The organism is Cupriavidus sp. PB-02, assembly GCF_058252315.1.
This window is the reverse complement of sequence record NZ_CM177695.1, coordinates 1,414,659-1,525,902: the sequence shown is the minus strand read 5'-3', so window position 1 is coordinate 1,525,902 and position 111,244 is coordinate 1,414,659. Positions and strand designations below refer to the sequence as shown.

Below are 111,244 nucleotides of genomic sequence, written 5' to 3'. Positions count from 1 at the left end.
GTAGCCATGCTGCTTCATGTGCCACCAGGCGTCGGTGTCGTGCACCACCGGCGTAAAGGCAAAGTTGTACTGCGGCGGTGGCGACGACGTCGACCATTCGAGGGTGCGGCCATTCCACGGATCGCCGGTCAGGTCGCGCAATTCCTCGCGACGCATGAAGCTGACCACCAGCTGGACCAGGAAGCACGCGATGCCGATAGCGATCAGCAACGCGCCGAACGCCGCCAGCTGGAACCAGATCTGCAGCGACGCATCCTCGAAATAGCTCATGCGGCGGGTCACGCCATGCAGCCCTAGCCAATACAGCGGCATGAACGCAAAGTAAAAGCCAATCAGCCAGAACCAGAACGACGCCTTGCCCCACGACGAGACCAGGCGATAGCCGAATGCCTTGGGGAACCAGTAGGTGATGCCCGCCATCAGCCCGAACAGCACGCCGCCGATGATCACGTTATGGAAGTGGGCGATCAGGAACAAGCTGTTGTGCAGCGAGAAGTCCGCCGGCGGCACCGCCAGCAGCACGCCGGTCATGCCGCCGATCACGAACGTGATCATGAAGCCGATCGTCCACAGCATCGGTACCTCGAAGCGGATCTTGCCGTGGTACATCGTGAACAGCCAGTTGAAGATCTTGGCGCCGGTCGGGATCGAGATGATCATGGTCGTGATCCCGAAAAACGAATTGACGCTGGCGCCCGAACCCATCGTGAAGAAATGGTGCAGCCAGACCAGGTATGACAGCACGGTGATCACCACCGTGGCATAGACCATCGACGCGTAGCCAAACAGGCGCTTGCGGCAGAACGTGGCAACCACTTCCGAGAACACGCCGAAGACGGGGAGCACGAGGATATAGACCTCGGGATGGCCCCAGATCCAGATCAGGTTCACGTACATCATCGCGCTGCCGCCCTGGTCGGCCGTGAAGAAGTTCGTGCCGACATAGCGATCGAGCGCCAGGAATGCCAGCGCAGCCGTCAGGACCGGGAACGCGGCGATGATCAGGACGTTGGTGCACAGCGCCGTCCAGGTGAAGATCGGCATGCGCATCAGCGTCATGCCTGGCGCGCGCATCTTGACGATGGTCACCAGCAAATTTATACCGGAGAGCAAGGTCCCCACCCCGGCCACCTGCAGCCCCCAAATGTAGTAATCGACGCCGACGTCGGGGCTGTGGATGATGCCGGACAGCGGCGGATAGGCCAGCCAGCCGGTGCGCGCAAATTCGCCAACGAACAGCGACATCATGACCAGCACCGCGCCGCCCGTCGTCATCCAGAAGCTGAAGTTGTTGAGGAACGGGAACGCCACGTCGCGCGCGCCGATCTGCAGCGGCATGACGAAGTTCATCAGCCCCGTGACCAGCGGCATGGCCACGAAGAAGATCATGATCACGCCGTGCGCGGTAAAGATCTGGTCGTAGTGATGCGGCGGCAGGTAGCCGGCGTTGTCGCCGAATGCGATGGCCTGCTGGATGCGCATCATGACCGCATCGGCGAAGCCGCGCAGCAGCATCACGATGCCCAGGATCACGTACATGATGCCGATCTTCTTGTGATCGATGCTCGTGAACCACTCGTGCCAGAGATAGCCCCACTGGCGGTAATAGGTGATTGCGGCGACGAGCGCGAGCCCCCCTAGCACGACCACGATGAAGGTGCCGATCAGGATGGGCTCATGGAGCGGGATGGCATCCCATGAAAGTCGGCCGAAGATCAGATTGGCGAGATCGGAGCGCTCGGGCATTGTTGTCACCTGGTGCCTGAATTGACCAATAGTGGCCGTAAGGGGCCGTTAGGGATTGGCGAAAACCTCAACGGAGGATCCTGAACGGGAAGATGCAACAGCGCGCCTCACCGCAGCAGCCGCCTGCCGTCGTTCGGCTTGGAATCCGACGCGAACACGGGTGCAACCACCCCGGTGTTGCTCGCGGTACAGATCTCGCCGGACGGGTCGAACTTTCCGCGGCTGCGGTCGAGCGCCATGGTGTCTGCCATGCAGGTCCCGCCACCCACGCAGCGGTTCAGGATCAGGTCATACAGCTCTGGCGCCACGCTGGCGTAGCGGTGCACCGGATCGCGCTCGCTTGGCTGCGCAAGCTTCTGGTAGATGTCCTTCGACAGGTCATTGCCGGATGCCCTGGCCTGCTGGATCCAGCGATCGAAGTCTTCGTTCGACAGGCCGTGGAACTTGAAGCGCATGTGCGAGAAGCCCGCGCCGCTGTAGTTGGCCGAGAAGCCGTCAAAGACGCCGGGCTTGTTGATGACCGCATGGAGCTTGGTTTCCATGCCGGGCATCGCGTAGACCATGCCGGCCAGCGAGGGGACAAAGAACGCGTTCATCACCGAGGTGGCGGTGATGCGGAATGCGATCGGGCGATCGACCGGCGCTGCGAGTTCGTTGACCGTGGCAATGCCTTGCTCGGGATACAGGAACAGCCACTTCCAGTCCATCGCCACCACTTGCACCGTCAGCGGCTTGACTTCGGCCGGAACGGGCCGCCCCGGCTCCAGCCGCGTCAGCGGCCGGTACGGATCGAGCTGGTGGGTACTGACCCAGGTCACGGCGCCGAGCGCGATGATGATCAGCAGCGGCGCGGACCAGATCGCCAGTTCGAGCACCGTGGAATGGTCCCACTCGGGGTTGTAGGGCGCGTCCGTCGCGCTTTCCCGATAGCGCCACGCAAACAGCAGCGTAAGGAGGATCACCGGCACGATGATCAGCAGCATCAGGCACGTGGCGATGATGATCAGATCGCGCTGGCGCACGGCCATGTCACCGGATGGCGAAAGCAGCACTGCGCTGCAACCGGTCAGGCTTGCCAGCAAGGCGATCGCGGCACACCGAAGAAGCAGTCTTCCCGGGGCACGCAGCGGCGTCATAGCAGCGTCGAAGCGTCGCATGGTCTCGGAAGTGGCGTCAAAAGAATGTCGGTGATGTACCGACGAACCGACCTTTCGATTACCTATGGCAGTTTAGGCGCTATTCTTGTGAGTGCGGGACTTTAAGTGCAGTATCGAAGCACTCGGCGATAAGGAGCCTCTACGATGGCCAGCCTGACCCACCAGCATCGCGCCTCGCCCACGGCACCTCCGGCGCCTGGCCACCATGACGTGGCACCTGCGGAGATCGCCACAGGCGTGGTGATCGGGCGCGCCTCCGAGTACTTCGACTTCTTCGTGTATGGTATTGCCTCCGTGCTCGTCTTCCCGACGGTGTACTTTCCGTTCGCGGGCGAGCTGGCGGGACTGCTCTACAGCTTCGCGATCTTCTCGTTTGCGTTTATCGCGCGGCCGTTCGGCACGGCGCTGTTCATGCGTATCCAGCGGCGCTGGGGGCGCGGCATCAAGCTGACCGCGTCGCTGTTCCTGCTCGGCACGGCCACGGTGGGGATTGCCTTCCTGCCGTCGTACGCCTCGCTGGGTGCCACCTCGATCTACCTGCTGGCGCTGTTCCGCGTCCTGCAAGGCATTGCCTTTGGCGGATCGTGGGACGGGCTGCCGTCACTGCTGGCACTCAACGCGCCCCAGGACAAGCGCGGCTGGTACGCGATGGTGGGCCAGCTCGGTGCGCCGACCGGCTTTATCGTCGCCGGTGCGCTGTTCCTGTTCCTGCATGCCAGCCTGACACCGCAGGAGTTCATCGAGTGGGGCTGGCGCTATCCGTTCTACGTGGCGTTCGCGATCAACGTCGTGGCGCTGTTTGCAAGACTGCGCCTGGTGGTGACGCACGAGTACACGCGGCTGCTGGAAGAAGACGAGCTTGAGCCGATCAGCACCCTGCAGATGGTGAACGCGCAGGGATTCAACATCTTTCTCGGTGCATTTGCCGCGCTGGCCAGCTATGCGCTGTTCCATCTGGTCACGGTGTTCCCGCTGTCCTGGGTGATCCTGCACAAGACGCAGGACATCTCCGATGTGCTCGCCATCCAGCTCGTGGGCGGCTTCATTGCGTTCATTGGCACGCTGCTCTCGGGCTGGATCGCGGACCGCGTAGGCCGGCGCAAGACGCTGGCAACGATGGCCGTGCTGATCGGCATCTTCAGCCTGGTGACGCCGTGGCTGCTCGACGGGGGCGCAGTGGGCCAGGATGCGTTCATCCTGGTCGGCTTCGGTCTTCTGGGCTTGTCGTACGGGCAGGCTGCCGGCGTCGTGACGTCGAACTTCGAACGGCGTTTCCGCTATACCGGCGCTGCGCTGACCACGGACTTCGGCTGGCTGTTCGGCGCCGCCTTTGCACCGTTGGTGGCGCTGGGCTTGTCGTCGCTGTTCGGCCTGGTCGCGGTCAGCCTGTACCTGATGTCGGGCGTGATTGCCACGCTGGCGGCGTTGCGGATCAGCCGCGCGCTCGGTACGCCGGAGTTGTGACTACGCGGTGCCCTGGTCCTGGCAGGTCGGAGAAAGCGGGGCAAATAGCGGGGCAAATACTCAACGGCCCGATGCGGCCAGTGCCGCGCCGCGCTCGGCAAAGCGCGCATACGCCTCCGGCGGGACGAACAGCCCGCCTGTGGTCCACACCAGGTGCGTGGCCTGCGCCATCGTCCGCTCAAGACCGTGTTGCTTCAGGTAGGTGCGGCCGGCGTCGGTGCCGGTCAGCATGCCCGGCCCGCTGAAGCCGGCGGCAGCCGACGGCTCGATCTGCAGTCCCTCTGATTCGCGCAGGCGGTGCAGGTCGACGAACAGCGTGTCGTCGGGCACGGTGTAGACGCCGCCGAGCAGCGCACGCATGGCCTCGGCAGCCAGTTCCGATGCCTGGGGCACGGCCAGGCCGTCGGCCTCAGTGCGGTTCGTCAGGCCGAAGTCGTAGACCGACGCCCCGTGCGACAGCATTTCCACGAGAAAGCACGGCGACTGCGTGGGCTCGGCGAAGAATGCATGCACATGCGGCCCAAATAACTGCCGCAAGCCGAAGGCGATACCGGCAGGCGCGCCGCCGACCCCGCACGGCAGATAGACGAACAGCGGGTGCGCGGCATCCACGCGCACGCCTGCCGCATCGAACTGGCGCTGCAGGTGCAGTGCCGCGGCGCTGTAGCCCAGCAGCAACGACAACGAACGCTCATCGTCGACGAAATAGCTGTGCGGATCGGCATCGGCCTCGCGCCGCCCGGCCGCCACCGCTGACGCGTAGTCGCCGGTATGCTCCACCACCTCCACGCCGCGCGCCCGTAACCGCGCCTTCTTCCAGTCCTTGGCATCGGCAGACATGTGTACCGTGGCGCGCAAGCCCAGCGCCGACGCCATCACACCAATGCTCAGGCCGAGGTTGCCGGTGGAGCCCACCGCTACCTGATACTGGCCGAACAGCGCTCGCGCCGCCTGCCCGGCCAGCACGGTGTAGTCGCTGTCAAGCGTCACCAGGCCATGTTCAAGCGCCAGGGATTCGGCAAATTCGAGCACCTCGTGAATGCCGCCGCGGGCCTTGATCGACCCAGCCACAGGCAGGCTGTGGTCCGCCTTGAGCCAGAGGGCACCGGCCGACGAAGGCAAGCCGAGCGAGCGTTGCATGGCCGGCGCGGGCAGCAAGGCCGACTCGATATGCCCTTCGCTCTCCTTCAGTTCGGGAAACAGCTGTGCCAGCAGCGGCGCGAACCGGTCAAAACGCGCCTGCGCAGCGCGTACATCAGCTAGACTAATGCCGTTCCCGTCTACCACGATATGGATCGCCGGCGCCTCGCTGCGCTTGGGATTGCCCCAGAATACAGGCCGGGCGGCTTGCAGATCCTGGACCAGTCCGGAAAGTAATGCGGGGAAATCGATTGTCATGGAGCACAAGGGGAGAACTCGGATAGATCCATTCTTGCCCCAACGCCCACGCATGACAAACCATTTGTATTGATCCATCGATTAGTCAAACTAATGGCAAACACGCTTTCTGCATCGTTGTTGGGATGGCTGCGCTGTTTCGAGGCGGCGGCGCGCCACTGCAACTTCACGCAGGCGGCTGCCGAGTTGTGCGTGACGCAGGGAGCAGTCAGCCAGCAGGTCAAGCAGCTCGAGCAGTGGCTGGACCGCCCCCTCTTCCTGCGCCTGCCGCGCGCCCTGGTGCTGACGCCGGAAGGCGAGCGGCTGCGCCTCGTGCTGCGCGAGTCGTTCCAGGCCATCGAGAGCACGCTGACGCAGCTGCGCAAGCCCCGGGACAAGCAGCCCATCGCCCTGTCCTGCTCGCCATCGTTCGCCATGGCCTGGCTCACGCCGCGGCTCGGCAACTTTTTCCGGCAGCATCCCGACATCGGCCTGCGCGTCTACGGCGAGTTCCACGCACTGGACCGCTCGCGCATGCTGCGCGACGGCACCGAGGCAGCCGTGCGCTTCGATCCCGGCGGTTACGAGGACCTGAAGGCACGCCTGTTCCTCACGGAATGGCTGATCCCGGTGGCAAGTCCCGCCTATCTGGTGGCACACCCGGAACTGCGCTCGCCCGACGGCCTGCGCGCCAGCATGCTGCTACACGACGTCAGCCCCTGGGACGGCGCCGGAGAGTCCGATGAGTGGCAGTGCTGGCTGCGCCATGCCGGCGTGGCCCCGCCCGACGTATCGGACGGCCAGCGATTCAACCTGTCGCAGCTGGCCATCCATGCCGCGCTGGCCGGGCAAGGCGTGGCCATCGGACGCTCGGCGCTGGTGCTCGAGGAAATCGAATCGGGCCGGCTCGTCGATCTCTGGGGCATCCACGCGCCCAGCGAAGCGTCATACCACTTCGTCTGCGCACACGGACAGACTACGCAGGTGGCCGAGGTAGAGACGTGGCTGGTGACAGAAGGCGCGGCGTTCGACGGCGCGCGCAGGCGCGTGCTTGGGGTGGGGTAAGGCGACGCTGACGTGCAATTAGCGTGCAATATTTGCCGAATTCCCGAGTGCTTAAAGCCCCCCAAGCAGGCGCTCCGCCTCATCGAGCAGGGCGGTGGCCGGCAGCATGTCGCCCCGCGCAATGCGCACCAGCGCGAAGGATCGCACCAGCGGCGGATCGCCCGGAACGTGGGCGGTGAGCAGGTCGATCTCGTGTGCCGGCACTGTGCTGTCCGGCGCGAGCAGCACGTTCATTGCACTAAGCCGCAGGTGTCTTTTCTCGAGGGAAAAGCAGGAGCGCGCGTCCGCGATTACCTCGGCCAGGCATTCCAGTTGACGGTCAAGCGCCCCGGTTTCGGGGCCAAGCTGCGCAAGTTCGCGCTCGTTCTCGGCAACCTGCTCGCTCAGCCTGCCCTGCTCGCCGGGCGTGGCTTCTCCATCGCCGCCAAACACCGAGCGCATGCCAGTGCCTTGCCGCCGGGCCAGGTTCAGGCGCGCCACAAGCAGCGCCTGCTCGCGCTCGAGCACGTCGCGGCGTGACTTGCCGGCAGCGGAACGGGCCAGCCCTTCCATGGCGAGCTGATCGAACATTCGCCCCACGATCTCCTCGCGCAGGGCGGCTTCGGTGCACGCGATGATCCTGACCTTGTGGTCGCCGAAACTGATGGTGGTTTGTGGCACTTCCGTGTGCATGACATCACCTTCCAGCGCAACGCCGAGCGTGCGCCGCTCGGTCATCTCCATCCCAAGTACTGCGAAGGCCTGCTGCGTATCCGGCGACTGCGCGAAGAACTCCCGCAGTTCGGGAGAGCGGCTGAGGGCCAGCTGCACGTCACGGGCCGTGCCGAAAAAGGCCTGGATGCAGGGATCGGTGCCCCATGCCTGCGGGCTGGCCTCGCGCGGGGCGGGAAGCGACTGGACGAGTTCGTGCACATAGTCCAGCGCCTGCCCGAGCGCAGGCCGAAGCCGCTGCTGGTGGCGCGACACCAGCCGCAAGCGCGGATTCAGCCGGGTGACGCGCTCCGTCAGCTCGGCCATCTCTTGCTTGTCGTGAGCATGGCCTCGCCCGTCGCGCCGGCGCATCCACCGTAGAAGTCCCATCGACATGCTCCCGCGTGGGCCCTTTCAAACCGACTCACGCCCCGTTCAGAGCGCCGCCTTGGTATGTCTGGCGATCATCAGCTCTTCATTGGTCGGGATCACCCACACCGCGACCTTGCTCGACGGGGCGCTGATTTTCGGTCCGCCGCTTGCATTTGCGCCGGCGTCCAGTGCCACACCCAGCCATGCTGCCTGCCGGCACACCTGTTCCCGTATCGGGACGGCGTGCTCGCCAACGCCGGCGGTAAACACCAGCGCGTCCAGGCCTTGCGCGGCGGCCGCAAGCGAGCCGAGCTCCCGCCCGATCCGGTAGGCATACAGCTCGATCGCAATGCGGGCACGCGGATCGTCGCTGGCAAGCAGCGCGCGCATATCGCTCGATATGCCCGAGACACCGAGCAGGCCGGACTTGCGGTAGATCAGGTCCTCGACGGCGCGGGCATCCATGCCCAGTTCATCCATCAGGTACAGGATCACGCCCGGATCCAGGTTGCCGCAACGCGTGCCCATGGGCAGCCCATCCACTGCCGTGAATCCCATCGTGCTGGCAACGCTGCGCCCTGCCACCAGCGCGCACATGCTGCTGCCATTGCCCAGGTGGGCAACGACGGTGCGCCCTGCCGCGGCCTGGGCATCCACGCCGGGCAGGACGCTGGCGATGTACTCGTAGGACAGCCCGTGAAAGCCATAGCGCCGCACGCCGCGCCCGGTCACTTCAGCCGGCAGCGCGAACGCCTGCGCGGTTTCGGGCTGGGCGCTATGGAACGCCGTGTCGAAACACGCCACCTGCGGCAGGTCCGGGCGCTGCTGCGCGAGGATCTGGATCGGCTTGAGGTTATGCGGCTGATGCAGCGGTGCCAGCGGGCTCAGGGATGCCAGCTCCGCAACCACCTCGGCGCTGATCTTCGCTGGCTGCGTAAAGCGGACGCCGCCATGGACAACCCGGTGCCCGACCGCGATCAGCCGGTGCCCCTCGCCATGTCCGCGCAGGAAATCGGCGAGATAGGCGATCCCCCCGCCATGTCCCAGTTCGGTACCTTCGCCCCACTGCTTCGCTTCGACCTCTTCGCCGGCCCCGTCAATGGCGCGGAAGGCAGGCGATGTGTAGAGCCCGTCGATGCTGCCGCGCAGGACCAGCCGGAGCGCATCGTCGCTGGCGTCGAAGGCGCTGAACTTGATGCTGGATGAGCCCGCGTTGAGTACCAGGATCACGTCGGCCATGGCGCTACCCCATCACCTTTGCGGACTCGCGCCTGGCTTTCGCCACCAGGGCGGCAACGGCGCAGGACGCCAGCCGGGTGGGCACGGAATCGGCCCGGCTGGTGAGAATGATCGGCACCCGCGCCCCGAGCACGATCCCGGCCGCGTCGGCGCCGGCCAGGAAAGACAGGCTCTTGGCCAGCATATTGCCGGCTTCCAGGTCCGGCACCAGCAGCACGTTGGCGCGGCCGGCCACCGGGGAGTCGATCTTCTTGATCCGGGCCGCCTCCAGGTCGATGGCATTGTCGAGGGCCAGCGGTCCGTCGACGAGCGCGCCGGTGATCTGGTGGCGGTCCACCATCTTGCATAGAGCCGCGGCCTCGATGGTGGACGGCACCTTCGGGTTGACGGTTTCCATGGCCGACAGCACCGCCACGCGGACTTCCTTGATCTGCAGCGCATGGGCAAGATTGATGGCGTTCTGCAGGATGTCCGCCTTCTCCTCCAGCGTGGGAGCGATATTGACCGCGGCATCGGTGATGATCAAGGCCTCTTCATGGCCAGGCACATCCATCACGAAGCAATGGCTGACGCGCCGGTCGGTGCGCAAGCCGGTCTCCCGCTTTACCACGGCTGCCATCAACTCGTCGGTGTGCAGGCTGCCCTTCATCAGCGCCTCGGCCTTGCCTTCGCGCACCAGTTCCACCGCAGCCGCCGCGGCTGCGTGGCTGTGTGGCGCGTCGACAATCGGATAGGGGCTGATATCCAGCCCACAGGCCTTCGCAGTCGCTTCAATGCGCTCACGCGGCCCCACCAGGATGGGAGCGATCAGCCCCATTCTTGCTGCCTCGACCGCCCCCTCCAGGGAACTCTGGTCGCACGGGTGCACCACCGCGGTCGGCGTTGGCGGGATGGCCTGGCAATACTCGATCAGCCGCTGGTACTTCTCGTGCTTGTTGTCCATCTACATCCTCCTGCTCCAGTTTGCATCGGTGTGGACACGCGCTGCGCAGTCACCCGGCCGCGCGGCGAATGCGCTCAGGCTTTCCCGCCAGTGCGGCACGGATGCGCGCCAGCATCGCCGCCTGATCAGGCGTGGGCTGGCTGCCAAGTACGTGTTCATCGGTGGACAGCTTGTCGAGCAAGGTCAGAAGCCGCTCGCGCTCGGCCGGATCATTGAGCAATGCCGGCAGCGTCTTGAGCGCCTGGTCCGGTGCGTACTGCACGATGATCTCCTGCACGCCCCGGATCCTGCGCCAGGCATCCGGCGCCAGCGCGGGCAGGTATTCGGCATAGTCGGTGACCAGTTCCTTGCGCAACTCGAGACGTGAAAGCGGCAACGGTTCGCCGCTGTGCGTCAGCAGGAAGGCCACGCGGGCGAGCGCCTCGACATAGCCGCCTTCGCTGATGGCCGCGAGGGCCTGCTTGACCTCCGGCAACTCCCTGGGCTCGGTAATCACGGGCACGCCAGGCCGTGTTTCGGCCTTGTCGCCGAGAAACTGCGAGAACATATTGGCGTAGATGTTGAAGAAGGACGCTTCCGTCATGGCGTCGCGCACCGCGCGATAACTGTCCAGCATGGCACTTACCATTTCGGCACCTGCCTGCTCTTGCTGACGCAGCGGATTATCCGCCGCGAGCGCCTGCCGGTTGGCCCTGACCGCGTCGGCGGCGGGGCCCAGCCAGGCCATCCATGGATTCATGTCGGACAGGGCCCAGTTCTGTACCCGCAGGGGGTGGAAGGCGCGCAGCATGCGCGCCGACATATCGTTGGACATTGCCTGCACGAATGGCTGTGCGAACAGTTCATAAGCCCGCTGGTTGAAGTCGGACAATGCGGCCACGGCCTCGAACGGCCGTTCGTCGACACGCTGAAAGCGATTGAGCCGTGCCGCAATATCTTCCAGCCGATATTCGTGGAAGGCGACGTCATATTGCTTCTGGCCGTGCTCGTCCTTTTCCCTGCGCTCGGTGATGACCATGCCATACAGGCCGGGCGGCAACAGCTCAATGGTCTTCAGCACCGACACGATCTGCGCATGCTCCTTCTTGGCGACCTTGCCTGAAACGAAGATGCCGAGATGCCCGATGCTTTCATGCATCATGCCGACGATGACCTGGCCGCGCGCCTTGATCTCCTCGGTGCTCGCGTACTGGTCCACCACCCAGTTGAACGCTTGCTGCGGCGGGGTGATGTTGTCGCCCATCGAGGCGAACAGGACGATCGGCGACTTGATCTCGCGCAGGTCGAACCCCTTGCCACCCGCGTCCTTGACGTCGCCGGACCACAGCTTGTTGCCGACAAAGAGATTTCGGGTGATCCACTCGATCTCTTCGCGGTTCATCAGGTAGTAGCCGCCCCACCAGTGCTCGAATTCAAGGAAGCGCGGTGGCTCGGTGTCGGCCTTGTTGTAGAGGTTGTAGTACTTGTCCCAGAGGCTGTTGGCCGGGTTCAGGTTCTCGAAGTTCTGGACCAGGTGAGCGCCATCGAACTTGCCGTTGCCGAGGTCGGCGGTGAACGAAGCCAGCCAGGTTCCGCCTAGCAGGCCGCCCGCGTAGCGCATCGGGTTATCGCCCTCGCCTTCGCTCCAGGCGCCGCTCCAGTAGGACATCGGCGCGCCGTTGATGACAATCGGGCCGGTGTCGTCCGGGCTCGATGCCGCCAGCATCATGGCTGCCCAGCCGCCCTGGCAGTTGCCGACGATGGCCGGCTTGGGGCTATCCGGATGCAGTGCCCGTACCTTGCGCACGAAGCGCTGTTCGGCTTCGCAGACGTCCAGCAGGGTCTGCCCAGGCTCTGGGTCGCGGAAGAAGATGACGAAGTAGACCGGATGGCCGGCGCGCAACGCCACGCCCACCTGCGAATCGTCCTTGAAGCCGCCAATGCCGGGACCATGTCCGGCGCGCGGGTCGATGATGACATAGGGGCGGCGGGCGTTGTCCACCGTCACGCCTGCGGGCGGCGTGATGCGCAGCAGCGCGTAATTCACCGGCCGCTCGAACTGGCGGCCGTCGAGAACGAACTCGTATTCGAAGTGCAGGACCGGCTTCAGGCCCTCGGCGGCGTGCTCGACAAAACGATTTCCGCGCTGGCGCAGCGTGTCCCAGAAGAGGATGGCGCGCTGCGCGGCGTCCAACGCGTAGGCGAAGCCATTGAAGGAATCGACATCGGACAGCGCCCCGGCGCCAGTCTCGCCGATTTCGACGTCCCCGGCAGCCGCCTGCATGCGCCGGCCCAAGGCTTCCTGCGCATTTTTCAGGCGTTTCTGGAGCACCAGCCCGGTCTTGATGCCAACCTCTTGGGCATGCACGAGTTGCTTTCCTGCGTCCATGGTCACCGCCTCGATAGCACGTCTTTGGAGCATCCGGCCAGGAGATTCCCTGGGATGATCGCGGCATTGGACTCCCCGGTAAGTCCGCGCCTACCGCTGGGATGAAATCCGGTCGCTGAGTGCGCGCCAACCTGCAAACGCCATGCCATGCGCATGGGCGGTTCGGTGACACCGGGCTTTGCTGCAATGCCGCGTTTCGCTTGCCCTGATCAATCTATGACGTATCCGCGCTGTCCGCCAGAACTTTGACGCAGCCTGATAGCGTCGCGATCAGGTGCGTCATGTCGCACTGGCCCGGGCCCGTCCATGCCGGGCAATCTCGGCAGCCTCCAGATGGCAGGTGACGCCTGCTTTGCCCACCGCCATTTCTGCCCCCGCCACGCACCTCTCGTTTTCCCCGACTGTCCCAAAATGCAAACAACTTGTCCCCGTTAGTCAAACCATCGATAGCCAATCCTAGATACTTCGCCAGTCGCGACAGGACTGTGGCCAGCGTCTCAAGGGAGGGTTTTGACTCCCTGGCCGGCACAGCCATAGCCGCAGTCAAGCGCATCCAGGAAAGGCATTCATGCTCGGGCAAACCTCCACGCATTCCCCCATCGCAGCCGGCGCCGCCGGAGCGACGTCGTCACGTTCTTACGCATGGCTCGTCTTTGCGTTGAGCTTTGGCTTGCTGCTGTCGGACTACATGTCCCGGCAGGTGCTCAATGCCGTGTTTCCCCTGCTGAAGGTGGAATGGTCGCTGAGCGATACCGAGCTGGGTGCGCTGGGCGGGATCGTGGCCCTGATGGTGGGCCTGCTGACGTTTCCGCTGTCGATCCTGGCCGACCGCTGGGGCCGGGTCAGGAGCCTGATCCTGATGGCAGCGCTGTGGAGCCTGGCCACGCTGGGCTGCGCGCTGGCCAACAATTTCGGGCAGATGTTCGTGGCACGGCTTTGCGTGGGGATTGGCGAGGCGGCCTATGGCAGCGTCGGCATTGCCGTGGTGCTGTCAGTGTTTCCGCGCCACCTCCGTGCCAGCCTGAGCTCGGCGTTTATCGCTGGCGGCGCGTTTGGCTCCGTGCTGGGCATGGGGCTGGGCGGTGCCCTGTCGGCACTGTTTGGCTGGCGCTGGGCCTTTGCCGGCATGGCGATCTTCGGGCTGGTGCTGGTGGTGATCTATCGCCTCTTCATTACCGAGCCGCGCCTGCAGGCGCAGCGCCGTGCGCTGGGCGAGGAAGCGGACGGTGCCCCCCGGCACGAGACCGTGTCGCTGCGCCCGCTGCTGTCCGCCCTTTTCTCGGCGCGTTCGATCCTCTGTGCTTATGTGGGCAGTGCGCTGCAGTTGCTGGTCATGGGCGCCCTGCTTACCTGGATGCCGAGCTACCTGTCGCGCTACTACGGCATGGCGACGGATCGTGCGGGCGTGACCGCCGCGGCGTTCGTGCTGGCGGCTGGCGCAGGGATGATCCTGTGCGGCGCGCTGACCGATTGGGCCGCCCGCCACGCGCCCAGGCGCAAGTGGCTGATGGCAGTGGTCTACAGCGTGACCTGTTGCGCGCTGCTGCTCACCGCGTTCCGCTTGCCCGCGGGCACAGCGCAGCTGGTGCTGATCGGCGCCGGCATGCTGTTTGTCGGCGGCACGGCCGGCCCGGCCAGTGCCGTGGTGGCTAACCTGACCCACCCGGCCATCCATGCCACCGCGTTTGCCACGCTCACGCTGGCAAACAACCTGCTGGGCCTGGCGCCCGGCCCCTTTGTCACCGGCCTGATTGCCGATCGCATCGGCCTGCTGGGCGCGCTTCAGCTGATCCCGCTGGCCGGCGTGCTGGCCGCGGTGTGCTTCCTGGTCGGGCGGCGCACCTACACGGCCGACCTGCTTCGCATGGAAAGCCAGCGTGAGGCCCACGCGAAAAACGCCTGATTCTCTGACTTACTACCCCAAATACCGATGAACCTTCCCGCTGATACCACCTTCCTGATGGTTCCAGGCCTGCGCGACCATGTGGCGGAGCACTGGCAGACCCTGCTCCAGGCCGAGCTGCCGAACGCCCGCTCCGTCGCGCCGCTTGAACACGACAAACTCAGCCGCGACGCTCGCGTGGCCGCGCTGGATGCAGCCCTTGCCGACATCGACGGCCCGGTGGTGCTGGTGGCGCACAGCGCCGGCGTCATGATCACCGTGCACTGGGCGGCGCAGCACCACCGCAAGATCCGTGGCGCGCTGCTCGCCACCCCAGCCGATCTCGAAACGCCGATGCCGGCCGGCTATCCGGAAACCGCCACGCTGGCAGAACACGGCTGGCTGCCAGTGCCCCGGGCGCAATTGCCCTTCCCCAGCATCCTCGCCGCCAGCCGCAACGATCCGCTCGCCAGCTATGAGCGCGCTGCGCAGATGGCCAGCGACTGGGGCAGCCGGCTGATCGACCTCGGCGAGGTCGGCCACCTGAACCCGGCCGCGGGATATGGCCCGTGGCCGCGCGCGATCGAGTTGCTGGAAAAGCTGTTGCGCGCCAACTGAGGCCCGAGCCGGGCTTCGCGCAGCGCAACGCCACAACAGACATTGCAGTACCCGTAGTACTTACCGAGACGGATTCATCCGCATCGCAAACCAAAGGAAAAAGAGGAGAAATACCAATGAAGCTCAGGAGCATGGCCGCGGCCGCACTGCTCGCCTGTTCGGGAGGCGCCTTCGCGCAGACGAACGTCACGCTCTACGGCGTGGCGGACATCAACGTGGAGTACGTCAACCACCTCGGCGCGGTTCCGACCGCCGCCAACCAGTTCAACCGCGGGCCGGCCAACGACGTCTACCGCATGAACTCCGGCGGGGTCTCCGGCTCGCGCTGGGGTCTTCGCGGCAGCGAGGACCTCGGTGGCGGTCTGCAGGCGCTGTTCGTACTGGAAAGCGGCTTCAACCTCGACACCGGCACCTCGCAGCAAAGCGGCCGCCTGTTCGGGCGCCAGGCGTTCGTGGGCGTGCAGAAGGCCGGCATCGGGCAGATCAGCCTCGGCCGCCAGTACACGTCGATGTTCGAGGCGCTGGCCAATTTCTCGCCCACGGCCTATGCCACGCAATACGAACCGGTGGTGCTGCAGTCCGGCCCGAACTTCCGTGAGGACAACACGGTCAAGTACACCGGCAAGTTCGGCCCGGTCACGGCGCTGGCGCATTGGTCGTTCGGCACTGGCCTGGCCTTGCCGGCAACCGTGGGCGTGGCAACGCCGATCGGTGGCAACGGCGAAGTCCCGGGCCAGTTCCGCCGCGACACGGCCTATGGCGCCGCGGTGGCATACCAGGGCGGGCCGTTTGGCGTGACCGTTGGCTACGACCAGTGGAACCCGACCATCGGCACCAGCAACGGCACCAACAAGAAGGCCGTGGTGGGTGCGAGCTACAGCATCGGGCCGGCCAAGATCATGGGCGGCTACCGCTGGGGCCAGAACAAGAACGCGGCGGATGTCGTGATCCAGCGCGATGACTTCTACTGGATCGGCGCCAACTACCAGGTCACGCCGGCCATCGGCCTGACGCTGGAATACAACTACGACAACGTCAGAAGCCTGTTCGGCAATACCAACGTCGCCAATCCCTGGCAGGTCGCTTTCGTGGCCAACTATGCGTTCTCCAAGCGCACCGACGTCTACCTGACCACCGCCTATGCGAAGAACGCCGGGCTGATGCTCGAGTCGCTGGCAACGGTCTTCGCCAACAGCCTGTCGCTGGGCAACAGCTACACGCTGGCCAACGGCCAGAGCAATATGTTCGGCGCGGCCGTCGGCATTCGCCACAAGTTCTGACCAGACGCTCCAGTCATCGGATCGACACCGGGCAGCTTGCTCGTTGGCGGCCGCCCGGGGATTTTCCCGAGCGGCCGTTTTTTTTTGGTTTTTCACCGACGGCCCCGGCACAACCCTGGCGCTTCTGCCGAAAAGGTCATATAAACCATACGGAAGGTTACCCGCCTGCCCGCGCGGGTTTCGCACCGCCTTCAAGTTGACTCGCGCACGGACTGGCGCCTGGTTCAGGTATTCGATTATCCAGGCACGAGGGAGGCATGCTATGCGGCAACCCAAGATCGCCATCGTCGGCGCAGGACTGGTTGGCGGGTCGGCGGCCCTGTTTGCAACGGTGGCCATCCCGAGCGCAGAGATCGTCATCATCGATGTGGCGCGAGTGCGGGCCGAAGGTCAGGCGCTGGACCTAGCCCACGCTGCAGCATTCTGGGGACATAACCGCTGTCATGCCGGGGATTACGAGAACGCGCGCGACGCCGACATCATCGTGATCACCGCCGGCGTCGGTGTGAAGCCAGGGCAGACTCGTCTGGACCTGGCCAAAATCAATGCAGGCATCGCGGCGGAAATTGTGGATAGCATTGCTCCCCTGGCCCCGGATGCGATCTACGTCATCGCGGGCAACCCGTGCGATGTGTTGGCCGCCGTCGTTTTTGACCGCTTACGCTGCGCGCGGGAGCGCGTCATCAGCACCGGCACCTCGCTCGACACTGGGCGACTGCGATCGCTGCTCTCCGAGCGGCTGGGCGTCGTGGCGCCGGGGATTCACGCCTACGTCCTTGGCGAACACGGCGAATCCGCGGTGATCGCGTGGTCCGGCGCGACGGTCTCAGGCATGCCCCTCGAAACGTTCCTGACAAGAACCGGCAAGGAGCTGGGGCCTGCCAGCCGCGATCTGATCCTGCGCTCCGTGCACGAGGCTGCCAAGCTCATCAAGGAAGGCAAGGGCGCCACCCACTATGGGATCGCCAGTGCGATTGGGCGAATTTGCCAGGCCATCGTGCACAACACCGACTCCATTCTCACGGTCGGCATTGTGCATGCCGAAGTCGAAGGCGTACCAGAAGTGTGTTTGTCGCTGCCGATGGTGGTCAATGGCGGCGGAGCGCAGCTACTGGCTTATCCGGAACTAGACCCCATCGAGCGCGAGGCCCTGCGGCGCAGTGCGCGCATCGTCAAGGAGGCAACCGACAGCGTGCTCCAGGCCCAATAGGGACTTGCGACGCTCCGGACAAACGAACAACGCCGCCGCCAGGAGGTCAATCATGCCTGTATCACCTGCCAAGGCTCCACCGCCCACAAGCGCATCCGCGACAAAACAGGCGCCACCAGTTGGGCATCTCGGAACCCTCTGGAAATTTCTCGTCCCCGTCGGTATCGGCGTCATCCTTTGGTTCCTGCCCGCGCCGGCCGGCCTCGAGGTAAAGGCCTGGCATATGTTCGCCGTATTTGTCGCCACTATCGCCGGCATCATGACCGCCCCTCTTCCGATGGCGGCGGTGGCCATTATCGGCGCGACCGTGGGCGTGCTCGTTGGCGTCGTGTCTTTTGCCGACGTCACCAAATCTACGGGCACGGACCTTGTTTGGCTGGTGATGCTCGCCTTCTTCATCTCCCGAGGCGTGATCAAGACCGGCCTGGGTCGCCGCATCGCACTCTTGTTCATGCGGCTGCTGGGTAAGCGCACCTTGGGACTGGGTTATGGCCTGGTAATAACCGAACTCATTATTTCGCCCGCCATGCCCAGCATCACGGCCCGCGCCGGCGGGGTGATGCTGCCGATTACCCGAGCAATAGCGGAAGTGCTTGGCAGCCATGCCGACGACCCGGAATCCCGCGGCAAGGTGGGAAGCTATCTGATCCTATGCGCCTTCCACGCTAACATCATCACAGCAGCCATGTTCATCACGGCGATGGCGGGTAATCCCCTGGCGGTCAAGCTGGCCGCAGACCAAGGTGTCTCAATCAGTTGGCTCGACTGGGCGGTGGCAGCGTCTGTCCCCGGTTTGCTGTGTCTGGCCATCATTCCATTCGCCATGCTGTGGATCGCCCCACCGCAGATTCGCGAAACACCTGATGCGACAGCCCTGGCCCAGAGGGAACTCGTTGCCATGGGACCCATCTCCGCCAGGGAAATCATCATGGCGGTAATCTTCATTGGCCTGCTGGTGCTCTGGATTTTCGGTGAGGACCTGGCCATCGGCGCAACGCTGGCGGCGGCCCTCGGCGTTTCGTTGCTGTTCATCACCGGCGTGCTGACCTGGCAGGATGCCCTTGACGAGAAATCCGCCTGGGACACCATGATCTGGATCGGCCTGCTGATCATGCTGGCCTCCAAGCTCAATGATTACGGCATGGTGTCCTGGTTCGGCAAGGAGTTCGGGGCACACTTGGAGGGCTTCCACAGGTTGGCCGTCTATATGATGGTGGCGGCGATCTACTGCTACATCCACTACTTCTTCGCTAGCGCCACGGCACATATCAGTGCTCTCTTCCCCCTCTCCATGGCGCTTATGGTCGCTGCCGGGATCCCGCCATTCACCGCAGCAGTCGCACTCGGCATCCTGAGCAGCGTCAACGGTTGCCTGACCCAATACGGCATCGGCTCCGGACCGGTCATGTTCGGCGCCGGCTACGTCACCCAGGGCGAATGGTGGAAGGCTGGCTTTCTGATGAGCCTCATCTACATGGTTGTCTGGCTGGTCGTCGGCCCGCTTTGGTGGCAGTTCCTTGGGCATGTCTGAGATGGCCTGGCCGAGGTTCGCAGCCAGCCTCGTGCGGCTGAAATGGTCCAGACTTCAGACGTTCACACATTCTCTATGAACAGCCGAGAAGGTCGACAAGAGACCTTCGTTCACCCCGGAAATCGGTGAGGAACCTTCTTTTGCGAGGAGTAAAAGGAAAAAAAGCCGCGGGCTCGCCGCGGCTGAGGAAGGGTCTAGCGGCGCAGGAAGGCGCCGATGACGTGCGCGGCGTTCTCCGCGCCGGTCACGAGGAAGAGATGCCCGTCGTCGAGCACGTGCAGGTCCGAATTGGGAATGCGGGCCGCGAGGATCCTGGCATTGACCAGCGGCACGATGGGATCGTCCGCGCCGTGCATCACCAGCGTGGGTTGCTCCACTGCTCCCAGCCAGGGGAGGCTGCTCCAGCCCCAGGCTGCCAGCAGCTGGTAGAGGTAGCCGCGCCCGCGTGGTGGCTGCATGTGGCGGCCATGTTCGTCGAGCAGCGCAGGATCGTCGCGGAAGGCGCCGCCGTAGAGGTCGGCGCCGACGCATCGCAGGTACTCGGGATCGGTATAGCGGCGCACGCCGATCATCTTCGACAGCACCGACAGCCTGCCCGGCACCATGATCACGCCGGGAGAGGTCGCCGCCAGCACCAGGCGGCGGCAACGCTGCGGATAGAGCCGCGCGAATTCCTGGGCGAGCGCGCCGCCCCACGACACGCCGAGCGTATCGACCTGGCCCACATAGCCGAGGTGCGACAGCAGCCTGTCGGCAAGGACGCAAAGGTTGGAGAAGCGGTAAGGCATCAGCGGCGCGGGGGAACCGCCGGCGCCGGGGACGTCGAAGATGATCACTTCCACGCCCGCCAGCGCAGCGACGAGGGGCTCGAGCAGTTCGAGGTTGGCGCCGATGCCGTTGAAGATAAGCAGCGGCGGACCCGCGTCGCTGCCGGGCCGGATACCGACCCTGAGTTGTTGCCCGTCCAGATCTACCGTCTGGACATGCATGTGGCCGGCCTTGATGCCGGCATCGCTTATTGTCATCAAGTTGTCCTGGAGTCGTTGGCGCGAAGGCACGGCCGGGGGCGGCCGTGCCCCCTGGTGCTTACTGCCGGGGACGCAGGATGCCCTTCACTTCCTCAACGTTTTCCGCAATGCGGCGGCCGACTGCGGCAATGCTGTCAGCCTGCGTCTTGTACACGGTGTCGGTCAGCCCGCGCAGGCCGTTCACGGCCTTGTGCAGCGAGCGCGGCAGCACTTCGGAGACCTTGGCCGCCTGGCCATCCGAATCCTTGCCGCCGCGGGCGAGCGCCTGCAAGTCGGCAGCGGTATCGCACAGGTATTCGCCCTGCTGGCGCACCAGCGACTGCAGGCCGGCCAGCAGCGCGATATTCAGGCCTGCCAGGGCCTCGATGTCCTTGCGGCGCGATTCGAGGATAGCGGCCGGGTCCAGGCGGTTCTGCTTGACGAAGTCAAACAGCTTCTTGTGCGGGGCCGAGGTGTGCGAGGCCGATTGGCCCGTGGTGTTGGTCGATTCCATCTTCATTTCTCCTGACGGGTTGTGTTACAGAAAACGATGGCCCCGCGGGGCCAGGGAACTACGCTTCAGTCACGTAGACGCCGGGGGCTTCGCCGCATGGCGTGTATTGCAGGCTGCCAGGGCTGGCCGGTGCATTGCGCTTCGGCCCGGACCGCTTCTTCAGCCACTGGCTCCAATGCTCCCACCAGGAGTCCTGGGTCGCCGTCGCGCCTTCCAGCCAGGTCTCCGGATCCGCAGCCGCCGCGTCGTTGCGGAAGAACCTGGCCTTGGGGTTGCCGGGCGGGTTGATCAGGCTCTGGACATGCCCGCTGGAACTGAGCACGAACTCCGTGCTTCCGCCAAAGGCGCGCACCGAGCGGTACACCGCCTTCCACGGCGTGATGTGGTCGGTCATGCCGGCCAGCACGTACTTGTCGCACTGGACTTCGGACAGGTCGATGGCGTGGCCCAGCACGCGCAGCGTGCGCGGCGTTGCCAGCTGGTTCAGCGTGAGCATGTCCAGGAACTGGCCATGCAGCCCGGCCGGCAGCCGCGTGGTGTCGTTGTTCCAGTAGAGGACATCGAACGCCGGCGGCGCATTGCCCAGCAGGTAGTTGTTGACCCAGTAGTTCCACACCAGGTCATTCGGACGCAGCCACGCAAAGACCCGCCCCAGCTCCGCGCCGTCGAGCACGCCGCGTGCCTGGCTGCCCTGGCGGGCGGCCGTGATGGCTTCCGGCGTGCTGAACAGCCCAAGCTGCGACTGCGCATCGAGCCCGAACACCGACACCATCAGCGTGGCCGCATGCACCAGCTGCTCGCCGCTCGCGGCGCAGTAGCCCATCAGCGCCGACATCGTCATCGCGCCGGAGCAGGCGCCGTGCAGGTTGACATCAGGGCTGCCGGTGATGTCGCGGATGGCGTGGATGGCCTCGATCAGCGCGCCGACATAGGTATCCATGTCCCAGTCGCGGTGCGCCGCGGTGGGGTTGCGCCAGCTCACGATAAATACCTGCATCTCCTTGCCCAGCAGGTACTCCACCATGCTCTTTCCCTGCGCCAGGTCGAACACGTAGAACTTGTTGACCTGCGGCGGCACGATCAGCTGCGGCCGGGCATGCACCTTCGCGGTGGTCGGGGTGTACTGGATCAGCTCCAGCACGTCGTTGCGGAACACCACCGCGCCGGGCGTGGTGGCCAGGTTCTTGCCAACGCTGAACGCCTCCTTGTCCACCTGGGCAGGCATGCCGCGGTTAGTCAGGGTATCGGTGACCAGGTTGGTCAGCCCGCTGATCAGGTTCATGCCGCAAGACTCCACGGTCTTCTTGAGTGCCGCCGGGTTGCCCAGCAGCGTGTTGGTCGGTGCCAGCGCATCGGCCACCAGCGAAGTGAAGTACTCTGCGCGATGCTTGCTGCGCTCGTCCATCACCGAGCGCTGTACAAAGCCGCTCACTGCCTTGCGCCAGGCCTCATAGCCCTGCAGCGACATGCGGTACAGCGGGTTGTCCTGCCAGGTGGGGTCGCCAAAGCGGCGGTCGCGCGCCGACGGCAACGGTGCCGAGCCGGCCATCACGCTGACCAGGTCCTGCGCCAGTTGTGCCTGCTGCTCCAGCACCAGCACCGGCTCCTGCATGCATTGCGCGCCGATCTGCTGCGCGGTGCTGACCAGGTCTTCCGGGCGCAGCCCCACGAAGGGGTTGGGGCCGGCCATCAGGTCCGGCGCAAGTTCAATGGACTCCACCGCTGTCGCCGCGATCACGGCTGCAGCCTTACCGGCCTTGCCGGCGTGCTCTCTCGCACTGTTGACCCTTGTCATCTCACTTCTCCTGCCTTATTCCTTGCTTCTGTCTTGCTCGTGCTTCAGGCGACCAGCAGCGCCAGGGCTTCCGCCACCAGTGCCGGCTTGGACTCGCCTTCGATCTCGATCGTGTTTTCCGTGCGCAGCAGCACGCGGCCTTCGCCCTTGTTGTCGGCGGCCAGCAGGCTGACGCGATTGCGCACGCGCGAGCCCGCCTTTACCGGCGCCAGGAAGCGCGTCTTTTCCAGTCCGTAGTTGACCGCGGCGCTGGCATCGGCCGGGATCACGCCCATGTCGAGCAACTGGCCTGCCACCAGCGACAGCGTCAGGTAGCCGTGGGCGATGGTGCCGCCGAACGGGCTTTCCTTGCTGGCGCGGTCCACGTCCACGTGGATCCACTGGTTGTCGTTGGTGCATTGCGCGAACGCATCGATGCGCGCCTGGTCCACTTCCACCCACTCGGACACGCCGAGCTCCTTGCCGACGAACGCGCCGAGCGTCGCCATGCGGTAGTTTTCGATTGCCATACCGCCTCCTCCATTGATTGATCTATTTGGCGGCTTCCGCTTCAGAACCGGGATTCGTCCAGGGTCAGGAAGCCGTCCGTGCCCGACGCGCCGGTAATGGCCGCCTCCAACGCCGAAGCGCGCGGCAGAATGTGCTTGGCGAATAATTCGCAGGTGGCGATCTTGGCGGCGTAGAACGCTTCGTCCTCGCTACGCTTTTGCGTCGCCACGATCAGCGCGCACGCCATCTGCCAGCCCGTCAGCACGATGCCGGCAAGCTTCAGGTACGCCACGCTGGCACCGAACACGGCGTTGGGATCCTTGGCGGTGTTTTCCAGCACGTAATCGACGGCCCGGCCCAGCGCCAAGCGCGCGTAGCCGAGCTGCAGGAACATGGCGCTGCACGCGGCATCCGCGCCGTTGCCGGCGCAGTCTTTGAGCGCATCGATGGTCTTGTCGACTTCGGCCAGGATGGCCCGGGCGGCCAGGCCGCCGTCGCGCACGGTCTTGCGGCCCACCAGGTCGTTGGCCTGGATCGCGGTGGTGCCTTCGTAGATCGGCAGGATGCGTGCGTCGCGGAAGTGCTGCGCGGCACCGGTTTCCTCGATAAAGCCCATGCCGCCGTGCACCTGCACGCCCAGGCTGGTCACGTCCAGCGACATTTCGGTGCTCCAGCCCTTGATCACCGGCACCAGGAATTCATAGGCTGACTTGAACTGCGCACGGGTGTCGGCGTCCGGCGCATGGTGGGCGACGTCCGAGTAGGCGGCTGCCACCAGCGCCAGCGCACGCGCGCCTTCGGTCAGGGCGCGCATTTCAGTCAGCATGCGGCGCACGTCGGGATGATGGATGATCGTCACCGCTTCGCGGGCCGAGCCATCGACCGGGCGGCTTTGCACGCGGTCCTTCGCATAAGCCACGGCCTGCTGGTACGCGCGGTCGGAGATGGCGATACCCTGCACGCCCACGCCAAAGCGTGCGGCGTTCATCATCACGAACATGTATTCCAGGCCGCGGTTCTCCTCGCCGACCAGGTAGCCGATGGCACCGCCATGGTCGCCAAACTGCAGCACCGCGGTCGGGCTCGCCTTGATGCCGAGCTTGTGTTCGATCGACACGCACTGCACGTCGTTGCGCGCACCCAGCGAGCCGTCGTCGTTGACCAGGAACTTCGGCACCACGAACAGCGAGATGCCCTTGATCCCTTCGGGCGCGCCCGGCGTGCGCGCCAGCACCAGGTGGACGATGTTGTCCGCCATGTCGTGCTCGCCGTAGGTGATGAAGATCTTGGTGCCGAACACCTTGTAGCTGCCGTCAGCCTGCGGCTCGGCGCGGGTGCGCAGCAGCGCAAGGTCGGAACCGGCCTGCGGCTCGGTCAGGTTCATGGTGCCGGTCCACTCGCCGGCGATCAGGCGCGGCAGGAAGCGTTGCTTCAGCTCGTCGGAGCCTGCGGTCAGCAGCGCTTCGATCGCGCCGTCGGTCAGCATCGCGCACAGCGCGAACGACAGGTTCGCCGCGTTCATCATTTCCATGCACGGCGCGCCGACCAGCTTGGGCAGCCCCTGGCCGCCAAACTCGACCGGGTGCACGATGCCCTGCCAGCCGCCTTCGCCAAACTGGCGGAAGGCTTCCGGGAAGCCGGCGGTCGTCCTGACTTCACCGTCGTGCCAGCTGCTGGGTTGCTTGTCGCCGGCAACGTTGAGGGGGGCGATCACCTCGCCGTGGAACTTCGCGGCCTCGCCGATCACCGCTTCGACGGTGTCGGGGGTGGCGTCTTCATAGCCTGGCAGGCTGGCAATCTTTGTCAGTCCGGCCAGTTCACGGATGACGAACAGGATGTCTTTGGTAGGTGCGGTGTAGCTCATTTTCGGCCTCTGTGCGATGTTCACAGCGCCGGCATCCGATTCACTAACCGGTGGCACTGCAACGTTATGTGCCGATCCTAGTGGCGGCGGGCACAAAGGCGGATACCCAAACTTGCCCATTCATTGACAAATCCTGCCGCTTTACGCGGCGGCGGCCTGGCGCGCGCGCCGTGCGCCGCAAGAGGCTGGTGTTCTGGCAGGATTTGTCAGTCGGCGGCCAGCTTTGCCAGCCGCGCCGGCGGGCTTACAGCGCGCGGCGGTAGGCGTTGGGCGTGCTGCCGGTCCAGTGGCGGAAGGCGCGATGGAAGGCGGTGGGATTGTCGAAGCCCACGTCGAAGGCAATGGCCGCGATGGGGTCCTCCGAGCGCGTCAGCCGCTGGATGGCGATATCGCGCCGCACGTCGTCCTTGATCGCCTGGAAGGCAGTCCCCTCCGCGGACAGCCGGCGGCACAGCGTGCGCACCGAACAGTGCAACGCATGGGCCACCGCCTCGATGGTGGGCGACACCGGCAGGCAGTCGGCCACGTATTGCCTGACCCGGTGGGAGGTCATCTGCTCGGCGAAGGAAACGAAGATCCAGTCCTCGGGCGCGCGCGACAGGAACTTCTCCAGGTCGGGCTTGCGCTGGCGCACCGGCATGTCCAGGTAAGCCGCATCGAAGCCGATGCGGGTATGGCCGCAACCGAAGTGCGCCGGGCCCGGAAACAGGTAGAGATGGTCGCCCGCCAGCGGCGACCGCGGAAACTGGAACTCCACTGCCTGCAGCGGGATCTTCTGGCGGATCAGCCACGACGCCACGCCATGCACGAGCTTCAGCATCAGTTCCCGCCCCAGCACGCTGACTGCGGGGCCGGCCGGGTTGTCTACCAGCTCCACATAGCCTGACGCACCGTCGCGCCGCGACTCGATGCGGAAGTCATCGAGGATCAGGTGGAAGAACTGGCCGAAGCGATGCAGCGCCACTTCCAGCCTTGGCGCATCCAGCAGGCTCAGGCACAGGTACTTGAGCGTGCCATTGCGCAGCGGCCGGCTGAAGATGCCCGGCATTTCATCGTCGGCCTCCTTGGCGAGCAGGCGGTACAGCGTCGAGAACTGTTCCTGCGTGACGCGCGCCGCCGGCTCGGACAGCAGCTCGCTGGCAATGCCCGAGCACTCGGCCAGCCGTGCGATCGCCATGGGATCGGCGCCGGACAGGAAGCCGTTGACGACAGAGATCGGGACGGTAGCGGACAGGCCGTTCACGCGGGGCGCAGGCAGTACATGCCGGAGGGAAGATGACGGCGCATTCTGTCACAGCGTGTGCGCGATGGAAATGCGGAAGGACGCCTAGAGCAGTCCTTGCGCGGGCTGCGCAGCGTCCGGGACGCGCTCCTGCCCCTGCTGCTGCGTGCGCCACTTCGACACGCTGCAGCCGAACTGCCCGCTGAACCAGCGTGAAAACGCGCTCAGCGAAGAAAACCCCAGCAGCGTCGCCACTTCCGAAAGCGGCCGCTCGAGGTTTTCGATATAGCCGATCACCAGCCCGGCGCGCGCTTCATTGAGGATCTCTGAATACGTGGTGTCCTCCTGCAGCAGGCGCCGGTGCACCGTACGGCGATCGATGCCAAGGTGCTGCGCCACGCGATCGACCGAGCACATGCCGGTTGGCAGCAGCACGTAGACCAGCTTGCGTACCTTGTCCGGCATGGTGGCGTTGGCCTGTGCGAGCAAGGTGCCGAGGTAGCGCTTCACCTGCCCGGCCATCACCGGATCATAGGAAGGCAGCGGCGCATCCAGGTCGGACGCCACGCAGACGATGCCGTCAAAGTCCTGGTTGAACAGCGCCGGCATGCCGAATACGCGCGTAAAGGTGGCCATGCTGGACGGTGCGGCATGTGTGAAGCAGATCCCGCGCGGCCGCCATGTCGACCCGAGAAACAGGCTGAGCATGCGGTACATCACCCCGACGGCCAGGTCGGTGGCCTGGCGCAGCGTGCCGGGCTGCTCGCTCAGGAGCTGCAGGCGGATCATCACCAGGCCTTCGCCCTCTTCCATGCGCATCGCGAGCGCCTCATTCTGCAGGCCCATGTAAAGCACCATGGACTCCAGCGCCCGGCGCAGCGTCGGTTGCTCGCGCACCACGAAGGCCAGCGGCCCGAGGTTGGAGAACTGGCGCAGCTCGGCCATGCGCAGGCCGAAGTCGTCCACCTGCGACGCGTGCGCCGAGGCATCCAGCAAGCGGCCGACAAGCCCCGCAGGAATGCGGATGTCGGGGTCTAGCAGCACATCGCGGCTGATCTTGGCCGCACGCAGTTGCTGGTGTGGATCGAGGCCCACCGCGCGGGCGACTTCCACGAAATTGGTAAGGCTGGCGCTGCGAAGGTAGTAGGACATCGCGTTTTCCCTGACTGTCCCGAAATGTAAATCGATCGTCCCGGATCGTCAAATCGCTGCGCGCCGTTACACGATACTTCAGCCACCGAACTTGATACCGCGAACGCGCCTGTCCGGCGCCGCCATACAGGCGGTACCCAGGGCGATTCGCAACAACATACCAGGAGCAAGAACATGCAATTCCTCGACGATTCCCTGCACCCCGAGAACCAGGACAAGGTAGTCATCACCGTGGCGCCCTACGGCCCCGAGTGGATGCCGGCGGACTTCCCGGAAGACATTCCGGTGACGATGGAAGAACAGGTCCAGAAGGCCGTCGATTGCTACAACGCCGGCGCCACCGTGCTGCACCTGCACGTGCGCGAACTGGACGGCAAGGGCTCCAAGCGCCTGTCCAAGTTCAACGAGCTGATCGCGGGCGTGCGCGCCGCGGTGCCCGACATGATCATCCAGGTCGGCGGCTCGATCTCCTTCGCGCCGGAAGACGACGGCCAGGCAGCCAAGTGGCTGTCGGACGACACCCGCCACATGCTGGCTGAGCTCGATCCGAAGCCGGACCAGGTGACCGTGGCGATCAACACCACGCAGATGAACATCATGGAGCTGCTGTACCCCGAATACCTCAAGGGTACGTCGCTCGAGCACCCCGCCTACCAGCAGGCCTACCGCGAAATGACCGTGCCGGCCGGCCCGGGCTGGGTGGAGGAACACCTGCGCCGCCTGCAGGCCTCCGGCATCCAGCCGCACTTCCAGCTGACCGGCATCCACGCCATGGAAACGCTGGAGCGCATGGTGCGCGGCGGCATCTACAAGGGCCCGCTGAACCTGACCTGGATCGGCATCGGCGGCGGCTTCGACGGCCCCAACCCGTTCAACTTCTTCAACTTCGTCCACCGCGCGCCGGACGGTTGCACGCTGACCGCGGAATCGCTGCTGAAGAACGTGCTGCCGTTCAACATGATGGCGATGTCGATGGGCCTGCACCCGCGCTGCGGCATCGAGGACACCATCATCGACCAGCACGGCAACCGCATGACCTCCGTGCAGCAGATCGAGCAGTGCGTGCGCGTGGCCAAGGAACTGGGCCGCGAGATCGCCTCGGGCAAGGAAGCCCGCGAGATCTACCGCATCGGCACCTGGTACGACAGCGCCGAGGAAACGCTGGCCGCGCACGGCATGGCGCCGAACCGCCAGGCCGGCCAGAAGAACCTGCCCCTGCGCGCGGCCTGACGCAACAGATCCGGCCGCGGGCGAGAAAACCTGCGGCCGGGCTGTCACCCCGCCAAGTTTTGTTGAAAGCCATGAACCCATCCCCCTCCGTCGCCAATCCGTGCCTGAACATCTGCCGCATGGACCACGCTGGCAAGTATTGCCAGGGCTGCGGCAGGACGCCGGTCGAGATCGGCTGCTGGGCGCAGATGACCGACGCCGAGCGCGCCGAGGTCATGGCATCGCTGCCGGCGCGCCAGTCGTGGCGCAGCCGCGCGGCGCCGGCGCCCGCCCTCTGATCCTCCACAGCCTGCTGCGGCCTGCGCCGGGCTCGCCGGCTGGCGTCTTGAAGCTGCTCCCATGAATCATCCGTCCACGCTCTCGGTCGAGGCTTATTTCGACCTGATCTGTCCCTGGTGCCTGATCGGCAAGAAGCACCTGGAAACCGCCATTGCCTTGCTGGCGCGGGAGCGCCCGGACGTTGCCGTGCAGGTGGAATGGCGCTCGTATCCGCTGATCCCCACCACGCCTCCCGCCGGCCTGCCCTACCGGGATTTCTACGTGGCGCGTCTAGGCAGCCCCCAGGCGGTGGCGGTACGCCAGGCGCAGGTCTGTGGCGCGGCGCGGGAAGCCGGCCTGACGCTTGCACTGGATCGCATCGAAACCTTCCCGAACACCCTGCTGGCACATCGCCTGGTACGCCTTGCGCGACAGCAGGCAGGCGCCGATACCGCTGCTGCGCTGATCGACGACCTGTTCACGCGCTACTTCCTGCGCGGCGAGAACATCGGTGATCCGCTCGTGCTGCGGCAGGCCGCGACGGCATGCGGCATCGCGATCCCGGATCAGGGCGATGCTGTCGGGGACCGTGACCTGGACTGGCTGCCGTCACTTGGCGGCCCGGACGAAGCGCCCTTGCGGACCGGCCTCGGCGTGCCGCATTTTGTCTTCAACGGCACGCTCAGCGTGTCCGGCTCGCGGCCTCCGGCTGCGCTGCTGGAAGCCATGCTGCGCGCGCTGGCGCGCGCGAAACAGCGCGCCACGCGGGCTGCCGCCTGAACGAACACCCTGGCGACGGCGGCATTGCGCCGACGCCTCGATTTTTCTGCAGTATCCCGTGTACCGCCCCCGACAAGAAGGCTGGCATGGGCCCTACATACCCTAGACTTTCAACGGAGACACAGATGCCTCAACGCCCTGCCCTCTTTCGCGTTCGCCACGCCGCCTTAGCCGCCGTAACCGCCGTCATGGCCCTGTCCATGCCGGCCGCGATGGCGTGGACCAACAAGCCCGTGCGCATGCTGGTGCCCGCCCCCGCCGGCGGCACCATGGACGTGATCGCCCGCCTGCTGGCCGACCAGCTTTCGCAAGACCTGGGCCAGCCCGTCGTGGTCGACAACAAACCGGGTGCCGGCGGCGGCATCGCCATCAGCGCCATGCTGGCCGCGCCGCCCGACGGCCAGACCATCATGGTGACGGCCACCAATGTGCTGACCGAAGTGCCGCACGTGCTCAAGACACCGTACAACACGATGAAGGACATCCGGCCCGTGGCCGCGGTGGCACGCTCGCGCCTGCTGCTGGTCGGCGCGCCGACCCTGCCGGCCAAGGACCTCAAGAGCCTGGTCAGCTACGTGCATGCCAACCCCGGCAAGCTGAGCTTTGCCTCCTACAGCGCCGGCACCGCATCGCACTATGCCGGCGTGATCATGAACCAGAAGGCCGGCCTAGACCTGGCGCACGTCCCCTTTGCCGGCTCCGCACCGGCGCTGACCCAGGTGATGGGCGGCCAGATCGCGGTGATGTACGACGGCATGGTGACCTCGCTGCCGATGATCAAGGCCGGCAAGCTGCAGGCTTATGCAGTGGCCTCGAAGAACCGCTCGCCGCTGCTGCCGCAGGTGCCGACCTTCGCGGAACTGGGTTATCCAGAAGTGGAGTTCAGCAACTGGGTGGGCGTGATTGCCTCGTCCCGCGTGCCGGCAGAGCTGGCGCAGAAGATCCAGGTTGCCACCTACAAGGCGGCGGCCACGCCCAAGGTGCAGGAACGCATGCAGACGCTGAGCTATGAGCCGATGCGTGAACAAACGCTGACGGAACTCAGCCAGTCGTTGAATGCGGAGTTCGAGCGCAACGCGGGCATCGTCAAGACCTTCAATATCCAGCCCTGATCCCGGCTTCGCGCCGGCAGCCTGTGCGCCTCCTTCGGGAGGCGTTTTGCTTATTTCATGCCGCGCTGACAAGAAAAATGCTTCACCCGATTTCCGGGGAAGCAGTCTCTCCGCCACCCGTTTGGCATAAGTGGTTATTGCAGCGACTCCAGCTTCAGAATGAAGGGCGATTCACTGTGCTCGTCGGGGTCGAACTGGGAGCGCTGGGTGAAATTAACGTGCTTCCCATACACGTGAAGTGACAGCGTGACCTGATCGGATTCATTCCGTACGCTGTGGATCGTGCCGGCAGGCATCGCGAGCACGTCGCCGGGACGGAATACCTTTTCCCCACTCTGGCGCAGCTCCGCGTAGCCTGGACTCGAGCGGTCGTCCGTCCGCTGCCAGAACACATTCTTCTCCGGTCCGTCCACGCCCACAACGATCGCCCAGGTGCCATGATCGTGCGGCGGTATGCCACGCCCGGGAAGCCAGCTCACGGTGAACACCGCGAGCGTATGGTCCGGCTCCTCGTGAAGCAGGTGCACGCCGTAACCCTGGCCGCTATCCGCCTGGTAGTGGCGCGGATCGCGCCAGGAGCCGGAAAGCGCAAACCGTTGCGCGAGCGGCCGCAGCGTCGCAAGAATCCCATGCTCATCACGCCCTTCATGCGCGGTGCGCCGCAGGTCAGTGACGAACTGGTCAAGAGAGTACGCATTCTCTTTCATCATTCCTCCTTCGCCTCGCGGAGGTTGTGGCTGCCGATCCTGGCATGACCGATGTCAACACTAAAGGCCTGCTAAACTATTCTTCGGCACCGCAGAACGTAACCGCATTTCAGCCCCGACCGCCATTTACCCACCTTTTGCGGGCATCCCCAACCGACTGACAGCTTCAGTCTGTGCCCGGAGCGGGCGAACTACAAATGAATTCCGTGCGAAGAAATATTAGCCACACTTAACTTTCGTGCGCACCCTTGACCTGGAGCTTCTCCGTACCTTTGTCGCGGTCGCCGACGGCGGGAGCTTTGCCTTTGCGGCCGAGCAAGTGCACCGCACACAATCCGCCGTCACGCAGCAGATGGCCCGCCTCGAAGCGCAACTCGGCGTGGCGCTGTTCCAGAAGGTCGGCCGCTCGAAGCGGCTGACCGAGCCCGGCGTGCGACTCCTGGACTATGCGCGCCAACTGCTCGCGTTGAACGAAGAAGCGCTGGAATCTCTGGCGGCCCCGGACCTGCGCGGGCCACTGCGCATCGGAAGTCCTTACGACGCCGCAGAGTTCTTGCTGCCGCCCTTGCTCGCGCGCTTTTCGGCGCTCTATCCACATGTGCAGATCGAGGTGCATCCCGCCCGCGCGGCCCACCTGCTGCAGGCGCTGAAGCGGGGGGAAATCGAGATCAGTCTCATTGCAATGCCGGAAGGCATGGTGGATTCCGCGCACCCCCACGTGCGCTTGCGAACCTCGCCGATGGTATGGATGGCCGCCGCCGAATACGTGCACGATCCGTCGCAGCCCGTGCCCCTGGTCTTGCCCAACGAGCCTAGCAACTACCGCGCGACGGCGCTTGCCGCGCTGGATGCGCACCATATCCCCTGGCGCATTCGACACGTATCCACTTCGCTCGCGTTCGGCGGCTTGCGTGCTGCCCTGCGCGCGGGTCTGGGGGTGACAGTAAGGGCGATCGAAATGCTTGCCCCCGAACTACGGGTCCTGGGGGAAGCCGAAGGGCTGCCACGCCTTCCCGACCTTTGTTTTGATCTCTATCTGCGTGACTGGCGAGTAAGTCCGCCCGCAAAGCAGTTGTTTGAGGCGGTGGGTGGCAGCGGAGTCCGGCAGACTATCCAGTCGCGACGGACCCGTGCCAGGTGGCATGTCACTTAGGGGCCAACCGCCCCTTATTCCCCACTGGTCCACTCGACCTGCACGCCGAGGCTGCGCAGGTTCTCGACGAAGCGCGGGTGCGCGCGGCGGATCGGCGCGGCGTTGCGGATCTCGGAGCGGCCATCGATGCTGGCCGCGACCATGAACAGCGCGATCGCGACCCGGATGATGTACGGGCTCTCGACCACCGCCGGCGTCAGCGGATTGCCGCCGAAGGTGATCAGCCGGTGCGGGTCCGACGAGAACACGTGCGCGCCGAACTTCGACAGCTCGCCGGTCCAGCCGAGCGCGCCGTCGTAGACCTTGTTCCAGAACATCGCATTGCCCTGCGCGCGCACGCCCAGCGCGATGAAGATCGGCAGCAGGTCGACCGGGAAGTACGGCCACGGCGCCGCCTCGACCTTGGTCAGCACATTGCTGGTGAAGGGCGTCTGCACCTTGAGCGGACCCGGCCGTAACGCGCGCGACCAGCCGTCCTCGTGCACCACCTGTACGCCGAACTTGGCGAATGTGCGGTCGATCAGCGGAAAGTTGCCGGGCGTGCTGTTGCGCACCACCACGTCACCGCCGGTAATTGCGCCGAGCGCGAGGAAGGTGGTGATCTCGTGGAAGTCCTCCTCGAAGGTGAACTCGCCGCCGCGCAGCCGGGCCCCGCCGCGCACCGTCAGCCGCGAGGTGCCGATGCCGTCGATGTCGGCGCCCATCATCGCCATGAAGCGGCAGAACTCCTGCACATGCGGCTCCGAGGCGGCGTTGGTCAGCGTCGATTCGCCTTCCGCAGCGGCCGCGCACAGCACGAAATTTTCGGTAGTGGTCACCGACGCATAGTCGAGCCAGTGGTGGGTCGGCTTCAGCGGGCCGCCGCTGCGCACCAGCAGCGAGCCGCTGGCGCGCTCCACCTCGCCGCCGAACGAGCGGAAGATGTCGACGTGCGGATCGATCTCGCGCACGCCCAGCGTGCAGCCCTTGACGTTGTCTTCGAGCCGCGCCACGCCGAAGCGGGCGAGCAGTGGCGGCACCAGCATGATCGACGAGCGCATTTCCTCGGGCAGCCGGTGCGTGGCGGCGTCGAATGTGGTGTCGCGATGGTGCAGGTCCAGCGTGCCGGTCGCGTCATCCAGGTGAACTACACTGCCCAGCGTGCGGAAAATATCGAGGATCTTGCGGACATCCGTGATGTCCGGAACGCCATGCAGCCGCAGAGGCTGGTCGGTCAGAAGCGTAGCGCACAGCACCGGCAGCACCGCGTTCTTGTTGGCCGAGGGAATGATGCGGCCGCGCAGGGGCGTGCCACCGTGGACGATGAGGTTGGACATGGGTGAGGCGGGCAAGTGGCGGGAACGGCAAATCGGGGAAACGCGTCCGGCATTGTACTGTTCTCGCGCAACGGCCCCCCCGATCTGTCGTGAGCCATCCTGAGCAAAAAAAAAAAGCGCCAGTCCCCGAGGACTGGCGCAAATTCCCTTTCCTACCCTTCAGGCCGCTTCTTCGCGCAGCTGCTTCTTGTTGATCTTGCCCACGCTGGTCTTGGGAATCGCTTCGACGAAGGCGATGCGCTCAGCCTCAGGCACCGCGTACTTGCTGATTCGGCGTGAATCCACATGCGCCATCAGCTGATCGCGGATCTGCTCGGGCTTGACCTCGGCACCCGCCTTGCGCACCACAAAGGCCATCGGCCGCTCCCCCCACTTCGCATCCGGCACGCCGATCACCGCGCATTCCTGCACGCCGGGCACTTCCGTGATCAGGTTCTCCACCTCGATCGAAGACACCCACTCGCCGCCGGTCTTGATGACGTCCTTGATACGGTCCACGATCTGCACGAAGCCGTCCTCGCCCATCACCGCAACGTCCTGGGTATGCAGGAAGCCGCCCGACCACAGGTCTTCCGACGCTTGCGGCTTGCCAAAGTAGCCCTTGGTCAGGAACGGCGCGCGCAGCACGATCTCGCCGCGGCTCTTGCCGTCGCGCGGCAGGTCGCGCATGTCTTCGCTGACAATGCGGTAATCCACCATCGTCACCGGACGGCCGGTCGAGCAGCGCATGCGGACTTCCTCGGCGCGGTCCTTGGGCGTACAACCCGGCGGAATCTGGGCCAGCGACACGATCGGGCCGGTCTCCGACATGCCGTAGCCGGCGAAGATATCGATGCCGCGCGCCAGCGCCGCCTCGCACAGTGCGGGCGGCAGCGCCGAGCCACCGATGATGATCTTCCAGCCCGACAGGTCCGTGGCGCCGTCCTGCGCCGACTGTAGAAGCATTTGAAGAATGGTCGGCACGCAGTGCGAGAACGTGACCTTCTCGGTCTCGCGCAGCCTGAGCAGCGCGTCCGGCGCGTAGCGACCCGGCAGCACGGTACGCAGGCCCAGCATCATGGCGATGTACGGGATGCCCCATGCCAGCACATGGAACATTGGTGTGATCGGCATATAGACATCTTCACGGTGCATGCGCTGGCCCTCGCGGGGCGAGCACAGGCTCGTGGCCGATGCCAGCGTGTGCAGCACGATGTCGCGGTGGCTGTAGCAGACGCCCTTGGGGTCGCCGGTGGTGCCGGTGGTGTAGAAGGTGGCGGCCTTGGTGTTCTCGTCGAAGTCCGTGAAGACGAAATCGGGCGAGGCGGCTTCCACTAGCGCCTCATACTCGCCCGCCAGCGGCAGCGTCAGCGCCGGTGCGTCCTGGCCGTCAGCCATCAGCACGAAGCGCGGGTTGCAGGTCAGCTCGCCGCGGATCTGCTCGAGCACCGGCGCGAAATCCGGATGGAACAGCACGATGTCCGCGCCGGCGTCGTTCAGCGTGTACAGGATCTGCTGGGGCGACAGACGCACGTTCACCGTGAACAGCGTCGCGCCCATCATGGGGACGCCGAAGTAGCATTCCAGGTAGCGATGGCTGTCCCAGTCCATCACCGCCACGGTGGTGCCGTGCCCGGCGCCGAGCGAAGTGAGCGCCGAAGCCAGCTTGCCGATGCGGCCGCGGAAATCGCGGAAGGTGTAGCGCATCTGGCCGCGGTAGCTGATTTCCTGGTCGCCGTAGAGGCTGACGGAGTTGATCAGGAGCTGCTTGACCAGCAGCGGGTAAGCGTAGGCCGACTGTGCGGCCGTAATCAGGTTGTCTTGCATTGCTGTGTTGTCTTGCGTTGCCGTGGCCGGGGAATCAGTACGTCTTGCTGCCGATAATGCCCGCGCGCTCCATCTTGCGGTGGCATGGCGGATAGTCCATCACGGCGTAGTGCTGGGTAGCGGTGTTGTCCCAGATCGCCACGCAGTTGGGTTCCCAGCGCCAGCGCACCTGATACTCGGGGATATACGCCTGGCTGACCAGGTAGCGCAGCAGGTCGCCCGCGCCCGGATTGGCGTCCTGGCCGGAACGCACGCGGTCAGGCGTGTGGTAGTTGGTGAAATGCGTGGTGAAGGCGTTCACATAAAGAACCTTCTCGCCGGTATCGGGGTGCGTGCGCACGACAGGGTGTTCCGCATCCGGATACTGGGCCTTCAGCGCCAGGCGCTTCTCGATCGGCATCGCCGCGCCGAAGGAGGCCTCGATGCTGTGGCGCGCGCGCAGGTCGGCAATCTGCTCCTTGATGTGCGCAGGCAGCCGTTCATAGGCAAGCGCCATGTTTGCCCACATGGTGTCGCCGCCTACCGGCGGGCATTCCACGCAGCGCAGCACGGCGCCGAACTGCGGGGCTTCGCGCCACGTGGTATCGGAGTGCCAGGCGTTCTCGTAGCGGTCGTTGGGCTGGTCGGGGGTCTTGTAGATGCGGACCAGGCCCGGGTGCTCGGGATCGCTGCCGGCGACGGGATGGTCTTCCAGTTCGCCAAAGCGCTGCGCAAAGGCGACATGCTCGGCACGGCTGAACTGCTGGTTGCGCAGGAACAGCACGCGGTGCTTCAGCAGCAAGGCTCGGATCTCGGCAAACAGGCCGTCGTCGCGGATCGCATCGGCCAGCTCGACGCCGGTCAGCTCGGCGCCAAGCGCGCAGGTGATTTGTTGGACTTGCATGGCGTTGCCTCAGATAACGAAAATCGACGAGCCCGTGGTCTTGCGCGACTCCAGGTCCTGGTGTGCCTGCACCGCATCCTGCAGGGCATAGCGCTGGTTGATCTCGATGCGGATACGGCCCGCGCCCACGTGATCAAACAGTTCCCCGGCCAGATCGGCCTTCTCTGCGGGATCGGCGATGTAGTCGGCCAGGGCCGGCCGGGTCAGGAACAGGGAGCCTTTCATGGCCAGCAGCACTGGATCGAACGGGGGAATCGGGCCCGAGGCGGTGCCTACGCACACCATCGTGCCGCGCCGCTTGAGCGAATCCAGCGACGCCATGAAGGTCGACTTGCCCACGCTGTCGAACACCACCGACACGCCGACACCATCGGTCAGCGCGCGCACCCGCTCGGCCACGTCTTCATGGCTGTAGTTGATGATATGGTCGCAGCCGTGCGCGCGCGCCACCTCGCCCTTGGCTTCGGAGGAAACCGTGCCGATCACGGTGAGGCCCAGCAGCTTGGCCCACTGCGAAACGATCAGGCCCACGCCGCCGGCAGCGGCATGCAGCAGGATGCTGTCGCCTTCCTTGAAGGCATGGATGCGGCGCATCAGGTAAGCCGAGGTCAGCCCGCGCATGGTCATCGCGGCCGCCGTCTCGAAGCTGATCGTTTCCGGCAGGCGGATCAGCGGTGCAGCGGGCACCAGGCGGGCGGTACTGTACGCGCCAAGCGTATTGAGGAACCCGGTGTAGGTCACGCGATCGCCGACGGCAACATTGGTGACGTCCGGGCCGATCGCCTGCACCACGCCAGCCGCTTCCACGCCCATGCCCGAGGGCAGCGGCACGCGGTAAGTCCCGTTGCGGAAATACGTATCGGCATAGTTCAGGCCGACCGCCACGTGGCGGATGCGTACCTGGCCGGGGCCGGGGTCGCCTACTTCAGTGCCTTCATAGCGCAGTACTTCCGGCCCGCCGATCTCGTACATCCGGACAATTTTTTCCACAGCGTTGGTCTCCTTGGTCAGGCGCGGCACAAGGTGCGCCGCGTATGGAAGCCAATGTAGAACCGGGAGCGAAGCGGTGCTTTGCAATAGCTTCCATCCACTTTGCATTTCATGCCAGGCGGGCCTATCATCCGCTGCGAGACAACGCTGGCGCACCTTTGCGGGCAGCCGGGACAAGAACAAGGAGACAGGTTTGGAGACGCTGGTGCGTGCGGCTGCACTGACCAACTTCTTTGAAGTGGCTGCAGAAATCGGCCTCGACCCACAGCCGCTGCTGCGCGCGGCCAAACTGAGCCGCGCCCTGCTGGCCGACCCGGACCAGCGCATTCCGGTCAATGCCTGTGCCAAGCTGCTGGAAGCCGCCTCCGAGGCGACCGCCTGCCCGACCTTCGGGCTGCGCATGGCCGAATCGCGGCAGCTCTCCGACTTTGGCGTGATGAGCCTGCTGATCAGCCAGCAAGCCACGCTGCGCGACGCGCTGGCCACCATCATCCGCTACCGGCACCTGGTCAACGAATCGGTCGCCATCCTGCTGGAAGAGGCCGGAAAGGCCGTCACCATCCGGCAGGAAGTCGTGCTGGATGCACCCTCGCGGCAGGGCACCGAGCTCGCCATCGGGGTAGTGTTCCGGCTCTGCCGGGCACTGCTGGGCCCCCAGTGGCAGCCGCTCAGCGTCAACTTCACGCACTCGGCGCCCGCCGACCTGCGCGTCCACCGCAGGCTGTTCGGCTGCCCGCTGGCGTTCGACAGCGAGTTCAACGGCATCGTCTGCCTGGCGGCGGACCTGGACGCGCCGAATCCGACCGGGGATCCGGCCATGGCACGCTATGCGCAGCGCTTTGTCGACACCTTGCCGCGCGTGAACGAGCCGTCCATTGGCCGTGACGTGCGCAATGCGGTCTACCTGATGCTGCCGATGGGCCGCGCCACCTCTGAAGCCGTGGCCCAGGGACTTGGCCTGAGCCTGCGTACCATGCAGCGCCAGCTCGATGAAGCCGGCGAGACCTTCACGGACATCCTCAATGAAGTCCGCCGCGAGCTGGCGCGGCGCTATGTGGAGAACCCGCAATACTCATTGCTAAACGTGTCCGAGTTGCTGGGCTATGGCTCGGCAAGTTCCTTCACGCGATGGTTCTCCGCCCAGTTCGGTGCGTCGCCGGTGGCGTGGCGGCGCAAGCATGTGGCGAATGTGCCGGCGTCCAGGCAGGGTGAAGGTTGAGGCGACCTAACGCGCCTCCGCCGCCGCGAGTTTGCCGTCCAGCGCCGTCAGGATCTGGTACGCGGCCTTGATACGGGCGGCCACCGGGAAGTTCTTGTTCGCCAGCATGACGATGCCGATTCTCTGCGCGGGAACAAAGACCACATAGGCCCCAAACCCGTTGGTCGACCCGGTCTTGTTGACCAGCACATCGGCCTTCGCCGTCCGCGGCGGATCCAGCCTGTTCACCTTGTTCGCCGCGAAAACGACCTGCGTGGAACTCCCGGCAAGCAGGCTATCGACCCTCGTCGGATAGTCATACATCTCCCATCCCAGCCCCTGCATCATGTCGCCAACCTTGAAATACCCGGTATGCGTGCCGGCGATCGCACGTTGCAGGGTGTCGTCCAGCCCTGCGCCGTTCATATTGGCCTCGACAAAGCGGATCATGTCGGCCGCGGTGGTCTTTACGCCGTAGGCTTCTGAATCCAGTACGCCGGGCGAAACCCGGGTCGGCTTGTCGTCCTTGGTGTAGCCAGTGGCGTAGTCGGCCATCCTGGCCTGCGGCACCCTGATATAGGTGTGCTTCAGGCCCAGCCCCGGAAACAGGGTTTTCTCCATCAGGTCATCGAACGGCTGGCCCATGCTTTGGGCAGCCAGGTAACCAAACAGGCCGATGCTGGGATTCGAATAACGCCGATGGGTACCGGGGGCGTAGCTCGGGCGCCAGTCCTTGAAATAGGCGACCATTTTCGCCTGGTCGGTGACGGCCTCCGGGAATTGCAGCGGCAAGCCGCCGGCCGCATACGTGCCCAGGTCGAGCAGGCTGATCGCGTCGAAGCTGCTGCCGGCAAGCGCAGGCAGGTATTTGCTGGCCTTGTCGGACAGCGACAGGCTGCCGCGCACTTGTGCGTAGGAGGCCAGCGTCGCCGTAAACGTCTTGCTGATCGAGCCGATCTCGAAAATCGTGTTCTCGGTGACTTTCTTGCCGCCGGACTTGGAGGCGACGCCATAGCTGTAGAAATAGTGCTTGCCGCCGACCGTGACGGCGACCGCCATGCCGGGAACGTTGTTGGCCTGCATGACGGGGCGGATGGTGGCGTTCACGGTGCGCCCGATCTGGCTTTGCGCGCTGCTGTCGGCAGCGTGGGCGCTGGCCTCGCAAAGAGTGGTGGCGAGGACGGCAATGCTTGCGGTGAGAATTTTTTTCATATCAGGCACTTGGACCTTGGGTTCAGGCTGGTCCCGGCGGGGGCCGGCGGCGACTGGGAAACGACGAACGGGGGCGAGCAAATATAACGAGGACTGTACATCTTCCGCAAACAACAAAATCTTGCGCAAGCTCTCAGACGAAGAATTTGGGAATTGGCAGGGACCGCGCCGGCCATCCGCGCCGCCTGTCCCCCGCCGCGAGGCATCCCGGTACCGCGGGCTCCCGATGCCGGATCGTCGCCTCAGCCCAGCTTCACAAGGTTCAACCCGGGCAGCGGCCCGCCAGGAAACTGGACGAGCCGCCCTCCCACCTCCAGCTTGCCAAGGTCGATGCCGAAGAACCCGAGCCGCTCGACCAGTGCCGCCACCTCGGCCTTGGCGCCGTCGTCGTCGCCGGAATAGAACAGCACTCGCTGCCCGCCATCCTCGCGCGGATCGCCCGTCAGGAATTCGGGCCGCAAGTGGTTGAACGCCTTCACCACGCGCGCACCCGGCACCAGCCCGGCAACGATCTCGCTGGACAGCCGCCCGTGCAGTTCAGCGGGACGGAACAGCGGCGCTTCGATCGGGTTGTTGGCATCAATGACGATGCGTCCGCCAAAGTCTGGCAGCCCCGCCAGCGCCTGCGGCAGCCGCGACCAGTTCACCGCGACCAGCACGATGTCCTGCGCCGCGGCTTGCTCGCGCGTGCCGGCGCGCACGGACGGGCCGATCTCCTGTACCAGGTCCTGCAGTGTTTCAGGGCCGCGGCTGTTGGCAATCACCGCCTTGATGCTGTGGCGCGCCAGTGTACGCGCGAAAGCCGTGCCGATGGCGCCGGCGCCGATGATGCCGATGGTCTTGTCGCTCATGATGATTCTCCGGTGCAGGTCTGGGAGCCGTTCAGGCCGTGAAGCCGCCGTCGGCGACGATGTCCGCGCCGGTCACGAAGGACGCCTCCGGGCCGGCCAGGAAGGCGACCACATTGGCGATCTCGTCCGGCTGGCCATAGCGGCCGATGGCGATGCCGGGGCCGACGATCTTGCTGACCGGGCCGCCATCGGGGTTCATCTCCGTATCGGTCGGGCCGGGATGGACGGTATTGACGGTGATGCCGCGGGGTCCGAGGTCGCGCACCAGGCTGCGGTTGAAGCCGGTGATCGCGCCCTTGGTCAGTGTGTACAGCGACGCCGTCGGAAAGGCCGCGTAGCGCGTCATCGACGAGCCGATGTGGATCACGCGCCCGCCCGCCTTCATACGGCGCACGGCCTCCTGCGTGGCCACGAAGACGCCGGTCACGTTGACGGCGATCATGCGTTCATAGGTGTCGAAGGCGATGTCCTCGATGGCGCCACCGAGGCCCAGCCCGGCGTTGTTGACCAGGATGTCGAGGCCACCAAAGGCCTCTGCCGTGGCGGCCACGGCGGCGCGCACTGCCGCGGGGTTGCCGGCATCGGCTTCGATCGCGATGGCGCGGCCGCCCGCTGCCTCGATCTCGCGGACCACGGCGCTGGCCTTGTCGGCCGAGGCGCTGTAGGTCACAGCCACGGCGGCACCGTCGGCGGCCAGCCGGCGGGCGATGGCGGCGCCGATCGAGCGCGAGCCGCCGGTAACGAGGGCGGTCTTTCCGGCCAGCGGGAGGTTGTGGTTTGCAGTCATTGTTCGAACTCCGTTGTGTGAAGGGGTGAACGGAGTATGGGCGGCGGATTGCGGCTTGATTAGTGAGGAATGGCTGGAATGATTTTCAAGTGATGGTGTAATCTGGTTGGCATGGAAACCCTGGCCAACCTTGAATCCTTCGTTCGCAGCGCGGAAACCGGCAGCTTCTCCGCGGCCGGCCGGCGGCTGGCGCTGACGCCCGCAGCGGTCAGCCGCAATGTGGCCATGCTGGAGCGCAACCTGGGCGTGCGCCTGTTCCAGCGCTCGACGCGCAAGCTGACGCTGACGGAGGCCGGCGAGCGCTTCCTCGCGGCGATCGGCGGCAATCTTGATGCGCTGCAAGCGGCAATCGCGGGCGCCTCCGGTGACCAGGGCGAACCCGCCGGCGTGCTCAAGGTCAGCCTGGCCCCGACCTTCGGCGTGACTCACGTGATGCCGCTGCTGCCGGCGTTCCTGGCCCGCTATCCTGCCATCCGGCCCGAATGGCATTTCGAGAACCGCGCCGCCGACCTGATCGCCGAGGGCTATGACGCCGCCATCGGCGGCGGCTTCGAGCTTGCGCCCGGGCTGGTCTCGCGCACGCTGGCGCCCGCGCATATCGTCGCCGTGGCTTCTCCCAACTACCTGCGCGGGCGCACCTTGCCGACCAACCCCGCCGGCCTCGCGCAATTCGACGGCATCGTGATGCGCTCCACGCGCACCGGACGCGCGCGGCACTGGGCCATGCGCGATGCGGCCGGAACGGAAGCCGCCACGGCACTGCCCGAGCGGATCGTCGTCAACGACCCGGCCGCCATGCGTGAAGCCGCGCTGCTAGGCCTTGGCGTAACACTGCTCGCCGTGCCTGACGCACTGCCATGGCTGGAGCGTGGCGAGCTGGTGCGCCTGCTGCCGCACTGGTATGCCGATGCAGGCGCGATCTCGCTCTACTACCCGACGCGCACGCTGCTGCCGGCCAAGACGCGCGTCTTTATCGACTACGTGGTCGAGGCCTTCCGCCGCGAACGGCTGGCCGAGCGCTTTGCCGGCAGCCTGGGCTAGAACATTTTTGTCTGACGCCAGCGTCATCGTTCTGTCATCCATCCCGGCCAGAATGCGCAGGTCATTCAAGCCAGGGAGTCGACATGACGCACGCAATCGAAGTCCTCGGGCTTTCCAAATCGTTCCGCGCGGACCGCAAGGCGCTTGACGATGTCACGTTGCACATCGCGCCAGGCGAGATGGTCGCCCTGCTGGGTGCATCGGGATCGGGCAAGTCCACACTGTTGCGCCACGTAGCCGGCTTTGTCGCAGGCGGCGCTGGCGAGATCCTCGTCAACGGCCGCCACGTGCAGCGCAATGGCCGGCTGGCCGGCAATGTGCGCAAGGTACGCGGCGAGATCGGCTTTGTGTTCCAGCAGTTCAACCTGGTGGGCCGCCTTCCGGTCATCACCAACGTGCTGGTCGGCATGCTGACCCGTATCCCCAAATGGCGCAGCCTGCTGCGCATCTTCAGGGCCGATGAAATGCAGGCCGGACTCGATGCCCTTGCGCAAGTTGGTATAGACGACTATGCGTTTCAGCGTGCCTCGACGCTCTCCGGCGGCCAGCAGCAACGCGCGGCTATCGCCCGCACGCTGGTGCAGAACGCTCGCGTGATCCTGGCCGACGAGCCGATCGCTTCGCTCGATCCGGAATCGTCGCGCCGCGTGATGTCGCTGCTGACGCAGATCAATCGCACCCGCAAGGTGGCGGTGCTGGTGTCGCTGCACCAGGTGGATGTGGCGATGCGCTACTGCCCCCGCGTGGTGGCACTGCGCCACGGCAAGGTGGTCTACGACGGCCCCTCCGCGGCGCTGACGCCGGCCATGCTGCGCGATCTCTATGGCACCGAGGCCGACGAACTGCTGCACGATTCCGTGCCCGAAGCGAATGAAGCCGCCGCGGCCATGCCGGCGCCGGCGATGGTCACGATGAACCTGGCGGCGGCGTGAGCAGCCACTGAGCGGCCACTGAGCACCCACCCGACCGCAGCCTTACCCCCAAGCCTTTCCCAACCGGAGTTGTCCATGCTTCGCAGAACCTTTATCGCCGTCGTGGCATCGGGCGTGGTCGCCCTGCCCGCCTTTGCGCAAGACGCCAAGAGCCTGAGCATCGGCTTTATCTCGACGGAATCGTCGTCGAACCTGAAGAGCGCCTGGCAGCCGCTGATCGACGATCTCAGCAAGACGCTGGGCGTGCCGGTCAAGCCGTTCTTCGCGTCCGACTACGCCGGCATCATCGAGGGCATGCGCTTTAACAAGGTGCAGATCGCCTGGTTCGGCAACAAGTCGGCGATGGAAGCGGTGGACCGCGCCAACGGCGAGGTCTTTGCCTCGGTGATCGACAAGGACGGCAACCCGGGCTACTGGTCGCTGCTGATCGTCAACAAGGATAGCGACCTGAAGAGCGTCGAAGACGTGATCAAGCGCGGCAAGGACCTGAGCTACGGCGCCGGCGATCCCAACTCCACCTCGGGCACCGCCGTGCCGGGCTACTACCTGTGGACGGCAAACAAGGTCGAGCCCAAGACGCTGTTCAAGGCCGTGCGCATCGGCAACCACGAAACCAACCTGCTGTCGGTGCTGAACAAGCAGGTCGACGTGGCGGTGAACAACACCGAGAACCTGGAGCGCTACCGCATCAACACGGGCAAGAATGCCTATGACCAGGTGCGCGTGCTGTGGAAGTCGCCACTGATCCCGGCCGATCCGATGGTCTATCGCAAGGACCTGTCGCCCGAGCTGAAGAAGAAGATCCAGACCTTCTTCGTCAACTACGGCAAGGGCGTCGACGCCGCGCGTGAAAAGCAGGTGCTGGCCACGCTGACCTACCAGGGCTTCCGCGCCTCGGGCGACGCGCAACTGGTGCCGATCCGCCAGATCGAACTGGCCCGCGAGAAGGCCAAGATCGAAACGGACACCACCCTGGCCGCCCCCGACAAGGAAAAGCGCCTGGCCGATGTCAGCCGCCGCCTGGCCGAGCTGGACAAGGCCGCCGCCACCAGCGCGCAATAAGCCTCACCCCGCAGGGGCCCGGCGCGTTGCCGGCCCCGCGTCGTCTTTTTATGTTGCCTGATTCGGATTGCCCATGACTGTCACCGCCACGCCCGGCCTCCCGCCCTCGCCGCAAAGCAACGTCCGGCCGCCGCGCACGTCCCTTGCCGTGTTGCTGACCTGGGCGGTCGTGCTGGCCTTGCTCGCCATGTCCTGGCAAGGCGCCGACATGCGCCCGCTGGACCTGCTGCGCGATTCCAACAACATGGCGAAATTTGCCGCCGATTTCTTCCCGCCAGACTTCCGCGACTGGCGGCACTACCTGGACGAAATGCTGGTCACCGTCCAGATCGCGCTGTGGGGCACGGCCATGGCCGTGGCGATGGCGGTACCGCTGGGCCTGCTGTGCTCCGCCAATATCGTTCCCGCGTGGGTCTACCAGCCGGCGCGCCGCGTCATGGACGCCTGCCGCGCCATCAATGAGATGGTCTTTGCGATGCTGTTTATCGTGGCCGTCGGACTGGGCCCGTTCGCGGGCGTGCTGGCGATCTGGATCCACACCACCGGCGTGCTGGCCAAGCTGTTTGCCGAAGCCGTGGAAGCCATCGATCCGCGCCCGGTCGAAGGCGTGCGCGCCACCGGCGCCGGCCCGATCGAGGAGATCGTCTACGGCGTGATTCCGCAGGTGCTGCCGCTGTGGCTGTCCTTTGCGCTGTACCGCTTCGAGTCGAACGTGCGTTCGGCCTCGGTGGTCGGCATTGTCGGCGCCGGCGGCATCGGCACCGTGCTGTGGGAGATCATCCGCAGCTTCCAGTACGGGCAGACCTGTGCCGTGATGATCATCATCATCCTGTTTGTCTCGGCCATCGACATCCTCTCCGCGCAGATCCGCAAGGTACTCGTCTGACCCCATGCTCACGCTCTCCCGCATCGAAACCCTGTTCGCCAGCCACGGCACCGCCTGGTACGGCGGCGAGGCCATCAGCCAGACGGTCCACGCGCTGCAGTGCGCGCAGTTGGCCGAGCAGGCGCGCGAGCCCGAGCCGCTGATCGTCGCGGCGCTGCTCCACGACGTCGGCCACCTGCTGCTGGCGGAAAGCACCGACACCGACATGCGCCACCAGGAGGTCGCCGCCGACGCGCTGGCGGAGCTCTTCGGCGACGAAGTCACCGAGCCCATACGCCTGCACGTGGCGGCCAAGCGCTTCCTGTGCGCGGTCGATCCCGACTACTTCGGCACGCTGTCGCCGGCCTCGGTGCAGAGCCTGGCGCTGCAGGGCGGTCCATACAACGAGGGGCAGGCGAATGCCTTCGCAGCCAACCCCCATGCCGATGCCGCGGTGCGCCTGCGCCGTTACGACGATCTGGCCAAGGTGGTCGACCTTGCCACGCCGCCACTGGCGCACTACCTTGAAATGGCTGCGCGTTGCGCGCGCCTTGCCGTGTAAGTGGCGTAAACGGCATGAACGGATTGCACGAAATGACCGAAGCCGTCCTGGCCCTGCGCGAGGTGCGCGGCTCCGATGCGGAGCTGCGGCACCTGTCGGCGCTGCTCGCCGCGATGGATGACGAGCCGCCGTTGCCGCTGGCCACGATGCGCGAGCGCTACGCAACGATGCGCCGCTACCCGGACTATCGCTGCTACCTGATGGTGGACGAGAACGGGGTGCCGCTCGGCACCTTCAGCCTGCTGGTATTTCCCGTGCTGGTCCACGACGGCCGCCCGGAGGCGATTGTCGAGGCCGTGGTGGTGGCGCCGTCGGCGCGCGGCATGGGCGTCGGCAAGGCCATGATGCGCGAGGCGATGCGCCTGGCGCGGGAAGCCGGCGCGGCCAAGCTGGCGTTGTCGTCGAACGCACGCCGGTTGCAGGCGCACCAGTTCTATCGCCGGCTCGGGTTCACCGAGCACGGCATCAGCTTCAGTATCGAGCTCTGAGAGTCAGGCCAGCGCGGAGGTGGCGCCCACCAGTTGTGCAAAGGCGTCGGCGGATGCCTGCAGCGCGCCGCTGTTGTCGATCTCGACCAGCCTGCACCCTGCCGGCACGTCGAAAGCCTGCCCCGCGCGGGCCAGCCGCCTGGCAATCGCCTCTTCCGACTCGCGGCCACGCTGGCGCAGGCGCGCGGCCAGCACTTCCGGTTTCACCCGCACGTGTACGGCGCACAGCTTCGGGTAGCGTGCCACGGCTTGCGGCAGGTATTCGCGCGAACCGTTGACGATCACCGTCAGGCCCTTTGCGAGCCACTGCTCGATCTCGACGCCGATGCCGTAGTGCAGGCCGTGGCTATGCCAGTTCAGCGCCAGGCAGCCGAGGGCCTTGCGGCGCTGGAACTCATCGGGGGTAAGGGCGACCGAGGCCTCGTTGGCGTCGGCGTCGCGCGTGATATAGCGATGCGCGACCACGATGGGGTCGTCCGGGCCCAGGCGCTCGCGCAGCGCGCGCAGCAGCGAATCCTTGCCGCTGCCCGAAGGCCCCATGACGTAGAACAGGCCGCGCCCGTCAGTGGCGGTGCGGGCGCTCATGCTTCGAGGTACGCCACGCCGGCGCCATCCGTGGTGCTGCCATTGAAGCCGTAGTGGCGCGCGGCAATGAAGTCATCGCCTGGCCGCGGCTGCACGAACACACTGATTCCGTCCACATGGAGCGGCGTTTCCAGCAGCTTGCCGCTGGCGGCGGACAGGCGCGCCAGCGCGGCGGCTTCGCCGGCGGCGTCGAGCATGCCGGTCAGCGTGATGTGGAAGATGAAAGTCTCGAATACGTACGGGTAGCCCCATGCATCCAGCATGCGGCGCTCGTCGGGCGTGAGCCGATCCGGCTTGCGTTTGGCGAGTTCCTCAGCACTGGCCGGTGCGCGGAAGCGCTCGAACGCCATCACGCAGGCATCGGCGAGCGCATGCATAGCGCGCGAGCCACCATCGTCCAGGCACCAGGCGATAAAGCCTCGCAGCGCGCGCAGCGCCAGCGCCGCGTCGAACGCCTCGCGCCCATGCGCAAAGCCGCGGGCGGCGGCGTCGAGCATCGAACCATCGGTGCCGTCCGCGAGCCGGAACGGCGGCTTCAGCGTGGCATGCAGGCCGTAGTGCGCCGGGGCCTTGACCCACTCGTCGGGCGGCGGCGCCATGCCTTGCGGCATGGGCAGCGCCGCCCCTGTATCGGCATCGCGGCTCAGCCACTGGCTGCCGAAGGATCGGAACGGTTCGGCCGGAGAAAGATAAATGGCGTAGCGGTGTGCTTGCATGCTCATGCGGCCAGGGTCCCGGCTTCGGCGAGATCGACCTGCGGCAGGAACGCCGCCGCATGCTTCAGTTCGCCATTGACGATGGTGGCGCAGACGCGCGGCAGGCCGGGCTGGCGGTCATCGACCAGGATGGCATCGGCGCGCAGGCCCGGGGCCAGTGTGCCGCGGTCGCGCAGGCCGGCGGCACGGGCCGGGTTGCGCGAGACCAGTTGCCAGGCGCCGGGCAGGTCCAGCACGCCCAGTTGTGCCAGCCGGAATGCGGCCTGCAGCGGCGCGGGATAGTTGTAGTCGGACGCCAGCACCGTGCACAGGCCGGCGGCCACCATCTCGGTCGCGTTGGGCGCGCCGGTATGGCTGGTGCCGCGCACCACGTTGGGCGCGCCGAACACGATAGCGTCGCCCAGCTGCCGGGCCAGCGTCGCGGCTTCGATGGTCAGCGGGAACTCGGCGATGCGGCAGCCCCGGCGGTGGTAGTGCTGGCGCGTGGCCACGTCCGGGTCGTCATGCGACGCCACCGGCAGCCCCGCGTCGCGTGCGGCGGCGATCAGGCGTGCCATCGCCGCCGGCACCTCCTGCGCATTGCCGCTGGCCGCGCGCAGGCGGCTGCGGAAGGTCTCGACGTCGCACTCGGCGCGCTCGGCGTATTGCTGCATCTTGCGCTCGTCGCCCATGCGGCGCGCCATCGTCGGCAGGTGGTCGTTGATGGCCAGCAGGTCTACGCGTCCAGCGGCCATCCATGACAGCGCGGTCTCAACACCGGCCAGGTGGTAGGCCTCGAAGCGCAGGTGCACCTTGTGCGCGGCGCCAAGCACGGGGCCGAGCTGCGCGATGGCTTCGAACATGCGCAGCGCATAGGCCTCGCCGCGCAGCCCGCCTTCCCAGGACAGCGTCACGCCGTGGAATTCGGTGGTGATCCCGTTCGCCAGCAACTGGCGATCCACGTCGAGCAGCGCGCCCGCGTACGGGAAGCTGACGCCGGGGCGCGGCATCACCGCGCGCTCGAAGGCGTCGCCGTGGATGTCGACAATGCCCGGCAGCACCAGCAGGTCGCCCGCATCGAGGCACGGGCCGGACGCCAGCGCTTGCTGCGCCACGTGGCCGTCGCGAAAGCCCAGCGTCGCCGGGCCGATGCCCGCGGCGCCCAGCACGCGGCGGCCCGTGATACCGGCCAGCGGCGGCGATTGAGTTAGGTTGGTCATGTGCATGGGCAAGACGTTAGCGCCGGTAGATGACAGACAGATGTCTAGACCAATGCGCCCGGCAACAACATTCCTCAGTCGCTGTCGGACACCGTGAGTTGCACCCAGTCGCCGGCAAACCGCGTCACGCTGTACTGCACCGGTGCGCCGTCGATATCGACGTTGAGTGCCTCGACCTGCAATACCGGCCGCGTCTTCGGCTGGTTCAGCAGGCGCGCGACCGGCGCGCTGGGCATGGCTGCGGTAATGCGCGACCACTTGCGCGTGTAGTCGGCAATGCCGAAGTGCGCCAGCGCGCGCGACACCGACTGCATGTCGCGCAGCACCGCGTCGATGCCGGGAAAGCGCTTGAGGTCGAAGTAATGCTCGGCCACGTCGATGGTGCGCTCCTCGGCCTTGCCGATCATCTGCACGTGCAGGATCTCGGCCGTGCGCGGCAGCCCCAGGTGCTTCGCCACCTCGGGCGCGCGCACCACCTGGCTGTCGAGGATCTCGGTGTGCCCGCGCATGCCCTGCGCGGCCAGGTTCTGCGAGAAGCGCGTGCGGCGCCCGATCGCGTAGTCGATCGCATGCTCCTGCACGAAGGTGCCGCGGCCCTGCTCGATCCGCACCAGTCCGCTCAGCTCCAGCTCGCCCATGGCGCGCCGGATGGTGTGGCGGTTCACGGCAAAGCGCGTGGCCAGCTCCGGCTCCGGCGGCAACTGCTCGCCGGGCAGGTACAGCTTCCTGCGGATGTCGTCCGCCAGCGCCTCGCCGATCTGGCGCCATACCGCCACGCCGGAACCCCGTTCTACTTCCCGATCAGACATGCTTGCCCTGCCCTCTTGTCATCAAGCGTTCACCAATGCCGTGCGATTGTGCCTCAGTTGCGCTCCCCTGTCGGGGTGCCTGACCACACTCCCGAGCCGTCATCAAACGTTCATCTGCCTGTGGTCTAGTAGCGGCGTGTTCAGGCAATAACATCTAAACGTATAGACGTATAGGGGTGATGATGCAAAGCGAAACCGCCGGCCCGGCCGGCATCGAAGCCAACGCGGCCCGCGCCGCCTGGCTGCGGGTGCTGGCAACAGCGCCAACGGAGGCGCTCGATGCCGCCTACACGCGGCTTGGCCAGGCCGCGGCCCTGCCCGCCTGGCGCCTGCTGCGCAAGCCGGAATCCGGCATGGCGATGGTGCGGGCCCGTGCCGGCGGCACCGGCGCCCAGTTCAACCTGGGAGAAATCACGGTCACGCGCTGCGCGGTCGTGCTGGAAGACGGCGATGCCGCAGGTACCGCGGGCGTGGCCTATATCCAGGGCCGCAGCGCGCGCCACGCGGAGCAGGCGGCCGTACTGGACGCGCTGCTGCAGCGCCCCGCCTGGCACCAGCGCGTGCAGGAGGTCGTGCTGGCGCCGCTGGCCAGCGCCCATGCCGCACGCGCCGCGCACGCAGCGGCCACCGCTGCCCAGACGCGCGTCGAATTCTTCACCATGGTCCGGGGAGAGGACTGATGACATCCGCCCAATCGATCCTCTCGGCCCCGGCCACTTCGCTGCTGCCGGGCTTCGACAATCCCGTCGACGATGCCCAGCAGGTGTTCCGCGCCACGCTGCATGCGTTTGCCCATCCGGGCCAGCTGCAAGCGATACCCGTGACCAGCGGCGTGCCCGAGGGCCTGTCGCCGTCGCTGGCAGCGCTGCTGCTGACGTTGGCCGATCCCGATACGCCGGTCTGGCTGCCGGCCGGCGTGCCCGCCGCGGCGCGTGCGTTCCTGCGCTTTCACTGCGGATGCCCGCTGACCGACGACCTCGGTGCCGCCACCTTTGTCTGCGTGCCAGCGGGGTACGCCATGCCCGCGCTGGCTGACTGTGCGCAGGGGCAGCCGGCCTTTCCGGACCGCTCGGCCACGCTGATGGTGGAAGTCTCCTCGCTCGCCGATGGCGACATGCTGACGCTGCGCGGCCCCGGCATCGAAACCACGCAGACGCTGCACGTGGCCGGGCTGCCGGCGGACTTCCGTGCCAGCTGGCGCGCCAACATCACCGGCTTCCCGCTCGGCGTGGACCTGCTGCTGGCCAGCGGCGACCGATTTTGCGCGCTGACGCGCACCACACACGTGGAGGACTGACATGTACGTAGCCGTCAAAGGGGGCGAACGCGCCATCCTGAACTCCTACCAGATGCTCGATACGTACCGCCGCGGCGACACCGCGGTGCCGGAACTCACGCTGGCCCAGATCCGCGAACAGATGCCGCTGGCAGTGTCGCGCGTAATGGCCGAGGGTTCGCTGTACGACCCGCACCTGGCCGCGCTGGCGCTGAAGCAGGCCGCCGGCGACCAGATCGAGGCGATCTTCCTGCTGCGCGCATACCGCACCACGCTCGCGCGGTTCGGCTATACCCAGCCGCTCGATACCGGCGCGATGCGCCTGCAACGCCGGATCTCGTCCACCTTCAAGGACGTGCCGGGCGGCCAGGTGCTCGGGCCGACCTATGACTACACGCAGCGCCTGCTGGACTTCTCGCTCGAAGCGGGCCGCGAGCCCGCCCCGCTGCCGCCCGCCGCCGAGCCCCTCGCCGCCAGCATGCCGCGCGTAACGGGCCTGCTCGAAGCCGAAGAACTGGTCGAAGCCGACGAGATCCCTCTCGGCGACCCGACCCCGCCGGACCTGACCCGCGAACCGCTGACCTTCCCCGCCAGCCGCGCCGCGCGCCTGCAGAACCTGGCGCGCGCCGATGAAGGCTTTTTGCTGTCGATGGGCTATTCGACGCAGCGCGGCTACGGCAACTCGCACCCGTTCGCGGCCGAGATCCGCTACGGCACGGCCGAAGTCGAACTGTTCGTCGAGGAACTCGGCTTTGCGGTGACGATCGGCGAGATCGAGCTGACCGAATGCCAGATGGTCAGCCAGTTCGCCGGCAGCGCCGACGAGGCGCCCCGCTTCACGCGCGGCTACGGCCTGGTGTTCGGCTACAACGAGCGCAAGGCGATGTCGATGGCGCTGGTGGATCGCGCGATGCGTGCGAAAGAGCTTGGCGAAGCCGCCGACGCCCCCGCCAACGATATCGAATTCATGCTGTACCACAGCGACAACGTCGAGGCCTCCGGCTTCGTGCAGCACCTGAAGCTGCCCCACTACGTGGACTTCCAGGCCAACCTGGAACTGCTGCGCCGCCTGCGCGCGGAGCAGGAAGCCGCCAGCCCCCCTGCCGTGCCGCCGCAAGGTGCACCGCAGCCACAGCCGCAAGAGGAGACGCTGGCATGACCGCCGCGAACGCATCCCCCACCGCGGGCCTTGCCCGCGACGACCACTACAACTTCGGCTATCTCGACGAATCCACCAAGCGCATGCTGCGCCGCGCGCTGCTGAAGGCCGTGGCGATTCCCGGCTACCAGGTCCCATTCGGCAGCCGCGAAATGCCGCTGCCCTATGGCTGGGGCACGGGCGGCATCCAGGTCACCGCCGCCATCATCGGCAAGCCGGACATGCTCAAGGTGATCGACCAGGGTTCGGACGACACCACCAACGCCATCAATATCCGCCGCTTCTTCGGCCGCGTGACTGGCGTGCAGACCACCGAGCGCACCGCCGAAGCCAGCATCATCCAGACCCGCCACCGCATTCCGGAAACGCCGCTGCGCGCGGGCCAGACCATGGTGTTCCAGGTGCCCATCCCCGAGCCGCTGCGCTGGCTGGAACCGAGCGAGAGCGAGACCCGCACCATGCACGCGCTGTCCGAATACGGCGCAATGCACGTCAAGCTCTATGAAGACATTGCCCATCACGGGCATATCGCCACCACCTACGACTATCCCGTGATCGTCAACCAGCGCTACATGATGCGGCCGTCGCCGATCCCCAAGTTCGACAACCCCAAGCTCGACCGCAGCCCCGCGCTGATGCTGTTCGGCGCCGGGCGCGAGAAGCGCGTCTATGCCGTGCCGCCGTACACCTCGGTCAGGAGCCTGGACTTTGCCGACCACCCGTTCACGGTGGAGAAATGGTCCAGCTGCTGCGCCCAGTGCGGCGCCACCGACAGCTACCTCGATGAAATCATCACCGACGACGCCGGCACGCGCATGTTCGTGTGCTCGGACACCGAGTACTGCGCCGACCGCCAGGCCGAGCAAGCCGTGAAGACTGCCGCGGGAGGTGCCCGATGAGCACGACCCCGCTGCTGTCAGTGCGCAACCTGACGCGCACCTGGGACGGCGTGCATGGCTGCCATGACGTCAGTTTCGATCTCTACCCCGGCGAAGTGCTGTGCGTGGTGGGCGAATCGGGCTCCGGCAAGAGCACGTTGCTGCAGGCCCTGTCGATGCAGGCGCCGCCGCAGCGCGGCAGCGTCAGCTACGACATGCGCGAATCCGGCCTGACCGACCTGGCCACGCTGTCCAGCGCACGCATGCGCCTGCTGGCCCGCACCGACTGGGGCTTCGTGCGCCAGCACGCGCGCGACGGCCTGCGCATGCAGGTCAGCGCCGGCGCCAATATCGCCGAGCGGCTGATGGCCGTGGGCGAGCGCCACTACGGCAACCTGCGCGAAGTCGCCGGCGCCTGGCTCGAAAAAATGGAAATCGACCTGGCCCGCCTCGACGACGTGCCCGGCACCTTCTCGGGCGGCATGCAGCAGCGCCTGCAGATCGCGCGCAACCTGGTCACGCATCCACGCCTGGTGTTCATGGACGAACCGACGGCCTCGCTCGACGTCTCGGTGCAGGCACGCCTGCTGGACCTGTTGCGCCGCCTGGTGTCCGACCTGGGCCTCGCCGCCATCCTGGTCACGCACGACCTGGCCGTGGCGCGCCTGCTGGCGCACCGCACGCTGGTCATGCAGGGTGGCCGCGTGGTCGAGCAAGGCCTGACCGACCAGATCCTCGATGACCCGCAGCACCCCTATACGCAGTTGCTGGTCTCCTCCATCCTGCAAGGCTGATGACGATGCAAGCAGAGAATGCACAGAAGCTGGTCGAGGTCCGCGGCCTCGGCAAGATGTTTACGCTGCACAACCAGGGCGGCATCCGCCTGCCGGTGCTGCGCGCGATCGATTTCGATGCGGCCCGGGGCGAATGCCTGGTGCTGTCGGGCCCGTCGGGCACCGGCAAGAGCACGTTGCTGCGCTGCCTGTACGGCAACTACCTGGCCACCGAAGGCAGCATCCGCCTGCGCGACACCAGCACCCCAGGCGAACCGTGGGTCGAGCTGACCAACGCGCCCGAGCAACGCGTGCTGAAGCTGCGCCGCGACGTGATTGGCTACGTCAGCCAGTTCCTGCGGGCGATTCCGCGCGTGTCGGCACTGGACGTGGTGGCCGATCCGCTGCAACAGCGCGGCGGCAGCCATGAAGAAGCCCGCGCCCGCGCCGAGGTGCTGCTGGCGCGCCTGAACCTGCCGCGCCGCCTGTGGGACTTGCCGCCGGCCACCTTCTCCGGCGGCGAGCAGCAGCGCGTGAATATCGCGCGCGGCCTGATCGGCGGCCACCCGATCCTGCTGCTTGACGAGCCGACCGCATCGCTCGATGCCGACAACCGCGCGGTCGTGATCGAGTTGATCCGCGAGGCACTCGCCGAAGGCCGCGCGCTGGTCGGCATCTTCCACGACGACGCCGTGCGCGATGCCGTGGCCACGCGCCTGCTGCCGCTGCAACCCGCCACCGCCCTCGCCTGACAGGAATCCGCCCATGCCTGCTACCTACCTGACCCACGCCACCCTGGTGCTGCCCGACCGCGTGCTGCACGACAGCGCGCTGCTGATCGAGGATGGCCACATCGCCGCCATCGAACCGGTCGCGGTCCCGGCCCACGCCACCGAGATCGACCTGCACGGCCACACCGTGATGCCGGGGCTGGTCGACGTGCATTGCGACGCCATCGAGAAAGAAGTCGAGCCGCGTGCCAACGTGCTGTTTCCGCTGGATTTCGCCGTGGCGCAGGTGGACCGCCGCAACGCCGCGGCCGGCATCACCACGCCGTACCACGCGCTGTCTTTCGCGGGCGATCACTTTGGCGTGCGCAACGTCGATACGGCGGCCACGCTGGTGCGCACCGTGGCCGCGTATCGCCGCCACAGCCTGGTCGACAACCGCATCCACTGCCGCTATGAAGTGACCGACGCAGGCGCGGTGCCGGTGCTTGAGATGCTGATGGCCGAGGGCGTGGTCGACCTGCTGTCCGTGATGGACCACTCGCCGGGCCAGGGCCAGTTCAAGACGCTGGATGCCTACCTGGCCTACATGATGGGCAACCACGGCATGAGCCGCGAAGAAGCCGCCGAAGCCGCCGGCAAGAAAGCAGCGGCGCTGGAAGGCGCGCACGAGCGCGTCGACCGGCTGGTGGCCATGGCCCATGAACTCGGCATCCCCACGGCCAGCCATGACGACGATTCGCCGCAACGCATCGCCGCCATGCAGGCGCTGGGCGTGCGCATGAGCGAGTTCCCGATCAACCTGGAAACCGCGCAGGCCGCCTGCGCGCAAGCGCTGCCGACCATCCTCGGCGCCCCCAATGTGCTGCGGGGCAAGAGCCAGAGCGGTTCCATGCGCGCGATCGACGCGATCCACGCGGGCGTGGGCACGATCCTTTGCTCGGACTACCAGCCTTCCACGCTGATCGCCGCCGCGTATGCCGCGGCGCGGCAGGCCGACCTGCCGCTGAACGAGGCGCTGGCCCTGGTCACCGCCAACCCCGCCGATGCCTGCCTGCTGAACGACCGCGGCCGCCTGGCGCCCGGACTGCGCGCCGACTTGATTGCCGTGTCCAGCGTGGCGGGCCAGCCGATGGTGACGCACACCTGGTCGGGCGGGCGGCTGGTGTTTGCCGCGGGCTATCCTTCGACGCGGCATGTGGCTGACGGCGAATCGCTGCTGCGCGAGGCCGCGGTGCGCGAAGTGGCCTAGGCGCCCGGCGCCGCGAACCCCAGCGCCGTGCTGACCGCGCGCGCCTCGCGCCGCACGGCGCTGCCGATGGGCCCGTCGATGGCCGGGTCGAATCCACCGGTGGCGCCCAGCGCAGTCAGCACCGCGCAGACACGGCCGGTGTAGTCGCGCACCGGCGCGGCCACCGCGCTGATACCGGTCAGGTTGATGTCGCGCACCCAGGCGCAGTCGTCGGCCTGCACGATGCGGCGCAGCGCGCCGATGGGATCCTTGCGATCGAGCAGCGCCAGTCGCGCCGGGCTGGCTTCGGCAAGCTCTTCCTCGGCCTGGGCCTGCACGCGATTCTCGTCGAGCAGCCCCAGGAACACGCGGCCGGTGGCCGACCACAGCAGCGACATCACCGACCCGGCGCGCACGTTCACCGTCACCGGCAAGCCCGGTTCCTCGAAGCGCATGATGGTCGGCCCCTTGTTGCCCATCACTGCGACAAAGCACGTGACTTCCAGCGTTTCACGCAGCCGCGCCAGCGCGGATTCGGCCAGCCGGATCGGGTCGGCCTGGCGCATCGCGGCCATGCCGATCTGCAGCGCTTCGAAGCCCAGGTGGTACTGCTGGGTGCCGGCCTCCTGCGCGACGAAGCCCTCTTCCACCAGGCTGACCAGGTAGCGGTGGACCTTGGCCGGGCTTTCGTCGATCTGCGCGGCCAGCGCGGTCAGGCTGGCGCGGCCGCCCAGTCTTGCCAGCCCCTTGAGCACCGCCATGCCGGTGACCGCCGACTGCACGCGCTGGCGGCGTTCGCGCGGGCGTGGGGCGGCGGCGGCTTTGGTGTTGGCGTCGGCGGATTTGGGGCGGGACGGGGCCATGACGGGAAGAAGGAGTGACAGCGCTGGTTCAAGGTTAACCCGCATTCAATCATTACGCAATGCGTATATGATTTACGCAAACTAGAAAACGAGTGCCGCACACCGGCTCGACAACAAGGAGACAAGCCCATGCCCCGCCCCCTGCGCAAGCGCCTCACCCTCGGCGCACTGGCCCTGCCCATGCTGGCAGCCATTCCCGCTTACGCCGCCGACACCTACCCCGCCAAGCCCATCCGCTGGATCGTTCCCTACGCCGCCGGCGGCGGCTCGGACTTCCTGGCGCGCACCATCAGCCAGGGACTGTCGACCAAGGTCGGCCAGCCGGTGGTAGTGGACAACAAGCCGGGCGGCAATACCGCCATCGGCGCGGCGGAGACGGCGCGCTCGGCGGCAGACGGCTATACCGTGCTGTCGGCGGACAACGGCACGCTGGTGTTCAACCCGGTGCTGTACAAGACGCTCTCCTACAACCCGGCCAAGGACCTGGCGCCAGTCACGCTGCTGGGCCGCTTCCCGATGATCCTGGTGGTGGGCGCAACCAGCCCGGTCAAGAACGCGAAGGAATTCATCGCCCAGGCGAAGACCACGCAAGGCGGCATCAACTACGGCTCGGCCGGCGCGGGCAGCCCCCACCACCTGGCGATGGAGCTGCTCAAGGTGGAAGCCGGCCTGCCGATGACGCACGCCCCCTACCGCGGCGCAGCGCCCGCGCTCTCCGACGTGGCCGCCGGCCAGGTGGCGGCGATGATGGTGGACTACGCCGCCGGCGCCGGCTTCATCAAGGGTGGCAAGGTGCGCCCGCTGGCCGTGGCCAACGCCACGCGCCTGCCGCAGTTGCCCGACGTGCCGACCTTTGCCGAACTGGGCTTCCCGCGCGTGGAAGCCGCCGCGCTGGTGGGCATGGTGGTGCCGGCCAGCACGCCGCCGGAGGTGGTCAATACGCTGAACAAGGACGTGGTCGCGGCGATTCGCGAGCCGGCCGTCAACAAGCGGCTGGTGGACTTCGGCGTGGAGCCGGTGGGCAACACGCCGGCGCAGTTCAGCGAGCTGTTGCGCACCGAGTCTGTCCGCTGGAGCAAGCTGATCCGCGACCTGAAGATCACGCTGGACAACTGAGGCCGGCAACCGTGTGACCCAAAGCCCGTCCGGCACCGACCGGACGGCAGTGCTTTAGCCAGGAGTACGCAGTATGGCCAATCCCTCCCCCGGTACCGCGCGCGGCGGCTGCCCCGTCGACCATTCCGCCTTCAAGGCGGCGCCCAACGGCTGCCCCGTCAGCCATAACGCGGCGGAATTCGATCCCTTCGGCGACGGCTACCAGCAGGATCCGCCCGAATACGTGCGCTGGTCGCGCGAGCAGGAGCCGGTGTTCTACAGCCCGAAACTGGGCTACTGGGTGGTCACGCGCTACGACGACATCAAGGCGATCTTCCGCGACAACCTCACCTTCAGCCCGTCGATCGCGCTGGAGAAAATCACACCCACCGGCGACGAGGCCAATGCCGTGCTGGCCTCCTACGGCTACGCGATGAACCGAACGCTGGTCAACGAGGACGAGCCCGCGCACATGCCACGCCGGCGCGCGCTGATGGACCCGTTCACGCCCGCGGAACTGGCCCATCACGAGCCGATGGTGCGCCGCCTGACGCGCGAGTACGTCGACCGCTTTATCGACGACGGCCGCGCCGACCTGGTCGACCAGATGCTGTGGGAAGTGCCGCTGACCGTGGCGCTGCACTTCCTGGGCGTGCCGGAAGAGGACATGGACCTGCTGCGCCAGTACTCCATCGCGCATACGGTCAACACCTGGGGCCGGCCCAGGCCCGAGGAACAGGTCGCCGTGGCGCACGCCGTCGGCAACTTCTGGCAGCTGGCCGGCCGCATCCTCGACAAGATGCGCGAGGACCCTGCAGGCCCGGGCTGGATGCAATACGGCCTGCGCAAGCAGAAGGAACTGCCCGAGGTCGTCACGGACTCGTACCTGCATTCGATGATGATGGCCGGCATCGTGGCTGCCCACGAAACCACGGCCAATGCCTCGGCCAACGCGATCAAGCTGCTGCTGCAGCATCCGGATGCCTGGCGCGAGCTCTGCGAGGATCCGTCGCTGATCCCCAACGCCGTGGAGGAATGCCTGCGCCACAACGGCTCGGTGGCGGCGTGGCGCAGGCTGGTGACGCGCGATGCGGAAGTGGGCGGCATCCAACTGCCGGCGGGCAGCAAGCTGTTGATCGTGACCTCGTCGGCCAACCATGACGAGCGGCATTTCGCCGATGCCGACCTGTTCGACATCCGCCGCGACAACGCCAGTGAACAGCTGACCTTCGGCTACGGCTCGCACCAGTGCATGGGCAAGAACCTGGCGCGCATGGAGATGCAGGTCTTCCTGGAAGAACTGACGCGCCGGTTGCCGCATATGCGGCTGGCCGCGCAGACCTTTACCTACGTGCCCAACACCTCGTTCCGCGGTCCGGAGCATCTGCTGGTGGAGTGGGACCCGGCGCAGAACCCTGAGCGCGGCAACCCGGCACTGCTCGACGTGCGCCAGCCGGTGCGCATCGGCGAGCCGTCCACCCACACCATTACCCGCACGGTGGTGGTCGAACGCGTCACGCCCGCCGCCGAGGGCGTGGTCCAGCTGCGGCTGGCGGCGCCCGACGGCAAGCCGCTGCCGCGCTGGGCGCCGGGCTCGCATATCGACGTGGAGTGTGGCGATACGGGGCTGTCGCGCCAGTATTCGCTGTGCGGCGATCCTGAGGACGCCGGTGCGCTGGAGATCGCCGTGCTGCGCGATCCCGACAGCCGCGGCGGCTCGGCCTGGGTGCACGGCAGCGTCAGCGTGGGCGACCGCCTGCGCATCCGCGGGCCGCGCAACCACTTCCGCTTCGACGAGGGCTGCCAGCGTGCGATCTTTATCGCCGGCGGCATCGGCATCACGCCGGTCAGTGCGATGGCGCGGCGCGCCCGCGCGCTTGGCATCGACTACGAATTCCACTACTGCGGCCGCTCGCGGCGCGCGATGGCGATGCTGGAGGCACTGCAGGCATTGCACGGCGACAGGCTGCATGTGTACGCCGGCGACGAAGGCCGGCGCGCCGACTTCGGCAGCCTGCTGGCGCAGCCGGATCACCGCACGCATGTCTACGCCTGCGGCCCGCAGCGCATGCTCGACGCGCTGGCCGCTTGCTGCGAAGCGTGGCCCGAAGACGCGCTGCGCGTGGAGCACTTCGTGTCGAAGCTCGGCACGCTGGATGCGTCGAAGGAACAGCCTTTTACCGTCGAGTTGAAGGATTCCGGCCTGGTGATGGAAGTGCCGGCCGACCAGACGCTGCTCACCGCGCTGCGCGGCGCCAAAATCGACGTGCAGAGCGATTGCGAGGAAGGCCTGTGCGGCTCCTGCGAGGTGCGCGTGCTGGCGGGACAGGTCGACCATCGCGACGTGGTGCTGACGCGCAGCGAGCGCGAGGCCAATCGCCGCATGATGGCGTGCTGCTCGCGCGCCTGCGGCGGAGGTCGGCTGGTGCTGGAGCTCTGAACGCGCCTGAGGCGACGACGAGCCCTCAGATCTCCCCGCCCGCCCCGGCCAGTTCGCGCCGCAGCCGCAGCGTGGCGCCGACCTTGCGCAGCGGATCGGGGGGTATCCACGTCGGCTGGCTGTTGGCAAGGATGAACCCCAGCTCGGCACTGTGCAGGCCGCTCATGTATTCGGCCATGTAGTGGCCCAGGTAGGTGCCCTTGGCCACGCCGACGCCATTGCAGCCCGCCACCGCGTACAAATTGTCGCCTTCGTGGCGAAACACCGAATGGTGGTTCAGGGTCATGCCGATCAGTCCACCCCAGGTATAGGCAAAGGCTTTGCCTGCCAGCGCCGGGAAGCGTGCCTCGAACGAGCGGCGGTGCTGGTCGCGCGCCTCGTGCAGGTGCGCCTCGCGCGTGCGCAACGCTGGCTGGTAGTGGAAGGTATTCCTGACGAAGAGGCGGCGATCGGGGGTGAAGCGGACGGTCGTGCCCGCCGGATGCGCCGATGTGGTTCCCCACGGCCGCACCTCCGGGAAATGTTCGGCGGCCTCGGCCTGCGTCAGCGGCTCGGTCAGGCTGGCGTAGGTGAACAGCGTGGCGACCCGGTTGCGCGCCTGGCCGAAGGCTTCGCTGAAGCTGCCGACAGTCAGCGCCAGTCGCTCCGCGCGCAGGCTGCCGTGCGCGAAGCGCAGGGTATGGTGCGCGCCGTGCTCGCAACCCAGCACCGGGCTGGACGAAAACAGCGTGACCGATTCCGGCAGCGATGCCGCCAGGCCACGCACCAGCGCTGCCGGGTTGACCAGCACATTGCCCGGCGTATACACCGCGGCGCGGTAGTAGCCGGTGCCCAGCCTGCGCGCCAGCCCCTGCCCTTCAATGAATTCCGAGGGAAAGCCGGCCGCGTTCAACGCGGCCGCAAAGCGTTCCAGGGCGCCGACATGCCGCGCTTCATGTGCTGACATGTATTTGCCGGCATCGTGCCAGGCGCAATCGATCCCGTACTGGTCCCTGAGGCGGCGCAGCCGTTCGATGGCGGTGGTATTGAGCGCATAGAGCTGGCGGTCGTGCTCGGCGCCGGCATCGCCGCCGTCCACGTTGTGCGGCACGTCGATAATGAAGCCGGCATTGCGGCCCGATGTGCCCTGCCCGACCTCGAGCGCTTCCACCAGCGCAATGCTGGCCTGCGGATGCAGCTCGGCCAGCCTGCGCGCCAGCGCCACGCCCGTGAAGCCGGCGCCGACGATGGCGAAGTCAAAGTGCGTGTCGCCGGTCAGCCGTTTGCCAAGTGGCGTATGGCGCGATGGCGAGGTCTCGAACCAGCCGGGATTACCGTCGATGGCCGGGAGTCTGCGAATCGGGTGCATCGGGCGAGTTCAGGCGGTGGCGTTGAACGCGTCGTGATAGCGCACCGTGCCGCTCGGATAGCCACCATTGAACGCCAGCGCCTGGAAATATTCGGGCGGCACGCCTTCCAGCACCAGCCCGGGCCGGGCCGCAAAGCCGAAGCGCCCGTAGTACCCCGGATCGCCCAGCACCACGCAGCCGGCCGCACGCAGTCGCCGCAACTCGGCCAGCGCGGCCTGCATCAGTTGCGTGCCGATGCCCTGCCCTTGCCGGTCAGGCGCCACCGAGATCGGGCCCAGCCCGAACCAGCCCGCCGCGCCGGACGAGACCCATACCGGCGAAACCGCGACGTGCCCCACCAGCACTTCGCCATCCTGTGCCACCAGCGATACCGTCAACTGGCCTGCGCAGCGCAGCGCGTTGACGATAAACGCCTCGGTCTGGCTGGCGTGCGGTGCCGCGCGGAAGGCGGCAGTGGTCAGTTGCGCGATGCGGTCGGCGTCAGACGGTACTTCAGGACGGATATGCAGGGACATGGGGCAAGGTCTTGGCTGGCCGGATTCGGGCAAGGGAGCGATTCTAGCGTGCCGCGGCCGGACAGCCGTCGCGTGCGCCCTGTTGCAGGCGCGCTGCGGCACGCCATACCGTCCGTGCGCCCGCGCACGCAAGCCCGCCACAAGGCGTATCCCGGAGAGCAATAATGGCCCGAATCGCATGGCCGCCCCGGCGCCCATGCCGGCCCCCAATTGCCCGCCGCGGGAGGCTCCGAAACATGCCGCTGATCAACGCCCTGCGCGTATTTTCTGTCGTCATCGCCGGCGCGGGCGGATTCGCGCAGGAAATCTTCGAGTACGTCGAAGGTGAGGCCCGCCGGGGCGGCGCGCGTGTCGCCGGCTACATCGACGACGATCCGGGCAAGGTACTCGACGGCATCGCGCTGCCGCACCTCGGCACGACCTGGGACTTCCGGCCGCAAGACGGGCAAGCCGTGATCGTGGCCATCGGCTCGGTCGACGCGCGCCGCGAGATCATCGGCCGGCTCACCGGCAGGGGCGTGCCGGTGCCGACCTACCTGCACGGCGCGGCCATCGTTTCGGACGCGGCCGCGATCGGGCCCGGCAGCATCGTCTGCCCGCTGGCGATCATCAACCGCGGCGCCACCCTGGGGGCGGGCGTGCTGGCCAATGTCCACTGCAGTGTCGGCCATGGCGCCGGCGTGGGGGAGTATTCCGTGCTGTCGCCGGGCGCCATCCTGAACGGCGACGCCGCCGTGGGCGCGCGCTGCTTCCTCGGCACGCGCGCGACCATCTATCCCGGCGTGCGCATCGGCGACGACTGCGTGGTCGACTCGCACACCGGCGTGTCGACCGGCACCGGCGATCGCAAGTTCATTACGTCGGGGTCGCAGCAGATCACCGTGAGAAGGATCGCCGGCTGACTTGCGAAACGCCGCGTGCGGCGGGCCGGATCCACCGGCCTGCCGCACGCACCGTCAACGGCGTCAGATATTGCCCAACGCTGCCCTGACGCTCTTCGGCCACCGCTGCAACTCGAGGCCATGCTGCCGCAGCAACGCCAACGTCAGCCGGTCGATGCCGAATGCCGCACAGCCGGTGTGGGCCTTCTCGCCATCCGCAGTGCGCAACGTCCACACGGTGGAGAAATGATCGACGTGGTAGTTGAAGCTCATGCACGCGGTGGGCGGCGCGCCGTCGTTCACCGGGATCAGCAGCTCGAACTTGAGCTTGAGTTCGCGCTGGTTGTCGGCCACCAGCTTGCCGCCGCGGCCGAAGAAGGGATCGTTGGCCACGTCCAGCGTGTGCGGCAGTTCCAGCTGGTCAGCCAGTGCCTTGCCGCGCTCGATCCACATCTGGCGGAAGGCCAGGATCTGCTCCGCGCTGCCAAGCCGCACGTATTCGCGCATGCGGAACATCTGCATGCGGGTCGGCTCCAGCGAGGGCTCGTGCCGGAAGCAGTACGAGAACACATCGACCACGCGGCCTTCGGGCGGCAGCGGCCCCTGCCGCGCGATCACCGGGTAGATCGGGTAGCACGCGGCCGGGGTCAGCACCACGCGCGTGGCCCGCTGCTGGTCGGTCCAGTCCTCGCCGTCCTCCAGCCGCGCCAGCAGGCGGAAGTGGTCGCGCTCGTTGCCGCAGAAACTGTGTACGGTGCCGGCCAGCTGCGGGAAGCTCTTCAGGTATTCGCTGTCCTCGAAATCCTTGCGCGGCGTGGTGGGCGGAAAGCGCATCACCTCGGCCTGCTGGTCGGCGCCGGCCTGGGTGACCAGGGCGTTCATGCCCTCGGCAATGGCTTCGTACAGGCCGCTGCGACCATAGATGCCGTCCACGCCGGTGGGGATCAGGATACCTGCGTCGATCAGCGACTGCAGGAAAGTCGGCGTCGCGTAGCCGGTGCCGGCCACGGAGGGTTCTGCCGGGTCTGGGTCCGGCAGCCCGCTGACATTGTCGAGGCTGGCTTCCATGCTTTCTCCTCAGGAGGAACGTTCCGCCAGCAACAGGTTGGCGGTATTGGTCAGGATGCGGTCGTTGTTGATCATCAGCGGCGCGGACCACAGGTCGCGCAGGTGGCGGCCGAGGCTGTAGGGCGTGCCCTGCTTGTAGCCGGCCATGCCGCATACCAGCAGCGCGGTCTGCACGGCCTCGATGGCCAGTGTCGACACGCTGGTCTTGACGCTGTTCATTTCCGCCGCCAGCGCGAACGCCGCCGACATGCCGCCGCCCTGGCGGTGCCGGCGATAGTGGATCAGCGCCAGCTCGACGCGGCTCTCCATCAGCTGGATGGTGGCGACCGCCTCGGCCACGCGTGTGGCGGACGGAGGCAGCACGCCCGGACGCGCGCGCGCCTGGCCGCGGAACAGGGTCTTGGCGCGCTGCACCGCGTCGGCGGCCACGCCGGTCCACAGCGCGGCCCAGACGATATGCGAGAACGGCGTCATGGTGGCTTCGGCAATCTCCCCGAATGGCACCGGCAGCACCTGTTCGACGCTGCCGCGCGCCTCCAGCCGGAAGCCGTTGCTGCAGGTGCCGCGCATGCCCATCGTGTCCCAGCCGGACAGACACTCCAGCGTGTAGTCGGGCTTGAGCACGCAGACCAGCACCTGGTCCGACGGCGCCGCATCGGGATGGCGGCGCGCGGTGACCAGGATGCCGTCGGCATGCGCGCCGTAGGAGATCGTGGGCGCCATCTTGAGCAGGTGCAGTGCGCCGTTGTCGGCATTGACCGCGCAGCCGCTGGTGCGCAGCGCGCCGCCGATGCTTTCTTCAGAGGTGGCGGAAGCCAGCAGCAGCTGCTCGCCGGCCAGGCGGCGCAGCAGGTCTTCATGCCAGGCGCTGCCGATGCCGTGGTCGACCACGCACGCCACCTGGATCTGGTGCATCGCGTAGATCATGCCGGTGGCCGCGCAGCCGCCGCCCAGTATCCGGCAGATGGCGGCGATGGTTTCCGGCGAGGCACCGCAGCCGCCGTACTCGGGCGGCACCAGCGCGCCAAGCAGCCGCTGCTCGCGCAGCGCGGCCATGGCCTGTTCGGGGAAGACCGCGTCGCGGTCGACCTGGTCGGCATGGCGGGCCGCAAGCTCCGCCACCGTACGTGCCGCGGCCAGCAGCGCGGCGGGATCGGCGGCCCCGGCCTCGGCCGGGCTGCCCTCCACGCTGGCCAGTACCGGCCTCATGCTGCCTCCCGCGGCGAGGTGCTCAGTTGTGCGGCGGCGGCCGCCAGCGAGTCGATGCTGCGGAACAGCTCGCGGTTGAGCATGGTGTCGGGAATCTCGAAGCTAAAGGCATTTTCCAGGGCGAGCATCAGGTGGACGCTCGCCACCGAGGTCAGGCCCGCCTCGTACAGGTCGGCGTCGTCGGCCAGCGATTCGACCGGCACGTCCAGCCTGGCCACCTGGGCCAGGATGCCGCGAATGATGTTTTTCATGCATGCGCCTCCGGAGATCACCCCTTCAGGGGATGGACCCATTGCGCCATATGCGCCGCATCCGCTTCGGTACGTTGACGCACCAAGCCGCGTATCCGCAAGGCAACACGCAGTGGCCAATTGCGCCACACTGGGTGCCGCGGCAGGCTCTGGCCGCTTTGCAAGCCCCCGTTGCGCTGTAGGACAGCGCCTGACAACGGCGGCAAGGGGCCGAGGCTACAGTAGCAGCGCGACCCCCAGGCACGTGTTTCCGTATCGCCATGCCCCCAGATCCTGCCGCCCCTACCCGACTTTCGTTCCCCGATGCCGCCGCGCGTCTGTGCCTGACCTGTCTTGCCGCCACGCTGGCGGTTCCGGCCGCCCTGGCGGCAACGCCTGCCGAACCCTCGCAGCTGTCAGGGCTGGCCACCCTGCTGCTGGGCACGGTGCGCGGCAAGCCCACCGGCATGACCGGCGTCACGCGCCTGACCGCCGGCGATGCCGAGCGGCAGTTACGCATGGCTTGCCAGGAGCTGAAGCGGGCCGGCCCGGTCGACCTGGACGACTCCACCCGCTTCGACGGCTGCGTGACCAGGCCGGGCAAGATCGTTGAGTTCCAGCTGAAGGTGTGGGGCGTGGATGCCTCGCGCGAGGACACGCGCGAGTTCATGGCCTCGGCCAAGCCGATCCTGGAGCGCGGCATCTGCCGCAACCCGGATGTGCCGGTGCTCGGCAAGCTCGGCGTGACCTTGCACTATCACTATGTGGCGGGAAGGCAGTCGCTGGTGTTGCTGGATATTCCGCCGGACCACTGCGTGCGCAAGTGAGCGGCGCGCGCGGCCGGCAGGTACCGCATCGCTGCACTTGCCTCGGGAACGTGCACAGCCCGGAGCCTAGCCCTCGCCCAGCATCTCCTCGCAAACCGCCAGCCAGGCCCGCGCCGCGTGCGACAGGTAACGTCCTGGCGACCAGATATGCGCCATCGTCCAGTCCACCGCCGGCTCGGTCAGGCGTGCCATCGCCAGCGTGTCCTGGCCCTGCAGTCGCTCGGCCAGCGGTTGCGGCAGGAAGGTAGTGCCCAGCCCCGCCGCCGCCATCGAGGCGAGGAAATCCCAGTGACCGCTGCGCGCCACCACGCGCGGTTCGATGCGCGCCTCCAGGAAGGCCTGCCGCAGCTTGCGCGTCAGCGAGAAATCGTCGGTCAGCATGACCAGCGGCTCGTCGCGCAGCGCGCCCAGCGAGACCGTGCGACCGCGCGCCCAGCTGGCCTTGCGCGGGCCCACGGCCCAGATCGGGTAGCGCCCGAACTGGCGCGTCTCCAGCGCCAGGCCGCTGTCGCCGGGCAGCACGGTGGCGCCGACTTCCAGTTCGCCACTGGCCACCAGCTGCTCCACCACCTGCCCGCCGTGCTCGTCCAGCGTCAGCAACAGGTTGGGATAGCGTTGTCGGAACGCGCTGACCGCGGGCGAGAAAAACAGGTTGACCATCGGCGGGATCCCCACCGTCAGCTGCCCGCGGCCGAGCGAGGACAAGTCGGCCACTTCCAGCGTCAGCCGGTGGACCACGCCCAGCGCCTCCTGCCCGCGCTCGTAGACCACGCGGCCGACGTCGGTCAGGCGCACGCTCTTGCCTTCGCGGATCAGCAGCGGCTGGCCGACCTCGTCCTCCAGCTGTTTCACCATCTTGCTGATGGTCGACTGGGTCACGAAGAGCGAGGTGGCGGCCTGGGTGAAGCTGCGCAGGCGCGCGGTCTCGACGAAATAGCGCAGGGCGCGGATATCGATGGGCATCGTGGCGATGGTATGCGGAAGCCCGGTTGCACAGGCGCTCGCATCCATGAACAAATGGAATGGAGAGGCCAATATTAAATCATGAATGGAATGCGGAAGGTTTGGCTACACTTCGCTTCCACGCATTGCCCCTGCCCGACCGCGCCCCCTATGAAGCCCGGAGCGGCAGGTGGCGATGCGCGCCCCCAACCCTCGTCACCTATACCCCCGCCCCATGGCTAGCTGGCCGAATGCACGACAGTGGCAGTTCTCGCTGAAGGCATTCGCCGCCGCGATGCTGGCGCTCTATCTCGCGCTGGCGCTCGGCCTGCCGCGGCCGTACTGGGCGATGGCGACGGTCTACTTCGTCTCGCACCCGCTCACCGGCGCCACGCGCTCCAAGGCGGCATATCGCGTGGCCGGCACGGTGCTGGGCGCGGCCGCCGCGGTGGCGACCGTGCCGCAGCTGGTCAATATGCCGATCGTGCTGATGGCCGCGATTGCGCTGTGGATCACCGCGCTGGTCTACCTGTCGCTGCTGCAGCGCACGCCGCGCAGCTATGTGTTCCTGCTGGCCGCCTACACACTGCCGATCATCGCGCTGCCGGCGGTCAGCCAGCCGGCGCAGATCTTCGATATCGCCGTGGCGCGGATCGAGGAGATCGTGATCGGCATCGTCTGCGCCGGGCTGGTGGGCTCGGTGGTCTTTCCGGCCAAGGTGGCGCCGGCGCTGCGCGCACGCGCGGCCACGTGGCTGGCCGATGCGGCGGCATGGGCCACCGACATCCTGACCGGCAGCCCGCGCGCGGATGACGGCCGGCACCGGCTGGCCGCCGATATCCTCGCACTCGACCAGCTCGCCAGCCAGCTGACCTACGACACCGGAGGCAGCCACCCGCTGCGCCACGCCCGCGCGCTGCGCCAGCGCATGACCATGCTGATGCCGCTGCTGTCGTCGCTGGAGACCGTGCTGCAGGCGCTGCGCAGTCATCCGCAAGGCATGCCCGCCGAACTTGACGCGGCGCTGTCTGCGACGGCGGCGTGGCTCGGCGATGGGGCGGCCGGGCCCGCGCCGTCGATCGCGGGCGGCTGGCCTGCTGACCATGACGGGCACCCGATCGACTGGCATGCAGGGCTGGCGGCAACCGCCGCCGACCAGCTGCAACGCCTGTGCACCGTGTACGCGGAATGCCGCGCGCTGCAGCAAGGCATAGGCGACCGCAGCGCGCGCCCGCCGCAAGTGCGTGAGGATGCCGCCCCGGACGCGGCGGCGCTGCACCATGACCACGGCATGCTGCTGTTCGGTGCCGTCTCCAGCGGGCTGGCGGTGTTCTGCGCGGGGCTGCTGTGGATCTTCTCCGGCTGGGAGGATGGTGCGGGCGCGGTGGCGGTGGCGTCGATCGCGTGCTGCTTTTTCGCGGCCATCGACGAGCCGGGCCGCATGGCCGGGGCCTTCCTGCGCTGGAGTGGGGTCTGCCTGCTGGTGTCGTCCGGCTACCTGTTCCTGGTGGTGCCGCATGCACGCACCTTCGAGGCGCTGGTGGCGATGCTGGCGCTGCCCTACCTGGGCACCGGACTGCTGATCGCGCGGCCGGGCTTCCAGTTGATCGCAATGCTGCTGTCGGTCAACACGGCTTCGTTCGCCAATGTGCAATCGGTGTTCGACGCGGATTTCCTCGGCACCTTCAATACCTGCCTGGCCAGCGCCGCGGCGATGCTGTTCGCGCCGCTGTGGTCGATGGCGGTGCGTCCGTTCGGCGCGCGCGCGGCGGCACAGCGGCTGGTGCGCGCCAGCTGGCAAGACCTGGCGCAGGCCGCCACGCTGCGTACCGATGGCGATACGCGGCTTGGTGCGCGCATGCTCGACCGGCTCGGGCAGTTGGTGCCCCGGCTGGGCGCCGCTGGCGATCCGTTGTCGTCCGAGGGGTTCCATGCCCTGCAAGTCGGCTACTGCGCGCTGGCGCTGCAAAAGGCGCTGCCGGCATTGCAGCCCGCGACGCGCAAGCCGGTGCGGCGGGTGCTGGCTGCCGTGGCGCGGCATTTCCGCGCGCGGCTGCGCACGGGCCATGCGGTCCCAGTGCCGGCCGGGCTGGCGGCATCGGTGGCCGAAGCCATCGCCGGCGTGGCCGCGCTGCCGGGGCGCAGGCATGGCGGCACGCTCGGCGCACTGGTGGTACTGCAGGTCACGCTGCAGCCCGGTGCGCCGGCCCGCTGACTTCCAACGCCTCTGCTGCACCCATGCTCAGTGAAATCGATCTCTACGGCGTCTTCGTGCCCGGTGTGCTGGTACTGATGGTGCTCGCCTTCGCCGTCACCACCGCGATCCGCATGGTGCTGGCGGCGCTGGGCTGCTACCGGCATATCTGGCACCGCTCGCTGTTCAACCTTTCCCTCTATGTGATCGTCCTGGGTGCTGTGGCCGCGGTCTTTGTCGCGGTGCCGGCACTGCCATCATGAATTTCCGACTCCGCAACTTCCTTCCCTTGCTGCCCACGCTGCTGGCCGCGCTCGCCGCGCTGCTGGTGCTGCGCCACCTGTGGGACTACTACACGGCCGCGCCGTGGACCCGCGACGGCCATGTGCGCGCCGACATTGTCCAGGTCGCGCCCGATGTCTCGGGCCTGGTCATCAGCGTGCGGGTGCGCGACAACCAGTACGTGCGCCGCGGCGAGGTGCTGTTCGAGATCGACCGCGACCGCTACGCGCTGGCGCTGCAGCAGGGGCAGGCCACCGCCGCCACGCAGCGCGCCGCGCTGGCGCAGGCGCGGCGCGAGGCCGCACGCAATCGCACGCTGGATGGCCTGGTTGCCGGCGAGGTCGCCGAACAGGGCCGCGCTCGCGTGGAGCAAGGCCAGGTCGCGCTGGCGCAGGCCGAGGCCGCGGTGCGGCTGGCGCAGCTGAACCTCGAACGGACCAGCGTGCGCAGCCCGGTGGAGGGCTACCTCAACGACCGGCTGCCGCGGCTGGGCGACTATGTCTCCACCGGCCGCCCGGTGCTGTCGGTGGTCGACGCCGCCTCGTTCCATGTGGAGGGCTATTTCGAGGAGACCAAGCTGCACCGCATCCGCATCGGCAGCCCCGTCGACGTGCATATCATGGGCGAGCCGCGGCACCTGCGCGGCCATGTGCAGAGCATTGCCGCCGGCATCGAGGACCGCGACCGCAGCGCCGGCGCCAACCTGCTGCCCAACGTCAACCCGACCTTCAACTGGGTGCGGCTGGCGCAGCGCGTGCCGGTGCGCATCGTGCTGGAAGACGTGCCCGCCGATGTGCGGCTGGTGTCGGGCCGCACGGCCACCGTGGCGGTGCTGGAGCAGCGCGGCAATGACGCCCCGCGCCGCGTGGGGCCGCGTTCGTGATGCGGCGCCGTCGATGGCTGGCCTGTGTGGCCGCAACCCTGTGCGCCTGCACGACCGTGGGCCCGGACTACCGCGTGCCTGGCGACGCTGCGGTACGGGCGCCCGCCGCCAACGGTCCGCTGCAAGGCGGCGCTGCGCACGGCGTTGCCATCGCGCCCGTGCCCGACGACTGGTGGCGGCTCTATGACGACCAACGGCTCGACCGCCTGGTGCAACAGGCGCTGGCCGCCAACACGGATATCCGTGCCGCCGCCGCCAACCTGCGCCGCGCGGTGGCGCTGCTGCACGAAGTCGAGTCTGAAAACCTGCCGCAGGGCGGCGCCAGCGCGAGCGTGTCGCGCGCGCAATTGTCGGCCGAGAGCTTCCTGCAGACCGAGAAACCGCCGGTGTTCAATCTCGGCGACTTCGGCCTGGGCGTGTCCTATCTGATCGATTTCTTCGGCAAGCTGGCCCGGGCCGACGAGGCCGCGCTGGCCGGCGCGCAGGCCAGCGAAGCCGCGCTTGACCAGGTGCGCGTCAGCGTGGCCGCGCAGACCGTGCGCGCCTACGTGCAGGGCTGCGCGGCCACGCATGAACTGGCGGCCGCCACGCGGCAGCTCGAGGTACAGCAGCGCACGCTGGGCGCAACGCGCCGGCTGGTGGCAGGCGGGCGCGGCGAGCCCGCCGACGTCGCACGCGAGCGCGCCCGCACCGAAGCGCTGCGCGCCGCCCTGCCCGCACTGGAGGCATCCCGCACTGCGGCGCGCTACCGGCTGGCACTGCTGCTCGGCAAGCCGCCCGCGGGGCTGCCGCCAGACGAGGTCGAATGCCATGGGGAACCCACGCTGCGCACGCCGCTGCCCGTGGGCGATGGCGCCACACTGCTCAGGCGCCGGCCCGATGTCCGCCAGGCCGAGCGCGAGCTGGCCGCCGCGACCGCGCGCATCGGCGTGGCCACCGCTGACCTTTACCCGTCGATCCGCATCGGCGCCAGTGCCGGCCTGACCGGCGTACTCAGTCACCTCGGCAGCGGTCCCACCGCACGCTGGAGCGTGGGGCCGTTGCTGAGCTGGTCATTGCCGACCAACGGCGTGCGCCACCGTATCCACGGCCATGAGGCCGCTGCGGAGGCGGCGCTGGCGCGCTTCGACGGCGCGGTGCTGCGCGCGCTGCAGGAAACCGAGACGGCGTTGTCCGCCTACACGCGCGAACTGGAACGGCACGAGGCCCTGCACGCCGCGTACGAGCATGCCGGCGAGGCCGCGAGGCAGCAGCGCCGGCTGCAGCAGGCGGGGCGCATTCCCTATCTGGCGCTCCTCGACGCGGAACGGACACTGGCCGATGCCGAGGCCGCGCTGGCGGCCTCGGAGGGTCACGTGGTGTCGCGCCAGGTCGACCTGTTCCTGGCGCTGGGCGGCGGCTGGCAGGCCGGCCGCATGGCCACGCCAGCCACATCGGCTCAAGATGAAAAAATCGAATGATTTCACGCCGTTTAAATCATCACAGGAATGGATCAGCGTGACTACACTTCGTCCCGTGCCGCACGCTTCCCACGCCGCGGCACCGCCCACAAGGCGAACCGGACGGCATGTGGCAAGCAGATCCGCCGCTCCCGCAATGGCCCTGCCAGGCCATGCCGTCCTTCAACCCAACACAGCAGACATGCATAAAAACGATCTCAAAGCCCTCCTTGCCACGGCCATCTCCATCGCAGCACTCGGTGCCGGCGCCCTTGCCTGCAACGCCGCCGCGGCACAAGGCCTGAACGACCGCGGCGTCGCCGCCGACCGTGATGGCTACAGCATGCACAACGGCAAGCGCGATCCGTTCACCGAAGGCGCGCACGTCAACGGCAAGCGCGATCCCTTCACCGACGGCGCCCGCGTCAACGACAAGCGCGACCCGTTCACCGACGGCGCCAACCGCGCAGCCGCCGGCATGGAACTGGCCGGCATGGACCGCAGCGGCGTATCCGCGTCGCCGGCCCACGCCGCCGCGCGCACGCAGGCAGCCGCCTGACGCATCTGTCGCTGCCACGGCGCCAGCCGTGGCAGCAGCGCTGACCGGAATTGCCCGGTTCCGGCCAGTCTCCTTCCCCCCGCCTCCCGACCTCCCATGAAAACCGTCCTGCTCGCCCTGCTTGGCCTGGGCGCCATCACCGCATCCCTGCCGGCCGCCGCCGGCCCCGACTGGGCCGTCATCGAGCGCGCCCGCGCCGCGGCTCGCGCGCGTCATGCCGCCCATTGCGCACAACCGGCCGACTCCCCTACGCCGGCTACGGCATGCTGAACGCTGTCGACGCGCGCGCTCCGGTGCTAGATTGAGAAGGCGTGCGGCCGGCAAGCGCCAGCTGCGCCTGACAAGCCACAACCAAGCTACCCCACTACAAGCGAGGAGCCGCGCATGTCCCTGCCCCACCTTTCTTCCGGACAGATCGCCAGCGTGCTGCCATTGGGCACTCGGCTGGACCAGACCGCCACCCAGGCCTTGTTCAAGGAAGGCCCGCTGGAAGTGATGCGCCTGGTGCTGAAGGCGGGCAAGCATGTGCCGCCGCATTCGGTGGATGGCCCGATGACCGTGCACTGCCTGGAAGGCGAAGTGCGGCTGCGCGTGGACGGCGCCGAGCGCCACCTGCGCCAGGGCGACCTGCTCTACCTGGGGCCGTGCGTGCGCTACGACGTGACGGCCCTCACCGATGCCTCGGTGCTGGTGACGATGGTCTTGCCCGGCGGCTGCTGACCGCCTGCGCGGAGCCTACGCCACGCCAGGCTGCCAGCGGGCGCTGGCAGCCACGAAGGCATCGATCAGCGCCGCGACCGGTTCGCGGCGCAGCGCCGACTCGCGCACCAGCACCCCCACGTCGCGATAAAGCGGCCCGCCCGGCAGCGGCGCCTGCACCACGCCGGCTGCCTGCCGCAGCGGCACCAGCCCGGACGGGATGATGGCGCAGCCCAGCCCGGCTTCCACCATCTGCAGGATGACCGCCGGCTCGTCCAGCTCCATCCCTTCCCTGACCCATAGCCGCTGGCGCTTCAGGTAGCGCTCCACCAGCTGGCCGCCGGTGGAATGGCGGTTGTAGCGGATAAACGGCAGCGTCTCCAGCATCGCGCGCAGGTCCGGCGGCGCGCCGGCCGGGCCGATGCCGACAAAGCCCTCGCGCACCAGCGGCACCCACTTCAGGTCCGACGGAAGGCCCAGCCGTGGCCGGATCAGCACGGCGATGTCGAGTTCGCGCGCATCCACCTGGGTCAGCAGCTGGGTGGACATGCCCGGCACCACGTTGACGAGCGAGTCCGGAAAGCGCACGCGAAAGCGCCGCATCGCATCGGCCAGCAGGGTGGCCTGGACCGTCGAGACCGCGCCCAACTCCAGCGGCGCGGCGTCGGCATGCGCGCCGGCGCGGTCTTTCATCGACGCATAAAGCTCGACAAAGCGGCGCGCTTCCGGCACCAGCCGCCGCCCGGCCTCGCTCAGCGCCACGGACTTGCCGGTGCGGTCGAACAGGGTGCAGTCCAGTTCCTCTTCCAGGCGCCGGATCTGCGTGCTGACGGCCGACTGCGTCAGCGCCAGCCGCGCCGCGGCGGCGGAGAACGAGCCGGTTTCGGCGGCCACCAGGAAGGTCTGGAAGTAGCGGATCATCTATTGAAAACTCTGATACTCAGGTCAAAAATGATTCGCTTCATATTACGAGTCCTGCTGGCTACAATCAACCCACAGGCTTCGGCCCACCCTTCAGAATGCTCCCCGACAAAGGCCCCCGCATGAACGCAACCCCTTCCATCCCCCTGTTCCACCTGGCATTTCCCGTGCGCGACCTGGCCGAGGCCCGGCGCTTCTACGGCGACCTGCTCGGCTGCCCCGAAGGGCGCAGCTCCGAGGCCTGGGTGGATTTCAACTTCTACGGCCACCAGGTGGTGGCGCACCTGTCGCCGGAGGAATGCGGCCATCGCGCCACCAGCGCGGTCGATGGCGACGACGTGCCGGTGCGGCATTTCGGCGCGATCCTGCCAATGGCCGAGTGGGAGGCGCTGGCCGAGCGGCTGCGCGCGGCCGGCACGAAGTTCGTGATCGAGCCGCACGTGCGCTTCAAGGGCCAGGTCGGCGAACAGGCCACCATGTTCTTCCTGGACCCGTCGGGCAACGCGCTCGAGTTCAAGGCCTTTGGCGACATGAGCCAGGTGTTCGCCAAGTAAGGCGGCGCGCCGGGCTTCAGTCCGCCGCTGCGCTGGCGGCGGGCAGCACGTCTGTCAGTACCACCAGCGCAGCCTCATAGTCATACCCTTCGATCGCATCGCCCAGCTGGCGCAGCGTGCCAGCCGGCATCGCCACCGCCAGCGCGGCGCAATGCATGGCGAGCGTCTGGCCGGCTTCGCTGGCGCCTTCACGCAGCTGCCGGCGCAGTACCTCCAGCACATGGGCATCCGGACCAGCGCCTGTCGCTACGGTCAACGCTGCCGGCACCGGCGGCAAATGCCGCCGCAGCGACGCCAGCAGGTCCGACAACGCCACCTCCAGCGCCTGCTGCAACGCCGCCTGCGCACCGTCGCTGGCCTCGCGCAGCGCGCTTTCCAGTGCCGCCGCGGCGCGGGACACTTCCATCGCGCCGAGATTGCCAGCGACCCCGGCCAGCGCATGGGCCAGCTGCCCCGCCTCCGCACTGCGCCCCTGCGCCAGCAGCGCGCCAGTGCGGGCGCCGGCATCGCCATAGTGGGCTTCGAACCGCGCCAGCAGGCCGCGATAGGTCTCGGCCTGACCGCCGGCACGCGCCAATGCCGCCGGCACATCGAGCTGCCGTTCGGCAGCCAGCGCGCGCAGCCACGCTGACATGGCTTCCACGGCGATAACCGTGCCTGACGTCGCCGGCAGCTTGCGCCCGCCGGTCAGCCAGGAGTGCACCGTGGCAAAAAACACCGCCGGGTTGATCGGCTTGGCGATGTGGTCGTCCATGCCGGCGGCCAGGCAGCGCTCGCGGTCCTCGGGCAAGGCGTTGGCGGTCATCGCGACCACCGCCAGGCCGGCCAGCCGCGCATCGGCGCGGATGCAGCGCGTGGCCTCGAACCCGTCCATGACCGGCATCTGCATGTCCATCAGCACCAGGTCGTAGGACTGCACCGCCAGGCGCTCCAGCGCTTGCAGGCCGTTCTCCGCCGTATCGGGCGTGATGCCGGCCTGCTGCAGCAGGTGTACCGCGACCTCGCGGTTGATCTCGTTGTCTTCCACCAGCAGCACGCGCCGCTGCGGCAGCGACCAGCCGGGTCCGGGCGCGGCGCGCACCGGCTTGTCAGGCCGCGGCGCATCCGGATCGGCCGCCAGCACGCGCAGCGTCGCATCGAACAGCACCGACGGGCTCACCGGCTTGAGCAGCGAGGCGTCGAAGCCGCTGCGCTCGCCCTCGCGCATCACCGCCTCGCTGCCGTTGGCGGTCACCATCAGCGGGCGCGGGCGCGGGCCGCGCAGCGGCAGGCCCGCCAGCCGGCGCGCGGTCTCGATGCCGTCCAGCCCCGGCATGCGCCAGTCGATAAAGGCGGCGTGATAGGGATCGCCGTGCGCATCGGCCTCGGCGATGGCGGACAGCGCGGCCTCGCCCGAGGCCGCTTCTTCCACGCGGAAGCCGAAGCCGCGCAGCATCGCGGCAATGACCTGGCGCGCATAGCCGTGGTCGTCCACCACCAGCAGCCGGCGGCCCGCCAGCTCGGGCCGCACCAGCAGCGCCGGCGCGCGCTGGCTGCCGGGCAGCAGCGACAGCTCGAACCAGAACCTGCTGCCCTGGCCCGGCGTGCTGTCCACACCGAGTGTGCCACCCATCAGCTGCACCAGCCGCTGGCTGATCGCCAGGCCCAGGCCGCTGCCGCCGTAGCGGCGCGTGGTCGAGCTGTCGGCCTGTTCGAAGCTCTGGAACAGCCTCTCGATCGCGTCGGGCTCGATGCCGATGCCGGTGTCGCGCACCTCGAAATGCAGCCGCACGCGCGGCATCGCATCCGCGCCCGTGCAGCGCGCCACGCGCACCACGATCTCGCCGCGCTCGGTGAACTTGACCGCGTTGGTGGTGAAGTTGATCAGCACCTGCCGGATCCGCAGCGGATCGCCGCGCAGCGCGTCGGGCACGTCCGGCGCCACTTCCACGATCAGCTCCAGCTGCTTGGCAGCGGCGCGCTCGGAGACCAAGTCGCCCACGGTGCGCAACACCCGCTCGAGCGAGAAGTCGATCTCTTCCACCTCGAGCTTGCCGGCCTCGATCTTGGACAGGTCCAGGATATCGTTCAGGATGCCCAGCAGGTGCTGGCCCGAGCGCTCGATCTTCTCGATATAGTCGCGCTGCTTGGGGTCGAGCCGCGTGCCCAGCGCCAGGTGGGCCATGCCGATCACCGCGTTCATCGGCGTGCGGATCTCATGGCTCATATTGGCCAGGAAGCTGGCCTTGGCCTGCGCCGCCGATTCGGCCGCGTGCGTGGCTTCGGCCAGCTCGGCGTTGGCCACCGCCAGTTCGCGCGTGCGTGCCGATACCTTGTGCTCGAGCGTCTGCGACAGTTCCATCAGCGCACGGTGCGCGCGCACCTGGCTGGTGATGTCGATGCCGACCGCGCCTACGCCGACCACTTCTTCGGTGGCCGGGTTGCGCACCGGGAAGCGCATCACCTGCAGCTCGCGCGGGCCCTGGCTGGAATACATCGTGTAGACCTGTTCCTCGGCCCGGCCGGTGGCCATCACGCGCTCTTCGATATCCCAGCGTTCCTGGGTGCCGTCCGGCATCACCGCGAGCTCGCGGTCGGTGCGGCCCAGCGCCTCGCGCTCGGTCAGGCCCAGTAGCGCCTGCGTGGTGGGGTTCAGCGCCAGGAAGGCATGGTTGCGGTCCTTCAGGTGCATGATCGCCGGCGCATGGTCGAGCATCGCGCGCAGGCGCTCCTCGCTCTGCGCCAGCCGCTGCTGGCCGCGGCGCAGCGCCCACGCCGCCAGCCCGATCAGCAGCAGGATCGACAACGCCATGCCGATCACCACGTTGCGCGTGGACAGGTACGAGTGGAAGGCCTCGTCCATGTCCTGCTCCAGCACCAGCGCACTCGCCAGCGCGGGCACCCACAGCCCCGCGCCGGCGACGCGCTTGCCGCGGTAGTCGCGGTAGCCGAACGCCAGCTGCAGGGTCTGGTGGCCCAGCACCTGCTGCGCCAACCGCGTCAGCGGCGCGCCGGGCGGCAGGCGCCAGGTGCCGTTGCCGTCTGCCACCGGCACGCGCGCCAAGGTGTTGAACATCGACGGCGTGCCGGGCGCCAGCAGCCCCTGCGCGGCCAGTTCTTCATCGAAGCGCGCAGGCGACACCAGCCGGCCATCGGCATCGATCATGTACAGGTCGCCGCTGCGGCCATAGCGCGCCGCGGTGACGAGCTGCAGCATCACCGCGTGTGGATCGATGCGCAGGCACAGCGTGCCGATGACGCGCTCGTCATCCCAGATTCGCGCGCATACCGCCTGGAAGGTGGGCACCTCCGCCCGGCCGGCGTGGTCGGCAGCGGCCGGCGGCGGTCCGGGGTACGGGGCCGACACCGCGGCGCCTTCGTGGCGCGCGCGCTGGGCCGTGCGGGCGGACTCCGGCATCAGCAACTGGCCGTTGCGCTCGGGCCGTTCGGACACCACGATCCGGTCGTCGGCCGTGACCAGGGCAAAGCCGATATAGCCATGCGAACGGTACAGCGGCGTGATCCAGCGCAGGAACCGGGCGGCCTGCACGGGATCGGCATCGCCCTGCGCGGCGAGCAGCGGCCGCGCCAGCCGTACCGTGGCTTGCAGCGCGGCGATCGACGCGGTGCGCCGCCGCTGCTCGCCGGACCAGACCTCGAGCAGGCGCGCCGTGGTGCTGACGGTGGCGCCGAGGCGCGCGCCCACGCTGGCCTGCTCGTTCTCGCGCACCAGCGAGGCGGCGGCAAAGGCCACCAGCCACACGGCCACCGCCAGCAGCGCGGCATAGGCCAGCAGCGGCCCGAACAGCCGCCCGCCAGTGCTGAAGCGTCCGCGCATGCCGTCAGCCTTGCGCGGGTGCCAGGACCAGCTCAGGTGCAGAGGCGGCGGGATCGGCGTACTGCAGGGCGATGGCGTGGAACTCGCCGGTGATTGCCAGGAAGGCGTCGACCACGCGCGGGTCGAAATGCCGCCCGCGGCCTTCTGCGATGATGCGCACGGCATCCTCATGCGTGAAGGCCGCCTTGTAGACGCGCCGCGAGATCAGCGCGTCATAGACGTCGGCCACCGCCATCAGGCGTGCGGACAAAGGGATGGCGTCGCCGGCGAGGCCGTCGGGATAGCCGCTGCCGTCCCATTTCTCGTGGTGGTGGTGGGCGATCTCGCGCGCATAGCGCAGGAAGGAGCTGGTGGTGCCGCACTGGGTTTCGGCATCGGCAATGGCGTCGCGGCCCAGCGTGGTGTGGGTCTTCATGACCTCGAACTCCTCGGCCGTCAGCTTGCCGGGCTTGAGCAGGATGCGGTCCGGGATGCCGACCTTGCCGATGTCGTGCAGCGGCGCGGACTTGAACATCAGGTCGATGGCCTTGTCGTCGAGCTGGGCGGCAAAGTGCGGGTCGTGCTGCAGCTTGCGCGCCAGCGCGCTCACGTAGTGCTGGGTGCGGCGGATATGGTTGCCGGTTTCGTTGTCGCGGGTTTCGGCCAGCGCCGCCAGCGCGATGATGGTGGCGTCCTCGATCAGCGTGATCTCGCGCGTGCGGCGCTGCACCTCCGCCTCGAGCCAGGCCGAGCGGTCGCGCAGGAAGTCGTGCGCCTGCTTGAGCGTGAGCTGGCTGGCAATGCGTGCGCGCGCCACCGGCGCGTTGACCGGCTTCATGATGTAGTCGACCGCGCCGACCTCGAAGCCGAGGGCCTCGTCGTGGGCCTCGGCGCGGGCGGTCAAGAAGATCACCGGCACGCTGGCGGTGCGCGGGTCGGCCTTGAGCTGGCGGCAGGCATCGTAGCCGTCCATGCCGGGCATCGACACGTCCAGCAGGATCAGGTCCGGGGGTGCCTCGCGCGCCAGTTGCAGCGCGGTGGCGGCGCGGGTGGCCACCTTGACGCGGTATGGGTCCTGCAGCAGCGCAACCATGGCCGCTATGTTCTCGGGAACGTCATCGACGACCAGGACGGTGGGCCGCTGGTCGGGGCTGGGAGCGCTCATGTATCGAAGTTGGCGGTTGGTCCGTCTTTTTCCTGCGCGCCGGGCGCGCGGGCCGCTTCGGGATTCCCGGATGGCGGGCTGGGTCGCGGCCGGCGGGTATGGCTGGGCATTGCGCGGGCGCGATTCTCTGCACAATCGGCAGAAAATGGCGCCGGCTATCCCCTCCCTAAGCGGGGTTCAGGTCCTCGATCTCCCGAAACCCAACCAAAATATGCCCAATAAGGCGCCAAAACAAGCTGAGGCAGGCCGCTCAGGCAATGCGGCGCATGGCCTCCCGGATCGGATCGGCCTCGGTGGGCCGCACCAGGCGCGCCACTTCCTGGCCATCGCGCAGAAACACCAGCGTCGGCCACAGCTTGATGCGGAACGAGCGCCCCAGTGGCCGGCCGCTGCCGTCTTCGATCTTGATATGGCGCAGCTGCGGATGCGCGGCAAAAGCCTCGGCCAGCGCCGGCTGCGCGCGCAGGCAGAAGCCGCACCAGGGCGCGCCGAACTCCACCACCGTGCCGCCCTTCAGGGCGTCCACCTCGGTGCGAGGCGGCTCGCTGGCCGCGTAGTGTTGGGTCATTGACATGGGTCTGGTTCCTGGTTGTGCTCACGATATCCGCCTTGCCTGCCAGATTCATTCCAGCGCCAGGGTGCGGGCAGGCAAGGGAAAGCGGACGATCTTGTCGAACCGACAGTGTAATTTCTACGCCGCCGGGCCGATTTCCCACCATGCGGGCAGCAACTGGCGCACCTCGGCGCCGGCAAAGCGGTCATCGATCAGGTACACCACGCCCCGGTCCTGCTGGGTGCGGATCACCCTGCCCGCCGCCTGCACCACCTTGCGCAGGCCGGGATACAGGTAGGCATAGGCATAGCCCTGGCCGAACACGGCCTGCATGCGGGCACGGAACTGCTCGTTGACCGCATTGAACTGCGGCAGCCCGAGCGTGGCGACGAAGGCGCCGATCAGGCGCTCGCCGGGCAGGTCCACGCCCTCGGCAAAGGCACCGCCCAGCACCGCGAAGCCGATGCCCTCGCCGCCTTCGACAAAGGCAGACAGGAATGCGGCCTGCGCCGCCTCGTCCATGCCGCGCGACTGCACCCAGTGCGGGATGTCGGGGTGCGCCTGGGCAAAGCGGGCGACCGCCTGCTGCAGGTACTCGTGGCTGCTGAAGAAGGCCAGGTAGTTGCCGCGCCGCTCACGGAACTGGCCTGCCATCAGCGCGACGATGGCGGGCAGCGACCGCTCGCGCTGTGCATAGCGGGTGGAAATGCGCCCGGCGATCCGCACCGACAACTGCTCGGGGCGAAACGGCGATGGTACTTCCACGCGCGCGCAGTCGGCCGGCAAACCCAGCGTATCGAGGTAGTAGCCGGCAGGATCGAGCGTCGCGGAGAACAGCGTGACCGAGTGCGCAGCGGCAAAGCGCGTCCGCAGGAACGGTGCGGGGATGACGTTGCGGAGGCACAGCCGCGTGTGGTTGCCACGTCCGCCGTGCGGCGACCGGTGCAGATCGAACAGCGAGTTGGCATCGAGCTGCTCGGCCATGCGGCCGAAATGCAGCGCGTCGAAATAGAAGCGCTGCAGCGCCGGGTCGTGCGCGCCGGGGTGCTCGGTCATATGCGTGAGCGCGGCGCCGCAGAATTCGTCCAGCGCGCGGCGAAAGGCAGCCGGCACTTCGGGCAGCACCTCATACTCGGCCTCGGCCTGCCGGGCCAGCGCGCGCCACTGGCGCGCCAGCCGTGCCAGCGGCTTCGCCACGGCTGCAGGCGCGCTGCGCCGCACCTCGCGCAAGGACTGCGGATCGAGTTCCACGGTGTACATCGCGCGGCCGCGCTCGACCAGGTTGTGCGCCTCGTCCACCAGCACGCTGGCGCGCCAGCCGTTGGCGGCAGTCAGCGCGTACAGCAAGGCGCTGCGGTCGAAGTAGTAGTTGTAGTCGGCCACCACCACGTCGCTCCAGCGCACCAGTTCCTGGGCCAGGTAGTAAGGGCAGATGTCGTGTTCGAGCGCCAGTTGGCGCACCGCGGCGCGGTCGCGCACCGGCACGCCGCGGGCCGCTTCGCGCGCGGCCGGCAAGCGGTCGTAGAAGCCGCGGGCCAGCGGGCAGGACTCGCCATGGCAGGCCAGCTCGGGATGCTCGCAGGCCTTGTCGCGCGCCACCAGTTCCAGCACGCGCAGCGGCTGCGCGCCGTGCCCGCGCAGCGCGTCGGCGGCCTGCAGCGCGACGCCGCGGCCGGTGGAACGGGCCGACAGGAAATAGGCCTTGTCGATGCCCTGCCCCGGCATGGCCTTGAGCACCGGGAACAGCGTGCCGACCGACTTGCCGATGCCGGTGGGCGCCTGCGCCAGCAGGCTGCGGCCCGTGCGATTGGCGTTGTAGACCGCCTGCGCCAGCTCGCGCTGGCCGGGGCGGAAGCCCTGGTGCGGGAAAGTCAGCTGCGCCAGTGCGGCGTCGCGCGCCCGCCGATGCGCCAGCTCCGCCTGCGCCCAGTGCAGGAAGCGCTCGCAGGTCTGCTCGAAGAAGTCTTCGAGTTCCGCCGCGGTGAAGTGCTGCACGACCGGATGCTCGCGCTGGCCGACGATGTCGAAATAGACCACGGCGATCTCCAGCCCGGGCAGCGCCAGCTTGCGGCACAGCAGGCAGCCGTAGATCCTGGCCTGCGCCCAGTGCAGGTGGCGGTGGTTGTCGGGCACCGCGGCGTCGCCGCGCACGGTCTTGATTTCTTCCAGCCGGTTGGCGGCGGGATCGTAGCCGTCGGCGCGGCCGCGCACGTGCAGGGGGCCGAAATCGGCGGACAACGCGACCTCCGCCTGGTAGCCCTCGCCGCGCCGGCCAGTCACCACCGCATGCCCGGCCACGCCCTCCTGCGCCGACGGCGTCGGCACGAAGCGCAGGTCCAGGTCGCCCGCCTTGGCGGTGAATTCGCACAGCGCGCGCACGGCGACGACGTAGGACGGCGCAGAAGGTGTGGCGGGAGGGGGCGGCAAGGCTATGGACACTACGAAGGAGGACAGCGGAGAAACTGTATGAATATACAGTATTGCCAGCGCGCTACCCCGCGGCAACCCGCCGGCATAAGGGGAGCCGGTGGATTGGCGACAGGATCGACTACTTCGTCAACTCCGGAGAACGTCTATCCGTGCGAGGCCGAGGATGCGCTGGTCGCTCGGTTCAGCTCAGCTCGCCGGCCAACCGCGCGTACGCAGCCGGCCGCTCTTGCCTCGCGCCGGCGTGCCACGTACCGGCCGCGCCCGGCGCGCAGGCTGGCCTTCCTGGCCTGCGCTAGTCGCTCCACTGCCACCTGACTGCTCGCGATACTCCGCCAGCAAGGCTTCGCGCTGCCGGACGCGCTCTTCCAGCACGGCCAGGGCCTGCCCGAGGCGGGTCATTTCGCTGCCCTGCTTCGAGGCAGACTCGGCGGCGTGGGCAAGCCGCTCCATGGCGGCCTTGCGCTCGGCCTCCAGCAGCTTCTGCGCATCCTTTGCCGCCACGCGCGCGGCATCCAGCTCCAGCGCCATGCGGCGCTCATTGGCGGCGGTGCGTTGCGTGAGAATTTCGCGCTCCTGGTCCCATGCCGCGCGCTGGGCGGCAAAGTCCCGCTGCAGGGCGTCGCGCGCCTCGAGCGCTGCGGCCGCTTCGGCGCGCAGCGCATCGACCTGCCGCTGCAAGGCCGCAGCCGCGGCTTCTGCGCGTGCGGCGCGGTCGGAGGCCTCGTCGCGGGCCCGCGTCAGTTCAGCCATGGCAGTCTCGGCACCGTCCAGGCGTGCCTGCATGACCTGGCGTTCCTGCGCCAGCGCTTCCTTCTCCTGCTCCAGCGCGGCCTGCTCCCCGGCCAGCGCCGCCTGGCGCTGCGTCAGCGCGGCTTCGGCCGATGCCCTGGCCACCTGCAGCGCGGCCTCCCATAGATAGCGCGCCGCTTCCGTGACCGGCTCCGGGCAGCTAGGCGCGGGCGCAAATCCCTGCGGATCCTGGATGCGCCCGCCCAGCGCGGCAAACCAGGCGTCCAGGTGCGGGCTGACCGTGTTGGGGGAACCGCGCCCCAGATGCAGGCGGATGCGTTCGATGGTCGGGCGCTGGCCCGCCTTCAGCAGGCTGTCGGCGGCCTGCCAGACGTCGTCGCGGGTGATGCCACGGCTGCGGAGGGTTTCCATGGTGGGAATCCGGCTAAAGGTCCAAGGGAGGGCAAATAAGGTTCGATAATGGAGACTTATCGGCTGTTATTCGTCATCTACGTATGATATATTACAGCATACATCATATTTAATATGATCAAGATCAAGCCAGCCCACGAGGCCTACTTTCCCCCCATCGTTCCCGATGTCGAACTACCGGCGCCGCTTCGCCCGTCCGAACTTGATCCTCTTGCCGAACAGGCCGCCAATGCGCTGCGCCGCGAAGGCGAATCGCAAAATACGGTGGCGAGCTACCGCTCTGCCCTGCGGTACTGGTCTGCCTGGTATGCCCTGCGCTACCGCCAGCCCGTGCAACTCCCGCTCGCGCCTGCCGTCGTTATCCAGTTCATCGTCGACCACGCCACGCGCCAGACGCCGCAAGGTGTTGTCTGCGAGATGCCCGCGGCCATCGACCAGGCGCTGGTCGCTCATGGACACAAGGCACGACCCGGCCCGCCCGCGCTGTCCACGCTGACCCACCGGCTCGCGGTGGTGGCCAAGGCGCACCGCCTGCAGGACCTGCCCAACCCCTGTGCCGATGCCGCCGTACGCGAACTGATGGCCGGCATTCGCCGCGCCTATGCGCGCCGCGGACAGCGGCAGGCGCGCAAGGCCGCGCTCACGCGCGATCCGCTGCTGCGGCTGCTCGACACCTGCGACGACTCGCTGCGCGGACTGCGCGACCGCGCGCTGCTGCTGTTCGCCTGGGCCAGCGGCGGGCGCCGCCGTTCGGAAGTCACGCGCGCGACCATGGACAACCTCACCCGGCTCGGGCCCGGTGAATTCGTCTACACGCTGGGATGGTCCAAGACCAACCAGTCAGGCAGCGCGCGCGCCGATACCGCCAAGCCCGTTACCGGCACCGCCGGCCAGGCACTGGGAGCATGGCTGGCCGCCGCGGACATCGGCAGCGGGCCACTGTTCCGGCGTATCCGCCGTGGCGGGCATGTGGGAGAGGGATTGTCGGACGCGGCGGTCAACCGCATCGTCAAGGCGCGTTGCGCGCAGGCGGGACTGGAAGGCGACTACTCCGCGCATTCGTTGCGCTCGGGCTTTGTCACGGAAGCCGCGGCCCGGCAGGTGCCGCTGGCCGAGACCATGGCAATGACCGGCCATGCGAGCGTGGCGACGGTGGTGCGTTATTTTCGTGCCGCGGACGCGCGGCGTTCGCGTGCGGCAGACCTGCTCGCGCCAACGCAAGCAACGGATGAGGACGCGTGACGCCCCTCCGCCCAAGCATGCGCCGGCGCCGCCGCAAATACGGGTATTTCGCTAGCCGTGGGCGCTGGTCCGGGCTGCATGGGCTGCCTATACTGGCAGCGCGCCGGACAGTGCCAGGTGAGCTGGTCCGGCCGCGCCCGGAGGTTCGGGCAGGCGATGGCGACCGGCCCGGACGTGCCCAGGATATGTCGAGGATGGGCCCCGGATGCGCTTTCGACCGCCTGCCTGGGCCCATACAAGTGGAAACGGAGATGGGCATGCCCAACGAACAATTCCTCGCCACTCAGGAAACGCGCCGCTCCGGGCTGAAAGCCCTGCGGGCGGCCTTGCTGCAGGTTCACAAGGAAGTCATCGGCTACGACAGGGGCCAGTACGAGCGCCTGAACGGCCCCATACCGGCCGGCCTGTTCGTGCAGCTGGTGACTGAAGACAACTTCTTCCGCTGGCTCGACCCGCTGTCGCGCCTGATCATCGAGATCGACGAAGAACTGGAATCAAGAGAACACCACGACGAAACCTGCCGTGCGGTGGCGCGTGCGGCCGAGAAGCTCTTCAGCGACGGCGCCGATGCGGGGTTCCGCAGGCGTTACCAGGAAGCCCTGCAGGATGAATCCGCAGTAATCGTGGCGCACGGACGGCTGATGTCCGTGATCGGACAGCTGCGCCAGTTGCCATAGCGGGACAGATCGCGCCCGGGAGGGCGGGACTGGCCGGCGGCCGGCCGCTATGGGCCTCTACTTATCCGGCGCGGGCCGGTGGGGCATGTGCGTGTCGACGGCGACCGGGTCGCTGGCCGGGAAGGTCTCTTTCAGCCCCTCATCCAACTCGCGCTCAAGCGCGTCGTCCTTTTCCTTTTGCTCGGCGGGGGTCGGGTAGGGCTGGTGCTTCTTCGGTGCGGGCTTGCTCATGGCATAGGGCTCCAGTGAGGCTCCGTTGGCGACCATGACCGGATCTCAGACGCCGCCCGGCATGGCCATCGTCGCGGCGCGCGGGTCAGTGGCCCCTGCCGCCACCTCCGCCGCGGCCAGCACCCCAGCCACCTCTTCCGCCGCCGCGGCCGCCACCATGCCAGCCCCCATGGCCATGACCATGATGCCCGTGCCAGTGGCGTCCGCCGTGGCCACCGCCGCGATAGATGTAGGAAAAGCTGCCATAGAAGCCGCCATAGCCGGGCCACGGTCCGTAGTACGGATAGCCTGCCGCGACCGGGTAGCCGCTGTAATAAGCGGAACTGACCGGATAAGCCGGGTAAGCCGCGTAGTCGTCCCCGGCATACGGATAGGCGACGCAGCCCGCCAGGGCCGCAACGAGGACTACTACTCCAACGCCATATCGCATGATCCCCTCCCGCCCGTGGCGACAGCCTGCATGAGGCCGTCTGTCAAAGTTAGACCACATCCGGCTCAGGGCAATTCCGCATAAAACGGGCCGGGTGCAGCCTGGTCCCGCGGGTGAGCCGGACGCCGAATTTGCAGGTCGCGACAATTCGCGCCCACATTTAGGACTTGTCCGATTTTCACTTGAGAAAGCCCGGAATACAGTCATCTTGCACCCGACCCACGGGTGCCCCGACTGAGCCAGGTTGACCCCCTTCCTGGCTCCTTAAGCTGCCACGATGGTTCCCCGCCATCGTGGCATTTTTTTGGCGCTGACTTTGGACGATGTCTTTGGAAAGGCGCAGGTCCTGCGGCTACAGGCCTTTCTCGACCATGTCGAGCAGCCGCTGGCCCAGTATCTCCGCCTGCTCCCTGGCGCGGCTGCGCAGCGGACCATCGATCAGCAGGATGGCCAGGCCATGGACCGCCGACCAGGCCAGGTACTCGGCGCCGGGCCGGCGCTCGGGCGGCAGCACGCCGGCCTCGACCAGCTTGTCGAGCGCCGCGCCCAGCAGCTGGAAGGGGTTCAGCCCGCTATTGCCTGCCTTGGCCGGGTCGGCGTCGTCTTCCACTTCATCCGGCACCGAGAACGCGGTGCGAAACAGCCCCGTCTCGGTCAGCGCAAAGCGCAGGTAGCCGGTGCCGACCGCGCGCAGGCAGGCGCGCGCATGGGCAGCGGCGCCGCGGCCCGGGCGCAGCCCGCCGATCTCGGCCTCCATGGCGATGGCCAGCGACGACAAGGCCGACGCCCGCACTGCCTGCAGCAGGTCCTGGCGGCTGGCGAAGTGCCGGTACGCGGCATTGGGTACCACGCCGGCGCGCCGCGTGGCCTCGCGCAGCACGACGGCGTCAGGGCCGCCTTCGCGGGCCAGGTCGATGCCGGCGTCGAGCAGTGCGCGGCGCAGATCGCCGTGGCGGTAGGTCGCGCGCGCCGGCGGCGCGGAGACGGCCCGGGTCATGCGGACCCCCTTGGATACGGATAGCGGTTCATTATGTATATCGACTTATAGTGAACAGTGTACACAATCAAACTGTCACAAGTTTGTTGCAGTCGAGAAATTTGGGGGCAATCCAGGGGCGGGATCAGAGAATTGGGGCGAACAGCTTGGCGACGTGCATCGCCACCCGCAGCGGCACCGGAGCGGCCAGGAATTCGTCGAGCCCGATGCGAATGGCCTGCGCGAAATCGGCCTCGAGCATGGCCGCCACGTCCGCGGCGAAGCCCTTGTCGGCGGTCATCACCATCAGCTCGAAGTTGAGCCGGAACGAGCGGTTGTCGAGGTTGGCGGTGCCGACCGCAGCCGCCTCGTCATCGATCAGGATGACCTTCTGGTGCAGGAAGCCGGGCTGGTAGCGGTACAGCTTGATACCCGCTGCCACGGCCTGGTACGCGTAAAGGGTGGAGGCGGCATAGACCACCAGGTGGTCGGGCCGCGCCGGGATCAGGATGCGCACATCCACGCCGCGCAGCACTGCCAGCCGCAGCACGGCAAACACGGCCTCGTCCGGCACGAAGTATGGCGAGGTGATCCACAGCCGGTGCCGCGCGGACTGGATCGCCTCGACAAAGAACAGGGAGCAGGTTTCCTGCGAGTCCGCGGGGCCGGACGGCACCACCTGGCAGGTCATGCGCCCGCCGGTTTCCGGTGGCGGCGTCAGCAGTTGCGGCACTTCACGAGCGGCCCAGTACCAGTCTTCGGCAAACGCCATCTGCAGGTCCAGCACGGCGCTTCCGCGCAGCGCGATATGGGTGTCGCGCCACGGCGCCAGCGGCGGGCGCTCGCCCAGGTATTCCACGCCCACGTTATGGCCGCCGACAAAGGCCTCGCGCCCGTCGACGACCACCAGCTTGCGGTGGTTGCGGAAGTTGAGCTGGAAGCGGTTGACGAAGCCGCGGTGCGTGGAGAACGGCCGCGCATCGACGCCAGCCTGCAGCAGCGTGCGCACATAACGGCGCGGCAGCGCGTGGCAGCCGATGCGGTCGAACAGGAAATACACCTTGACGCCGGCCTGCGCACGCTCGCACAGCAGCGCCTGCAGGCGTTGGCCCAGCGCATCGTCATGCACGATGAAGAACTGCACGATCAGCACCTGCCGGGCCCCTGCGATCGCGGCGAAGATGGCCTCGAAAGTCTGCACGCCGTTGACCAGCAGCTTGACGTCGTTGTTGGCCAGGCACGGCATGCCGGTCAGCCGTGGCAGCGCACGCATGCAGGCCTGCGGCGGGGTGTGGACCACGCAGGCGCTGCGCGCCTCGCGCTCGCGCGGGGTCATGCCATGGCGGATCTCGCGCAGGCGGTCGTCGTTGAAGCGGCGCGCGTCGACATAGCCGGCAAAGGTGCTGCGCCCGAAGATCAGGTAAGGCACCAGCGTGAAGTACGGCATCATCACCAGCGACCCCGCCCACGCGATCGCGCCGGGCGCGGTGCGCACCGTCATGACGGCATGAAGCGCGGCCACTACGCCGACGGCGTGAAAGGCCAGGATGACGAAGACGATGACACTCGGGCTCTGCAGCATTAGTGGGCTTGAGTCCCCGGACCGGAACGTGATGCGCGCTATTTTGGCACACCGCCGTCCGCTTGTTGTCAGCACGGCGTCGGCCCGGCCGCGTGGGGCTGCCTCCTTTTTTGGCACGCCGATGGGATGACGGCGCCAGGCCGTCGTCGGGCTGGCCGTCCCTGCCTTGTCCACAGGAACTGTGGACAACTTTCTTCTTCCGCCAACGGGCAGTTCGCATCCCTGCCGCCGACGCCACCGCCCTCGCCGGCTTCGCCCTAATAGAAAAAAGAAGCAAAAACCGCAGATCTTTCAGAAATGTCCGATTGTCCTTCGGATCACACCTTTTATACCCTTTGTGGTCGTCGATTTGCGTGAGGTCTTGGCCGTGCCGGTTTGAACCGCCGCGACACGCATTCGCTTCGATGCCTGCGGTTGTCGCTGTCGCTCCTTCACCAGTCGTCTCCGGTCCGATCGCGCTTGACCGTTCCACTGCTCTGTTCTCGTATGTCGCCGTCGATAAATATTGCGTTGCTGCTGGGCAAGTCGCCCCAGCTCCAGGCTGTCTCCGAGCTGCTGGCACGCGCCGGCTTTCGCTGCAACGTCTTCGAGGCGGGGCGCGACCTGATACACAGCGTGACCCAGGCGCCCTACGACATGCTGCTGATCGACGACGAGCTGCCCGACATCCCGGCCATCGACGTGGTGCGTGCGGTGCGCGGCGCGCTCTCGCGTGACGTGCCCATCATGATGCTCGCCACCGACAGCAGTGAAGACAGCCTGGTCGACGCCCTCGATGCCGGCGCGGATGACTACGTGTGCCGCCCGCTCAGTCCGCGCGTGCTGATGGCGCGCATCGCGGCACTGCGCCGCCGCGTAACCGGCGAGCGGCTGCGCCAGGGGCTGGTGGTGCGTGCCGGCGCGTACCAGCTCAACGGCGTAGGCCGCTTTGCCACGCTGCACGACGAACGCATCTCGCTGACACCGAAGGAATTCGACCTGGCGATGCTGCTGTTCTCGAACGTGGGCCGGGTGCTGCCCAACAGCCGCCTCGAGCAGACCGTGTGGCGGCAGGAACTGCCCCCGCTGTCGCGGGCGCTGGCCGGGCTGATTTCGCGCCTGCGCAAGACGCTGCGCCTCGGCATCGAGAACGGCGTCACCATCACCGTGGTCTACGCGCACGGCTACCGGCTCGATGTACTGGAAGAAGGTGCTGCGCCGCGCCTGCCTGCTGTGGGGCGCAAGATCACGGCGGGCAGGTTGACGGGGGCCGCTAGGCCGGCAACGTCGCGGCCAGCGACAGGAAGTCGAGCACGGCTATGCCCGAGGCCGAGCGCTTGGCCTCGCGCTTGGCCGCCGCGGCCGCGGCGCCGATCTGCTGGCTGCCCAGCCTCTGCAGCCCAGCCACGCCCTCTCCACTTACGCACACCACGCCCACTGCCATCGACACCGGCGGGAAGAATACCGGCTGGCCACGGCGGTCCTCGCCTTGCATGCCGCCGGCGGCGCGATCGGCGGCCGAGTACATCGCGCACGCCGCGTCGTTGAAGCGGCGGATCGCGCCCTCGATGCGCGCCCACCAGTCACCGCTCTGGTACAACACCAGGAAATCGTCGCCCCCCACGTGGCCGAGGAAATCACGCGCGGGGTCGCAGGCCTCGGCGAGGATCGCGGCCGCGCCCTTGAGCATTTCATCGCCCTTCCAGTAGCCGTACTTGTCGTTGAAAGGCTTGAAGTGGTTCAGGTCGACATAGCAGGCGCGGAACTCGCTCGCGGCCGCGATCAGGCGCTCGATATGCTGGTTCAGCGGGATATTGCCGGGCAGGAAGGTCAGCGGGTTGGCATAGCGCGCCGCCTCCATGCGCACCTCCGTAATCGCGCGGATCAGGTCCGCGCCGGTGCCCAGGCCGATATAGCGGCCCTGGTCGGTGATGACGAAGCCGTCGGCCAGCGAGCGCGTGTTTTCGCCCGACAGGATGTGCGCCATCTCTTCCAGGCTGGCGCGTCGGTCGAAGCAGGCCGGCTCGCGGTTTGCCATGGCGATGCAGGCCTTCTTGCCGTACAGCTCGCGGTGGAACGGCGCCGCATAGCGATCGATAAAGGCCTGCCGGCTGATGATCGCCAGCGGCCGGCCCTCGTCATTGACCACGGCCACCGCCTGCAACTCGGGCTGGCCCTGGAAGGTGCGCAGCACCGCATCGTTGCTGGTGGCCGGCGATACCGTCGGCGCCGGCCGCAGCAGCCTGCCCGCGGTCATGCCTGACCACCCCGAGCGCACCATCTGCGGAAACACCGCGATATGCCGCGACGCCAGCGCCTGGCGCACCTGCGCCGCCGCCTGCGCGGCTGGATGCACCACGGGCCGGCCCACGTAGTAGCCCTGCGCGCCGGTCACGCCGAGATCGCGGATCACCGCCAGTTCGTCCTCGTTCTCGATGCCTTCGGCAATCACGCGTCCGCCAAAGGCGCTCATCATGCGCAGCACGCCGCGCAGGATCTCCAGCCGGCGCGAGCACGAGGCAATGCCGCGCACCAGCGACTTGTCGATCTTGACGAACTGCGGCGACAGGTACGCCAGCAGGTCGAGGTTGGCATGCCCCGAGCCGAAATCATCCAGCGCGTATTGCATGCCGAGTTCGCGCAGCACCGACATCGCCTGGCCAAAACTGACGGCATCGCCGATCGGCGTCTGCTCGGTGACCTCGATCACCAGGCGCGACGGCGCGACGCCAGCCCCCAGCAGCGCCGCCATCAGTCGTCCGCGGTCGGCCAGCAGGTGCCGCAATGTCATCGGGCTGAAATTCAGGAAGACCTTGCCCGGCAGGTCCAGGCTGCGCCAGGCGGACAGCGCGGTGCGGGCCGCGTGCACCTCCAGGGCGATGGTGGCGGCGACGCCCTGCGCAAGCCGGAACAGCGCATCGGGCGCGGCCCAGGGCGAGCCCACCGGCCCGCGGATCAGGGCCTCGTAACCCAGGATCTCTGCATTGTCGACCTGCACGATCGGCTGGAACACCGCGTGCAGCGGTGGAATCCGCGCGAGCGCCGACGCCGGCTCGGCAGTGGCGCCGGGCGTGCGGTCGTGCGAGGGCGTGGCGGCAGCGTTGCCGGTCATGACGAGGAATCCGGGGGAAGTGGAGTAAGAGGTGGGCGGGCCACATTGCATGACATTTATATGACAGCACGATGACAGTCCATCTTTAGGACGTGTCACGCTGGCGTCACATTACCGCGTGACCATCCGTGCGCCGCTCCGCCACCGTCCCGCACAGAGGACGGGGCGTACGGCATTTCGGGTCAACCCCCGGGCCGCGCGCTCTCTGGAATCCGCACGCCCGTCTGGAGTCATCTCCGTGTTGCAAGTCCTCAAGACAAGCCTGCCCGGCCGGGGCCCCGCCGCCGCGCCCGCGCGGCTGGGCCGCCTGCCGCTGGTGGTGCGCCTGTGTGCCGCCTTTGCCCTGGTCTACCTGTTCGGCGCCGCCGTCGGATTGACCGGCATCGCCAACCTGGTGTCGATCAAGGCACGCACCGATACCCTGTACCAGCAGGACATGCACGGCGCCGTCTCGGCCGAGCGCGCGCAGTCGGCCCTGGCCGGCCTGGGCCGCGCGCAGCTGGCGCTGACCATGGCCACCAGCAGCACCGAGCGCGATGCGGCCGCCGACGACATTGCCGGCGCGCTGGCGCAACTCGATGCCGCGCTCGCCAGCGTGCACCAGGCGGGCGCCGCGCAGGCACAGGTGCTGGCGCGCGAACGGCAGCGTACCGCCGAACTGATCCAGGGCTATGTCACGCTGCTGCGCAAGCAGCCACTCGATCCGCTGCAGTTCGACAGCGCGGTCTCGGTCGACAGGCACTTTGTCACTGAGCAATTGCAGTCGCTCAGCCGACAGGTGGAAGACGTGCGCCAGCTGCAGGAGAAAAAGGCCGCCGCCACCGTGGCCAGCGTGGCGGCCAGCCAACTGCGCGCGCAGGCGTGGATGGTGGCGCTGCTCGGTGCCAGCCTGCTGGCCGCCGCAGCGCTGGCGTGGGTCGCGGCGCGCAGCCTGCGCGCCGAACTCGGCGGGGAGCCGCGCGACGCGGCCGAGATCGCGCGCCGCATCGCCGCCGGGGACCTGACTGCCACCATCGCACTGCGCGCTTCGGACCGCAGCAGCATGCTGCACCACGTGGCCGGCATGCGTGACCAGCTCGCCGGCGTGCTGGCGCGCATCCAGGCCTCCGCGCACGAGATCACCGCCGCCAGCCAGCAGATTGCCGAAGACAACCAGGCGCTGTCGGCGCGCACCAACCAGCAGGCCCGCGCGCTCGACGCCACCACGGACAGCATGCAGACCCTGGCCGCGCGCGTGGCCGAGGCCCATGCGCAGGCCACCGAATCGAGCCAGATGGCCAGCCAGGCACGCGCGGCCACCGACGCCGGCGCCGACGTGGTGCAGCAGATGCGCGGCGCCATGGACGCGCTGCATGGCCACTCGCGCCATATCGCCGAGGTCGTCGGCGTGATCCAGGGCATCGCCTTCCAGACCAATATCCTCGCGCTCAATGCCGCCGTGGAAGCGGCCCGCGCCGGCCCCGCGGGCCGGGGCTTTGCGGTGGTCGCGCAGGAAGTGCGTGCGCTGGCGCAGCGCAGTGCCGATGCGGCGCGCGAGATCGGCGCCATCATCGGCACCGCCACCGACGAGATCGAGCAAGGCGCGCGCCTGAGCGGCAACGTGGTGGCGGCGATGGACCGCATTGCCGCCACCGTCGAGCACAGCCACACACTGGCCGAAGCGCTGCGCACCCTCGCCGACGAGCAGGCCGGCAGCGTGCAGGCGGCGGGCCAGTCGGTGTCGCAGCTGCGGCAGACGGCGCAGCAGAATGCGGCGCTGGTCGGCGAACTGGCGGACCAGGCAGCGCGGCTGGATCACCAGGCGGCGGCACTTGCCGACGATGTGGCGCGCTTCCGTTTCTAGCCTTTTGTGGGGAATGTGTCGGGTAGATGTGTCTGCATGAAACATCTGACATGCCGGGGTAACCGGCATTTACGTCTTGCTCGACAAAGTTACAGATATGTTTCAACTAGACGGGCGCCGGTTACGTGTCAGCCCCGTCCTGGCGGGTAATCTTGCCTCACACCAACTGATCTGGCACCCGCACAGGAAATCATGGCTGAACGAATCATCATGCTGGACATCCCCGGCGTCCTGTACTCCGACCGCTCCCGCGCCCGCCTCGGCGGCATCCCGGATTCGGGCACGGTGCGCGACGTCAGGTTTTTCGATCCCGTGGCACTGGGCTTCGTCCGCCGGCTGTTCGGCGTGGCCGGTGCGCGCGTGGTGGTGTCCGACGCCTGGCGCCGCGGCACGCCGGCTGCGATCCTGCAGCAGCTGGATCTGCAGGTCGAAGGCATGACGCCGCCGGCCGCAGGTGGCCACGGCGCTGAAATCGCCGCATATTTTGCCCAGGGCAACGCCCCGATCCACTACGTGATCATGTCGTGCGCGGCGCCGGAATCGATCCCTGAGCCGCAGCGCGCACACCTGGTGAGCGTGGACCCGGCCGTCGGCCTGACCGTCGAGAACTTCCAGCAGGCCCTCGATATCCTGGGCATTGCCTGCCCTTCCACCGTTGCGCCCGCACCGCGCCTGGACCCGGACCTGAAGGCGAAGCTCGCGCAACTGCAGCAACTGGCTCGCGAAAATCCTGAGCGCTTCAACAGCGCGGCGCGCGCCGGCAACGAGCTGGAACAAAGGCTGGCGCACGCCTAAAGCGCGTTGTTGCCACGTTGATACCGCCGCAGGACGAACGGGGCGCCGCCATGGCGCCCCGTTTGCATTGGCGCCTGCCCCAGCCAAAGGCGTCGTCGAGATACAGCATCAGCCGCGCGCCGGCATGCTCGACGGAGCACCTGCCGGCTGCGCCGTCTGGCAAGATCGCTGGCGCGCGCATCGAGGCCGCACTGGGTTCCCCAAAAGCCTGAACGGCGGCAGGCATCTCACGGCTCTTCATCGCCGCTGCGGTCGCGGGTCTTGCCGGGATCGGCCTCGTCCCGCTGCGCACGGTCCTCATGCTTGTGGCGCAGATCTGTGCCGTTGTGCCCCTCCAGCACCCGGTGCAGGGCCACTTCGAAACGTCCGCCGAGCCACAGCAGCGCCATGCCCAGCAGCAGCGCAGTTCCCGTGACCACGTAATACCCTGCCCCGGCCGCCGCGCCCAGCACTGCGGCCAGCCAGATCGCGGCGGCGGTGGTCAGCCCCTGCGGACGCGCGTGCGTGCCATGCTTGGCGATCACGCCCACCCCCAGGAAGCCAATACCGGTCAGCACCCCCTGCAGCACGCGCGACAGCGCATCCGGCGGATGCCCGCCCAGCGTCACCAGGCACACGGCGGTGGCCGCGCCGAGCGACACCAGACCGAGCGTGCGCATGCCGGCCGCCTTGCCGCGCAGGTTGCGGTCCAGCCCGATCAGGGCACCGGTCAGGAGCCCGGCAAGCAGGCGCAGCACGAGATCAAGGCTGAACATTTCCATGGTGTCTGGCCGACGCATGCGGGATCGTGTGACGACCATGTGAGCTTACTCCAGCGCAACGATCCCGTATCATGCTGGCTTGCGCCGGCACTTGCGCCGCCCACAGTCGACTATTGCTTAGAACGCCACCATGCCGCACCTCGTCATCGAACTCACCGAAAACACCCGCCTGAACTGCTCGCCGGACGAGCTGCTCGATGAAGCCAATGCGGCGCTGCTGGCCTCGGGGCAGTTCCAGGAGGCGGACATCAAGTCGCGCTGCATCACCCTGCAGACGTACCGGCAGGGCGTGGATGCCGTGGAGCGGGCATTCGTCCATGCGCGCTTGTCGATCCTTGACGGCCGCGACACTGCCGTGCGTCAGGCGCTGGCGCAGTCGGTGTGCGACGTGATTGCCGAAGCGGTGCGCACCGGCGCCGACGGCGGGCGGAACGTGCAGGTCTCGGTGGAGGTCTGCGAGATGGAACGCGCGACCTTCGCCAAGCAGGTGGTGGCCTGAGCCGCTGGCAAATGGCTGCCAAATAAAAAGCCCGCGACCATTGCGGCCGCGGGCGGAAGCTTCCGGGGAAGACGCCGGGAGCTGCGTCATGGGGAGCGCCCCCGCACCCATGACCTGACCGATTCTATGGGGGAGTCCGGGGCCCCCGTTTGACGTGGATTAAATCCGCGCCAGTTGGCAAAGCCCGGCGCGCCTCGTCATCCCGCATCCATCACTTCCTTCGCCGCATCGGCGGTATGCACCGCATGGGCGGCAGCGGCCGTGCCGGGCGAGTCATCTCGCCGCACCGCTTGCACGATCTGGGCGAATGCCGCGTCTGCCTCCGGCATCGGCAGCAGCATCCAGACGTGGAACATCCCCTCATATTCGAAATACTGCAGCGGCAGGCCCTGCTCCTGCGCCAGCTCGCGGAAGCGCCTGCAGTCCGGCAGCAGGATGTCGTGCGTGCCGATGAACAGGGTGGTCGGCGGCAGCCCGCGCAGCACGCCGCGCATCGGGCTGACCTGCGGCAGCGTCACCGGGTCGGCGCCGGCATAGACCCGCCCGCATTCGATGCCCCCGGGGCGCGACAGCATCGGGTCGAACGGTTCCAATGCATCGATACCCGGGTTCTCTCCGGTAGCGTCCAGGAACGGCGACAGCAGCACCAGGCGGCGCGGCAGCGGCTGGGCGCAGTCACGCAGCACCTGCGCCAACGCCAGTGCCATGCCGCCTCCGGCGGAGTCTCCCATCACCGTCAGGTCGGCATCCGGATAGCGCTGCTGCATGGCCTGCCACAGCGGCAGCATGGCGCCGAAAACATCGCGATGGGTGTGCTCCGGCGCCAATGGATAGATGGGCACCGTCACGGCGCAGCCGAGCGCGTCGACCAGCTTGCCGATGAAATCCCAGTGCTGGCTGACGATGTCGAACACGTAGCCGCCGCCGTGCAGGTACAGGATGTGGCGCGCTTTCCCCGAGGCCGCCGCGGCCCTGGGCTGCACGGTATAGACCGCCATCCCCCCCACCCGCTCCAGGCTGACCGCATGCCGGGCGCACAGGCGCTTTGAAGGAAAGGCCCGGCCGGCCTCGCGGCGCCGGTGGATTTCATCATGGAGCGCCTGCGCGCTGGCAAACCGCTGCTTGCGGCGCACCAGGCGCAAGACCATCCGCCACAGGCGGCATTGCAAACTGGGCATGTTCTCTCCCCCATGCGCCGGTCTGCGCCGGCGGCGACAGCATGTGCGCGCGGCACCAACGGTGCCGGCGCACAGAAAAAAAGGAGCCGGCAAGCGGCTCCTTCTTCATCAGGACAACGTGGCGCAGATCAGGCTGCGGCGTCCTTCAGCTTCTTCAGCGGACGGACCTTGACCTTGACGCTCGCAGGCTTGGCCGGGAACCAACGCTCTTCGCCCGTGAACGGGTCCTTGCCGAAGCGCTTCTTCTTGGCCGGCACTTGCTGGGCCGTGACCTTCAGCAGGCCGGGCAGCGTGAATTCGCCGGCGCCCTTCTTGTTCAGCGCGCTGACGATGGTGTTTTCCAGGTGGGCCAGCACCGTCTTCACGGCCTTGGCTTCCAGCTGGGTCTGGGCTACCAGGTGAGCGACCAGGCTCGACTTGTTGAAGGTGTCCTTCAGCGGGCGCGCAACGGGCGCAGCAGCGGGAGCAGCCTTCTTGACCGGCGCGGCCTTCTTGGCGGCAGCCTTTACGGGTGCCTTGGTTGCCGCGGCCTTCTTGGCAGCGGGCTTGGTTGCAGTCTTCGCGGTCGGTTTCGCTTTGGTCGCCATATCGATATACATGAGTTGAACAATGGATGCCGGCGGATCGTTTTGCATTGCTTGGCAGCGCTGCTGAATCGCCCTGTCGGCGCCCACTGAATCATAGCGGAAACAGCCGTAAGTCAAGGGGTTTTCGTGCATGCGAAACGCAAAACCCCGTGAAAACCCCGTGTTTTGTCGCGGCTTTGCCTCAGTGGAAACGCGAAGAAGGCCTACGTCCCCCCGCTTTCGTGTTTGCGGCGGCCGCGAAAACGCCCCGCGCGCAGTGCGATGCGATGCCGTAGCGCGGCGTTTTTCATTCACTCGCCCACGCAAAACGCGAGCAGCGGACCCGCAACCAGGGCGCCGAGCGCGATCATCGGCAGGCTCGCATCGGCATGCTGCCATGCGTGCCACAGCGCCGGCAGTTCGACCTGCATGCCGAAGATGCTCGCCACGGTCAGCAGCGAAAACGGCGCGGCGACGGCCAACGCCAACGTGCGCAGCCGTCGCGTCGGCGGCGATGGAAGATGGCGGGCGAGGGTCTGCGGGTGCGGCATGGCCGGGCTCCTTGGCTGGGATGGCGGCATTGTGGGCACCGGCAGCTGAACGCGGCCTGAGGCTTCCGTTCAGCCCGCGTTCAGGCTTTTTGATGCAAACTTCGAGCCATGAAGCGATACTCTGCGGCGCTGCTGCGCCGCCCTGCCCGCGTGCTGATGGCCGGCGCGCTCGCGCTGCTGGCGCTGGCGAGCGTGCCGGCCGCGCATGCCGACAAGGATGCCGACCGCGCCCGCGCGGCGGTACAGTCGGGCGAAATCCTGCCGCTGTCGCGCATCCTGGAGACCGTGTCGAGACAGTACGCGGGCGACGTGATCGGCGTCGAGCTGGACCGCGACGACGGCATCTGGCAGTACGAGGTCAAGCTGCTGCTGCCGGGCGGCTCGGTGGCCAAGCTCGAATACGACGCGCGCACCGCCGCCCTGCTCAAGGCCAAGGGCCGTGGGCTGGAAGAGGCGCGCAAGAAGCGGTGAGCGCAGGGAGACGCTGATGCGCATCTTGCTGGTCGAAGACGAACCCACCCTCTGCGCGCAGGTCCGCGCCAGCCTGGCCGACGCCGGCTATGCGGTCGACACGGCCGCCGACGGCGTGGACGCCTGCCACCTGGGCGAGCAGGAACCTTACGACGCCGTCATCCTCGATCTCGGCCTGCCGCGGCTGGACGGGCTCTCGGTGCTGCGCCGCTGGCGCGCCGCGCAGGTCAACGTGCCGGTGCTGATCCTGACCGCGCGCGACAGCTGGACCGAGAAGGTCGAAGGCATCGACGCCGGCGCCGACGACTATCTCGCCAAGCCGTTCCGCATGGAAGAGCTGCTGGCGCGCGTCCGCGCGCTGATCCGGCGTGCGCACGGCATGCCCACACCGGAGCTGCAATGTGGCCCCGTGCGGATGAATCCGCGCGCGGGCAGCGTCACCGTGGACGGCGTGCCGGTGGTGCTCACCTCGCATGAATTCCGCGTGCTGGACTACCTGATGCACCACCCCGGCGCCATCGTCAGCAAGACCACGCTGACGGAACATATCTACGCGCAGGACTTCGACCGCGACAGCAATACCATCGAGGTCTTTGTCGGCCGGCTGCGCCGCAAGCTTGGCGTGGACGTGATCGAAACCGTGCGCGGACAGGGCTACCGGCTGCGCCCGCCTGCCGGCACGCAGCCCTAGATGCCCGCCCGCCTGCGCCGCTCCCTCGCGCTGCGCCTGCTGGTGGTGGCCGCGATCTGGCTCGCCGGGGCGCTGGGCGTCAGCGGCTGGCTGCTGTCGACGCTGTTCGAGCGCCACGTCAACCAGACCTATGTACGCCAGCTCGACCACCAGCTGGCAAGCCTGGCCGCGGCGCTGGACTGGAGCGCCGACGGCAAGCTGGTGCTCACGCGCACCCCTGCCGATCCCCGCTACGAGCTGCCTTATTCCGGCGCCTACTGGCAGGCGCGCGCGCCCGGCGCGCTGCTGCGTTCGCGCTCGCTGTGGGATACGGAGATGCCGGTGATAGTGGAACGGCACGTGGCCGGCACCCAGGCCGACGTGCGTCCCGGTCCCAGCCACCAGTCGCTGCTGGTGGTGTCGCGGCGGCTGGTGCTGGCATCGTCCGACACGCCGGTGGATGTCTCCGTGGCGCTGGACCGGACCGAACTGCGCGCCGCGCGCCGCAGCTTCGACCGCACGCTGGTGTGGTCGCTGACGGCGCTGGGGCTGGGGCTGATGCTCGCCGTGGCCGCGCAGGTGAAGTTCGGGCTCGCCCCGCTGGCAGGGCTGCGCCGCGCACTGGGCGCGATGCAGGCCCGGCGCGAGGCGCGCCTGGGCGGCGCCTGGCCCACGGAAGTGGAACCGCTGGTGACCGAGATCAATGCCCTGCTCACGCGCAATGCGCAGGCGCTGGAGCGCTCGCGCGGACAGGCGGCGGACCTGGCGCATGCGGTCAAGACGCCGCTGGCGGTGCTGGCCAACGAGGCCGCGGCGCTGCCGGGCGCGGCTGCGCAAGCCGTTGCGGCGCAGGTCGAAGCGATGCGCCGGCAGGTCGACCGCCACCTGGCGCGCGCCCGTGCCGCTGGCGCTGCCGCGGCACGAGGCGTGCGCATCGACGCCGGCCCGGCCGTGCGGGAACTGACGCGCGCGCTGTCGCGGCTGCACGGCGAGCGCGCGCTGGCGCTGACGGTGGCGGGCGAAGGACACTTTGCCGGGGATCGGCAGGACCTGGTCGAGATGCTTGGCAACCTGCTCGACAACGCCTGCCAGTGGGCCCGCACGCGCGTGCAAGTCACGCTGCGCGAAGCGGATGGGGCGCTGGAAATCCTGGTGGAAGACGATGGCCCCGGCATGCCGCCACAGGCGCGCGAACTGGCCTCCGCACGCTTTGGCCGGCTGGATGAAACGGCTGCCGGCAGCGGGCTGGGCCTGGCGATCGTTACCGAGATCGCTGCGCTGTATGAAGGCAGCCTGGCGCTGGCCTCGAGCCCGCTGGGCGGGCTGGCGGCGCGCCTGCGGCTGCCGGCGGGACTGCCTTAGAGATTGCCTTAGAGATTGCCGTAGAGACTACCTTGGCGCGGCTCATTGCGTGCGGGCCGCCATGGCCTCGCGCGTATCGTGCGCCAGGCCCAGTGCAAAGGCGGTTTCGGCCACCAGGAACAGCGGGCCGATCAGCAGCCCGACCAGGTCATCGACAAAGGCCGGCTTGCGCCCCTCGTAGTAGTGGCCGACGAACTGGATGATCCAGCCCACCACGAACAACCCGATGCCGATTACCAGCCACCAGACGGTCGGCATTGCGGCAATCCGCGCACCGCCATAGAGAAACGCCGCCAGGATCGCCGCCATCGCCACCCCGAAGCCCAGCGACAGGCGCAGGTAGAACAGGCAAGACAAGATGTACACCAGCATCGCCGGCGTCAGGTAGGCCGAACCGTCGCCCAGCGCCATCGCCGGGCGTGCCAGCAGCGTCGTCACCGCCAGCACGATCATCGGGATGCCGATGAAATGCGTGAAGACGTTGCGCGGGTCGCGGTGGTAAGCGGCATAGTTGGCCAGGTGTTCGATCAGGGTTTTCACGGGGGCGTCTCCTTTGTGCGCGGGCGTGCGCGTCCGGCGCGGCGTTGGCGCCGGTCGCTGCCCTCCGCTGCTGCACGGCGTGCGCGATGTGGATTTATAGTAGTGGGCGCGTGCCGGCCAGGTCTGTCAGGTTTTTGACAGTCCGCTGCGCTACAGCATGCCGTTGCGTGTGCTGGCAGACACGCCGGCGCAAGCCCCCGCGCAAGCGGGATAACCAGACAGGAGACCGGCATGGGACTGGCGCCCCCTCCGCAACGCCCCCACGCGCATTCCGCCAACGCCGCGCTGCCCGGCACCGCATCGCAGCATGACGACCCGCTCGCGGCGGTGCGCACCGGCACCTGGTTCAGCCAGCTGCCACCAGCGCTGCAACAGGCACTGCTCGATGACGGCACCCTGCGCCGCCTGGTGCCGGGCGAAACGCTGTTTGCCCGCGGCGACCGCTTCGACGGCCTGTACTGTGTCGCCAGCGGCACCGTGCAGATCCACGCCAGCGGCGAATCCGGCAAGGCGGCGCTGCTCGGGCTGCTGGAGCCCGGCACCTGGTTTGGCGAGATCTGCCTGTTCGACGGCCTGCCCCGTACGCACGATGCTCGTGCGGTCAGCGCCACCACGCTGTGGCACGTGCCGCGCGCGCCGCTGGAACGGCGGCTCGCGCAGCAGCCGGCGTGGTGGCAGGCGTTTGGCCAGTTGCTGGCGGCCAAGACGCGCCAGGCCTTCGACTATGTCGAAGAGGCGCAGCTGCTGCCGCCGCCGGCACGCATTGCCCGGCGCCTGGCCGCGATCGCACGCGGCTACGGCAACCTGCCGGTGCAGGCGCATGCCGCGCAGCGCGTGCGCATCCCGCAAGAGCAGCTCGCGCAGATGCTCGGGCTGTCGCGCCAGACCGTCAACCACGCGCTGCGCGAACTGGAAGCACGTGGCCTGCTGCGGCTCGAATACGGCGGCATCGAACTGCTCGACCTGCCCGCGCTGGAAGCGCTCAACTGACCCATTCGCATCGGAGCCTCACACGCCATGATCTCGCTCGACGCGCCGCAACTGGACGCCTATCTCGCGCGGCTGGGCATCGCCGCCCCGCCCTCGCCCACGCTGGAAGCGCTGGATACCGTGCTGGCCGCGCACCTGGCCAGCATCCCGTTCGAGAATGTCGACCCGCTGCTGCGCCGGCCGGTGCGCATCGAGCTGGACGCGGTCTTCGACAAGCTCGTCACGCAGCGGCGCGGCGGCTATTGCTTCGAACTCAACACGCTGCTGGCGGCCGCGCTGACAGCGCTCGGCTACCCCGTGACGCCGCTGGCCGCGCGCGTGCGCTGGGGCATGCCGGAAGACGTGCCGACCGTCACGTCGCATATGCTGCTGCGCGTGGAAGTGGCGCATCAAAGCTATCTGGCCGATGTCGGCTTTGGCGGCCCCACGCCGTTCCGGGCGATGCCATTGTCGGCGCCCACCGATGACAGCTTTCCCTACCGGCTGGTCGCGTCTCCGTCCGAAGCGGCTGGCACCGCCTTCCACAGCTATGACCTCGAGGCGCGTGGCGATGCCGGCTGGATCAAGGTCTACCGCTTCGACCTGACGCCGCAGCCGTGGATCGATTTCGTGCCGCGCAACTGGTACATGTCGACGCATCCGGACAGCATATTCCTGCACCGGCTGATGGCCGCGCGCACCGACGGCGGTACGCGCGTGACGCTGGCCGATGGCGACCTGGCCGAGCGCGATCCGGACGGCACGGTGCGGCGCCAGCGGCTGGAAACGCCCGAGGCCGTGCTGCAGGTGCTGTCGGCGCGCTTCGGCCTGCAACTGGACGATGTGCTGCGCCGCGAGCTGATGGCCGCCCTGCCGCCGCTGCTGGCTGGCTCCACGTCCCCCTGAAGCGCCTGATCCGCACCGGCGTTCCGCTGTGCGGCATGCTGCCATGCACGGCGCGCATTGCCCTCAGAAAGAATACTGATATGGCTCGCGCGCGCCCCCTGGGGCTGTGGACTGGGTGCACAGGCGCCACCATAATGTCCCGTCGATGCCGCCCGCGTGGCGCATCGCCAGGACAACAGCGCGGCACATGCCGCCTGCACAAAGCCGGCCCCTGATGCCGGCGCAGCCATACAGGAGACTCCATGTCATTGTTCGATCTGACGGGCAAGGTTGCCATCGTCACCGGCTCCTCGCGCGGCATCGGCCGCGCCATCGCCGAGCAGATGGCCGTACAGGGCGCCAAAGTCGTCATTTCTTCGCGTAAGGCCGAGGCCTGCCAGGAAGTGGTGGACGCCATCAACGCCCGCCACGGCGACGGCACCGCGATCGCGGTCCCCGCCAATATCTCGTCCAAGGATGACCTGCAGCACCTGGTCGACGAGACCAACCGCGTGTTCGGCAAGATCGACGTGCTGGTCTGCAATGCCGCTTCCAACCCGTACTACGGGCCCATGAGCGGCGTGACGGACGACCAGTTCCGCAAGGTGCTGGACAACAACGTCATCTCCAACCACTGGCTGATCCAGATGGTGGCGCCGCAGATGATCGACCGCAAGGACGGCTCCATCATCATCGTGTCGTCGATCGGCGGCCTGCGCGGCTCGCCCACCATCGGCGTGTACAACATCTCCAAGGCCGCCGACTTCCAGCTGGCGCGCAACCTGGCGGTCGAGTTCGGCCCGCACAACGTGCGCGTGAACTGCATCGCGCCGGGGCTGATCAAGACCGACTTCGCGCGGGCGCTGTGGGAAGACCCGGAGCGCTACAAGCAATCCACCCAGGGCGCCCCGCTGCGCCGCATCGGCGAGCCGGTCGAGATCGCCGGCGCAGCCGTCTACCTGGCCTCCGCAGCCAGCACCTTCATGACCGGGCAGGCCCTGGTCGTCGACGGCGGCGTGACCATCTGAGCTTCTGACGCAAGCGTTGCGCGGACGCCGGCGAGACCGGCGCCCGCCGCTTTCCTGCATTTCCCTCAACCTGCAGTGCAGTTCCGGGAGGCAGTCATGTCGAGCAATCCGCAAGTGGCCGGCAGCTGGCCGGTCATGTCCCTGGCCGAGGCCCACGCCCGGCTTACCGCGCCCGGCGCGCCGTTCGAAACCGAAACGCGCACGATCCGCGGCATCCCCACCAAGGTCTGGAAAAACGCCCCGCACACGCTGCGCGAGCTGTTCCTGGCCACGCGCGCCTTTGCCGACCGCACCTTCGTGGTCTATGAGGACGAGCGCGTTTCCTACGATGCCTTCCAGCGCGCCGCCATTGCGCTGGCCCATGCGCTGGTGCGCGACGGCGTGCGCAAGGGCGATCGCGTCGCAGTGGCCATGCGCAACCTGCCGGAGTGGCCGGTGGCGTTCTACGGTGCGCTGCTCACCGGCGCGATCGTGACGCCGCTCAATGCGTGGTGGAGCGGAGCGGAGCTCCAATACGGCCTGGCAGATTCCGGCAGCCGCGTGGCCATCGTCGATGCCGAACGGCTCGACCGGATCCTGGAGCACCTGCCGGCCTGCCCGGCGCTGGAACGCGTCTACGTGTCGCGCGCCGGCGGCACGGTGGCCGAGGCGCGCGTGGTGCCGCTGGAAAACGTGATCGGCCCCCCTGTTGCCTGGGCAACGCTGCGGGACCAGGCACCACCACAGGTCGAGATCGATCCGGAAGACGACGCCACCATCTTCTACACCTCGGGCACCACCGGCAAACCCAAGGGCGCGCTCGGTACGCACCGCAATTCTGCTTCGGTGGTCGCCGCCGGCAGCTTCAGCGTGATCCGCAACCTGCTGCGCCGGGGCGAGCCGATCCCCGCGCCCGACCCCGCCGCACCGCAGAAGGCCGCGCTGCTGGCAGTGCCGTTCTTCCATGTCACCGGCTGCATGGCGGTGCTCAACGGCGCGCTGGCGACCGGCGCCAAGATCGTGCTGATGCACCGCTGGGACGCACTGCGCGGCATGGGGCTGATCGAGCGCGAGCGTTGCACTTCGGCCGGCGGCGTGCCCACCATCGCGTGGCAGATCCTGGAGCATCCGGAGCGCGCGCGCTTCGACCTGTCGTCGCTGGAGAACGTCAACTATGGCGGCGCGCCGGCTTCGCCCGAGCTGGTGCGGCGCATCCGCGAGGTCTTTCCGCAGGCCGCGCCAGGCATTGGCTGGGGCATGACGGAAACCTCGTCGACCTTTACCAGCCACAGCGCGGAAGAGTACGAGATGCGCCCGGACAGCAGCGGCCCGGCCTTGCCGATCGGCGAAATGAAAGTCGTCGACGGACGCGGCGATGCGCTGCCGCCAGGCGAAACCGGCGAGCTGATGGCGCGCGGCGCCAATGTCGTGCGCGGCTACTGGAACAAGCCCGAGGCCACGGCGCAGACCTTTGTCGACGGCTGGCTGCGCACCGGCGATATCGCCCGGCTGGACGAGGAAGGCTACGTCTATATCGTCGACCGCATGAAAGACATGCTGATCCGCGGCGGCGAGAACATCTACTGCATCGAGGTGGAAAGCGCGCTGTATGAGCATCCCGCGGTGGTGGACGCGGCCGTGGTTGGGCTCGCACACCGGACGCTGGGCGAAGAACCCGCCGCGGTGGTCAGCATCAAGCCCGGCATGCAGGCGACCGAAGCCGAGCTGCAGGAGTTCGTGCGCAAACGGCTGGCGGCGTTCAAGGTGCCGGTGCGCATCCTGGTGTTCCCGGAGATGCTGCCGCGCAATGCCAATGGCAAGATACTGAAGTCGAACCTGCGCAAGCTGTTCGATGCCACCAACAACAAGGACACGACCAATTGAATCGAGCCCCATTGCATCCGATGCGGCAAATCGCCGCCGTGGCACTGGCCGCGCTGCTCGCGGGCTGCGCGGCCGGCGGCACCAACCTGTCCGCGGTGCCCGAGTTGCGCCCGGGCGTGCCGGCCGGCTACCTGGCGGCCGAAGCGCGCCCTGACAGCCTGAAGCTGCTGCCCACGCCGCCGGCGCAGGGTTCGGCGGCCCTGGCGATGGATGAGGATGCGGCGCGCCAGGCCGGCACGCTGCGCGGTTCGCCGCGCTGGCAACTGGCCAGCGACGATGCCGTGCTGAAATTCCCGCAGGCAGCCACGGCGTTCTCGTGCGCGCTCGGCGTGCCGGTCAGCGAGAAGGACACGCCCTACCTCTACATGCTGCTGCGCCGCAGCCTGGTCGATGCCGGCCTGTCCACCTACGGCGCCAAGAACCGCTACCAGCGCACGCGCCCGTTCGTCGCCAACAAGACGCAGATGTGCACGCCGGCCGAAAGCGCCCACCTGGAAAAGGACGGCTCCTACCCGTCCGGCCACAGCGCGATCGGCTGGGCCTGGGCATTGATCCTGGCCGAGGTCGAGCCGGAGCGTGCCAATGACATCCTGGCGCGGGGGCGCGCGTTCGGCCAGAGCCGCGTGGTGTGCAATGTGCACTGGCAGAGCGATGTCAACGAGGGCCGCATGATGGCCGCGGCCACCGTGGCGCGGCTGCATGCCGACCCGGTGTTCCGCGCCGACCTGGAAAAGGCCCGCCAGGAAGTGGCCGCGGTACGTGCAAGTGGCGCCCGCCCGGCACGCGACTGCCAGGCGGAAACAGCGGCGCTGGCGCCCTGAGCGGCGCGCTGCCGGGGCCTGTTACTTGACGGGGATCACCGTGCCGGCCGGCACCGGCACGGCCGTCACGCTGTTCTGCGGGCTGCCGCTGACGATGCGGTCGGAATACGTCAGGTACACCAGCGTATTGCGCTTGCGGTCGACCGCGCGTACCACGTGCAGCGTCTTGAACAGGATCGACATGCGCTCCGAGAAGACGTTGTCCTGCTGCTTGAGCGGCGCCTTGAAGGCGATGGTGCCGACCTGCCGGCAGGCGATCGAGGCCTCGGGCGGATCTTCTGCCATGCCGAGCTGGCCCTTGATGCCGCCGGTGCGGGCGCGCGACACGTAGCAGGTCACGCCGTCCACCTGGGGGTCGTCATAGGCTTCGATCACCACCTTGTCGGAGCCGGTCATGCGGAAATTGGTGCTGACGCTGCCAATCTCCTCGGCCTGCGCGCCTGTCGCCGCCGCCACGCAGGCGGCCGCGGCCAGGATGGTACGGATGCGATTGGACTTCATGGCTGGGCCCGCGCTCCTCAGGTCACTGACGTCTTGATGTCGTCGTGGCGCTTTTCCATTTCCTGGCGCAACGCGCGGCGCTGCTGCGCGGCGGCAAAGCGCTGGCGCTCCACCTCGTCGCGCGGCTCCAGCGGCGGCACCTCGGCGGGCGATCCGTTGTCATCCACGGCCACCATGGTGAAGTAGCAGCTGTTGGTATGCCGCACCAGCTTGCTGCGGATGTTCTCGGTCACCACCTTGATGCCGATTTCCATCGAGCTGCGGCCGGTGTAGTTGACCGAGGCCAGGAAGGTCACCAGCTCACCCACGTGGATGGGCTGGCGGAACACCACCTGGTCGACCGACAGCGTGACCACGTAGCGCCCGGCGTAGCGGCTGGCGCAGGCGTAGGCGACCATGTCCAGGTACTTGAGGATGGTGCCGCCGTGGACGTTGCCGGAGAAATTGGCCATGTCCGGCGTCATCAGCACGGTCATGGAAAGCTGGTGGGACTGGTCGTTCATGATGCGGAGTCGGGGATTGCGGGGGCTGGATGGCCGGGGCGGCACTGACGACGACCCGGGCGCGCCGGCAGTTTAACCCGAGCGCAGCGGCACTGGTGTGCCCAGGCGGCCCCAAAAGAAAAAGCGGCCTGCCAGGCCGCTCTTCTAGCTGTGGACGCAGACCGCTTACTTTTTCTTGTTCACGGCGTCCTTGAAACCCTGTCCGGCAGAGAACTTGACCGTCTTGGCGGCCGGGATCTTGATGGTTTCGCCGGTACGCGGGTTGCGGCCGGTACGGGCGGCGCGCTTGCCGGCGCTGAAGCTGCCGAAGCCCACCAGCGTCACCGAGTCACCCTTGGCCACTGCCTTCTTGATACTGTCCAGCGCTGCGTTAAGCGCACGCTCGGCAGCGGCATTGCTCAGTTCTGCTTCCGCGGCAATGGCCGATACCAGTTCACCTTTATTCATGGCTGATTTCCCTTGTTGGTCGTCGTCACCGATGAGCTGGCCTGGCGGCAAGCCATCGATCGGCGCAGTCTAATCTGCCCTTCGCGCGTTGAGCAATCCCCAGTGGCACCAATGCAACGAAAAAACCCGCAAATCCTTGATTGAGGCCGGTTAGCGGGCAATTTCCCACTCTTTTTCCGCTTGCCAGCGGCGCGATTTCCCGGGCTGTAGCGTTTGCCTGGGAATCTCGGCTGCGACTGCCACGACCGTCCCTACCCGCGATGGAACACATGCCCACTCTTGGGGCGCTGCACCACAACGGATCAGCCAGACCTCGCACCAAGGCTCCATTCTGGCGCATTCCAGGCCCCGCCGACCAGCCGTTTCCGATTTTCACCCCGTCTCCGCAAGCTTGCCACGCGGCATTCCGGTGCGGTTTTGCTCAGGAAGGTGCAATGAGCACCAGGATGCAGCGAAAGCTGGAATGCTTTTTGCATACCCACGCTCCCATTTTGAGCATGAGGTGACTATGGACAACTGGAAGACTGGCACCGACGCCATGTTTATACTGCTTGGCGCCATCATGGTGCTGGCCATGCACGCCGGCTTTGCCTTTCTCGAACTGGGCACGGTGCGCAAGAAGAACCAGGTCAATGCGCTGGTGAAGATTCTGGTGGATTTTGCGGTTTCGACAATCGCCTATTTCTTTATTGGCTACACCATCGCCTATGGTGTGCAATTCATGGCCGGCGCAGAAACCCTGGCCCAGAAAAGCGGTTACGAACTGGTCAAGTTCTTTTTCCTGGCGACATTTGCCGCGGCCATTCCGGCGATTATCTCGGGCGGTATTGCCGAGCGTTCGCGCTTCAATCCGCAATTGGTCGCCACCTTTGTGCTGGTGGGCTTTGTCTATCCGTTCTTCGAGGGCATAGCCTGGAACCAGCGCTACGGCATCCAGGACTGGATCACGCGTGTGACCGGCGCGCCGTTCCACGACTTTGCCGGCTCCGTGGTAGTGCATGCGGTGGGCGGCTGGATCGCACTGCCCGCGGTGCTGCTGCTGGGCGCACGGCGCGGGCGCTACCAGAAGGATGGCCGCATCAGCGCCCATCCGCCGTCGAACATCCCCTTCCTGGCGCTGGGCGCCTGGGTGCTGGCGGTGGGCTGGTTCGGCTTCAACGTGATGAGCGCGCAGACGGTCGACAAGATCAGCGGCCTGGTGGCAATCAATTCACTGATGGCGATGGCCGGCGGCACGCTGGCGGCCTGGGCGGCCGGGCGCAACGATCCCGGCTTTGCCTACAACGGCCCCTTGGCGGGGCTGGTGGCCGTGTGCGCGGGCTCGGACCTGATGCACCCGCTGGGGGCGCTGATCACCGGCGGTGTGGCCGGCGCGCTCTTTGTCTACCTGTTTACGCTGGCGCAGAACAAATGGCATATCGATGACGTGCTCGGCGTGTGGCCGCTGCACGGCCTGTGCGGCGCCTGGGGCGGCATCGCCGCGGGCATTTTCGGCGCGAAGGCGCTGGGCGGGCTGGGCGGCGTGTCGCTGGGCGCGCAGGCGCTCGGCACCACGCTCGGCATCGCGATTGCGCTGGCCGGCGGCACCCTGGTATACGGCACGCTGAAGAAGCTGGTGGGCATCCGGCTCGACGCCGAGGGCGAATTCAATGGCGCCGACCTGACGCTGCATCGGATTTCCGCGACACCGGAGCGTGAAACCAACTGGTAATCCCGGCGGGACGGCCAGATTCAGACAGGCAAGCTGCCCGGACGCAGCTTGCCTTCACAATTATTTGCTTGCACTTCCCCGCACGGCGTTCCAATAATTGCCGTGCCCTCGTATTGCGCCGCGTCAGCGCGCAGGGCTTGCACCCAGTAGCCGGCAGAATCGGTATGGATGTTGCCGCCGGCAGCCGGGCGGACTCCCCAAACCGAAAGGAAACGCCGATGGAAGCCACCACGCTGGACAACCTCAAGACCCTGGTTGTCGCCTATGCCACTGAGTTCGGGGTCAAGATCCTCGCCGCCCTCGCCTTCTGGGTCATTGGCCGATGGCTGATCCACTTTGTCGTGCGCATGGTGCAGAACGCGCTCGGCAAGCAGAAGGTCGATCCGACGCTGCTGCGCTATGTCGGCTCGATCGTCACCGTGACGCTGAACGTGGTGCTGGTGATCGGCATCCTCGGCTACTTTGGCATCCAGACCACCACCTTTGCGGCACTGATTGCCGCCGCCGGCGTGGCCATCGGCATGGCTTGGTCGGGCCTGATGTCGAACTTCGCCGCGGGTGCGTTCCTGGTGGTGCTGCGGCCGTTCAAGGTCGGCGACTTCGTCACCATCGGCGGCGTCACCGGCACGGTGCGCGAGATCGGCTTGTTCGCGACCTCGCTGGACACGCCCGACAACGTCCAGACCGTGGTCGGCAACAACAAGATCTTCAGCGACACCATCCAGAACTTCACGGCCAATGCGTTCCGGCGCGTGGAACTGAAAGCGCAGCTGGCGGGGAGCACCGACGTGGCCGAGGCGGTGGCGCTGTTGAAGGAGCGCATCGCACAGATCCCCAACGTGCTGGCCGAGCCCCCCGTCGACGTGGAGATCCTGGAGTTCACGCTGGTCGGCCCGGTACTGGCGGTACGCCCCCACTGCCACAACGACCACTATTGGCAGGTCTATTTCGACACCAACCGCGTCATCCGCGAATGCTTCGGCCAGGCCGGCTATGCCGCGCCCATGCCGGCGCACATGGTGGTGGTGCAGCAGGCCGCGGCGGCCTGAGGCTGGCCAACGTCGGCGGGCGGCATCAGCGCGTGCCAGAGCGGCCGTAATGCCGCATCAGCACCGCGCCGATACCGCATACCGCCATCACCACCGCCAGCGGCAACGCGGTGCCGTCGCGCCACACGCTGACGGCACCACCGCCCAGCGTGCCCAGTGAAAACTGCAACGTGCCCATCAGCGCCGAGGCTGTGCCGGCGCGATGGCCCTGGTGCGCCAGCGCCAGCGCCGACGCATTCGGGGTGACACAACCCAGTGCCGCAATAAAGACGAAAAAACCGGCCAGCAGCACCGGCAGCACGGCCACGCCCGCGAGCGCCGCGACAGCCAGCCCGATCCCTGCCGCGCACGCCCCCAGCAGCGCGCGCCCCAGCA

Annotated in this window: 106 protein-coding genes and 1 pseudogene (2 of these 107 only partly in view); 54 read left to right on the top strand and 53 right to left on the bottom strand. The window is 67.5% G+C overall.

The window, feature by feature from the left end:
* Both cyoB and cyoA read right to left on the bottom strand, forming a co-directional pair.
* Positions 1–1,746, bottom strand: the 5' portion of a protein-coding gene (cyoB, locus tag AC10V3_RS27765; protein ID WP_490923749.1) for a cytochrome o ubiquinol oxidase subunit I. The gene continues 258 nt to the left of window position 1, outside the view; the window shows 1,746 of its 2,004 coding nt (coding positions 1–1,746); its start codon is at positions 1,744–1,746; the stop codon falls past the left edge of the window.
* A 107-nt stretch (positions 1,747–1,853) separates the two neighbouring features.
* Positions 1,854–2,903 carry a ubiquinol oxidase subunit II gene (gene cyoA / locus AC10V3_RS27760; protein WP_022538572.1) on the bottom strand — a complete coding sequence of 350 codons (1,050 nt, stop codon included), beginning with the start codon at positions 2,901–2,903 and terminating at the stop codon, positions 1,854–1,856.
* Between the two features lie 144 nt (positions 2,904–3,047).
* On the opposite strand from cyoA, the gene AC10V3_RS27755 reads away from it, so the two are divergent.
* Positions 3,048–4,367 carry an MFS transporter gene (locus AC10V3_RS27755; protein WP_022538571.1) on the top strand — a complete coding sequence of 440 codons (1,320 nt, stop codon included), beginning with the start codon at positions 3,048–3,050 and terminating at the stop codon, positions 4,365–4,367.
* A gap of 60 nt (positions 4,368–4,427) precedes the next feature.
* On the opposite strand, the gene dsdA is transcribed toward AC10V3_RS27755, so the two are convergent.
* Positions 4,428–5,765, bottom strand: coding sequence for a D-serine ammonia-lyase (gene dsdA, locus AC10V3_RS27750; RefSeq protein ID WP_041681776.1), 1,338 nt, complete (start codon positions 5,763–5,765; stop codon positions 4,428–4,430).
* Positions 5,766–5,858: 93 nt separating this feature from the next.
* Here dsdA and AC10V3_RS27745 point away from each other — a divergent pair, with 93 nt between their 5' ends.
* On the top strand, positions 5,859–6,809 hold the full coding sequence (locus AC10V3_RS27745) for a LysR substrate-binding domain-containing protein (RefSeq protein WP_454753096.1): 951 nt from the start codon (positions 5,859–5,861) through the stop codon (positions 6,807–6,809).
* Between the two features lie 51 nt (positions 6,810–6,860).
* Here the strand turns inward: AC10V3_RS27745 and AC10V3_RS27740 are convergent, their stop codons facing one another.
* Genes AC10V3_RS27740 through AC10V3_RS27725 form a run of 4 tightly spaced genes read right to left on the bottom strand, consistent with a single transcriptional unit; the run spans position 6,861 to position 12,421 of the window.
* Entirely contained in the window at positions 6,861–7,889 is a 1,029-nt protein-coding gene (locus AC10V3_RS27740; RefSeq protein WP_041682062.1) for a hypothetical protein, read from the bottom strand.
* Positions 7,890–7,934: 45 nt separating this feature from the next.
* Positions 7,935–9,110: an acetate/propionate family kinase gene (locus AC10V3_RS27735; protein ID WP_490923747.1), complete on the bottom strand. Its 1,176-nt coding sequence runs from the start codon at positions 9,108–9,110 to the stop codon at positions 7,935–7,937.
* Positions 9,111–9,114: 4 nt separating this feature from the next.
* On the bottom strand, positions 9,115–10,053 hold the full coding sequence (locus tag AC10V3_RS27730; protein ID WP_022538566.1) for a phosphate acetyltransferase: 939 nt from the start codon (positions 10,051–10,053) through the stop codon (positions 9,115–9,117).
* Positions 10,054–10,102: 49 nt separating this feature from the next.
* Positions 10,103–12,421 (bottom strand): DUF3141 domain-containing protein, encoded by a 2,319-nt coding sequence (locus AC10V3_RS27725; RefSeq protein WP_490923746.1) that lies wholly within the window; start codon positions 12,419–12,421, stop codon positions 10,103–10,105.
* A 568-nt stretch (positions 12,422–12,989) separates the two neighbouring features.
* On the opposite strand from AC10V3_RS27725, the gene AC10V3_RS27720 reads away from it, so the two are divergent.
* The 5 genes from AC10V3_RS27720 (at position 12,990) to AC10V3_RS27700 (ending at position 18,942) form a co-directional block, all read left to right on the top strand.
* Positions 12,990–14,324 carry an MFS transporter gene (locus tag AC10V3_RS27720; protein ID WP_454753093.1) on the top strand — a complete coding sequence of 445 codons (1,335 nt, stop codon included), beginning with the start codon at positions 12,990–12,992 and terminating at the stop codon, positions 14,322–14,324.
* Positions 14,325–14,351: 27 nt separating this feature from the next.
* On the top strand, positions 14,352–14,921 hold the full coding sequence (locus tag AC10V3_RS27715) for an RBBP9/YdeN family alpha/beta hydrolase (protein ID WP_022538563.1): 570 nt from the start codon (positions 14,352–14,354) through the stop codon (positions 14,919–14,921).
* Between the two features lie 116 nt (positions 14,922–15,037).
* Entirely contained in the window at positions 15,038–16,201 is a 1,164-nt protein-coding gene (locus tag AC10V3_RS27710) for a porin (RefSeq protein WP_022538562.1), read from the top strand.
* Between the two features lie 262 nt (positions 16,202–16,463).
* Positions 16,464–17,411, top strand: a complete 948-nt coding sequence (locus AC10V3_RS27705) for a lactate/malate family dehydrogenase (RefSeq protein WP_022538561.1) — start codon at positions 16,464–16,466, stop codon at positions 17,409–17,411.
* A gap of 52 nt (positions 17,412–17,463) precedes the next feature.
* Entirely contained in the window at positions 17,464–18,942 is a 1,479-nt protein-coding gene (locus AC10V3_RS27700) for an anion permease (protein ID WP_022538560.1), read from the top strand.
* Between the two features lie 194 nt (positions 18,943–19,136).
* On the opposite strand, the gene phaZ is transcribed toward AC10V3_RS27700, so the two are convergent.
* The 7 genes from phaZ to AC10V3_RS27665 all read right to left on the bottom strand — a co-directional run bounded on the left by phaZ (position 19,137) and on the right by AC10V3_RS27665 (position 26,985).
* Positions 19,137–19,967 (bottom strand): poly(3-hydroxyalkanoate) depolymerase, encoded by an 831-nt coding sequence (phaZ, locus tag AC10V3_RS27695; protein ID WP_022538559.1) that lies wholly within the window; start codon positions 19,965–19,967, stop codon positions 19,137–19,139.
* A gap of 61 nt (positions 19,968–20,028) precedes the next feature.
* Positions 20,029–20,463: a phasin family protein gene (locus AC10V3_RS27690; protein ID WP_022538558.1), complete on the bottom strand. Its 435-nt coding sequence runs from the start codon at positions 20,461–20,463 to the stop codon at positions 20,029–20,031.
* A gap of 58 nt (positions 20,464–20,521) precedes the next feature.
* The gene (locus AC10V3_RS27685) at positions 20,522–22,258 is read right to left on the bottom strand and encodes an alpha/beta fold hydrolase (protein WP_022538557.1); all 1,737 of its coding nucleotides are present in this window, start codon (positions 22,256–22,258) and stop codon (positions 20,522–20,524) included.
* 44 nt (positions 22,259–22,302) lie between these two features.
* Positions 22,303–22,767, bottom strand: a complete 465-nt coding sequence (locus AC10V3_RS27680) for a MaoC family dehydratase (RefSeq protein ID WP_022538556.1) — start codon at positions 22,765–22,767, stop codon at positions 22,303–22,305.
* A gap of 41 nt (positions 22,768–22,808) precedes the next feature.
* Positions 22,809–24,611, bottom strand: coding sequence for an acyl-CoA dehydrogenase (locus tag AC10V3_RS27675; protein ID WP_490923741.1), 1,803 nt, complete (start codon positions 24,609–24,611; stop codon positions 22,809–22,811).
* A gap of 244 nt (positions 24,612–24,855) precedes the next feature.
* Positions 24,856–25,854: an AraC family transcriptional regulator gene (locus tag AC10V3_RS27670; RefSeq protein ID WP_454753091.1), complete on the bottom strand. Its 999-nt coding sequence runs from the start codon at positions 25,852–25,854 to the stop codon at positions 24,856–24,858.
* An 84-nt stretch (positions 25,855–25,938) separates the two neighbouring features.
* Entirely contained in the window at positions 25,939–26,985 is a 1,047-nt protein-coding gene (locus tag AC10V3_RS27665; protein ID WP_454753090.1) for an AraC family transcriptional regulator, read from the bottom strand.
* Positions 26,986–27,159: 174 nt separating this feature from the next.
* Between AC10V3_RS27665 and AC10V3_RS27660 the strand changes: the two genes are divergently transcribed.
* From AC10V3_RS27660 to AC10V3_RS27645, 4 genes are all read left to right on the top strand, one after another.
* On the top strand, positions 27,160–28,215 hold the full coding sequence (locus tag AC10V3_RS27660; RefSeq protein ID WP_022538552.1) for a beta-keto acid cleavage family enzyme: 1,056 nt from the start codon (positions 27,160–27,162) through the stop codon (positions 28,213–28,215).
* A 71-nt stretch (positions 28,216–28,286) separates the two neighbouring features.
* Entirely contained in the window at positions 28,287–28,493 is a 207-nt protein-coding gene (locus AC10V3_RS27655) for a DUF1289 domain-containing protein (protein WP_490923738.1), read from the top strand.
* A 61-nt stretch (positions 28,494–28,554) separates the two neighbouring features.
* On the top strand, positions 28,555–29,253 hold the full coding sequence (locus AC10V3_RS27650; RefSeq protein ID WP_022538550.1) for a DsbA family oxidoreductase: 699 nt from the start codon (positions 28,555–28,557) through the stop codon (positions 29,251–29,253).
* A gap of 125 nt (positions 29,254–29,378) precedes the next feature.
* A complete protein-coding gene (locus tag AC10V3_RS27645) occupies positions 29,379–30,365 on the top strand; it encodes a Bug family tripartite tricarboxylate transporter substrate binding protein (RefSeq protein ID WP_022538549.1) in 987 nt (328 codons plus the stop codon).
* A gap of 134 nt (positions 30,366–30,499) precedes the next feature.
* Here AC10V3_RS27645 and AC10V3_RS27640 read toward each other — a convergent pair whose 3' ends face one another.
* A complete protein-coding gene (locus AC10V3_RS27640) occupies positions 30,500–31,075 on the bottom strand; it encodes a cysteine dioxygenase family protein (RefSeq protein ID WP_349605947.1) in 576 nt (191 codons plus the stop codon).
* A gap of 235 nt (positions 31,076–31,310) precedes the next feature.
* Between AC10V3_RS27640 and AC10V3_RS27635 the strand changes: the two genes are divergently transcribed.
* Positions 31,311–32,225 (top strand): LysR substrate-binding domain-containing protein, encoded by a 915-nt coding sequence (locus AC10V3_RS27635; RefSeq protein WP_022538547.1) that lies wholly within the window; start codon positions 31,311–31,313, stop codon positions 32,223–32,225.
* A gap of 14 nt (positions 32,226–32,239) precedes the next feature.
* On the opposite strand, the gene AC10V3_RS27630 is transcribed toward AC10V3_RS27635, so the two are convergent.
* The 4 genes from AC10V3_RS27630 to AC10V3_RS27615 form a co-directional block, all read right to left on the bottom strand.
* On the bottom strand, positions 32,240–33,541 hold the full coding sequence (locus tag AC10V3_RS27630; RefSeq protein WP_041681774.1) for a UDP-N-acetylglucosamine 1-carboxyvinyltransferase: 1,302 nt from the start codon (positions 33,539–33,541) through the stop codon (positions 32,240–32,242).
* Positions 33,542–33,700: 159 nt separating this feature from the next.
* Complete coding sequence (locus AC10V3_RS27625; protein ID WP_022538545.1) at positions 33,701–35,347, bottom strand: fatty acid--CoA ligase; 1,647 nt, start codon at positions 35,345–35,347, stop codon at positions 33,701–33,703.
* Positions 35,348–35,381: 34 nt separating this feature from the next.
* Positions 35,382–36,230, bottom strand: coding sequence for a TauD/TfdA dioxygenase family protein (locus AC10V3_RS27620; RefSeq protein WP_022538544.1), 849 nt, complete (start codon positions 36,228–36,230; stop codon positions 35,382–35,384).
* 9 nt (positions 36,231–36,239) lie between these two features.
* Positions 36,240–37,220 (bottom strand): quinone oxidoreductase family protein, encoded by a 981-nt coding sequence (locus tag AC10V3_RS27615; protein ID WP_022538543.1) that lies wholly within the window; start codon positions 37,218–37,220, stop codon positions 36,240–36,242.
* Between the two features lie 193 nt (positions 37,221–37,413).
* Between AC10V3_RS27615 and AC10V3_RS27610 the strand changes: the two genes are divergently transcribed.
* Positions 37,414–38,439, top strand: a complete 1,026-nt coding sequence (locus tag AC10V3_RS27610; RefSeq protein WP_022538542.1) for an AraC family transcriptional regulator — start codon at positions 37,414–37,416, stop codon at positions 38,437–38,439.
* Between the two features lie 6 nt (positions 38,440–38,445).
* Here the strand turns inward: AC10V3_RS27610 and ampC are convergent, their stop codons facing one another.
* The 3 genes from ampC to AC10V3_RS27595 all read right to left on the bottom strand — a co-directional run bounded on the left by ampC (position 38,446) and on the right by AC10V3_RS27595 (position 41,268).
* A complete protein-coding gene (ampC, locus tag AC10V3_RS27605) occupies positions 38,446–39,630 on the bottom strand; it encodes a class C beta-lactamase (RefSeq protein WP_022538541.1) in 1,185 nt (394 codons plus the stop codon).
* A 242-nt stretch (positions 39,631–39,872) separates the two neighbouring features.
* Positions 39,873–40,481 carry an NADPH-dependent F420 reductase gene (locus AC10V3_RS27600; protein WP_022538540.1) on the bottom strand — a complete coding sequence of 203 codons (609 nt, stop codon included), beginning with the start codon at positions 40,479–40,481 and terminating at the stop codon, positions 39,873–39,875.
* A gap of 31 nt (positions 40,482–40,512) precedes the next feature.
* Complete coding sequence (locus tag AC10V3_RS27595; RefSeq protein WP_022538539.1) at positions 40,513–41,268, bottom strand: SDR family oxidoreductase; 756 nt, start codon at positions 41,266–41,268, stop codon at positions 40,513–40,515.
* Positions 41,269–41,379: 111 nt separating this feature from the next.
* Here AC10V3_RS27595 and AC10V3_RS27590 point away from each other — a divergent pair, with 111 nt between their 5' ends.
* From AC10V3_RS27590 to AC10V3_RS27565, 6 genes are all read left to right on the top strand, one after another.
* A complete protein-coding gene (locus tag AC10V3_RS27590; RefSeq protein ID WP_022538538.1) occupies positions 41,380–42,309 on the top strand; it encodes a LysR family transcriptional regulator in 930 nt (309 codons plus the stop codon).
* 83 nt (positions 42,310–42,392) lie between these two features.
* Complete coding sequence (phnC, locus tag AC10V3_RS27585; protein WP_022538537.1) at positions 42,393–43,241, top strand: phosphonate ABC transporter ATP-binding protein; 849 nt, start codon at positions 42,393–42,395, stop codon at positions 43,239–43,241.
* Between the two features lie 75 nt (positions 43,242–43,316).
* A complete protein-coding gene (gene phnD, locus AC10V3_RS27580) occupies positions 43,317–44,303 on the top strand; it encodes a phosphonate ABC transporter substrate-binding protein (RefSeq protein WP_022538536.1) in 987 nt (328 codons plus the stop codon).
* 73 nt (positions 44,304–44,376) lie between these two features.
* Positions 44,377–45,189 carry a phosphonate ABC transporter, permease protein PhnE gene (gene phnE, locus AC10V3_RS27575; protein ID WP_022538535.1) on the top strand — a complete coding sequence of 271 codons (813 nt, stop codon included), beginning with the start codon at positions 44,377–44,379 and terminating at the stop codon, positions 45,187–45,189.
* A 4-nt stretch (positions 45,190–45,193) separates the two neighbouring features.
* A complete protein-coding gene (locus tag AC10V3_RS27570) occupies positions 45,194–45,730 on the top strand; it encodes a phosphonate degradation HD-domain oxygenase (protein ID WP_349605951.1) in 537 nt (178 codons plus the stop codon).
* Between the two features lie 32 nt (positions 45,731–45,762).
* Positions 45,763–46,218, top strand: coding sequence for a GNAT family N-acetyltransferase (locus AC10V3_RS27565; RefSeq protein WP_041682059.1), 456 nt, complete (start codon positions 45,763–45,765; stop codon positions 46,216–46,218).
* 3 nt (positions 46,219–46,221) lie between these two features.
* On the opposite strand, the gene phnN is transcribed toward AC10V3_RS27565, so the two are convergent.
* The 4 genes from phnN to phnF all read right to left on the bottom strand — a co-directional run bounded on the left by phnN (position 46,222) and on the right by phnF (position 49,527).
* Complete coding sequence (gene phnN / locus AC10V3_RS27560; RefSeq protein WP_022538532.1) at positions 46,222–46,803, bottom strand: phosphonate metabolism protein/1,5-bisphosphokinase (PRPP-forming) PhnN; 582 nt, start codon at positions 46,801–46,803, stop codon at positions 46,222–46,224.
* Positions 46,800–47,525, bottom strand: coding sequence for a DUF1045 domain-containing protein (locus tag AC10V3_RS27555; protein WP_022538531.1), 726 nt, complete (start codon positions 47,523–47,525; stop codon positions 46,800–46,802). The genes phnN and AC10V3_RS27555 overlap by 4 nt, the downstream gene beginning before the upstream one ends.
* Positions 47,522–48,724: an alpha-D-ribose 1-methylphosphonate 5-triphosphate diphosphatase gene (locus tag AC10V3_RS27550; protein WP_022538530.1), complete on the bottom strand. Its 1,203-nt coding sequence runs from the start codon at positions 48,722–48,724 to the stop codon at positions 47,522–47,524. The genes AC10V3_RS27555 and AC10V3_RS27550 overlap by 4 nt, the downstream gene beginning before the upstream one ends.
* 68 nt (positions 48,725–48,792) lie before the next feature.
* Positions 48,793–49,527, bottom strand: coding sequence for a phosphonate metabolism transcriptional regulator PhnF (gene phnF / locus AC10V3_RS27545; protein ID WP_022538529.1), 735 nt, complete (start codon positions 49,525–49,527; stop codon positions 48,793–48,795).
* Between the two features lie 179 nt (positions 49,528–49,706).
* On the opposite strand from phnF, the gene phnG reads away from it, so the two are divergent.
* Genes phnG through AC10V3_RS27510 form a run of 7 tightly spaced genes read left to right on the top strand, consistent with a single transcriptional unit; the run spans position 49,707 to position 55,593 of the window.
* A complete protein-coding gene (gene phnG / locus AC10V3_RS27540; RefSeq protein ID WP_041681773.1) occupies positions 49,707–50,207 on the top strand; it encodes a phosphonate C-P lyase system protein PhnG in 501 nt (166 codons plus the stop codon).
* On the top strand, positions 50,207–50,824 hold the full coding sequence (gene phnH, locus AC10V3_RS27535; protein ID WP_490924310.1) for a phosphonate C-P lyase system protein PhnH: 618 nt from the start codon (positions 50,207–50,209) through the stop codon (positions 50,822–50,824). The genes phnG and phnH overlap by 1 nt, the downstream gene beginning before the upstream one ends.
* Before the next feature lies 1 nt (position 50,825).
* Entirely contained in the window at positions 50,826–51,962 is a 1,137-nt protein-coding gene (locus tag AC10V3_RS27530; RefSeq protein ID WP_454753087.1) for a carbon-phosphorus lyase complex subunit, read from the top strand.
* Positions 51,959–52,861 (top strand): alpha-D-ribose 1-methylphosphonate 5-phosphate C-P-lyase PhnJ, encoded by a 903-nt coding sequence (locus AC10V3_RS27525; RefSeq protein WP_022538525.1) that lies wholly within the window; start codon positions 51,959–51,961, stop codon positions 52,859–52,861. The genes AC10V3_RS27530 and AC10V3_RS27525 overlap by 4 nt, the downstream gene beginning before the upstream one ends.
* Positions 52,858–53,634 carry a phosphonate C-P lyase system protein PhnK gene (phnK, locus tag AC10V3_RS27520; RefSeq protein WP_022538524.1) on the top strand — a complete coding sequence of 259 codons (777 nt, stop codon included), beginning with the start codon at positions 52,858–52,860 and terminating at the stop codon, positions 53,632–53,634. The genes AC10V3_RS27525 and phnK overlap by 4 nt, the downstream gene beginning before the upstream one ends.
* Before the next feature lie 5 nt (positions 53,635–53,639).
* Complete coding sequence (gene phnL, locus AC10V3_RS27515) at positions 53,640–54,365, top strand: phosphonate C-P lyase system protein PhnL (protein ID WP_490924320.1); 726 nt, start codon at positions 53,640–53,642, stop codon at positions 54,363–54,365.
* Positions 54,366–54,378: 13 nt separating this feature from the next.
* Positions 54,379–55,593, top strand: coding sequence for an alpha-D-ribose 1-methylphosphonate 5-triphosphate diphosphatase (locus AC10V3_RS27510; protein WP_022538522.1), 1,215 nt, complete (start codon positions 54,379–54,381; stop codon positions 55,591–55,593).
* On the opposite strand, the gene AC10V3_RS27505 is transcribed toward AC10V3_RS27510, so the two are convergent.
* Positions 55,590–56,435, bottom strand: a complete 846-nt coding sequence (locus AC10V3_RS27505; protein ID WP_490924309.1) for an IclR family transcriptional regulator — start codon at positions 56,433–56,435, stop codon at positions 55,590–55,592. The genes AC10V3_RS27510 and AC10V3_RS27505 overlap by 4 nt on opposite strands.
* A gap of 129 nt (positions 56,436–56,564) precedes the next feature.
* Between AC10V3_RS27505 and AC10V3_RS27500 the strand changes: the two genes are divergently transcribed.
* Entirely contained in the window at positions 56,565–57,551 is a 987-nt protein-coding gene (locus AC10V3_RS27500; protein WP_022538520.1) for a Bug family tripartite tricarboxylate transporter substrate binding protein, read from the top strand.
* Between the two features lie 73 nt (positions 57,552–57,624).
* Positions 57,625–59,970 carry a cytochrome P450/oxidoreductase gene (locus AC10V3_RS27495; RefSeq protein WP_490924308.1) on the top strand — a complete coding sequence of 782 codons (2,346 nt, stop codon included), beginning with the start codon at positions 57,625–57,627 and terminating at the stop codon, positions 59,968–59,970.
* Positions 59,971–59,995: 25 nt separating this feature from the next.
* On the opposite strand, the gene AC10V3_RS27490 is transcribed toward AC10V3_RS27495, so the two are convergent.
* Positions 59,996–61,318: an NAD(P)/FAD-dependent oxidoreductase gene (locus AC10V3_RS27490; RefSeq protein ID WP_022538518.1), complete on the bottom strand. Its 1,323-nt coding sequence runs from the start codon at positions 61,316–61,318 to the stop codon at positions 59,996–59,998.
* Positions 61,319–61,327: 9 nt separating this feature from the next.
* Entirely contained in the window at positions 61,328–61,834 is a 507-nt protein-coding gene (locus AC10V3_RS27485; protein ID WP_022538517.1) for a GNAT family N-acetyltransferase, read from the bottom strand.
* 236 nt (positions 61,835–62,070) lie between these two features.
* Here AC10V3_RS27485 and AC10V3_RS27480 point away from each other — a divergent pair, with 236 nt between their 5' ends.
* Positions 62,071–62,736 carry an acetyltransferase gene (locus AC10V3_RS27480; protein WP_041681771.1) on the top strand — a complete coding sequence of 222 codons (666 nt, stop codon included), beginning with the start codon at positions 62,071–62,073 and terminating at the stop codon, positions 62,734–62,736.
* A gap of 63 nt (positions 62,737–62,799) precedes the next feature.
* Here the strand turns inward: AC10V3_RS27480 and AC10V3_RS27475 are convergent, their stop codons facing one another.
* Genes AC10V3_RS27475 through AC10V3_RS27465 form a run of 3 tightly spaced genes read right to left on the bottom strand, consistent with a single transcriptional unit; the run spans position 62,800 to position 65,243 of the window.
* On the bottom strand, positions 62,800–63,783 hold the full coding sequence (locus AC10V3_RS27475) for an amino acid--[acyl-carrier-protein] ligase (protein WP_022538515.1): 984 nt from the start codon (positions 63,781–63,783) through the stop codon (positions 62,800–62,802).
* 9 nt (positions 63,784–63,792) lie between these two features.
* Positions 63,793–64,992, bottom strand: coding sequence for an acyl-CoA dehydrogenase family protein (locus tag AC10V3_RS27470; protein ID WP_022538514.1), 1,200 nt, complete (start codon positions 64,990–64,992; stop codon positions 63,793–63,795).
* Entirely contained in the window at positions 64,989–65,243 is a 255-nt protein-coding gene (locus AC10V3_RS27465) for an acyl carrier protein (protein WP_022538513.1), read from the bottom strand. Before AC10V3_RS27465 ends, AC10V3_RS27470 begins: the two co-directional genes overlap by 4 nt.
* A 260-nt stretch (positions 65,244–65,503) precedes the next feature.
* On the opposite strand from AC10V3_RS27465, the gene AC10V3_RS27460 reads away from it, so the two are divergent.
* Positions 65,504–66,049: a hypothetical protein gene (locus tag AC10V3_RS27460; RefSeq protein ID WP_490924307.1), complete on the top strand. Its 546-nt coding sequence runs from the start codon at positions 65,504–65,506 to the stop codon at positions 66,047–66,049.
* A gap of 66 nt (positions 66,050–66,115) precedes the next feature.
* Here AC10V3_RS27460 and AC10V3_RS27455 read toward each other — a convergent pair whose 3' ends face one another.
* Positions 66,116–67,012: a LysR family transcriptional regulator gene (locus AC10V3_RS27455; protein WP_022538510.1), complete on the bottom strand. Its 897-nt coding sequence runs from the start codon at positions 67,010–67,012 to the stop codon at positions 66,116–66,118.
* 214 nt (positions 67,013–67,226) lie between these two features.
* Between AC10V3_RS27455 and AC10V3_RS27450 the strand changes: the two genes are divergently transcribed.
* From AC10V3_RS27450 to AC10V3_RS27420, 7 genes are all read left to right on the top strand, one after another.
* Complete coding sequence (locus AC10V3_RS27450; RefSeq protein WP_490924306.1) at positions 67,227–69,206, top strand: FUSC family protein; 1,980 nt, start codon at positions 67,227–67,229, stop codon at positions 69,204–69,206.
* A 23-nt stretch (positions 69,207–69,229) separates the two neighbouring features.
* Entirely contained in the window at positions 69,230–69,448 is a 219-nt protein-coding gene (locus tag AC10V3_RS27445) for a DUF1656 domain-containing protein (protein ID WP_022538508.1), read from the top strand.
* Entirely contained in the window at positions 69,445–70,350 is a 906-nt protein-coding gene (locus AC10V3_RS27440; protein ID WP_490924305.1) for an efflux RND transporter periplasmic adaptor subunit, read from the top strand. Before AC10V3_RS27445 ends, AC10V3_RS27440 begins: the two co-directional genes overlap by 4 nt.
* The gene (locus AC10V3_RS27435; RefSeq protein ID WP_490924304.1) at positions 70,350–71,810 is read left to right on the top strand and encodes an efflux transporter outer membrane subunit; all 1,461 of its coding nucleotides are present in this window, start codon (positions 70,350–70,352) and stop codon (positions 71,808–71,810) included. Before AC10V3_RS27440 ends, AC10V3_RS27435 begins: the two co-directional genes overlap by 1 nt.
* Before the next feature lie 181 nt (positions 71,811–71,991).
* Entirely contained in the window at positions 71,992–72,348 is a 357-nt protein-coding gene (locus tag AC10V3_RS27430; protein WP_041681769.1) for a hypothetical protein, read from the top strand.
* A gap of 96 nt (positions 72,349–72,444) precedes the next feature.
* On the top strand, positions 72,445–72,618 hold the full coding sequence (locus AC10V3_RS27425; RefSeq protein WP_349605959.1) for a hypothetical protein: 174 nt from the start codon (positions 72,445–72,447) through the stop codon (positions 72,616–72,618).
* Positions 72,619–72,732: 114 nt separating this feature from the next.
* Positions 72,733–73,068 (top strand): cupin domain-containing protein, encoded by a 336-nt coding sequence (locus tag AC10V3_RS27420; protein WP_022538504.1) that lies wholly within the window; start codon positions 72,733–72,735, stop codon positions 73,066–73,068.
* Positions 73,069–73,083: 15 nt separating this feature from the next.
* Here AC10V3_RS27420 and AC10V3_RS27415 read toward each other — a convergent pair whose 3' ends face one another.
* Positions 73,084–73,968: a LysR family transcriptional regulator gene (locus AC10V3_RS27415; RefSeq protein ID WP_022538503.1), complete on the bottom strand. Its 885-nt coding sequence runs from the start codon at positions 73,966–73,968 to the stop codon at positions 73,084–73,086.
* Between the two features lie 122 nt (positions 73,969–74,090).
* On the opposite strand from AC10V3_RS27415, the gene AC10V3_RS27410 reads away from it, so the two are divergent.
* Positions 74,091–74,522 (top strand): VOC family protein, encoded by a 432-nt coding sequence (locus AC10V3_RS27410; RefSeq protein WP_022538502.1) that lies wholly within the window; start codon positions 74,091–74,093, stop codon positions 74,520–74,522.
* Positions 74,523–74,538: 16 nt separating this feature from the next.
* Here AC10V3_RS27410 and AC10V3_RS27405 read toward each other — a convergent pair whose 3' ends face one another.
* From AC10V3_RS27405 to AC10V3_RS27385, 5 genes are all read right to left on the bottom strand, one after another.
* Positions 74,539–78,339 (bottom strand): response regulator, encoded by a 3,801-nt coding sequence (locus tag AC10V3_RS27405; protein ID WP_490924303.1) that lies wholly within the window; start codon positions 78,337–78,339, stop codon positions 74,539–74,541.
* Positions 78,340–78,343: 4 nt separating this feature from the next.
* Positions 78,344–79,483 (bottom strand): response regulator, encoded by a 1,140-nt coding sequence (locus AC10V3_RS27400; protein WP_022538500.1) that lies wholly within the window; start codon positions 79,481–79,483, stop codon positions 78,344–78,346.
* A 250-nt stretch (positions 79,484–79,733) separates the two neighbouring features.
* Positions 79,734–80,057, bottom strand: a complete 324-nt coding sequence (locus tag AC10V3_RS27395) for a thioredoxin family protein (RefSeq protein ID WP_022538499.1) — start codon at positions 80,055–80,057, stop codon at positions 79,734–79,736.
* A 117-nt stretch (positions 80,058–80,174) separates the two neighbouring features.
* Positions 80,175–82,463, bottom strand: a complete 2,289-nt coding sequence (locus AC10V3_RS27390) for an ATP-dependent DNA helicase (RefSeq protein ID WP_490924302.1) — start codon at positions 82,461–82,463, stop codon at positions 80,175–80,177.
* A 189-nt stretch (positions 82,464–82,652) separates the two neighbouring features.
* Positions 82,653–83,627, bottom strand: a complete 975-nt coding sequence (locus tag AC10V3_RS27385) for a DNA-binding protein (protein WP_490924301.1) — start codon at positions 83,625–83,627, stop codon at positions 82,653–82,655.
* A gap of 114 nt (positions 83,628–83,741) precedes the next feature.
* Between AC10V3_RS27385 and AC10V3_RS27380 the strand changes: the two genes are divergently transcribed.
* Positions 83,742–84,869 carry a site-specific integrase gene (locus AC10V3_RS27380; RefSeq protein WP_490924300.1) on the top strand — a complete coding sequence of 376 codons (1,128 nt, stop codon included), beginning with the start codon at positions 83,742–83,744 and terminating at the stop codon, positions 84,867–84,869.
* A 251-nt stretch (positions 84,870–85,120) separates the two neighbouring features.
* The gene (locus tag AC10V3_RS27375) at positions 85,121–85,546 is read left to right on the top strand and encodes a hypothetical protein (protein WP_454753079.1); all 426 of its coding nucleotides are present in this window, start codon (positions 85,121–85,123) and stop codon (positions 85,544–85,546) included.
* Between the two features lie 57 nt (positions 85,547–85,603).
* On the opposite strand, the gene AC10V3_RS27370 is transcribed toward AC10V3_RS27375, so the two are convergent.
* The 4 genes from AC10V3_RS27370 to cls all read right to left on the bottom strand — a co-directional run bounded on the left by AC10V3_RS27370 (position 85,604) and on the right by cls (position 88,765).
* A complete protein-coding gene (locus AC10V3_RS27370; RefSeq protein ID WP_349605965.1) occupies positions 85,604–85,777 on the bottom strand; it encodes a hypothetical protein in 174 nt (57 codons plus the stop codon).
* 45 nt (positions 85,778–85,822) lie between these two features.
* The gene (locus AC10V3_RS27365) at positions 85,823–86,023 is read right to left on the bottom strand and encodes a hypothetical protein (protein ID WP_349605966.1); all 201 of its coding nucleotides are present in this window, start codon (positions 86,021–86,023) and stop codon (positions 85,823–85,825) included.
* 536 nt (positions 86,024–86,559) lie between these two features.
* A complete protein-coding gene (locus AC10V3_RS27360) occupies positions 86,560–87,204 on the bottom strand; it encodes a TetR/AcrR family transcriptional regulator (RefSeq protein ID WP_022538492.1) in 645 nt (214 codons plus the stop codon).
* Between the two features lie 124 nt (positions 87,205–87,328).
* Positions 87,329–88,765 (bottom strand): cardiolipin synthase, encoded by a 1,437-nt coding sequence (gene cls / locus AC10V3_RS27355; RefSeq protein ID WP_022538491.1) that lies wholly within the window; start codon positions 88,763–88,765, stop codon positions 87,329–87,331.
* Between the two features lie 486 nt (positions 88,766–89,251).
* On the opposite strand from cls, the pseudogene AC10V3_RS27350 reads away from it, so the two are divergent.
* Positions 89,252–89,878: pseudogene (locus AC10V3_RS27350) on the top strand (response regulator transcription factor); the annotation flags it as partial.
* A 139-nt stretch (positions 89,879–90,017) separates the two neighbouring features.
* Here the strand turns inward: AC10V3_RS27350 and AC10V3_RS27345 are convergent.
* Positions 90,018–91,856, bottom strand: coding sequence for an EAL domain-containing protein (locus tag AC10V3_RS27345; protein ID WP_022538490.1), 1,839 nt, complete (start codon positions 91,854–91,856; stop codon positions 90,018–90,020).
* A gap of 238 nt (positions 91,857–92,094) precedes the next feature.
* Here AC10V3_RS27345 and AC10V3_RS27340 point away from each other — a divergent pair, with 238 nt between their 5' ends.
* Positions 92,095–93,699 carry a methyl-accepting chemotaxis protein gene (locus AC10V3_RS27340; RefSeq protein WP_490924299.1) on the top strand — a complete coding sequence of 535 codons (1,605 nt, stop codon included), beginning with the start codon at positions 92,095–92,097 and terminating at the stop codon, positions 93,697–93,699.
* Between the two features lie 192 nt (positions 93,700–93,891).
* Positions 93,892–94,494 (top strand): HAD domain-containing protein, encoded by a 603-nt coding sequence (locus AC10V3_RS27335; protein ID WP_022538488.1) that lies wholly within the window; start codon positions 93,892–93,894, stop codon positions 94,492–94,494.
* A gap of 227 nt (positions 94,495–94,721) precedes the next feature.
* Here the strand turns inward: AC10V3_RS27335 and AC10V3_RS27330 are convergent, their stop codons facing one another.
* Positions 94,722–95,255, bottom strand: a complete 534-nt coding sequence (locus tag AC10V3_RS27330) for an MgtC/SapB family protein (RefSeq protein WP_022538487.1) — start codon at positions 95,253–95,255, stop codon at positions 94,722–94,724.
* 130 nt (positions 95,256–95,385) lie between these two features.
* Here AC10V3_RS27330 and AC10V3_RS27325 point away from each other — a divergent pair, with 130 nt between their 5' ends.
* Entirely contained in the window at positions 95,386–95,754 is a 369-nt protein-coding gene (locus tag AC10V3_RS27325) for a 5-carboxymethyl-2-hydroxymuconate Delta-isomerase (protein WP_022538486.1), read from the top strand.
* A 197-nt stretch (positions 95,755–95,951) separates the two neighbouring features.
* Here the strand turns inward: AC10V3_RS27325 and AC10V3_RS27320 are convergent, their stop codons facing one another.
* The 3 genes from AC10V3_RS27320 to AC10V3_RS27310 all read right to left on the bottom strand — a co-directional run bounded on the left by AC10V3_RS27320 (position 95,952) and on the right by AC10V3_RS27310 (position 98,049).
* Positions 95,952–96,932: an alpha/beta hydrolase fold domain-containing protein gene (locus AC10V3_RS27320; RefSeq protein WP_490924298.1), complete on the bottom strand. Its 981-nt coding sequence runs from the start codon at positions 96,930–96,932 to the stop codon at positions 95,952–95,954.
* Positions 96,933–97,060: 128 nt separating this feature from the next.
* The gene (locus tag AC10V3_RS27315; RefSeq protein ID WP_490924297.1) at positions 97,061–97,519 is read right to left on the bottom strand and encodes an HU family DNA-binding protein; all 459 of its coding nucleotides are present in this window, start codon (positions 97,517–97,519) and stop codon (positions 97,061–97,063) included.
* Positions 97,520–97,809: 290 nt separating this feature from the next.
* A complete protein-coding gene (locus AC10V3_RS27310) occupies positions 97,810–98,049 on the bottom strand; it encodes a hypothetical protein (protein ID WP_490924296.1) in 240 nt (79 codons plus the stop codon).
* A 108-nt stretch (positions 98,050–98,157) separates the two neighbouring features.
* Between AC10V3_RS27310 and AC10V3_RS27305 the strand changes: the two genes are divergently transcribed.
* From AC10V3_RS27305 to AC10V3_RS27295, 3 genes are read left to right on the top strand one after another with little or no spacing between them, the layout of a single operon-like run.
* Positions 98,158–98,520: a PepSY domain-containing protein gene (locus AC10V3_RS27305; RefSeq protein WP_490924295.1), complete on the top strand. Its 363-nt coding sequence runs from the start codon at positions 98,158–98,160 to the stop codon at positions 98,518–98,520.
* Positions 98,521–98,536: 16 nt separating this feature from the next.
* On the top strand, positions 98,537–99,211 hold the full coding sequence (locus tag AC10V3_RS27300) for a response regulator transcription factor (RefSeq protein ID WP_490924294.1): 675 nt from the start codon (positions 98,537–98,539) through the stop codon (positions 99,209–99,211).
* On the top strand, positions 99,212–100,552 hold the full coding sequence (locus tag AC10V3_RS27295; RefSeq protein WP_490924293.1) for a sensor histidine kinase: 1,341 nt from the start codon (positions 99,212–99,214) through the stop codon (positions 100,550–100,552).
* Between the two features lie 42 nt (positions 100,553–100,594).
* Here the strand turns inward: AC10V3_RS27295 and AC10V3_RS27290 are convergent, their stop codons facing one another.
* Positions 100,595–101,092, bottom strand: coding sequence for an Mpo1 family 2-hydroxy fatty acid dioxygenase (locus tag AC10V3_RS27290; RefSeq protein ID WP_490924292.1), 498 nt, complete (start codon positions 101,090–101,092; stop codon positions 100,595–100,597).
* Positions 101,093–101,323: 231 nt separating this feature from the next.
* Between AC10V3_RS27290 and AC10V3_RS27285 the strand changes: the two genes are divergently transcribed.
* The 5 genes from AC10V3_RS27285 to AC10V3_RS27265 all read left to right on the top strand — a co-directional run bounded on the left by AC10V3_RS27285 (position 101,324) and on the right by AC10V3_RS27265 (position 106,658).
* The gene (locus AC10V3_RS27285; protein ID WP_022538478.1) at positions 101,324–102,082 is read left to right on the top strand and encodes a Crp/Fnr family transcriptional regulator; all 759 of its coding nucleotides are present in this window, start codon (positions 101,324–101,326) and stop codon (positions 102,080–102,082) included.
* Positions 102,083–102,109: 27 nt separating this feature from the next.
* Positions 102,110–102,967: an arylamine N-acetyltransferase family protein gene (locus AC10V3_RS27280; protein ID WP_490924291.1), complete on the top strand. Its 858-nt coding sequence runs from the start codon at positions 102,110–102,112 to the stop codon at positions 102,965–102,967.
* Between the two features lie 242 nt (positions 102,968–103,209).
* A complete protein-coding gene (locus AC10V3_RS27275; protein WP_022538476.1) occupies positions 103,210–103,974 on the top strand; it encodes an SDR family oxidoreductase in 765 nt (254 codons plus the stop codon).
* Between the two features lie 96 nt (positions 103,975–104,070).
* Complete coding sequence (locus AC10V3_RS27270; protein ID WP_022538475.1) at positions 104,071–105,837, top strand: class I adenylate-forming enzyme family protein; 1,767 nt, start codon at positions 104,071–104,073, stop codon at positions 105,835–105,837.
* A complete protein-coding gene (locus AC10V3_RS27265; RefSeq protein ID WP_022538474.1) occupies positions 105,834–106,658 on the top strand; it encodes an acid phosphatase in 825 nt (274 codons plus the stop codon). Before AC10V3_RS27270 ends, AC10V3_RS27265 begins: the two co-directional genes overlap by 4 nt.
* 21 nt (positions 106,659–106,679) lie before the next feature.
* Here AC10V3_RS27265 and AC10V3_RS27260 read toward each other — a convergent pair whose 3' ends face one another.
* The 3 genes from AC10V3_RS27260 to AC10V3_RS27250 all read right to left on the bottom strand — a co-directional run bounded on the left by AC10V3_RS27260 (position 106,680) and on the right by AC10V3_RS27250 (position 108,109).
* On the bottom strand, positions 106,680–107,159 hold the full coding sequence (locus AC10V3_RS27260) for a CreA family protein (RefSeq protein WP_022538473.1): 480 nt from the start codon (positions 107,157–107,159) through the stop codon (positions 106,680–106,682).
* A 17-nt stretch (positions 107,160–107,176) separates the two neighbouring features.
* On the bottom strand, positions 107,177–107,662 hold the full coding sequence (locus tag AC10V3_RS27255) for an acyl-CoA thioesterase (RefSeq protein ID WP_041681765.1): 486 nt from the start codon (positions 107,660–107,662) through the stop codon (positions 107,177–107,179).
* Between the two features lie 165 nt (positions 107,663–107,827).
* Entirely contained in the window at positions 107,828–108,109 is a 282-nt protein-coding gene (locus AC10V3_RS27250; protein ID WP_010814166.1) for an HU family DNA-binding protein, read from the bottom strand.
* A gap of 508 nt (positions 108,110–108,617) precedes the next feature.
* Between AC10V3_RS27250 and AC10V3_RS27245 the strand changes: the two genes are divergently transcribed.
* Positions 108,618–109,820, top strand: a complete 1,203-nt coding sequence (locus AC10V3_RS27245) for an ammonium transporter (RefSeq protein ID WP_490924290.1) — start codon at positions 108,618–108,620, stop codon at positions 109,818–109,820.
* A gap of 218 nt (positions 109,821–110,038) precedes the next feature.
* Entirely contained in the window at positions 110,039–110,869 is an 831-nt protein-coding gene (locus tag AC10V3_RS27240) for a mechanosensitive ion channel family protein (protein ID WP_490924289.1), read from the top strand.
* A gap of 25 nt (positions 110,870–110,894) precedes the next feature.
* Here the strand turns inward: AC10V3_RS27240 and AC10V3_RS27235 are convergent, their stop codons facing one another.
* Positions 110,895–111,244: the final stretch of a Bcr/CflA family multidrug efflux MFS transporter gene (locus AC10V3_RS27235; protein WP_041681764.1), read on the bottom strand. It continues 856 nt past the right edge of the window; 350 of the gene's 1,206 nt are visible here — the last part of the coding sequence; its start codon lies beyond the right edge, outside the window; its stop codon occupies positions 110,895–110,897.

Bases quoted from the DNA above. Each gene is read 5' to 3' on its own strand.
- AC10V3_RS27740 (WP_041682062.1), bottom strand. From the start codon at position 7,889: ATGGGACTTCTACGGTGGATGCGCCGGCGCGACGGGCGAGGCCATGCT.
- AC10V3_RS27550 (WP_022538530.1), bottom strand. From the start codon at position 48,724: ATGCACATGACCAACCTAACTCAATCGCCGCCGCTGGCCGGTATCACG.
- phnE (WP_022538535.1), top strand. From the start codon at position 44,377: ATGACTGTCACCGCCACGCCCGGCCTCCCGCCCTCGCCGCAAAGCAAC.
- AC10V3_RS27425 (WP_349605959.1), top strand. From the start codon at position 72,445: ATGAAAACCGTCCTGCTCGCCCTGCTTGGCCTGGGCGCCATCACCGCA.
- AC10V3_RS27440 (WP_490924305.1), top strand. From the start codon at position 69,445: ATGAATTTCCGACTCCGCAACTTCCTTCCCTTGCTGCCCACGCTGCTG.
- AC10V3_RS27755 (WP_022538571.1), top strand. From the start codon at position 3,048: ATGGCCAGCCTGACCCACCAGCATCGCGCCTCGCCCACGGCACCTCCG.
- AC10V3_RS27730 (WP_022538566.1), bottom strand. From the start codon at position 10,053: ATGGACAACAAGCACGAGAAGTACCAGCGGCTGATCGAGTATTGCCAG.
- AC10V3_RS27420 (WP_022538504.1), top strand. From the start codon at position 72,733: ATGTCCCTGCCCCACCTTTCTTCCGGACAGATCGCCAGCGTGCTGCCA.
- AC10V3_RS27280 (WP_490924291.1), top strand. From the start codon at position 102,110: ATGATCTCGCTCGACGCGCCGCAACTGGACGCCTATCTCGCGCGGCTG.
- AC10V3_RS27405 (WP_490924303.1), bottom strand. From the start codon at position 78,339: ATGCGCGGACGCTTCAGCACTGGCGGGCGGCTGTTCGGGCCGCTGCTG.
- phnC (WP_022538537.1), top strand. From the start codon at position 42,393: ATGACGCACGCAATCGAAGTCCTCGGGCTTTCCAAATCGTTCCGCGCG.
- cyoA (WP_022538572.1), bottom strand. From the start codon at position 2,903: ATGCGACGCTTCGACGCTGCTATGACGCCGCTGCGTGCCCCGGGAAGA.
- AC10V3_RS27395 (WP_022538499.1), bottom strand. From the start codon at position 80,057: ATGTCAATGACCCAACACTACGCGGCCAGCGAGCCGCCTCGCACCGAG.
- AC10V3_RS27325 (WP_022538486.1), top strand. From the start codon at position 95,386: ATGCCGCACCTCGTCATCGAACTCACCGAAAACACCCGCCTGAACTGC.
- AC10V3_RS27385 (WP_490924301.1), bottom strand. From the start codon at position 83,627: ATGGAAACCCTCCGCAGCCGTGGCATCACCCGCGACGACGTCTGGCAG.
- AC10V3_RS27375 (WP_454753079.1), top strand. From the start codon at position 85,121: ATGGGCATGCCCAACGAACAATTCCTCGCCACTCAGGAAACGCGCCGC.
- AC10V3_RS27410 (WP_022538502.1), top strand. From the start codon at position 74,091: ATGAACGCAACCCCTTCCATCCCCCTGTTCCACCTGGCATTTCCCGTG.
- AC10V3_RS27335 (WP_022538488.1), top strand. From the start codon at position 93,892: ATGGCTGAACGAATCATCATGCTGGACATCCCCGGCGTCCTGTACTCC.
- AC10V3_RS27435 (WP_490924304.1), top strand. From the start codon at position 70,350: ATGCGGCGCCGTCGATGGCTGGCCTGTGTGGCCGCAACCCTGTGCGCC.
- AC10V3_RS27665 (WP_454753090.1), bottom strand. From the start codon at position 26,985: ATGTCCTACTACCTTCGCAGCGCCAGCCTTACCAATTTCGTGGAAGTC.
- AC10V3_RS27485 (WP_022538517.1), bottom strand. From the start codon at position 61,834: ATGTCCCTGCATATCCGTCCTGAAGTACCGTCTGACGCCGACCGCATC.
- AC10V3_RS27650 (WP_022538550.1), top strand. From the start codon at position 28,555: ATGAATCATCCGTCCACGCTCTCGGTCGAGGCTTATTTCGACCTGATC.
- AC10V3_RS27460 (WP_490924307.1), top strand. From the start codon at position 65,504: ATGCCCCCAGATCCTGCCGCCCCTACCCGACTTTCGTTCCCCGATGCC.
- AC10V3_RS27380 (WP_490924300.1), top strand. From the start codon at position 83,742: ATGATCAAGATCAAGCCAGCCCACGAGGCCTACTTTCCCCCCATCGTT.
- AC10V3_RS27690 (WP_022538558.1), bottom strand. From the start codon at position 20,463: ATGGAATCGACCAACACCACGGGCCAATCGGCCTCGCACACCTCGGCC.
- AC10V3_RS27710 (WP_022538562.1), top strand. From the start codon at position 15,038: ATGAAGCTCAGGAGCATGGCCGCGGCCGCACTGCTCGCCTGTTCGGGA.
- AC10V3_RS27240 (WP_490924289.1), top strand. From the start codon at position 110,039: ATGGAAGCCACCACGCTGGACAACCTCAAGACCCTGGTTGTCGCCTAT.
- phnD (WP_022538536.1), top strand. From the start codon at position 43,317: ATGCTTCGCAGAACCTTTATCGCCGTCGTGGCATCGGGCGTGGTCGCC.
- AC10V3_RS27570 (WP_349605951.1), top strand. From the start codon at position 45,194: ATGCTCACGCTCTCCCGCATCGAAACCCTGTTCGCCAGCCACGGCACC.
- AC10V3_RS27480 (WP_041681771.1), top strand. From the start codon at position 62,071: ATGCCGCTGATCAACGCCCTGCGCGTATTTTCTGTCGTCATCGCCGGC.
- AC10V3_RS27320 (WP_490924298.1), bottom strand. From the start codon at position 96,932: ATGCCCAGTTTGCAATGCCGCCTGTGGCGGATGGTCTTGCGCCTGGTG.
- cls (WP_022538491.1), bottom strand. From the start codon at position 88,765: ATGCTGCAGAGCCCGAGTGTCATCGTCTTCGTCATCCTGGCCTTTCAC.
- AC10V3_RS27645 (WP_022538549.1), top strand. From the start codon at position 29,379: ATGCCTCAACGCCCTGCCCTCTTTCGCGTTCGCCACGCCGCCTTAGCC.
- AC10V3_RS27245 (WP_490924290.1), top strand. From the start codon at position 108,618: ATGGACAACTGGAAGACTGGCACCGACGCCATGTTTATACTGCTTGGC.
- AC10V3_RS27630 (WP_041681774.1), bottom strand. From the start codon at position 33,541: ATGTCCAACCTCATCGTCCACGGTGGCACGCCCCTGCGCGGCCGCATC.
- phnL (WP_490924320.1), top strand. From the start codon at position 53,640: ATGCAAGCAGAGAATGCACAGAAGCTGGTCGAGGTCCGCGGCCTCGGC.
- AC10V3_RS27700 (WP_022538560.1), top strand. From the start codon at position 17,464: ATGCCTGTATCACCTGCCAAGGCTCCACCGCCCACAAGCGCATCCGCG.
- AC10V3_RS27595 (WP_022538539.1), bottom strand. From the start codon at position 41,268: ATGACTGCAAACCACAACCTCCCGCTGGCCGGAAAGACCGCCCTCGTT.
- AC10V3_RS27495 (WP_490924308.1), top strand. From the start codon at position 57,625: ATGGCCAATCCCTCCCCCGGTACCGCGCGCGGCGGCTGCCCCGTCGAC.
- AC10V3_RS27705 (WP_022538561.1), top strand. From the start codon at position 16,464: ATGCGGCAACCCAAGATCGCCATCGTCGGCGCAGGACTGGTTGGCGGG.
- AC10V3_RS27360 (WP_022538492.1), bottom strand. From the start codon at position 87,204: ATGACCCGGGCCGTCTCCGCGCCGCCGGCGCGCGCGACCTACCGCCAC.
- AC10V3_RS27345 (WP_022538490.1), bottom strand. From the start codon at position 91,856: ATGACCGGCAACGCTGCCGCCACGCCCTCGCACGACCGCACGCCCGGC.
- AC10V3_RS27470 (WP_022538514.1), bottom strand. From the start codon at position 64,992: ATGAGGCCGGTACTGGCCAGCGTGGAGGGCAGCCCGGCCGAGGCCGGG.
- AC10V3_RS27475 (WP_022538515.1), bottom strand. From the start codon at position 63,783: ATGGAAGCCAGCCTCGACAATGTCAGCGGGCTGCCGGACCCAGACCCG.
- AC10V3_RS27735 (WP_490923747.1), bottom strand. From the start codon at position 9,110: ATGGCCGACGTGATCCTGGTACTCAACGCGGGCTCATCCAGCATCAAG.
- AC10V3_RS27445 (WP_022538508.1), top strand. From the start codon at position 69,230: ATGCTCAGTGAAATCGATCTCTACGGCGTCTTCGTGCCCGGTGTGCTG.
- phnF (WP_022538529.1), bottom strand. From the start codon at position 49,527: ATGTCTGATCGGGAAGTAGAACGGGGTTCCGGCGTGGCGGTATGGCGC.
- AC10V3_RS27725 (WP_490923746.1), bottom strand. From the start codon at position 12,421: ATGGACGCAGGAAAGCAACTCGTGCATGCCCAAGAGGTTGGCATCAAG.
- AC10V3_RS27260 (WP_022538473.1), bottom strand. From the start codon at position 107,159: ATGAAGTCCAATCGCATCCGTACCATCCTGGCCGCGGCCGCCTGCGTG.
- AC10V3_RS27525 (WP_022538525.1), top strand. From the start codon at position 51,959: ATGACCGCCGCGAACGCATCCCCCACCGCGGGCCTTGCCCGCGACGAC.
- AC10V3_RS27450 (WP_490924306.1), top strand. From the start codon at position 67,227: ATGGCTAGCTGGCCGAATGCACGACAGTGGCAGTTCTCGCTGAAGGCA.
- AC10V3_RS27415 (WP_022538503.1), bottom strand. From the start codon at position 73,968: ATGATCCGCTACTTCCAGACCTTCCTGGTGGCCGCCGAAACCGGCTCG.
- AC10V3_RS27655 (WP_490923738.1), top strand. From the start codon at position 28,287: ATGAACCCATCCCCCTCCGTCGCCAATCCGTGCCTGAACATCTGCCGC.
- AC10V3_RS27490 (WP_022538518.1), bottom strand. From the start codon at position 61,318: ATGCACCCGATTCGCAGACTCCCGGCCATCGACGGTAATCCCGGCTGG.
- dsdA (WP_041681776.1), bottom strand. From the start codon at position 5,765: ATGACAATCGATTTCCCCGCATTACTTTCCGGACTGGTCCAGGATCTG.
- phnG (WP_041681773.1), top strand. From the start codon at position 49,707: ATGATGCAAAGCGAAACCGCCGGCCCGGCCGGCATCGAAGCCAACGCG.
- AC10V3_RS27430 (WP_041681769.1), top strand. From the start codon at position 71,992: ATGCATAAAAACGATCTCAAAGCCCTCCTTGCCACGGCCATCTCCATC.
- AC10V3_RS27465 (WP_022538513.1), bottom strand. From the start codon at position 65,243: ATGAAAAACATCATTCGCGGCATCCTGGCCCAGGTGGCCAGGCTGGAC.
- AC10V3_RS27295 (WP_490924293.1), top strand. From the start codon at position 99,212: ATGCCCGCCCGCCTGCGCCGCTCCCTCGCGCTGCGCCTGCTGGTGGTG.
- AC10V3_RS27330 (WP_022538487.1), bottom strand. From the start codon at position 95,255: ATGGAAATGTTCAGCCTTGATCTCGTGCTGCGCCTGCTTGCCGGGCTC.
- AC10V3_RS27455 (WP_022538510.1), bottom strand. From the start codon at position 67,012: ATGCCCATCGATATCCGCGCCCTGCGCTATTTCGTCGAGACCGCGCGC.
- AC10V3_RS27680 (WP_022538556.1), bottom strand. From the start codon at position 22,767: ATGGCAATCGAAAACTACCGCATGGCGACGCTCGGCGCGTTCGTCGGC.
- AC10V3_RS27565 (WP_041682059.1), top strand. From the start codon at position 45,763: ATGACCGAAGCCGTCCTGGCCCTGCGCGAGGTGCGCGGCTCCGATGCG.
- AC10V3_RS27365 (WP_349605966.1), bottom strand. From the start codon at position 86,023: ATGGCAGCTTTTCCTACATCTATCGCGGCGGTGGCCACGGCGGACGCC.
- AC10V3_RS27275 (WP_022538476.1), top strand. From the start codon at position 103,210: ATGTCATTGTTCGATCTGACGGGCAAGGTTGCCATCGTCACCGGCTCC.
- AC10V3_RS27640 (WP_349605947.1), bottom strand. From the start codon at position 31,075: ATGATGAAAGAGAATGCGTACTCTCTTGACCAGTTCGTCACTGACCTG.
- ampC (WP_022538541.1), bottom strand. From the start codon at position 39,630: ATGAAAAAAATTCTCACCGCAAGCATTGCCGTCCTCGCCACCACTCTT.
- AC10V3_RS27720 (WP_454753093.1), top strand. From the start codon at position 12,990: ATGCTCGGGCAAACCTCCACGCATTCCCCCATCGCAGCCGGCGCCGCC.
- AC10V3_RS27675 (WP_490923741.1), bottom strand. From the start codon at position 24,611: ATGAGCTACACCGCACCTACCAAAGACATCCTGTTCGTCATCCGTGAA.
- AC10V3_RS27625 (WP_022538545.1), bottom strand. From the start codon at position 35,347: ATGCAAGACAACCTGATTACGGCCGCACAGTCGGCCTACGCTTACCCG.
- AC10V3_RS27500 (WP_022538520.1), top strand. From the start codon at position 56,565: ATGCCCCGCCCCCTGCGCAAGCGCCTCACCCTCGGCGCACTGGCCCTG.
- AC10V3_RS27745 (WP_454753096.1), top strand. From the start codon at position 5,859: ATGGCAAACACGCTTTCTGCATCGTTGTTGGGATGGCTGCGCTGTTTC.
- AC10V3_RS27505 (WP_490924309.1), bottom strand. From the start codon at position 56,435: ATGGCCCCGTCCCGCCCCAAATCCGCCGACGCCAACACCAAAGCCGCC.
- AC10V3_RS27270 (WP_022538475.1), top strand. From the start codon at position 104,071: ATGTCGAGCAATCCGCAAGTGGCCGGCAGCTGGCCGGTCATGTCCCTG.
- AC10V3_RS27310 (WP_490924296.1), bottom strand. From the start codon at position 98,049: ATGCCGCACCCGCAGACCCTCGCCCGCCATCTTCCATCGCCGCCGACG.
- AC10V3_RS27510 (WP_022538522.1), top strand. From the start codon at position 54,379: ATGCCTGCTACCTACCTGACCCACGCCACCCTGGTGCTGCCCGACCGC.
- AC10V3_RS27600 (WP_022538540.1), bottom strand. From the start codon at position 40,481: ATGAGCGACAAGACCATCGGCATCATCGGCGCCGGCGCCATCGGCACG.
- AC10V3_RS27300 (WP_490924294.1), top strand. From the start codon at position 98,537: ATGCGCATCTTGCTGGTCGAAGACGAACCCACCCTCTGCGCGCAGGTC.
- AC10V3_RS27660 (WP_022538552.1), top strand. From the start codon at position 27,160: ATGCAATTCCTCGACGATTCCCTGCACCCCGAGAACCAGGACAAGGTA.
- AC10V3_RS27315 (WP_490924297.1), bottom strand. From the start codon at position 97,519: ATGGCGACCAAAGCGAAACCGACCGCGAAGACTGCAACCAAGCCCGCT.
- AC10V3_RS27620 (WP_022538544.1), bottom strand. From the start codon at position 36,230: ATGCAAGTCCAACAAATCACCTGCGCGCTTGGCGCCGAGCTGACCGGC.
- AC10V3_RS27685 (WP_022538557.1), bottom strand. From the start codon at position 22,258: ATGACAAGGGTCAACAGTGCGAGAGAGCACGCCGGCAAGGCCGGTAAG.
- AC10V3_RS27590 (WP_022538538.1), top strand. From the start codon at position 41,380: ATGGAAACCCTGGCCAACCTTGAATCCTTCGTTCGCAGCGCGGAAACC.
- AC10V3_RS27250 (WP_010814166.1), bottom strand. From the start codon at position 108,109: ATGAATAAAGGTGAACTGGTATCGGCCATTGCCGCGGAAGCAGAACTG.
- AC10V3_RS27305 (WP_490924295.1), top strand. From the start codon at position 98,158: ATGAAGCGATACTCTGCGGCGCTGCTGCGCCGCCCTGCCCGCGTGCTG.
- AC10V3_RS27285 (WP_022538478.1), top strand. From the start codon at position 101,324: ATGGGACTGGCGCCCCCTCCGCAACGCCCCCACGCGCATTCCGCCAAC.
- phnN (WP_022538532.1), bottom strand. From the start codon at position 46,803: ATGAGCGCCCGCACCGCCACTGACGGGCGCGGCCTGTTCTACGTCATG.
- AC10V3_RS27715 (WP_022538563.1), top strand. From the start codon at position 14,352: ATGAACCTTCCCGCTGATACCACCTTCCTGATGGTTCCAGGCCTGCGC.
- phnK (WP_022538524.1), top strand. From the start codon at position 52,858: ATGAGCACGACCCCGCTGCTGTCAGTGCGCAACCTGACGCGCACCTGG.
- AC10V3_RS27400 (WP_022538500.1), bottom strand. From the start codon at position 79,483: ATGAGCGCTCCCAGCCCCGACCAGCGGCCCACCGTCCTGGTCGTCGAT.
- phaZ (WP_022538559.1), bottom strand. From the start codon at position 19,967: ATGACAATAAGCGATGCCGGCATCAAGGCCGGCCACATGCATGTCCAG.
- AC10V3_RS27555 (WP_022538531.1), bottom strand. From the start codon at position 47,525: ATGAGCATGCAAGCACACCGCTACGCCATTTATCTTTCTCCGGCCGAA.
- phnH (WP_490924310.1), top strand. From the start codon at position 50,207: ATGACATCCGCCCAATCGATCCTCTCGGCCCCGGCCACTTCGCTGCTG.
- AC10V3_RS27530 (WP_454753087.1), top strand. From the start codon at position 50,826: ATGTACGTAGCCGTCAAAGGGGGCGAACGCGCCATCCTGAACTCCTAC.
- AC10V3_RS27255 (WP_041681765.1), bottom strand. From the start codon at position 107,662: ATGAACGACCAGTCCCACCAGCTTTCCATGACCGTGCTGATGACGCCG.
- AC10V3_RS27370 (WP_349605965.1), bottom strand. From the start codon at position 85,777: ATGAGCAAGCCCGCACCGAAGAAGCACCAGCCCTACCCGACCCCCGCC.